Genomic DNA, 115,343 nt, shown 5'->3' on the forward strand with positions numbered 1-115,343 from the left:
CAAGGCAAAGCGCGAGACCGAGCTCAAGCAGATGCTGCAACAGGCCATGGGCGATGCCAGTCGGGCGGAGTTCTCCAGCGGCTACATCAGCTGGCGCAAGGCCAAGGACAGCGTCGGCCTGGATGTCGCGCAACTGCTCAAGGACAAACCCCACCTGCAGGCCAAATACCCGCTGCTGAAATCCGGTGCGCGACGCTTTCTGATCGGCTGAAACCAAACTCCCTCATCCCTTCCCTCCCCTTGGCCAGTCCGTGCCGTTCGCGCGGCGTGGCTGGCCCTTTTTTTCATTTCCAGGAGAACCACCATGCTCAAAGGTCTGGCTATCACCCCGCCGGTGCTCGGGCGGATTTCCATCGGCAAGGTCATCGAGAAGAACGGCAAGCGCCTGCCGGAGAAGGATGATCAATTCACCATCACCTCTCAAGTGCAGGGCAAGGATGGCTGGCTGCTGCACCCGCTCAATGACGAGCTACGTCAGGGCAAGGACGACAAGTTGCGCAGCATTCCGGTACGCCTGCTGTTCAACGAACCGGAGCTGAACTTTCGCGCCGACTACACCTTGTTCGACCGGCAGTCCGGACGGCCGCTGTGCGTGGGTAATGGCGAGACCTGCAAACGCGTTACCCAGGACGGCATGCAGTCGCTGCCCTGCCCTTCGCCGGACGCCTGTCCGCTGGCCAAAGGCAATGCCTGCAGGCCCTACGGCCGGCTGAACGTGGTCATTGGCGATGACGATCCGCTGGGCAGCTTCGTGTTCCGTACCACCGGCTTCAACAGCATCCGCACCCTCGCTGCCCGGCTGCACTACTTCCAGGCCATTTCCGGCAACCGCCTGGCCTGCCTGCCTCTGGAGCTGCGTCTGCGCGGCAAGTCCACCCGGCAAAGCCATGGCACGCCGATCTTCTACGTCGACCTGACAGTACGCGGCGGCCTGGACATGGCCGAAGCGCTGCAGGCCGCCAATGAACTCGATGCACAGCGGCAGGCGGCTGGCTTCGACCAGCCCGCACTGGATGAGGCGGCACGTCGTGGCTTCGGCAACGGCGCCTTCGAGGACAGTGAGGAAGACGTCGGCGTCATCGTCGATGAATTCTTTTGTGCAGGGAGCGAACGAGCCCAACCGCCAACAATCCGCTTGGCAACGACGAACAACTCCTCGTTAGCAAAGACGCTGGACAGCTTAACTATTGAAGAAAAGCCTAGCTTAGGCACTTCTTCAGGCGACACCTACTTTAAATAGGGGAAATGGCCATGGTGTTAGTAAGATTCCTAGTAGCGCTGCTATCATTCATCGGCATGCTTGCGAGCGCTGGAGCTCTAGTGCTAGCGGTGATTCTGATGCTAAGATTTCCACCGTTCCTAATCGCAGTTAGTATCGCCTGCCTGATTTTTATCAGCTTTTCCAATCACAAGCCTACTCTCAAGAGAAAAGTATAAATACGGTGTACATGGGGGCCACCGCCCCCACATTAGCTATCATTTTTTAGTGATTTAGCTGCCAATGAAATTAATACCGGCCGATTACTTTCGAGCAACAGGACAAAAAATGCCCCAGCTGTCTGATTCAGCTGGACAACTGTAGAAAGCTATAATCCGACACCCGAAGCCCAAGCGATCAACTGGCTTGATTACCCTTTACAGTCCCGCAAGACGCTCTCACCTTACAAAAGTCTTCCTCATTTCTTGCTCACTACGCTGCTAACCTGGTACCATTCGGCGCTTATTAAGCGCGCCCAGCTAGCGCATTATGGCGCTCCTCCCATCTCTGCAAATTAGACGCGTCGGCTAAATCAATGGAAATTAAAAATCCCATCCCTGTCATCGATCTCTTCGCTGGACCGGGTGGACTAGGGGAGGGATTCTCCTCCATCGGCGGCCATGAAAAAGGAGCACGCAAATTCCAGCTGCGTGTCTCAATCGAGAAAGACCCAGTGGCCCACGCCACTCTTTCCCTTCGCGCACTGTTCCGAACTTTTCCTAAAGGCGAGGCTCCTGATGCCTACTACCAATATATTCGTGGTGAAATATCTCGTGAAGAGCTGTTCGCACATCCGAGTATTCCGGCAGAGGCTCTTGAGGCGGCTCAAGAGGCAAAGCTAGCAGAACTTGGCAAGACCTCACACCATGAAGTTGATCAATGGATTAGCAATGCTCTGTGCGGTGCAGAAGAATGGGTCCTAATTGGAGGCCCTCCTTGCCAAGCATACTCAGTAGCAGGCCGAGCGCGCCGAACCCGTGAATGCCAAGAGAAATTCGAGAGCGATGAGAAGCACTTCCTGTACAAGGAATATTTACGAATAATTCGCGAATTTCGACCAACGATCTTTGTCATGGAGAATGTTAAAGGCATTCTGACCTCCAAACACAATGGTTCGCACATATTCCAAAAAATACTCGAAGACCTCTCCTCTCCTGCGGAGAATCTTTCTTACCGCATACGCTCCTTTGTCGTTCCTGACGATGTGGAAGCATTGGACCCACATGATTTCGTAATCCAAGCAGAACGTTATGGCCTTCCGCAATCAAGGCACAGAGTTATCCTGTTCGGAGTTCGGGCTGACGTTGCATTAATATGCCCTGCTCTATTAGAGCGCCCTCAAAATTTAGTGTTGGAGCGCAGCCAAGCCCCCTTCACCGTCGCACAGGCTTTATCTGGCCTCCCCCCCCTACGTAGCAAAATTTCTAGAGGTGCTGACTCGCTTGAAGCTTGGCACTATGCACTAGAGGAGGCCTGCACTATCCTTCTGCGCCCCTATGAAGCCGGAAGACGCGAGCTAATAGATACAATGAAAGAAGCAGCAACCGACGCCCGAAAATTAAGCTCTAGTGGCGGTCGCTTCATACCTTGCAGCGTAACGCCCAACAAGATGACCGGCAAACAACGCGAGTGGTTCCTTGACTCTAGACTTAAGGGCGCGTTACAGCATGAGGCAAGAAGCCACATGCGTTCTGACCTACACAGGTACCTCTTTGCAGCAAGCTTCGCAAAGCTGCGTAAAGAGTCTCCCAAAATTCATCAATTCCCTGAGCAGCTCCTGCCTGCTCATGAGAACGTTACTTCCGAATCAGTACCTTTTAGTGATCGCTTCAGAGTTCAAATGGCAGATAGCCCATCCACTACCATTGTTGCTCACATAGCTAAAGACGGCCATTACTACATTCACCCCGACCCGAGCCAGTGCCGGAGCTTGACTGTTCGCGAAGCCGCACGACTGCAGACATTCCCTGACAATTACTTCTTTGAGGGCAACAGAACACAGCAGTACACTCAGATCGGAAACGCTGTACCGCCACTTCTCGCACGCAAAATCGCCGGTATTGTCGCATCGGTCATCGACTCATATCGGGCGGCGAAAAATCGCCAAACCTTTCAGAGCCCCTTATCCAGACAGATAGGCGATCGGGAAATGCCTCCAGTGCCTGAGCGTCTCGAGTCAGGCACTCCCACACAACGACAAGGCGCCAACCCGCCTCAGCCAACTTAATTTGCACCCTACGATCCCTTTCAACATTAGCTTCGAGCTTGCTCTGCCAAAACTCGGATCGAGTGGAAGGAATTTTGGCATTGGAACAACCTTGATGCATGTGCCAAAAGCAGCCGTGCACAAAGATCGCGACTTTCCACTTAGGAAGAACGATATCAGGAACTCCGGGCAAGTCTTTCCTGTGCAGCCTGAAACGATAACCTGCCTTGAAAAGGACGCGACGCACAAGCATTTCTGGCTTGGTGTCCTTTCCCCGTATTCCCGACATCATTCGGCTGCGGACCAGTGTATTAACTACATCCGTCACAATCCTCCCCGACGCGCCTCTGGAATATCAATGGAAGGGGCAGAAAATGGCCGGGAGAACATGGCCTCTCGACACTCTGGACGCTTCGCCCATTCAGAGATCATTCTGCCGTTGGCGGTCTCATGAAGCCGATCATTGACCTCCCGAACCCAGATTTCAATCTGCTCAACAAGCTGAGGAGATATACCTTGTCTATTCCAGATCCGCTCGAGATCAAAAGACTCGCCATAGGTTTTTGAGACCAACGCAACAGTGTAAGCAGTAACGTTGGCGAGAAAGGCTGGTACCAATGGCCGCGCCGCCTTATGGACTGCCTTGAAAATTAATGCTTTCGAGACAACAGCCTTGAAATAGGCAACATCAGGAAGGAAAGCCTTCCCTTCAGCTTCCAGTTCAGCCATGCGGGACATGAATCGATCAAAGCACTTCTGTGCGCCAAGACTGACAACTTCAGCTTGGCCATCCCACGCCATGAGGTATTTTGCCAACTCGGTTTTAGTAATTTTCCTCGAGGTTGGCACGGATTCCTTCAGCGCGCGAAGTTTGGCAGGGGTCACTCCCTCTCGGGCAAGAAGAGTGTTGTAACTACCTGCCGCCCTCTCATAGAACCAGCGCCCAGTACCATCGGGGCAGTAGACCGAGAGCGATATCCGCTCAATATCGACATGAAACGGTTTATTGGCAGACAGGTCTGATTGACGCACAGAATTTTGACTATTTGCATATCGAGATATATCGGAAACAAGAGACTCCTCTTTTGAAGGATCCTCCTCTTTCATGACGATGATTTTGGCTGGCACGCGAACCCTACTCAGATCCGTATCTGCATATTTTTTCTTGGCAAAGAAAATTGATGCAGTAGTCTGCCCGCCATTAACGATTTGCATCCCCCGCAACCAAACTATGCCGGGCGAACCATCTGCGGCACGGTCAAGCCGCATTTCATCAGCGACCAATACAATTCCGTTGTTGTATGCCATGAATCTTTCCGGGGCATTCCGGAGGGTATTCTGAAGCCCTGCATTCACGCCCCGGGCCTTCACGCTCAAGAATGAGCGGACATTGGCCTCAAGTAGACGGGAGCCGAACTTCTCATAGACAAATCGAAGCGCCTCACCAGGAATTGCAGTCAGTGCGTAATCATAGTCCCCGGTGTCACCTGGAACAAAGACACAGGGTAGCGGGGACCCGGATACCTCATTGAAGTCAACGACAAGCTCATCACGTGGCTTACCTTCGGAGCGATGCCGAAATAACCGTTCGATGTCCATGACTTCAAGCTTCACGTACTTTCCACCAACGTCTCGGGCTTTGAAGCTCTTCGACTTGGCGATACCGTCCGTGAGCACGTAGACACGGACCTGCTCAAGCCCGTCGTAAATTTCCCGAATCGTCAGCGCAAGGGAATGGACGTCGCTTGACGGATCCAGCTTATCGGCGATGCGCCCTGCTGCACAGAGCTCCAAGAAGCGAACACACTGAGCCGCCGCGGTTTTCACGTCTTGGTCGGGTATCGGCTTCAGGCCTTCGAAACCCTCGTAGAGACTTACAAAAAGGTCAAGCTGGTCGGCCTCTTCAGACATGGCATAGCCACTCAAACGCAGATTGGCATTGCCGACCTTCCCTTGAAAGTGACATACGACCGGCTCGAAGGTCATTCCGACATCAACGAGGTGCTGCATCACTACTTCAGAGAAAACGAGCTCAGCGAAGGGGGACCCGTCGCTCATCTGAACCGCTATCTCGCCCCTGGTCTCAGAGAAAAACTCATCAAGCGTCATCCGTTACTCCTAGTAGTCTCAGAGCCGCGTCGAGATCCGAGAGGAAGTCCCCGGCGTGGTCCAGATTGATTTCATATAGGGCCCGCGTAATACCCATAGGAACGGATCCCGGGGTCAGCCGCGGAAACCCCTCGGACACGGAGAGAATTCGCCTCTCCTTCAGTTCGAACCTACGGGTGTAATGGCTCGAATGACCTTCGTAGTATCCGGAAACCATGAGCCGCTCTCTGAGGAAATTGGCCGCCCCTGGCTCTGCCCAAAGGCGTCGCTCGATATCAGCAACCATTTCTGGAATGGTGAGTCCATCTTCCCCATGCGAAAAACGAACGGCCGCAAGGAAAAGTGGCGACACCACAGAGTCGTCCAACTGTTCAAGGGAGCCTATTTTCACCGGGAAGCCAGCCGAGGACATCGTCGCCTTAACCTCAATCGCTCCGTCTCCCAACAGGAAGTCCTGCGGGGCATCGTCGGGCCCCACCCAGCCACTCAGCACCTCATCAGTAGGAACTCTTGAGTCCAGAAGAGCGGCTAGGAAGGCGAGCTCACCCGCCAGACCTAACTCCGCCTCGAGACTGAGAGAATTCGCACCACGCGACATGAACTGCTGCCAAGCAACTACTCGCCCGATTAAAACCCGCAACAACTTGGCTTCGACAACACCAGTAGCAACGGCATCGTCTATAGCTCCAACCACATCACAAGCCATTGCAGTGAAAAGCTCAGCGCTTCCGTCTGCTTGGCGAGTCAGCGCCAACCTAAGCCCCCCATCATTTGTCGAATCTGCTCTCTCGACCGAAAAGCCTTGCCCCTCAGGTAACTTCTCGGTGCGAGCCAGCCTGGCAGTCGGAAAGTAGAACAATATCGCCTCGGCGTTGGCCGGCGAACGCCTCCCCGCCTGCACTTCGACAGGACCGGCAGAAGGCAAGGAAATTGCCTGCCAACCTGGAGTGGAGTCATGTACAGACAGAGAGGCCCAAGACAGCAGAAACTCTTCACTCGGACGGGCCATATTCTTGCATCCAGTAAAGAAGGTTAACTTCATACTCCACACTGATCGGATTGTCGCTGGAAGGAAACGCGATAGCGAAAGCCATGATTGGCTTGCTCCACCCGGGAACGAGGAGCCGCTCAGGTGTTTTGTCCTTGTAAAAATAGGGAGTGAGTGGGTACAGCAACAGCAACCCGCATTCCACATCGCCTCCGAGCTTTCCACGAGCTTCGCGGATGCCTTTACCACTAGGGAAGTCCGGCAGCTTTACCCGCCCACGCGCCGGATCAGGCTTCCAAGAGGCACGGGTAAGATCTAACGCTTCGCGCCAGGCATCGTCGCCAAGGTCGATACCTTCATCCTTGGGGTCAGTGAGCACACCGATAGCGAAGTTCTTAGGATCAATCCTCTCGATATCGGCAGAGTCCTCGGTCTTGCGAATCGAATAACTCTTCGATGGATCCCCGCCGGGGAAGATATGCGGATCGCCGTCGCCATTGCCGCCGCCGAGCAACGCGATGCTCCACTTCTTCAATTGCCCGGTGTCGACCATCTTGGTGATGAACTCCGACAGCACAGCGGCCTTGGCGCTGGTGGCATTCGGATGAGTCGCATACGCACCAAGAAAGGTGAGCACCTTAGATACGTCTACATTTTTCCAGAGACGGGCACTTGGCCAGGAGTCCGGATCACCATCGCGGCTATATTTCGGTGACTCTTCCCATGGACCAGTTAGCGACCCGATCAAGGCGTCGGTCGCGTCGAGGTTCTGCTGCTGGATTTGGGCATCGCGGTGAAAGAGGATGGTCTGCGGCCGGGTACCGCTGTAAGTCAGCGAAAGCGTCTGCGCGTTACGCATCTTCAAGGGAGAGGTGACGGTGAGCACCTCATGCGACATCACTTTTAGTCCGTACTGCTCCGGCGTCAGCTTAGCCTCAGCCATGAAGTCAAACTCTTCCCGCAGTTCCTCCGATGCGTCGGCAATGTGGCCGAACCACTTCACCAGATCGGAAGACGTGTAAAGGCGACACAAATCAAGGTATCCGGGGCGGTAGCCGAACCAGCGCCCCATTTGCATGAGCGTGTCATACATCTTCGTCGTGCGCACAAAGTAGCTCACACACAACCCTTCCAGCGTCAGGCCTCGGGCAAGCTTGTCGCCGCCAACCGCGATCACCTTAAGTGCCGCACCGGGTGTCGCATAGTCGAGTGCGTCCTTGGCCGTGCCGTTGATAGAGCGAATCTCAATGTCATGTAGCACGTCAGGCAAGATGGCGAGGACCTCGCCCCAGCTCGGCATGGCTGGCGGACGCTCCTCGGCGGGAGAGAGCTCCGCGACTTGGTCTCGGATGGGAAAGAAGTCCTCTTCCCACAGTTTGCGCAACTGACCTAGCAACTCCTCGGCCCCGATGCCGCGGCTGACCCTCTGGCGCATGCGGCGCACGACCTCCTCGATCTGTTCTCGCACATGGTTCTGCACGTCTACGTAGCGAGTGACGTGAACCAGCATGGAGCTGTGCTGATCCCCTTGACCGCGCAATTCTCGAACCGAGCAGGCCAGAACAAAAGCGCATATTGCTTCAAACAGCGAAGGCGGAATAGTTTCTTGCCCTTTATAGGTCGGGACGTGCGTCTTCTTGTGCTTGGGCGGCATCCACCCCGAGTCCCTCTCAGGATCGTAGTGATCCGCAATATTCCGGGAGAGGGGAAGCGCGCCCTTGCGCCCCTCCTTGGTAATCTTGCCAAACATGCGAGCAGGGCCCACATAGTTGGAAGGGGCGGCCAGGTTGATGATGAAAGACCTGGGGAAGAGGTCTGGGCCCTCTTTTGCCGTCACACCCTTGTGATGGATGAAGATGTTGGCGAATGGCGTCGCTGTGTAGCCGACGTAGGCCTTGCGCGTGAAAGCGTGCAACACTTGGCGAATGAGGCTGTTGATGGTCTTGGGCTGATGCTCTTCGTCCGGAGTGCCGTCATCGTTGAACATCTGCTCACCCGTATCGACGGATGCGTTGTCCGCCTCATCGTCGATCATCAGCAACGGGAGCTTGGTCACTAGCTTACGACCATCACTCGCGCTGGTGCTATCAGCCACACGCGTTTGAATCCAATTAAGCAGGGCCGTAAGAACCGTCTTCTGTTTTTTGACGACAAAAAGCCATGGCCGCTCTTCGGGCGAAATGCCGTGAAAGTGTTTGGCGATAGCCTTGCTAAAATCGCCGTTTTCCGCGCGTGTAGTTGCAGAGTTGGTCTTCAAATCTTCGCCGAACTCGGCCACGCCGATGGGCATGCCCGGATCACGATCGATCGTCGTCTCGTAGCCTAGGAAGCTTTCCTCTAGCCGCATCTGGGTCTGGGAACGCAGATTGTTGTGCATGCCCGCTAGCACGATGATGATCTTGTAGCCTGCGTCGGCGGCCTTGCAGATAAGCCCTGAGTAATTGCTGGTCTTGCCGGACTGCACATGTCCCACGACAAGCCCCCGGCGATCCCAGCTGTCTCCCCGCTGAGGGTCTTCCAGCAGACCGAGGATGTCGTCGGTGGCCTCATCAAGTCCTTCGACCACCGTATCGGAGAGCTTGGACTCCAAGAAGTCCCCGTAGCGCCTCCAGTAGTGCCAATCGCGCTTGCGAGCCGCAGTGAGCCAGTCGAAGTGGCCCGCATTGTCTTTAAGCGTGGTCGATTTTCCGATCCAGTGACTGAAGCGCTGGATCAACGTGACGACGGCCTTGCTCTGATCCACGACGTGCGGTGAATCGCCCGCAAACATTGCCGTCGCGAGCTGAACCTTCTCGGCAATGAAGGTCGGAGTAATCTTGGATTTGTCCTTCTCAGCCTTTACCAACCGCTGCGCGGTGGCTATAACATTTTCCAGCAGTTCAGCTTGCGCTACTGCCTCTTCCGCTGAGGTCATTGGCTCTCCCCTAATTTGGCGATCAGCGTTGGGTAATTTTGAAATGGTTCCGTCCTGAGCATCGACCTGCGAGCCTCTTCGATGCTTAAGCCCTTGCGCTCGATCAAGTCATTGAACAGTACGCTTGCGACCTCGATCACGGCAGCGTTAGGCTCACCCTCAAAGCCGGTTCGTGGTGTGTCTTTATTCTCGGCCGTATCGAGCCATATCCGCTGGACAGGTACCGTTTCTTCGACGACTCGCAGCATTGCCCGGACAAGGTCAGCTTTGCCGCCAACCGCTTCAATTACCGCAGCCACTGCCGGATGCCCCTCATCGATGCGGTAGCGCACACCGCTTTTGAACCGCTCAACACGCCATGCTTGTAGCTCGATCTTGAGACCGCCCGGACCGGGTATTGGCGTGCCACGAAAGGCAAAGACCCTTCTAGCTCTTTCTCTAGTGTCCTCAGCCAACCTGGTGAGCCATGGGCGTACTGTTACGGGCGGCCGTGCGGTTGACTTTTTGACATCAATTTTCCAAGTGGCGTCAGCAGTATTGGGGATATCCAACCTGATTCTGGCGAGCCGCTGAGGTTCCTCTCTGTTCCATGAGCGCCCCTGCCCAAGCCCAAGCCACCCCCCTGCCAGAAGCAAACGGCGGTTCCGGTATACGTAAAAGCCCTGCTGGGATACCCACCCTTCCGGCCCCCCTGCCTTACGGTACTCCTCTTCAGAAATCCGATCTTTGTGTGGCAGGACATGGCACTGCACCTCAACGAGACCGGACGGCGTGAGAGTTTGAGCGACAGGTGATTGCCACGGCTTAGCGGGGTGGCCTGTCATGAAGGGATCCCAAGGGCTCACCAATCTGTCGTTGATGAACAGCCGAAAAATCGGGTTTGGCCCTTCCAGCAATCGATGGAAGACCATTGCCAAACGTAGTTCTACGTCGTCGACCAAGTCCGCAAAGTGGTCGAGATCATAGCCGGGTGTAACAATGCGATCCAATCGTTCCCAGAGGACGATCGTTCCATGGCAGAGGGTCTCGATTGGCTCAACGAACGCATCGGAACCAAAGGCCGGCCCCTCAAACATCTTCCAACCACCGTCCTGCGATGCCGCAATGGCATCGAGATCCCAACGCAAACAGGAAACGGGGCCATCCATACTTCTGGATGCGACAGTAAGACAGCGGCATTGAGAGAAGGAGGCAGTTTTCAAGCCCATCCCGAAACGACCGAGATCAGTGGGTGCGCGCTCGTCAAGAGGACTCTTGGCACCAAGAGTCATGGCAGTCTCCAGTTCGGAGTCGTCCATTCCACGGCCGTTGTCCAGGATGGATATCCGGCTTTCCTGCCCATCCCATTCAAATTTCACACGAACCACTGTTGCCCCAGCTGACACGCTGTTATCAATCAGATCTGCCAAAGCAGCTGCTGTCGAGTAACCGAGGCCACGCAGGGCTTCCAGCATCGCCCCTGCTCGTGGCGGAGCAAATCGGGTTCTCACGTTCATTTGACGTAGGTATTTCCTAAATGAGGGGTGAATCCGGCATTCATGAGTTTCCGGGCAATACTGCGAATAGCGGCATCTGACCCTGCCGAGAACGACACTCGGATCTGTCCGCCATGGGGACGAGCGTCCTCTACCGTAAGCCCCAACATTCGAGCCTCTTCGAGAAGCTCGGAAAGCAGCTCATATTGACGCTCGGACACTGTCTCAGCGCTTCTCGCCGGTACGGGCTGCTCGCACGATTGGAAAACATTCTTCAGCGGATCAGCGAGCTGTTGATCACACGTCACCTCTCGAGCATGCATATCTTCGGACGATTGTGGCATTTCCGCTGAGGAGAACGGGGGTGCGGGGGGACGCTTCCACTCAAATTGATCGCCCATGTACAGGGCAAGCTTTTCTTTCCTTGCAGGGGTGGATAATTTGCCCAAGGCTTTTGATTCTATTTGTCGAATTCGTTCGCGAGTAACATTGAATCGAAGCCCCACCTCCTCCAAAGTCATGGGTTCCTCGCCCCCAAGACCAAAGCGAAGCTTTATTACCTCAGCGGCACGCTCATCAAGGCTACCAATAACTTTGAGAATGAGCTCCCGAAGAGAGTCCTCCTCAACTGCAGGAGCAGGATCTGAAGTCTCAAACTCCAGCAAGTTGTCTATACGAGGAAGTCCAGCATCTCTGCTGACCTCATCCAAGGAGACGACATCATCAAAAGCTGCCAAGAAAAATCTGACTTTATCGATGGGTATCCCCATCCGACGCGATGTCTCGATTTCTGTTTCAGGGCGACCTGTCTTGTTTTCATATAGCGCCCTCTGGCGCAGGATAGGCAAGGCGTCTTTGTGAACGTGCACCGGAACACGAATGATCCTAGCCTTGTTGTCTATTGCGCGAGATATCTGCTGACGGATCCACCACATTGCATAAGTGGAAAATCTAAATCCCTTTCGCCAGTCAAAGCGCTCAACGGCCTTGATCAGACCGATATTCCCCTCCTGCACCAGATCATCGAAGGGAAGCTCAGACCACATATATTTCCTGGCAGTGGAGTACACCAAGCGCAGGTTAGCGAGGATCATCCGCTCCCTTGCACCGACCTGGCGCCGAACTGCAGATACGAAAGTCTCGCCCGTCGGATCGACTGCTTTACGTGCAAGCTCTAACAGGAAGCCTCTTGAAAGGCACGCAGCTGCAAGTGCTGAACGCACTCGGACTTGATCTCCGCCCGCAGATCTTGCTGCTGAGATTGCGGAGAGGAAAGCTGCCCCCCTTGGATCAGAGGCTACTTCTTCATCTTTTTCAGCATCGTCCTCAATTGCCGCTGACCCAATGCTCTCCTCATCTCCCTCACCGGGCGCAATCTCGGAACTAAATGTTCCATAATCAGCTTCTCCGCGAGCAACCCTATCAGCAGCCTCGAAAACCATAGAAAGGCCCGCTGGCCAGCCAGAAAGAGCATCCAGCGCCTGAGCACCGGCCTCCTCCATCTCACGTCCCAAAGAAATTTCTTCTTCGGCCCGAAGCAGGTCAGCTTTTAGCCCTTTGACGTAGTATCGCAAAGGGTCGTTGCGACCTGACGCCAAGTCCTCCGCAAACTCCAAGGCATCAACTAATAACAGCTCCTCTTCGGCCGTTGGCTCAGTCAGATCCAGCTGATAAGCCCACGACCCGGACTCGTCGATCACCACACCTAGATCGCCCAAAACAAAGGCCAGCAATCGCTCAGACTCTTCGTTACGACAGTCGTCAGCGCCTCGACAGACCTCGATAAGATCGGCTTCGGATACAGCCCCCTCACGCAACGCCCGGAGTAGCAAACCACGGACGCCGTCGCCCTCGTCATGCGCCAACGGAAGCGCCCTGACGGGGAGGAACAGGTCAATGTCGTCCCATTCCACATCAGTATCGATAGCTTTGTGCCGACCGATCACTTCCTGAAGTGCACTGGTTCCCTTGGCAACGGTATCGTCACCCTTCGGAGCAACCGCCTCCGGCTCCGCTAACCAGTCGCTTTCAAATCCAGACTCAAGAGGTTCGTCGTCAATATCGATGAGGTTTGACAGCCTTCCCATAACGACGGGTAAAGCTTGTATAACGGTGAGCGACTCCTCCACATTCAGAAAAGTCCCTTCACCAGAGGTAGAGGGTCTAGGAATGAAACGGCCATCAACCTCAGCTACTTTTCTGAGCTGAGCTTCCATACAGACCGGCTCATCCTCCGCTTTGCAGGAATCAAATTCTCTAGAGTGGGAGGCCTGAGCGGTATCTGCCTTTGTGGCATTGGCCCAGGTTGACTCACTCGGCGGGGACGAAGCTTCTCCGGGCACCTCGCTCTCTTTTATCGGGTCCAGAAGATCCAGAGCATTTCGCAGCAGAGCGATACATTCAGAACATCCACCCTTCTCCGCGTAGGCCAGGGTGCTCACCCCTTGAGAGTCGAGCAGTTCCGGATTTGCTCCAGCAGTCAGAAGAAGCCGCACAACACCCTTTTTTCTTCTTGCGGCGGCAAGCATCAGAGGAGTGGCGCCTGCGTTGTCCCGGGCGTTTAGATCATCGCCCCTAGCGATATGGAGCTTGACGGCAACCTCAACGCCAGCAATCGACGCCATACGGAGTAAAGGGTTCATAGTCACGACCGTGCCACCCTCATACGCGCGCGCCCGCAACAATAGCTTGGGAAATGGATTTGCTGCATTCGACTATTTTCAGGAGTGACTCCTTGTCCATGGTCCAGTCCCAAAACGGCATGAAAGGTCGTACTCACCCTCACGGGTAAACGTGCTCAGGCCAAACAAGGGCGACACTAAATCGACGCGCCCTGTCGGGAGGTGAAGCGGGTTAGCGACCCTCCATGATGATACTGAGGTCACAATATCCACCGGTCTTATTCGGGTAAAGCCTGAGAGGCGGCTGCCCAGTGTTTTTTCTACATCTGTTCATATTTCAACCAGCGACTCAGGCAGCTTGTACTTCGCGGTGCCGCCAGCCGCAGTGACGCAGACAATCGCCCGACTTGCTCGCAAAGAAAACCGCCTGACGATGGGAACTGATGTTGGGCTGCCCATTCTTGACCACCACATCCAACGGGCAACCTGAAAGATATGTCGCGTGACTGGACACACCAATAGTGGGCGTTCATACAGGTCAAGTTTTCAGGCGGATTGTCCGCCCGGCAGACAGTACAATCCGCCTCGAAATGACTTCGGCGAGCTTAAAGTTTTCGAGCAGATGGAAGGGCAATGAAACGCAAGCAATCAATCGAGTCCGTGCGCTGGGACCTGGCCCTGCGCTATCGCCTGATCGAGACCGTGGCCTGGTGGGAGGGCCGCCTGACCACCAATCACCTGATGCAGAGCTTCGGGATCAGCCGACAGCAGGCCTCGAAGGACATCAACACCTACATCAGCGAGCATGCGCCTGAAAACCTGACATACGACAAACACCTCAAGGGCTATGTGCCGGCAGAATCGTTCAAGCCGCTGTTCATCGACGACAGCGCCAGCGCCTATCTGCACCTGCTCAACCAGAACCAGGACCGCGCCCCGCATATCGAGGGTTTGGCCCTGGCCTATGCCCACACCGAGGTGCTGCAGGTGCCCGACCGCACGGTGCGCGCCGAAGTATTACGGCCGCTGCTGAAGGCCTGCCGCGAGGGGCTGCGCCTGGAGTGCGAGTATGTGTCTTTCACCACCCCGGACGGCGAGACCCGCCTCATCGCCCCACATACCCTGGTCTACACCGGCATGCGCTGGCACGTGCGCGCCTACTGCGAGCGCAACCGCGAGTATCGCGACTTCGTACTGAGCCGCTTTCGCGGCGTGCCAGATGTGCTGGACGATGCGTCCGAGCATGGCCGCGACGGCGATGGGGGCTGGAACACCGCCGTGCAGGTGATCATCGTGCCCGACTCACGGCTGACAGCCGAACAGCAGGCCATCATCGAGTGCGATTACGGCATGCAGGACGGCAGGCTGGTGATCGACACCCACGGCGCACTGGTGCAGTACGTGCTGCAGCGCTACCAGATCGACCCGAACAAGGTGCACACCAAAGCCACCGCGCAACAGATCGTGGTGGCGAACCTGGATGATCTGAAGCAATGGCTTTATCAGTAAGGATCCGAGATGGCGACAAACCCGGTGCTCATCACCCTGCACATTCAACTTGAACCCCTGCAACTCGACCCGCCCATCTGGCGGCGCATCAGAGTCAGCGGCGACTGCACGCTGCGCAAACTGCATCACTTCATCCAAGCCGCCATGGGCTGGAGCAGCAGCCACCTGCACGAGTTCAGCCTGGGCGAGCAGCGCTTCATGCCGCCGGACCTGGAGTTCCCCGAGCCCGACGTGCTGGACGACCGCAAACACAAGCTGCGCCGCCTGCTGCAGGCCGGTGATCGGCTGCGCTACCTCTATGACTTTGGCGATAACTGGCAACATGTGATCGCCGTAGAAACCGTCGAGTCGGCAGAAGTGGAAGGCACCTGGTGCGAGGTCCTGGACGGTGCCCGCGCCTGCCCACCCGAGGATGTCGGCGGCGTGCCCGGGTATCTAGATTTTCTGGAGTCGATCAGCCAGCGCCCACTGGACGAGGACGGCCACGAGGCCCTGGAATGGGCGGGCGGAAGCTTCGATGCCGCCCTATTCGATCGCCGCGCGGCCAACGCCGCGGTGCAGCGCATCTGCAATAACCTGTGGGGCTGAGCTTACTGCTCGCCCCCGTAGGCCACACGGGCCAGCCCGGCAAACAGGGGTAGCAGGGCCACGCTCTATACTCACAATGCCAAAGTGCGCGAGAAGGGGAAAAACATTTGCAATAGTTCTAGATCCAAAGCTGCCGCCACCCTTTTTACGAATTGCAAAGAATGCTCACCTCCGTTCGTTTAATTATTCTCGCACCTCATAGCCTTAAGGCATTCCCTTTCGGCGTTTGCGAAAAGGACCATCTCCAGTTCATATAGCTTATAGCCCGGCAAAACCGTTAAGCACCGCTCCAGTACATTGAGATACACGCCGTACGTATCATCACGACTGACACGCCTCCAGCCTGCTCCCACAAGTGATCTGACTTTAAATGGCTCTTGGTATACAAAGCCTGCCTTCTTGCCAGCATGACCAACTATATTGTTTCTCCCGCTTACATAATTGAAAGCAACACCTGACGAAGTACCAAAATTCCACTGCACCGCATTTAGACACGCCGCAACCCTAGCATCATATATCGCATACTTATCCATATTAGCGATAGAATATAACTTCGAGTAGCTTGCCACGCCCTTTAGCGGCATCGCAGGGCTTTCCTTTCCCAACTCATCAACATACGACCTTAATGTCTCTTCCTTGTTTGCACGCACTCCTCCCCAGTCGACCACTACTTCCTTAGACAACTCATATCTGGCCTGAGCGTCCGACTCCAACCATCGCCTATTAAAATAACACTTCAACTCAACATTCGGACCATAACCTCTTTTACCCGAATAAGGAAACCCTGCTATTTTTTTCGGAATCTTCCACGAATAGACACTTCCAAGCCTTGGAACCTCACTCTTAAAATATTCAACCAAGATGCTAATACAGTCATCCATAGACACCCTCTGCCAGCTTGTAAGTTTATAGCGAGCCTTATCTTCATCGCTTGTAGAACGAGCAAAAATTCTAATATAAAAATAACGCTGCTGGTCTCGGGTCACCGGGACGAGGCGTGTATCCTTATAGCTCTGTCACCCTGCCTCAACACACAAAATGATCATGGTTTTCTCTAGAGGCGTCCCCAGCACGACGCAGCTAGGCCGATTACTCAACCCAGTCTCATGCAAGGCCTTGACGCACTCTAGCGGTCTCATCTAGCCAGAAACCACCTAACCGCGTCGAGCTCTCGCCATAGCTCATATTTGTCTGGAAGTACTCCGCTAGCCGTTCTGCTGCTAGGCAATCCCCCCGCAGAGCCACATGCTGAAGCCAATACAGCGCAGTCGGCTCATCATGAGTTGGGAGGTCACCCCTGAGCAAGTAGCAGCCCAGTTCGTACCCAGCGTCAGGATCGCCGTCCTCAGCGCCTTTGCGAAACCATTCAGCTATCAACTGAGGGTTAACGGACTCATGCTCCGACAGTTCTAGATACAGTGACCCGAGCATTCTTGCCGCCGGAATGATTCCTTGGCTGTACGCTTGTTGGTAGTAATCAGCGGCAAGATTCAGGTCCACAGGGACGCCTTTCCCGTAGTAGTGCTGTTCTGCGAGATTGAACAAAGCTTCGGAGCATCCAGACGCTGCTGCCAGCCTAAAAAGACGGCGGGCCAGTGAATGGTCAGTGGGCAGCATCCGCCCGTTGAGCCAGAGCCATCCCAGGTCATTCATGCCTTCGTAATCACCCTCAAGGGCCTCTGCTCGAAGAAGGCGATAACGCTGAAGGAACTCGTCAATTTCTACCACACGCCGCAATGGGGAACGATGACTGATCTGGCGAAACATCTCGCCGAACGGCATAAAGCCTAGGGGCTCAATCTCGTTCGCCCGCAATGAGGGCATTCCGACACCTGCGTAGAGGCTCCTAAGCTCCGCCATCGGCTCTAATTCGAGGTCTTCAACGGGTGGTAACAGCGCTTCCAAAACATTGATCACACTTGGCGATTCGGACATCCTGCTCCCTCTCGACTATCCGCATGGTTACGCTTGGCAAGCCGCTAATGCGTCGCCTGATTCGAGATCTATCCTTCCACGGAGCGGCGACAACACCTGTCGTTAAGGACCAAATGAAATGCCGAGCAACGCTGACCAACCTAGGGCCATGACTACCCTGGAGCGACGGAACCTCGTCTTGGAACTGGTTCCGTATGCCGGTAAAGGGACAATCACACAAAGTGAGGTGCATCAGAGGGTATTGAAACTCCTGCCTGGAGGCACCTTCAGTGAGCGCACCATCGAGCGAGATCTCAAAGCATTCAGTGAGTCAGGCAAGATCGAAAATGTTGGACGGGCCGACGATGGTTCCTATCAGTGGCAACGGATAGATGAGGCTCCGTCGAGTGCCCCGAAGGACGGACGACTTAAATCGGCCAAAGTCGCGCTGGGCATGGTCATGCTGATTGAACATGCCAGCCACCTGATCCATGGTGCCGCCCTGAAGGACCTGCAGGAACACTACCGGCAGTCCAAACAACTGTTGAGCAAGCTCCACCCCCTGGAAGGCCGCTGGCTGAACAAGGTAGTCACTGGTACGCAACACCTACAACTGTTATCCGCGCCAATTAACGAACGCTTCCTGCACGAAATCCAGCGCGCCTTGATCGAAGGCTATCAACTGGAAATTCGCTATTACTCAAGGCGCAGTCGGGCGGAGAAAACCAAGGTCATCAGTCCACTGGGGTTGTCCTACCAGGACTCCAGCATCTATGTGGTGTGCTTGGAGGAAAATGCGCCTGAGGTGCGTACCCTCCCCCTGCATCGTTTCCGTGCGATCAAACCCCTTGAGGCCCGGCAGGTCAGAGAACCTAGCAATTTTGACCTGCGCCAACATGTCCAGCGAATCTTGGTCGAGGATCAACCCGTCCAGCTCAAACTACGGATTAGCCCCAACTTGCGTGATCGACTAGACGAGACTGAAACGCCCCTTTCCAGACAGCAGCGCCTGACTCTTCAGGCAGACGGCTGGTGGCTTCTCGAATGCCAAATGGAGTACACCCAGGGGCTGAAGTGGTGGGTACTGAGTCATGGCGCCACGGTTGAGGTGCTAGAGCCACCTTCACTGCGCCAATTCATCGCCGACACGGCTCGTGAGATGGCCGGTTTCTACGCGGAACTCAAGCCAGCAGCGACATAACCTGTCGCACCGAAGATTCACGCTGCACTCTCAACACATCGGGAGTGCAAAAGCTCATGAATACCTACTCGGCTTTCCTGCAGCGCGTTGTGCCTGGGGCCGGCCCACAGGCCAATTTCACCATTACCGTTCGGGCAGTGACGTCAGCGATGGCCAAGGCCACTGCCGAAGCGCAATACCCTGGCTACAAGTGCATCAATGCGCCCACCCAGGTTCGCTGATACGGGAGCGATGTATGGATACCAAATTCAGCAAGCTACGCCTGCGACAGACGGCCCGCCCCGACGACTACCTGTACGCAATGATTGAAAGCGGTGAGCTTTTTAGCCGCGGCCATCAGCACGAGGGGTTCCAGCACCCTGGCTTTCTTCAGGAGTACATGCCGCCTCTGGATATAGGGATAATCGCCGCGACTCGCGAAGTGGCTCGAGCTTGGGAGCAGCGAATACTGGCGAGTCATGAACCCCCGAGTCGGCCAGTAGGCAGCGATTTCGAGAGCATCACACTGCATACACTCGGCTGGGCTGACCCTACCCCTGCAGGTGTGAACTTTCATGAGGTCCACGTCTTAGACGCTGGCCATATTCCAGTGGATCGGCTTGAAGCATTGCGTCCGCAGACTGAGCTCTTCAGCCTTCACTATCTAGGAGGGCAGCCCGCACATAGCCACATGAACCTGCGTAGCTACATATGGCCTGACGAAGTGGAACTACCCGGCCGTTTCTTAGCGAGCCTGTTTGCCACTCTGGATAAGCCCGATGCGATGAGCCTGGATTGGGCAGCATACGCCAGCTTGCCTTTTGTCCATGGGCGGTGGCTGGTCTTTCACGGCGAGGAGCCCCTTGCCGAAGCAGTCATGATTAGTCTGCGAACGCCAATGCTCCCTGACCCAGCAATGCCTATACGAAGCGCCCTCTTGCTCATCGAGTACGATGAATCTCTTACCTTTGGCGAATATGCCGATGTCAATGATGCGCTGACGACCCAGCTACCCCAAGACACCCGAGTTGATATCTCGCTCCGGCATGTGCCAGGCCTACACGCCAGCAGGTACTGGCTTCTGCTAAGCGACGAGCAGACCAAACAGGAGCCCGGCTAACGCCGCCTGCTCCAGGCACCGATGCTTTAACCCTCAGCCAAGAATGCGAAACAGGGGGCATCACATGCGGATACGTGACGGAAAACCACTTCTAGAATGGCTATCTCACCGGCCGATGGGCTCGAGTCAAGGAAAAAGCCAACAGCCTGCGACTGTTGTTGAAACGCCCGCCTCGCCGCTGGATAAGGAAAGCGGGGTACTGACCGCAGCAGAGCAAAGGTGCCTCGGTGACTGGCTGAAGAGGCTCGACGATCGGAAGTGCGCCCCTACTGCGGTCGATAGCAACCCGGATTGGCTTGTGAACTAGCCGCGTATCGTGCGGCACAAGATCGAGCTAGTTACACAGCAGCCCCCATGACAGAGCCAGCCAAGCCGACTCAATAGGTCAGTGCAGTGCAGATCGCCTATTCCCTGAGGCTGGGCCTACTGTGCCCCACCGTAGGTCAGTCGCGCCAAGCACAGCAGAAAGGGCAGCAATGCGGCCAGCACAACGAAATCAATCAGCGTGTTCATCATCAACATGACCAACCTCATTCAATAGTGACGGTGCAGACACATTAGTTTCTCGGCGAGGCGCGGTCGATCTGTAAGCTTTTCGCATGTAAAGAAACCGAACAGACCTATTCCGCTCATGACCGAACCGGACGAATGCCGCTTGTAGGCAGCCTGGCTGGACCATTACTGTATATGCATACAGTTTTGAGTTCAGCCCCATGAGCAATGCCGTTTTACTCGGTTCCATCCTGCAAGCATCAGCACCACTCGCACTGTTCGATGTCCATGTGCCAGCGGGCTTCCCCAGCCCCGCCCTAGACCACATGGACCAGAAAATCTCCCTGGATACCCTGCTGGATGTGGCAGCACCGCACACCTACATCGTCCGCGTATCCGGGGATAGCATGCAGGGCGCAGGGATCTTCGACGCCGACCTGCTGATCGTCAGTCGCGCGCTGCCTGCCAGGCCTGGCGATGTGGTGGTGGCCAGCCTAAACGGCGAAGTCTTCGTGAAGCGTTTTTGCCGGGAGAGCGAGCAGCTGATCCTGCGCTCGGAGAACCCACGCTATGCCCCGCGTTACATCCTCGAAGGCGATGAGCTGCTGATCTGGGGCGTGGTGACGCACAGCATTCGCGGGCACCGCCAGCATGGCTGAGCCCGCCTTCGCCCTGATCGACTGCAACAGCTTCTACGCCAGCTGCGAGCGGGTGTTTCGTCCCGACTTGTTGCGTACGCCCATCGTGGTGTTGAGCAACAACGATGGCTGCGTGATCGCCCGCTCGGCCGATGCCAAGCCGTTCGTGAAGATGGGCGCCCTCTTCCATGAGATTCGTAATGACCTCAAGCGCCATGGAATCGTTGCCTTCAGCAGCAACTACGCGTTGTACGGCGACATGAGCGAACGGGTGATGGCCATCCTAGAGTCGCGCTTTCCAGCGGTGGAGGTCTACAGCATCGATGAAGCCTTTGCCGACGTCAGCGGCCTTACCGAACAAGCCGAGCCCCTGGCTCGGTCGGTCCGCGCGGAGGTTCAGCAGAAAACTGGTATCCCGGTAGGCATCGGCATTGCCGGCACCAAGACGTTAGCCAAGCTGGCCAATCACGCCGCCAAGCGCTGGCAGGCGCAAACCGGTGGGGTGGTCGATATCCGCGACCCCAGCAGACGCGACAAATTGCTCAAGGCACTGCCGGTAGCGGAGGTCTGGGGCATCGGTAGGCGTATGCAGGCTCATCTGGAGGCCATGCAGGTCAAGAGCGCTTGGGATCTGGCACAGACGGACGCGTGGACGCTGCGTAAGCGATTCAGCGTGGTGGTTGAGAAAACCTCCCGCGAACTACGCGGCATCCCTTGTCTTGACCTAGAAGATTGCGCCCCGCCGAAGCAAGAGATCTGCTCCAGCCGCTCATTCGGCAAGCGCCTGCGCGAACTCCCTCCCATTCAGGAGGCTGTTGCCGCCTACGCGACGAGGGCCGCAGAAAAGCTGCGCAACCAGCACTCGGTTTGTCAGCAGATCAGAGTCAGCCTGCGCACCGGACTGTTCAACCCGGACGAAGCCAAATACGCCAACGGCATACTCTGCCAACTGCCCTACCCGACCGATGACACGCGCCTGATCATCCAGGCAGCACAGGACGGTATCGCTCGGCTTTACCGTCCTGGATTCGCCTACGCCAAAGCACAGGTACTGCTACTGGGCCTATGCCAACGCAATGAATACACCACTGACCTGTTCACCCCCGAACAGCCGATACGCGTCGACCAGCTCATGTCCGTATTGGATCAAATCAATGGCAAGTGGGGACGCGGCACGCTGCGCCCAGCCCGGCTGAAGGCCGATCCAGACTGGGGTATGCGCCGGGAAATGCTCAGCCCTGCTTACACCACCAAGCTTGGGGAGCTGTGGACGGTGTCGGCTAGCTAGACCAGTACGGCATTAGTCAGCAGAGCTGTTTAAATGCATGCCCCGTCTATCAAGCCCTGCGGTTAACTCAACCCAGGCAGAGCAGCGCGCTGACGTTAGACCTGCCCCATACGAAAGGCCCTGGCACCTGCAGGCTTAAAACGGAGATGCTGGCCGTCTTTTGCAAGGTAGTGCATCGCCTTGATGACCTTGCTGCGGACCGAGTCATCAGCACGCTTGACGGTCCCGATGCCGAGCTCATCACCGTAGCTGTCCTTCTCATCGTTGCAGCTGAAGAAATAGCCGGCCCCACGCGTGACCTGCTCCACCCACAGCTCACCAATCTGTCTCGCCTTGTTGCAGTCGCAGCGCACCTCAGCGCCGTTGAAGAAGAACGCAGCATGAATGTGGAAGCCCTTGTCCTCGCCCTGCTCGACCGAACAGACATAACCTGTGGCGTCCCTGAAGACTGGATGCCGTTCACGTGCCTCGATCAGCTGATCCAAATCCTCAAACACATGCTCAACCCGCAGCCGCCCACGTGCAGCCGCCCGATAGTGGAAATCGACCCGAACCACAACCGTCCGGGAGTAGCGATTCAGCACCCAGTTCACGTACTTGGTAATCGTGGCCTGCTTCTGCTTAGCCTCGTAACGACGATCGCCAGCCTTACGCCGGTACTTCTTACTGCAAATCAGCTGACGAATACGATCCACCAATAAGTTCATGGTCTCGTGGCTGCTCAGATAGCGCGTACCGCTGTCATTGAGGCAGGTCAGCCCCACAGGACTGCGCTCCAGGCCGATGTCCTGACAGGCTTCCTTGAAAGCCTGCAGATCCTCGCTGTAGGCATAGCAGTAGCGGTCATCGAAGACATCCAGCAACTGCTGGATGGACTGGAAGTGCCTGCTAAGCCGGGTCTCCCGTATCCGCTGGTCACCGGATCGCGTGTGGGTGATATCGAAGGCTGGCTTGTCCGTCCGCGCGATTGCCCGTACGAGCTGCTCGATCCTGATGGAGGCTCCGGACTGGGAGAGATTGGTCTGGGTGAAGGTGTTGCGAGGGCTCATGGTCGGTACCTGGTGTGGTTGATTCATACCAGATACCGGTTGGATATTTTTTTACTGCTCGACTGCCATGCACTTGTCTATGGTCATGCATGACGTGACGGGTAGTGAGTATGTTTAATGTCTATTTTTCTATATAACTTAATCCAGCCCGGATACCGGCACCAATTCCCGCGCAGGCTGAGCAATCGGGCGTTCAGTACCAAGTAAGGAAGGCGATAGGTCAAAAGCAATTTCGTGGGAGTTAGCTGAGCCCTCAACCCGCCAAAGTATGTGCCGATGTAGCACGGCATAGCAGCATAATGGCCAGGAACTCCCGACCATTATGCTCGCGAACTTAGATGGCGGAGGCTTGCTTAACGGGGTTGTATTGAATCATACAGCGCCCTCCTGCAAATCACGCTCTTCAATCTTGGCCAGGATCCAATCGTGCACCTCACTTTCGACCCAACCCACGCATCGCTCTCCCAGCGGCACTGGCTTGGGGAAAGTCCCTTCAAGGATGTACTTATAGATGGTCGACCGAGCCAGACCGGTCGATTCGATGACTTCTTTCAGACGGATGATCCTCATGAACGGGCTCCTGTAGTTCGTTCAGAGGATTGGCGGAGCTTGTAGAAAAATACGTTCCATGACCACACAATGCCTGCGCTCAGGCTGGGCATCATTTAAACCTCCAACCGTGCAGCACAACTTTCCCACTGCTTAACACGAACTAGACGCCATTCGATAGCCCCCTCGGTACAACTTCAGCGATAGTCAATCCAAGGTGAAGCAGTGGTGGTAGGGATTGGAAACCCAAGAAGTCGACATACATCTACTGCTGGCAACAATGTAACTGGAGCGAGGTCAACTTCATGTTTTATCTCGAAAGAACAACTAATCTACTGCAGCAAGTGTCTGATAGCACGGCTCAATACCCCTTACGCCAATGACATCGCCACATCCTGAACCGGCACGGAAACGAAATGGGCCACACATGCTAGGCGACCGGGAAATGGCCCCACATGCACCCATCTACTGAACGCCTCTAGAAATTTATACTCTTGAGCAGATCATGATTCCTTGATAAATTGGAACAAACATACCCACACCTCCTTTAAAGCCTGGAACGTTTAACAAAATTGATTCCTAGAATACCTATATATCCACCATAGATCCCAGATAGGATTTCTCTAGAAATCCATTAGAAGCGTCTTATAATTCATCTAGAATTGATAGCTACCAACTATCGATTAACTTATCATTATAGAGTTTATCAATGGTATTAACTGAGATTGATTACCCAGACGAACTGGGACAACTACTCAAAGAGCATCAAAAGGTAAATCGCCATGACGTGTGGTTATGGCTCTACTTATATTACAGAGAGCAAGTAAACCTTGACCCCACTACATGTAACGGCCTCACCATGCGGGAAGAGATCGCTCACCACCTGAAAACCAGGACTCGTACAATTGAGCGCCTTGCCTTAGAGAAAGACCGCTATTTAGTTAGTTACCGTCACATAAGCTGGATTGAAAAGAGGAGTACTCGACAGTACGAGTGGCTACTTCCTAGGATTGAAGAGATCACCGACTTGAAACCAGGTCGAGGTCTACCGAGGGGACTGGCACATCTCACAGGCCAGACCCACCTAATTGCCATGCTTGACTTATGGGATTTAGATAGCACGGATAAAGCAAACAAAATCGCACAACTTCACAACGATTGGCTCAGACACAAGGAACAAGACAGTGCCTTTGACTGGTTCGCAGACAAAAAGGAAGGAACGAAACGCTGCGTTTGCGCCTGGGAATGGTTGAAGAAAAACAAACCGATCTTAGCCCGGGTGCCGCTGCATTTCAGCGATTACGAAGGGCTGCTCATATACTTCGACAGAGCAGATTTTGGCCCAAATGAGCAGAAAGCTATTATCCAGCAAATCAAGAAGCGCTGGAACCGCCAGCAGTTTGACGAGCGAGCATTAGACAAAAAGCAGTTCAACGTCATGCTATCGATAACGGCAATCGACTTGCTAAAAAATTTAGCTGACACTCACAACCTGAAACGGGCTCAAGTTTTGGAGCGCCTGATAACGATGGAATCTGAAAGCGGCATCTATCTAGATGATGGATGACAATCGACAGATGCCCCCATTTAGGGATGGCCTGAATTGGCGCGGTATTTCTGGCCGACTTCCGCCTCCGCCGACTGTAAAAGCAGGTAACTCGATCAAAATCTCCCAGCTTTTCCACACACTCAGGTGTTCTGGGGCGGACGAGAGCAGCTCGCAGCGGCCATTTGCCGAATTACAGGCACGCCTCTCCCGCATGCGCCAGCAAACGTCGCCGCGTCATCCTTAGGCTCGACAGAGCTAACAGCGTCACCAGTTGCGCGGTGTTATGAGCCAACACACGGAATCGCCCCTTGAATTAGGCAAACTGGCGCTTGATCACCTAAGACGAGTGATCGCCATGGCATAGGTCTGGACTCTAGGCGTCTCAAGCTTGCGAATCGGCTCGCACAATGCGCTGCGCTTTCCATTCGTCTTGTAGGTGCTGCTCCGGGCGGCAGCCCCCCCCCAGATGACCTCATACCTCAACGCCATCGATCCAGCCAAAGTGTGGACTAGGGTGTGGACTGAGGAAGCCCAGAAACAAAAAAGCCCCGATTCACGGGGCCTTGATGCTCTTATTTGGCGGAAGCGGTGAGATTCGAACTCACGGAAGAGTTTCCCCTTCGACGGTTTTCAAGACCGTTGCATTCAACCGCTCTGCCACGCTTCCGGCTTCTCGCGGGCGGCAATCTTACCCGAACGCAACACACTGTCAAACTCTCTGGGTTGGCACCGTCAAATGCTCTGTTATGATCCATCTCAACGCTGTTCACGGATCCCCTAGCCATTGAAGGAGTGTCGCCATGCGCGAACAAGATTACGCACTCAGCCACTCACAGGTTGAGCAACAAGAAGTCAGCCGCGTGCTGCGCAACACGTACGGCCTGCTGGCCATCACCCTGGCCTTCAGCGGCCTGGTCGCTTTTTTCGCCCAGCGCGCCAACGCCCCTTACCCGAACATTTTCGTGGTGCTGATCGGCTTCTACGGCCTGTTCTTCCTCACCGCGAAGCTGCGTAATTCGCCCTGGGGCCTGGTGTCCACCCTCGCCCTGACCGGTTTCATGGGCTACACCCTGGGGCCGATCCTCAACCGCTACCTGGGCATGGCCAACGGTGCGGAAGTGGTCAGCTCGGCGTTCTCCATGACCGCGCTGGTGTTCTGTGGCCTGTCCGCCTACGTACTGACCACGCGTAAGGACATGAGCTTCCTCAGCGGCTTCATCACCGCTGGATTCTTCGTCCTGCTCGGCGCCGTGGTGGCCAGCTTCTTCTTCCAGATCAGCGGCCTGCAACTGGCGATCAGCGCCGGCTTCGTGCTGTTCTCCTCGGCCTGCATCCTGTTCCAGACCAGCGCGATCATTCATGGCGGCGAGCGCAACTACATCATGGCCACCATCAGCCTGTATGTATCGATCTACAACCTGTTCGTCAGCCTGCTGCAACTGTTCGGCCTGATGGGCGACGACTGATCCAGCCACGCTCAGCGAAAGCCCGCTTCGGCGGGCTTTTTCATGCCTGCGGCGAGCATCTTGCGCGCGCAGGCTTTATCATTCCGGCAGATTTCCCGCTTGGCTCCTCTATGAAATTCGCCATCGCCCTGTTTTCCGCCCCCCACGCGCCCTCCTCCCGCCGCGCCCTGCGCTTCGCCCAGGCGGCCTTGGACGGTGGGCACGAGATCGTTCGGCTGTTCTTCTATCAGGACGGCGTGCACAGCGCCTCGAGTACGGTCGTCAGCGCCCAGGATGAGCTGGACCTACCTGGTGAGTGGCGCGAGTTCGTGCGCGAGCGGCAACTGGACGGCGTCGTCTGTATCGCCGCCGCCCTGCGCCGCGGGGTGCTGAATGAAGAAGAGGCCCAGCGCTATGAGCGCAGCGCCGCCAATCTGAGCGCCCCCTGGGAGCTGTCCGGCCTCGGCCAGCTGCATGAAGCCACGCAGATGGCCGACCGCCTGGTGTGTTTCGGAGGCCCATGACATGAGCAAGTCCCTGTTGATCATCAGCCGCCAGGCGCCGTGGGCTGGGCCGAGCGCCCGCGAGGCGCTGGACATCGCCCTGGCCGGCGGCGCCTACGACCTGCCGATCGCCCTGCTGTTCCTCGATGACGGCGTATTCCAGCTGGCCAGTGCCCAGCAGCCCAAGGTCCTGCAGCAGAAGGACCTGGGCGCCAACCTGCAGGCGCTGCCGATGTTCGGCATCGAGTCGCTGTACGCCTCGGCACCCAGCCTGCGGGAGCGCGGCCTGGCCGATCAGGCGCTGGCACTGCCCGTCGAGGCACTGGATGACGAGGCACTGAGGGCACTTATCGACCGCTACGATCAGGTGATTACCCTCTGATGGCTACCCTGCACGTCCTTTCCCATTCGCCCTTCGGCGACAACCGCCTGACCAGCTGCCTGCGCCTGCTCGGCCCCTCCGACGGCCTGCTGCTGTGCGGCGATGCGGTGTATGCCCTGCAGTCAGCCAGTGCACCGTACGAAGCGCTGCAACAGGTACCCGAATGCGTCGGCCTGTTCGCCCTGCTCGAAGACCTCGAGGCCCGCGCAATCAAGCCTGCCGAGCGCGTACAGGTGGTGGATTACCTGCAGTTCGTCGACCTGAGCTGCCGCTTCGACAAGGTCAATAGCTGGCTATGAAGCACTTGATGGTCGACGGCCGCGACATCGCGCTGGACAAGGATGGCTACCTGGTCGAACTGGCGGACTGGTCCGAAGCGGTAGCCGAGGCCCTGGCCCGGGAGGAAGCACTGCACCTGGGGGCCGAGCACTGGGAAATCCTCCATCTGCTGCGTGCCTTCTACGCCGAGTTCCAGCTGTCGCCGGCCAATCGCCCGCTGATCAAGTACGTGGCGCTCAAGCTCGGGGCGGAGAAAGGCAACAGCCTGCATCTGAACCTCTTATTCAAAGGCGCTCCCGCCAAACTCGCCGCCAAGCTGGCGGGCCTGCCCAGACCGACGAACTGCCTATGAATCTAGTCGCCCCACCGGAACACCCCTTCGCCCAATTCGTCCGCATCCTCGGCAAGGGCAAGCGCGGCGCGCGCAACCTGACCCGCGCCGAGGCCCGCGAGGCCATGGGCATGCTATTGGACGGCAAGGTCGAGGACACCCAGCTCGGCGCCTTCCTGATGCTACTGCGGCACAAGGAGGAAAGCGCCGAGGAGATGGCCGGCTTCGCCGAGGCGATCCGCGAGCGCCTGCAACCTCCTTCCATAGCCGTGGACCTGGACTGGCCCAGCTATGCCGGCAAGAAGCGCCACCTACCCTGGTTCCTGCTGGCCGCCAAGGCCCTGGCACAGAGTGGTGTACGCATCCTCATGCACGGCGGCGGCGCCCACACCGCAGGTCGGCTGTACAGCGAGCAGTTCCTCGATCTTCTGGACATTCCCCTGTGCCACGACTGGGCCGCGGTCGAGCAGGCCCTGGAGCACAGGCGACTGGCCTTTATGCCACTCGGCGCCTGGATGCCGCAGCTGCAAAGGATGATAGACCTGCGCAACACCCTCGGCCTGCGCTCGCCGATCCACTCCCTGGCACGGATTCTCAATCCGCTTGGCGCGCGCTGCGGCCTGCAGAGCATCTTCCATCCTGGCTACCAGGCGGTGCATCGCGAGGCCAGCCAGTTGCTCGGCGACAGTGCCCTGGTGATCAAAGGCGAAGGCGGCGAGATCGAGGTCAACCCCGACGCCACCAGCCACCTCTATGGCACCGCCGATGGAGTCAACTGGGACGAGGACTGGCCACCGCTGTCGGCGCAGCGCCACGTCAAACCGGAGCGCCTGGAGCCCGCACATCTGCAGGCGTTCTGGCGTGGCGAAGCGGACGATGCCTATGGCCGCCTGGCCGTTCTGAGCAGCATGGCCCTGGGCCTGCGCGCTTTGGGGATGGCGCGCGAGGAGGCCTTCGTAGAGGCCGAGCGCCTCTGGGACGCACGACAAGTATCTAACTGACCGATAGATAATGGCAGTTATTTGCGCTTTTATATCGAGACTAGCTCGATAGACTGAGCCTCTACTTTCCAGAGAAGAGGACGCGAGCGATGGGTCTGCTGATCGAGGGACGCTGGCGCGACCAGTGGTACGACACAGGCGAAGACGGCCAGTTCAAACGCGAGAAGGCCCAGCGGCGCCACTGGATCACCGCCGATGGCGCCCCTGGACCGAGTGGCGAAGGCGGCTTTGCCGCCGAAGCCGGGCGCTACCACCTGTATGTATCCCTGGCCTGCCCCTGGGCCCATCGCACCCTGATCCTGCGCAAGCTCAAGGGCCTGGAGGCGCTGGTCGACGTTTCCGTGGTCAGCTGGCTGATGCGCGACAACGGCTGGACCTTCGACCCTGAGCATGGCTCCACCGGCGATACACTTGATGGTCTCGAGTTCTTGCATCAGCGCTATACGACCGACAATCCGCGCTACAGCGGACGGGTCACCGTGCCGCTGCTGTGGGACAGACAGCAGCAACGCATCGTCAACAACGAATCGGCGGAAATCATCCGCATGTTCAATTCGGCATTCGACGACCTCACCGGCAACCCCCTGGATCTCTACCCGCCGGCGCTGCGTGGCGAGATCGATGCACTCAACCAGCGCATCTATCCAGCCGTCAACAATGGCGTGTACCGCGCCGGCTTCGCCACCAGCCAGCAGGCTTACGAAGAAGCCTTCGATGAGCTATTCGGTGAACTGGATCGGCTGGACGCGCTACTCGATGAGCGCCGCTACCTGGCCGGCGAATACCTCACCGAAGCCGACTGGCGCCTGTTCACCACGCTGATTCGCTTCGATGCCGTGTATCACGGCCACTTCAAGTGCAACCTGCGGCGCATCGAGGACTACCCCAACCTGTCCCACTGGTTGCGCGAGCTGTATCAGTGGCCGGGGGTCGCACAAACCGTGGATTTTCGCCACATCAAGCAGCATTACTACGCCAGCCACACCACCATCAACCCGACCGGCGTGGTACCCAAAGGACCGATGCTCGACCTCGAACGCCAGCATGACCGCGCTCGCCTGCCCGGCAGAGGGATCTGGCAGCGCCCCTGAGGCATGTGCTGCAAACAGTGCCCAGGCTCAAACCTGAGCCTGGGCACCTTCGAACCACGCCAGCTTGTCGCGCAACTGCACGACTTCGCCGACGATCACCAGGGTTGGCGCATGCACCTCGTGGTGGGCAACCAGCTCCGCCAGGTTGCCCAGGGTGCCGGTGAACACCCGCTGATTGCTGGTCGTGCCCTGCTGGATCAGCGCCGCCGGCGTACCCGCCGCCCGACCATGGGCGACCAGTTGCTCGCAGATCAATGCCAGCCCGACCAGGCCCATGTAGAACACCAGGGTCTGGCTCGGCGCCGCGAGCTCGGCCCAGGGCAGGTCGCAGCTGCCATCCTTGAGGTGACCGGTGACGAAGCGCACCGATTGCGCATGGTCCCGGTGGGTCAGCGGGATACCGGCGTAAGCCGCGCAACCGCTGGCCGCGGTGATGCCGGGTACGACCTGGAAGGGTATGCCCTCGGCCGCCAGCTGTTCGATTTCCTCGCCGCCGCGACCGAAGATGAAGGGGTCGCCGCCCTTCAGGCGCAGCACCCGCTTGCCCTCCTTGGCCAGGCTCACCAGGCGCTGGTTGATCTGCTCCTGGGGCAACGCATGCTCGGCGCGCCGCTTGCCGACATAGATGCGTTCGGCATCACGCCGGCACAGCTCGATGATCGCCGGTGCAACCAGCCTGTCGTAGAGCACCACGTCGGCCTGCTGCATCAGGCGCAGGGCGCGGAAGGTCAGCAGGTCCGGGTCGCCAGGACCGGCACCGACCAGGTAGACCTCGCCGAGGGCCTGGGGCGCGGCGCCGGCGATCTTGTCCTCGAGCAGGCGCTCGCCTTCGTGCAGCTTGCCGGCAAACACGCTCTCGGCGACCTGGCCCTGGAACACGTCCTCCCAGAACACCCGGCGCTGCTGCACATCGGGGAACAGCCCCTTGACCTGTGCACGAAAGCGCTTGGCCAGGCCGGCCAGCTGGCCGTAGGTGGCCGGAATCCAGGTTTCGATCTTGGCGCGGATCAGTCGTGCCAGCACCGGCGCATCGCCGCCACTGCTGACCGCGACAATCAACGGCGAGCGATCGACGATCGCCGGGAAGATCACGCTGCACAACTTAGGCGCGTCGACCACGTTGACCGGAACGCCGAGGGCCTGGGCCTGGGCGGATATCTGCGCATTCAGCGGCTCATCATCGGTGGCGGCGATGACCAGTGCCATGCCGTCCAGGTCATCGGCCTGGTAGCCACGCTGCAGCAGCCGATGGGCGCCCTGCCCGGCCAGCTCGCGCAACTCGTCACGCACCTGCGGCGCGACCACCCGCAACGTCGCGCCGGCATCAGCCAGCAGGCGCGCCTTGCGCACGGCCACCTCGCCGCCGCCAACCAGCAGCACGGTGCGGCCCTGAAGTTTATGGAACAGCGGAAGGAAATCCATCGCAGCCTCGGCGAGCAGGAAACGTAGGGTGGAAAACCGCGAAGGCTTTCCACCGAGGGAGGCATCCGGTGGAAAAGACCTGCGGTCGTTCTCCACCCTGGGGATCAGCCGATCACTTCGATACCGCCCATGTAGGGCTTCAACACGTCCGGCACACGAACGCTGCCATCGGCCTGCTGGTAGTTCTCCAGCACCGCCACCAGGGTACGCCCCACGGCCAGGCCGGAACCATTGAGGGTGTGCAGCAGTTCCGGCTTGCCGGTCTCCGGGTTGCGGAAGCGCGCCTGCATGCGCCGTGCCTGGAAATCGCCACAGTTGGAGCACGAGGAGATTTCCCGGTACTTGTCCTGGCTCGGCACCCAGACTTCCAGGTCGTAGGTCTTGGTCGCGCCAAAACCCATGTCGCCGGTGCACAGGGCCAGCACGCGATACGGCAGCTCGAGCAGCTGCAGGACCTTTTCGGCGTTGCCGGTCAGCTCCTCCAGCGCCTGATAGGAAGCGCTCGGCTCGACGATCTGCACCATCTCGACCTTGTCGAACTGGTGCTGGCGGATCATGCCGCGGGTGTCGCGCCCGGAGGCGCCGGCCTCACTGCGGAAGCACGGGGTGTGGGCGACGAACTTCAGCGGCAGCTGCTTGGCCTCGAGGATCTCCCCGGCGACTATGTTGGTCAGCGACACCTCGGCGGTGGGGATCAGGTACAGGTCGGCCTCGTTCTCGCGGCCAATCTTGAACAGGTCTTCCTCGAACTTCGGCAGCTGGCCGGTGCCCTGCAATGCCGGGGCCTGTACCAGGTACGGGGTGTAGGCCTCCTCGTAGCCGTGCTCGCGGGTGTGCAGGTCGATCATGAACTGCGCCAGGGCGCGGTGCAGGCGGGCGATCGGACCGCGCAGCAGGGCGAAGCGCGCGCCGGACAGCTTGGCGGCGGTCTCGAAGTCCAGCCAGCCATGCTGCTCGCCGAGACTGACGTGGTCCTTGATCTCGAAATCGAAGGCCTTCGGCGTACCCCAGCGGCGCACCTCGACGTTGTGCTCTTCATCCTCGCCCACCGGCACCGATTCGTGCGGCAGGTTGGGGATGCTCAGCAGCAGGCTGTCGAGCTCGCGCTGGATGGCATCGAGCTCCTGTTTGCCGGCCTCCAGCTCGTTGCCCATGCGGTCGACGTCGGCCAGCAGCGGGACGATGTCCTCGCCGCGCTGCTTGGCCTGGCCGATGGCCTTGGAGCGGCTGTTGCGCTCGGCCTGCAGCTGTTCGGTGCGGGTCTGCACGGTCTTGCGCTGGGCTTCCAGCGCCTCGAAGCGCGCCACATCCAGCTCATAGCCGCGGGTGGCGAGGCGCTGGGCAATTTCCTGCAGTTGGGTGCGCACCAGTTTGGAGTCGAGCATGTCAGGTTCTCGTCAATCAGAGTTTGGTGAAAGATAGGCCGGCCCAGGTCGCGAGCAGGCCACCCGACACGCTGAGCAGCACATAGCCAATGGCCAGTGGTGCCTGCCCGCTTTCCAGTAGGCGCAGGGTGTCGAGGGAAAAGGAAGAAAAAGTGGTCAGGCCGCCGAGGAAGCCGACGATCACGCCGGCGCGCACTTCCAGCGGCACCTCCGGACGCAGCAGGAACAGCCCGTAGAGGTAGCCGATCAGCAGGCAGCCGAGCAGATTCACCGCCAGGGTGGCGATATTGAAGTGCTGCGGCCAGTGGGCATTGATCCAGTTCGCCGTGGCGAACCGCAGCAGGCAGCCCGCCGCCCCGCCTGCCGCCACGGCCAGGGTTGCGCCGATCATGACTTTCTCCGCTGGCGAACACTGGCCCGGTCCTGCTCGGCCAGGTGCCTGAGCTTGTCGCCGATCTTCAGCTCGAGCCCACGGGGCACCGGCTGGTAATAGCGGCGCGGCGCCAGCTGCTCGGGGAAATAGTCCTCGCCGGCGGCGTAGGCGTCGGGCTCGTCGTGGGCGTAGCGATACTCGTCGCCATAGCCCAGTTCCTTCATCAACTTGGTCGGCGCATTGCGCAGGTGCAGCGGCACCTCCAGCGAGCCATGCTCCGCCGCTTCGCGCATCGCCGCCTTGAAGGCGTTGTACACCGCATTGCTCTTCGGCGCGCAGGCCAGGTAGACGATGGCCTGGGCCACCGCCAACTCGCCCTCGGGGCTGCCCAGGCGCTCCTGCACGTCCCAGGCATTCAGGCACAGGGTCAAGGCCCGCGGATCGGCGTTGCCGATGTCCTCGCTGGCCATGCGTACCACGCGGCGGGCGATATACAGCGGGTCGCAACCGCCATCGAGCATGCGCGCGAACCAGTACAGCGCGCCGTCCGGGCTGGAGCCGCGCACCGACTTGTGCAGCGCGGATATCTGGTCGTAGAAGGCCTCGCCGCCCTTGTCGAAGCGCCGCCGACTGTCGCCAAGCAGGTCCTGCAGCAACTCGACGCTGATCTCGCCGCCATCCTCGGCCAGGTCCGCGGCATTCTCCAGGAAGTTCAGCAGGCGCCGGCCGTCACCGTCCGCGGCGGCCAGGAGCACCTGAAAACTGGCGTCCGGCAGGCTCAGGCGGCGCTCGCCCAAGCCCTTGGCATCGCTCAGGGCGCGCGTCACCAGCTTGCGCAACGCCGCCTCGTCGAGGCTCTTGAGCACGTACACCCGAGCCCGGGAGAGCAAGGCGTTGTTCAGTTCGAAGGAAGGATTCTCGGTGGTGGCGCCGATGAAGATCAGCGTTCCGTCCTCCACATAGGGCAGGAAGGCATCCTGCTGCGACTTGTTGAAGCGGTGCACTTCGTCGACGAACAGGATGGTTCGCCGGCCGTACTGGGCGGCGTGCTGCTGGGCGACCTCGACCGCCTGGCGAATCTCCTTGACCCCGGAGAGCACCGCGGAAATCGTCTCGAAGTGGGCGTCGGTGACCTGGGCCAGCAGCCGCGCCAGGGTGGTCTTGCCGACACCCGGCGGGCCCCAGAAGATCATCGAGTGCAGCGCGCCCTGCTCCAGCGCCTCGCGCAGCGGCTTGCCGCGCGCGAGCAGGTGCTCCTGGCCGACGTACTCGTCCAGGCTGGCCGCGCGCAAACGGGCGGCCAGGGGTTGTGCGACGGGAGCCTTGCTGAACAGGTCCATGGAGCCGGGTCGTGGCCTCTTACTCTTGAATGACGTCCGCGCCCTCGGGAATGTCGAAGCTGAACTGCCCGTCATCCAGGCTTTCGTTCATCTGCACATTGAGGAACAGGATATTGGTGCGCTGGCCGATGCTGTCGATCAGCTGCATGTCGTTGAGCACACCGCTGCGGAACGACAGGCGCAGGCTGTCGAACAGGCTGTCCTTGGACTTGGGCTTGAGCATGAAGTCGACCACGCTGCCGCCTTCCTTGTGACTGATCTCGAAGTTGTCCTGGATCTTCGACACGTCGCCGGACAGCAGCAGCGCCGGGGTGTGGGTCAGGCGCTGGTCGAGGGTCTGAATGGTGACCTGCTCCAGGTCCGGGTCATACAGCCAGACCTTCTCGCCGTTGGACACCAGCAGTTGCTCCATCGGCTCGTCGGTGTGCCAGCGGAACAGCCCCGGGCGCTTGAGCGCCAGCTGGCCGGCGGTTTCCTGCAGCTGGGTGCCGCCGCCATCCAGGGTCAGCTGGGAGAAGCGCGCGGTAATGGTCTGGGCCTGGTTGAGCAACTGGGTCAGGCGCTGCACCGAGGCCTGCTCATCGGCCAGGGCGGCGCAGCTGGTGACGCTAAGTGCTGCCAGTAACAACATGCGAATCAGGCGCATGGAACTCCTCATCAGGTCGGTTTCCCGGTATCAGTCGCGGACGGGCCCGGGCGCTATCACTTCGCGCGAGCCATTGGTGTTCATTGAGGTCACCACGCCGGCCATCTCCATGGCCTCGATCATCCGTGCCGCGCGGTTGTAGCCGATCTTCAGCTTGCGCTGCACGGCGGAGATCGACGCGCGCCGGCTCTCGGTGACGAAGCGCACCGCCTCATCGTACAGCGGGTCCTCCTCGCTGCCCTCGCCGCCGCCTTCGCCGCCACCGTCGAAGCCGCTGCCGGCCTCTTCGGCGCCGGCCAGGATGTCTTCGATATAGTCCGGCGTACCGCGCTGCTTCCAGGCCTCGACCACACGATGCACCTCGTCGTCGGAGACGAAGGCGCCATGCACGCGAATCGGCAAGCCGGTGCCGGGCGGCAGGTAGAGCATGTCACCATGACCGAGCAACTGCTCGGCGCCGCCCTGGTCGAGGATGGTGCGCGAGTCGATCTTGCTGGACACCTGAAAGGCCATACGGGTCGGAATATTCGCCTTGATCAGACCGGTGATCACATCCACCGACGGGCGCTGGGTAGCGAGGATCAGGTGAATGCCGGCTGCCCGGGCCTTCTGTGCAATCCGGGCGATCAGCTCTTCAACCTTCTTGCCGACGATCATCATCATGTCGGCGAACTCGTCGACTATGACCACGATGGTCGGCAAGGGGTTCAACAGCGGCGCCTCGTCTTCCATGCTCTGGCGCTTGTACAGCGGGTCGGGCAGGGGCGTGCCCGCCTCGATGGCGTCCTTGACCTTGCGATTGAAGCCGGCCAGGTTACGCACGCCCATCGCCGCCATCAGGCGGTAGCGCCGTTCCATCTCGGCCACGCTCCAGCGCAGGGCGTTGGCCGCCTCCTTCATGTCGGTGACGACCGGGCACAGCAGATGGGGAATGCCCTCGTAGATCGACAGTTCGAGCATCTTCGGGTCGATCATGATCAGCCGCGCGTCTTCCGGCTTGGACTTGAACAGGATCGACAGGATCATGGCGTTGACCCCGACCGACTTGCCCGAGCCGGTGGTACCGGCCACCAGCAGGTGCGGCATCTTCGCCAGGTCGGTGATCACCGGTTTGCCGCCGATATCGTGGCCCAGGGCCAGGGTCACCGGCGACTTGGCGTCATCGTACTCGCTGGACGACAGCACCTCGGAAAAGCGCACGATCTGCCGGTCTTCGTTGGGGATCTCGATACCCACGGTGGTCTTGCCGGGAATGACTTCCACTACCCGCACGCTGATCACCGCCAGCGAGCGCGCCAGGTCCTTGGCCAGATTGGAGATGCGGCTGACCTTGACGCCGGCGGCCGGCTGGATCTCGAAACGGGTGATCACCGGCCCCGGGTGCACCGACTCGACGATGACCTCGACGCCGAACTCCTTGAGCTTGATCTCCAGCAGTCGCGACATGGCTTCCAGCGACTCGGGGGAAAACTGCTTCTGCTTCTTCTCCGCCACATCCAGGATGGAAATCGGTGGCAGCGAGCCCTCCACCGCGGCATCGACGAACAGTGGCGCCTGCTTTTCCTTCAGCACGCGCTTGCTCGGTTCGGCGGGTTTCGGATCGGCTGGCGGAGTGATGATCGGTGCCACGCGCTTTTCGCGCTCGCTCATGTGCTTGCTCAGCGCTTCCTCGCGCTCGATCAGGCGCTCCTTGACCTTGGCCTGCTCGCGGCGGTCATGGACCACCGGGGCGGCAACCTCGCTGACCCGCTCATCGGCCTCGCGCAGCTTGGCAACCAGTTGCTTGCGCTCCTGCCGCGCGCTCCACCAGCGATTGACCAGGCCGTGGATCAGCTCGACCAGGTCCAGGGTGATCTTGCCGGTCAGGTCCATGACCTTGAACCACGACAGGTCGGTGAACACGGTCAGGCCGAAGAGGAACAGCGCGATGAACATCAAGGTACTGCCCTGTACGTTCAGGGCATTGACCGCCAGTTGGCCTAGGCTCTCGCCCAGTGCGCCGCCTGCCGAAGCGGGCATGCTGGCACCGGCATTGAAGTGGATATAGGCCAGGGCCGCGCCGGACAGCACCAGGAACACCAGGCCGATCAGCCGCCAGGAGAACAGCCAGCCGCTCCACTGCCAGGGTTGGTGGCGGGCACGAAAGACCTGCAGGGTCTTGACGCCCAGCAGCAGCGGAAACAGGTAGGCGAAGTAACCAAGCGCCATAAACAGGATGTCGGCGAACCAGGCGCCGGCACGTCCGGCCGCATTTTGCACCTGCTCGACGTTGCTGGTGTGGGTCCAGCCCGGGTCGGCGGCGTCGTAGGTCAGCAGCGCCATCCACAGGTACAGGCACAGCGCACCCAGGGCGATCAGCGCGCCTTCCTTGAGCCGGTAAGGCAGTTGCTGGCGCCAGAGCGGCGCCTGAGCGGTAGAGCTAGAGTTCTTCAAACGCATTCATTCCTGCGTCGGCAACACGCCGATTCTTAGGTTAACGGCGAAAAGTGGCCTATTGTACGGGTTTGCCCGAGTGATGCCACGCCACCCAAGCAGTGACGCGAAGCGCTGGCCGCGCTCTGGACCGCTGGCTCCCGCTTCCCCCACGCTTCGGTGTAGCATAGCCAGCAACAACTTCCGTGCAGCTCAATTGGAGCATGCATTCTCTTTTGTGACAAAGGCTTATGAGGTGTTTTTATGAGCGAAGTCAAGCATTCGCGCTTGATCATTCTGGGTTCCGGACCGGCCGGATACAGCGCTGCGGTCTACGCCGCCCGCGCCAATCTCAAGCCCGTGGTCATCACCGGTATCCAGCCCGGCGGCCAGCTCACCACCACCACCGAAGTGGACAACTGGCCGGGTGATGTCGAAGGCCTGACCGGACCGGATCTGATGGTGCGCATGCAGAAACATGCCGAGCGCTTCGACACCGAGATCGTCTACGACCACATCCATACCGCCGAGTTGCAGCAGCGCCCCTTCACCCTCAAGGGCGACAGCGGCACCTATACCTGCGACGCCCTGATCATCGCCACCGGCGCCAGCGCCCAGTACCTCGGCCTGCCTTCGGAAGAAGCCTTCGCCGGCAAGGGCGTTTCGGCCTGCGCCACCTGTGACGGCTTCTTCTACCGCAACCAGGTCGTTGCCGTTGTGGGCGGCGGCAACACTGCCGTCGAAGAGGCGCTGTACCTGTCCAATATCGCCAAGGAAGTCCACCTGATCCACCGCCGCGACAAGCTGCGTGCCGAGAAGATCCTGCAGGACAAGCTGTTCGACAAGGCCGAGAACGGCAATGTGGTCCTGCACTGGAACCACACCCTTGACGAAGTGCTGGGCGATACCAGCGGAGTCACCGGCGTGCGCCTGAAGGACACCGCAAGCGGCGCGAGCAAGGAGCTGGCCTTGGCCGGCGTATTCATCGCCATCGGCCACAAGCCCAACACCGAGCTGTTCCAGGGCCAGCTGGAAATGCGCGACGGCTACCTGCTGATCAAGGGCGGCAGCGAAGGCAATGCGACGGCGACCGCCATCGAGGGCGTGTTCGCCGCCGGCGACGTGGCCGACCACGTCTACCGCCAGGCCGTGACTTCGGCGGGCGCCGGCTGCATGGCGGCACTGGATGCCGAGAAGTTCCTCGACGACATCTGATCGCCCAGGGGCGGGCGCCCGGCGCCCGCCCTACCCTCTTGCGGCCTTACTCGATGCTGACCTGGCTCCAACGCGACTCGCTAAGCTTCCCTCCACTCGAACGCGCCCTGCACGAGCCCAACGGACTGTTGGCCGCCGGCGGCGACCTCGGCGCTGAGCGCCTGATCCAAGCGTACCGCCACGGCTGCTTTCCCTGGTTCCAGGACGGCCAGCCCATTCTCTGGTGGTCCCCGGACCCACGCACCGTGCTCCCCCCCAAGGAGCTGCATGTCTCCCGCAGCCTGGCAAAGCTGCTGCGCCAAGGTCGCTACCGAGTGACCTTCGACAAAGCGTTCGCCGATGTCATCCAGGCCTGCGCCGCCCCCCGACCTTACGCTGAGGGCACCTGGATCACCTCCGACATGCAGCGCGCCTACCTGGAACTGCATCGGCGCGGCATCGCCCACTCGGTCGAGGTATGGCAGGAAGAGCGCCTGGTCGGCGGCCTCTACGGGCTCGCCATGGGCCAGCTGTTCTTCGGCGAATCCATGTTCAGCCGAGCCGACAACGCCTCCAAGATTGGCTTCGCGACTTTGGTCAGACACCTGCAACGCTGGGGCTTTGCCCTGATTGACTGCCAGATGCCGACCCAGCACCTGGAAAATTTCGGTGCCCGCTCGATCCCTCGCAGCGAGTTCGCCAGGCTGCTGTCTGAGCACCTGGATCAGCCCAGCGGCGCCGACTGGCTCGCCTAGGCGAGCACGGTCGCCTGGCATACACTTACTCAAGGTTTACCCCGAGAGTCGACCATGACCGAGCTGGCCCGCTTAAAGTTCTATGCCACTCAGCCCCATCCATGCAGCTACCTGCCCGCAGAACAGGCCACGACCCTGTTCCTCGACCCCAGCCAGCCCATGGATGCGGAGGTCTACGCCGAGCTTTCGGAAATGGGCTTTCGCCGCAGCGGCGATCACCTCTACCGCCCCCACTGCCAGCACTGCAACGCCTGCATTGCCGCGCGCATCCCGGCCAACCTGTTTCATCCCAATCGTCAGCAGCGGCGCATTTTCAAGCGCAACCAGGACATCCAGGTTCGCCCGGTACGGCCGGTATTCAGCGAGGAGTATTACGCCCTTTACGTGCGCTATATCGAGCAGCGCCACGCCGACGGCGACATGTACCCGCCCAGCCGCGAACAGTTCGCCACCTTTCTGGTTCGCGACCTGCCGTTTTCCCGTTTCTACGAATTTCGCCTCGACGGTCGATTACTGGCGATCGCTGTCACCGACGTACTGCCCAACGGCCTTTCCGCGGTCTATACCTTCTACGAGCCGAGCGAGGAGCGGCGCAGTCTGGGCCGCTTCGCCATTCTTTGGCAGATCGCCGAGGCAGCACGCCTGGGCCTACACGCCGTCTACCTCGGCTACTGGATAAAGAACTGCCGCAAGATGAACTACAAGACGCAGTACCGCCCGATCGAGCTGTTCGTCAATCAGCGCTGGATAACGCTTAGCTGAAGACCTTGGCGGAACCCCCTGTTTTCGGGCACAATGCACGCCGCTTTTGCCTGGGGCCAGTTGCGCCGGGCCATTCTTTGGATACCGAGGGCTTTACTGCATGTCGAAAGAAGACAGCTTCGAAATGGAAGGCACTGTCGTCGACACCCTGCCCAACACCATGTTCCGTGTGGAGTTGGAAAATGGGCACGTCGTTACCGCGCACATCTCCGGAAAGATGCGCAAGAACTACATCCGCATTCTGACTGGCGACAAGGTTCGCGTAGAGCTGACACCTTATGACTTGAGCAAGGGTCGCATCACCTACCGCGCCCGCTAAGCCAAGCACCAGTAAAAACGCCCGGCATTGCCGGGCGTTTTTGTTGCAACTCAACCTCAGGCCATCTCGGCCGTGGTCTCGAAGCTGAAGGTCAACTCACCTTCGGCAAGCTCTACGTGCACGACGCCGCCATGCTCGGCCAGTTCACCGAACAGTATCTCCTCCGCCAGCGGACGCTTGATCTTGTCCTGGATCAGTCGCGCCATCGGTCGAGCCCCCATCTGCACGTCGTAGCCCTGCTCTGCCAGCCAGTCGCGCGCCTCATCGCTGACCTCGAGCATGACGCGCTTGTCCTCAAGCTGCGCCTGCAGCTCGGTGAGGAACTTGTCGACGATGCTCTTGATCACCTCGTGACTCAGGCGACCGAACTGGATGATGGTGTCCAGGCGATTGCGGAACTCCGGCGTGAAGCTCTTCTTGATCACCTCCATCGCATCCGATGAGTGATCCTGATAGGTGAAACCTATCGAGGCCCGGGCAGCAGTCTCGGCTCCGGCATTGGTGGTCATGATCAGGATGACGTTGCGGAAATCGGCCTTGCGCCCGTTATTGTCGGTCAGGGTGCCGTGGTCCATCACCTGCAGCAGCAGGTTGAAGACCTCCGGATGCGCCTTTTCGATCTCGTCAAGCAGCAGCACGCAATGCGGCATCTTGGTGATCGCCTCGGTCAGTAGGCCACCCTGATCGAATCCGACATAACCCGGCGGCGCACCGATCAAGCGCGAAACCGTGTGTCGCTCCATGTACTCGGACATGTCGAAGCGCACCAGCTCGATCCCCAGCGCCTTGGCCAATTGGCGTGCCGCCTCGGTCTTGCCGACACCAGTAGGGCCGGCGAACAGGAACGAACCGACCGGCTTGTCCGGCGCCTTGAGGCCCGCGCGCGACAGCTTGATCGCAGTGGAAAGCGAGTCGATTGCCGCATCCTGACCGAACACGGTGAGCTTCAGATCACGCTCCAGATTGCGCAGCAGCTCCTTGTCCGAGCTACTGACATGCTTGGGCGGAATCCGCGCGATCTTGGCGACGATGTCCTCGACCTGGGGCACATCGATACGCTTCACGCGCTTATCTTCCGGCTGCAACCGCTGATAGGCGCCGGCCTCGTCAATTACGTCGATAGCCTTGTCGGGCATATGGCGATCATTGATGTAGCGAGCAGCCAGCTCGGCCGCGGCACGCAGGGCCTCATCGCTGTACTCGATGCTGTGATGCTGCTCGAACTTCGACTTCAGACCACGCAGGATGCCAACGGTGTCTTCGACGGACGGCTCGACCACGTCAACCTTCTGGAAGCGCCGCGCCAGAGCGCGATCCTTCTCGAAGATCCCGCGAAATTCCTGGAAGGTAGTCGAGCCAATGCAACGGATTTCGCCCGAAGACAGCACGGGCTTGAGCAGATTGGACGCATCCATCACGCCGCCGGACGCCGCGCCGGCACCGATGATGGTATGGATTTCATCGACGAACAGGATCGCATGAGGGCGCCGGCGCAGCTCATTGAGCAGCGCCTTGAAGCGCTTCTCGAAGTCGCCCCGGTACTTGGTACCAGCGAGCAGCGCCCCCAGATCCAGCGAATAGACCACGCTGTCGGCCAACAGATCAGGGACCTGCTCGTCGACGATGCGCTTGGCCAGACCCTCGGCGATAGCGGTCTTGCCTACACCGGCCTCGCCGACCAGCAGAGGATTGTTCTTGCGCCGACGCGCGAGGATCTGCGCCACGCGCTCAACCTCGAGTTCGCGACCGACCAAGGGATCGATGCGCCCCAGTCGCGCCAGCTCATTCAGGTTGCTGGCGTAGGCATCCAACGGGTTACTGGAGGTGGAAGACTCACCGCCTTCCTCATCCTGCAACTCCTGCTCAGACTCCGAATGCCCTCCATGCCCCGGCACCTTGGAAATACCATGGGCGATGAAGTTGACCACATCGATCCGGGCAACGCTCTGCTGCTTGAGCAGAAACACCGCCTGGCTTTCCTGCTCGCTGAAGATAGCCACCAGCACATTGGCGCCTGTAACCTCGCGCTTTCCGGAGCTCTGCACATGGAACACCGCGCGCTGCAATACGCGCTGAAAGCCCAGGGTAGGCTGCGTCTCGCGCTCCTCATCGTGTTGCGGGATCAGGGGTGTGGTGGAGTCTATGAACTCCAGCAGGTCGTGCCGCAACTTGTCCAGGTTGGCGCCACAGGCGCGCAACACGCTGGCCGCTGCCTCATTGTCCAATAGTGCCAGCAGGAGGTGCTCAACCGTCATAAATTCATGACGCTTGGTGCGAGCCTCTTTGAAGGCCAGATTGAGGGTGACTTCGAGCTCTCGATTTAACATAGCTTCACCTCATGCCCAAGCGGCCGGCGTTAACCGTCCTTCTCGATCTCACAGAGTAATGGATGCTGGCTTTCTCTTGCGTATTGGTTGACCTGCATAGCCTTGGTTTCAGCTATATCCCGGGTGAACACCCCGCATACGGCCCGTCCCTCTGTGTGGACGGTAAGCATGATCTTGGTCGCCAGCTCCCGGTTCAGATTGAAGAACACTTCGAGCACCTCGACCACGAAGTCCATGGGCGTGTAGTCATCATTGAATAAGACCACCTTATACAGCGGTGGTGCCTGCAACGCCGGCTTGGATTCCTGTACGGCAAGGCCGGTGGAGTCGTCCTCGTGCGTTTCAGGGCGGTCCTGATTGAATGTTAGTCGAATCTGGCTACTTGCATGCATGCTGAAAATTAGCTTCGTGGTTGGGCGAATACGGATGCTAGAAGGAGTTTGAACGGCTTCGCAGCTGGTTGCAGCATTGCCTTGACTATCGGCAAAACGGTGTTACAAACAATGAATACCCACTACGGGTAGAGGGATTCCGCGCCTTCGCCCAACCCGGTCGTTTCATGCGCGGAATCGAAGTGGATGATACTCCAGTGATGGAGTCCTTTGCAGAGGGATATGAGCATGCTTAGCGGTAAGGTCAAGTGGTTCAACAACGCCAAAGGCTATGGGTTCATCCTCGCCGACGGCCGAGATGAGGACCTGTTCGCCCACTACTCGGCTATTCAGATGGATGGTTACAAAACGCTCAAGGCCGGCCAGCCGGTCAACTTCGACATTATCCAAGGCCCCAAAGGGCTCCACGCCGTGAACATCCGCGCAGCTTCGGCCAGCGCCGAGACGCCCGCTGTCATCAGCCAGCCGCAGGGCACGACGATCGAGGCCTGACAACAGGGCTGCCACCCAGCCATGAAAAAGTCCGGTCAATCGACCGGCCTTTTTCATGCGCTCAACCCGCTTACATGTGCGCGATCATTGCATCGCCGAACTGCGAGCAGGACATGAGGGTTGCACCCTCCATCAGGCGCTCGAAGTCATAGGTCACCGTCTTCGCCGCGATGGCGCCGTTGGTGCCCTTGATGATCAGGTCCGCCGCCTCGGTCCAGCCCATGTGGCGCAGCATCATCTCGGCAGAAAGAATCACCGACCCCGGGTTGACCTTATCCTGGCCAGCGTACTTCGGCGCGGTGCCGTGGGTCGCCTCGAACATGGCGATGGTATCCGACAGGTTGGCGCCGGGGGCAATGCCGATACCGCCCACTTCCGCGGCCAGCGCGTCGGACAGGTAGTCACCATTGAGATTCAGGGTGGCGATCACATCATACTCGGCCGGACGCAGCAGGATCTGCTGCAGCATGGCATCGGCGATGGCGTCCTTGACCACGATCTTCTTGCCGGTCTTCGGGTTGCTGAACTGCATCCATGGACCGCCATCGAGCAACTCGGCGCCAAATTCATCGCGCGCCACTTCGTAGCCCCACTCCTTGAAGGCACCTTCGGTGAACTTCATGATGTTGCCTTTGTGGACGAAGGTCACGGAGCTGCGATCATTGTCGACTGCGTACTGCAGCGCCTTGCGCACCAGGCGCTTGGTGCCTTCCAGGGACACCGGCTTGATGCCGATGCCGCAGTTTTCGGTGAAGCGGATTTTCGTGACGCCCATTTCCTCGGTCAGGAACTTGATGACCTTCTCGGCTTCAGGCGAACCGGCCTTCCACTCCACGCCGGCGTAGATGTCCTCGGAGTTCTCGCGGAAGATCACCATATCCACGTCGCCGGGCTTCTTCACCGGGCTCGGGACCCCCTCGAACCAGCGTACGGGGCGCTGACAGACATACAGATCGAGCTCCTGACGCAGGGCCACGTTCAGCGAGCGGATACCGCCACCGACAGGGGTGGTCAGCGGGCCCTTGATGGACACGACATAGTCGCGAACGGCTTCGAGGGTCTCTTTCGGCAACCAGGTGTCCTGGTCGTAGACCTGGGTGGCCTTCTCACCGGCATAGACCTCCATCCAGGAAATCTTGCGCTGGCCGCCGTAGGCCTTCTCCACGGCCGCATCGACGACCTTGATCATCACCGGGCTGATATCGACGCCAATGCCATCACCCTCGATGAACGGGATGATCGGGTTGTTCGGCACATTGAGCGACATATCGGCATTGACGGTGATTTTGTCACCGGTTACTGGCACCTGGATCTTTTGGTATCCCATGCTGGACTCCGTCTTGTGGTTAAACAGCGGTCAACGACCGAGAGTAGCGCACTTGAATCGACCGAAACCATATGTTCGTTGGTCTCATGCACAAGAGCGTTCTGCGTCACTAGGACGCAGTGATATACTGCGCGGATGACTACTAAGTCATCAGAGCCGGCTTGTCTTGAACGAGACGAGCGCCTCTTGGAACCGACGCATTGCCACCGCGATTCGCCGGCTCGAATTGCTCGACACTCTACTGGTGCATCCATCATCACTGCGGCGAGTTCTCGACTCCTGGCCCAAACGGAGGGCCCTGGCGCCTACCCGCGCACGTCGAGATTCTGTGTACGCTCAGCAAAGAAGAGAGTTAACTCTAATATGTCCACCCGTTCGAAGATTATCTACACCTTCACCGACGAAGCTCCAGCGCTCGCCACCTATTCGCTCCTACCCATTGTAGAAGCCTTCGCCGCATCCGCTGACATAGCCGTCGAAACACGCGACATCTCTCTTGCAGGGCGTATTCTTGCGAGCTTTGCCGACCAGCTGGGTGCCGACAAGCAGGTCAGCGACGACCTCGCCGAGCTGGCCGTTCTGGCCACCACGCCGGACGCCAACATCATCAAGCTGCCCAACATCAGCGCCTCGGTACCCCAGCTCAAGGCCGCGATCGCCGAGCTGCAGGCCCAGGGCTACAACATCCCCAATTACCCGGAAGACCCGCAGACCGACGCCGAGAAAGACGCCCGCGCCCGCTACGCCAAGGTGCTCGGCAGCGCGGTGAACCCGGTCCTGCGCGAGGGCAACTCCGACCGTCGCGCACCGGCGGCGGTCAAGGCCTACGCGCGCAAGCATCCGCACTCCATGGGCAAGTGGAGCATGGCCTCGCAGTCCCACGCCGACTACATGCGCGACGGCGACTTCTTCTCCAGCGAGCAGTCCATCACCATGGACAAGGCCGGCGACGTGCGCATCGAGTTCGTCGGCAAGGACGGCAAGGTCGAGGTGAAGAAGCAGCTCGCCCTGCAGGAAGGCGAAGTGTTCGACAGCATGTTCATGAGCTGCCGCAAGCTGCGCGACTTCTTCGAGAAGACCCTGCAGGACTGCAAGGAAACCGGCGTCATGTGGTCGCTGCACGTCAAGGCGACCATGATGAAGGTCTCCCACCCGATCGTCTTCGGCCACGCCGTCAGCGTCTACTACAAGGAAGCCTTCGATAAGCACGGCGAGCTGTTCAAAGAGCTGGGCGTGAACCCGAACAACGGCATCAGCAGCGTCTACGACAAGATCAAGGTACTGCCGGCTTCGCAGCAGGAAGAAATCCTCCACGACGTTCACGCCTGCTACAGCGGTCGCCCGGAAATGGCCATGGTCGACTCGGTCAAGGGCATCACCAACCTGCACATCCCCAGCGACGTGATCGTCGACGCCTCGATGCCGGCGATGATCCGCAGCTCCGGGCAGATGTGGGGCAAGGACGGCAAGCTGAAGGACACCAAGGCCGTCATGCCGGAAAGCACCTATGCGCGCATCTACCAGGAGATGATCAACTTCTGCAAGACCAATGGCGCCTTCGATCCGACCACCATGGGCTCGGTACCGAACGTCGGCCTGATGGCGCAGAAGGCCGAAGAGTACGGCTCCCACGACAAGACCTTCGAGATGACCGCCGACGGCACCATGCGCGTGGTCCTGGCGGACGGCACCGTACTGATGCAGCACGAAGTCGAAGCCGGCGACATCTGGCGCGCCTGCCAGACCAAGGACGCGCCGATCCGCGACTGGGTCAAGCTGGCCGTGACCCGCGCCCGTCAGTCCGACACCCCGGCGATCTTCTGGCTGGACCCGGAGCGCGCCCACGACCGCGAACTGCAGAAGAAGGTCGAAACCTATCTGCAGGACCATGACCTGAGCGGCCTGGATATCCGCATGATGGGCTACAACGAAGCCATCCGTGTGAGCATGGAGCGCATGATCCGCGGCCAGGACACCATCTCGGTGACTGGCAACGTGCTGCGCGACTACCTCACCGACCTGTTCCCGATCATGGAGCTCGGCACCTCCGCCAAGATGCTCTCCATCGTCCCGCTGATGGCTGGCGGCGGCATGTACGAGACCGGCGCCGGCGGTTCTGCGCCGAAGCATGTGCAGCAGCTGATCGAAGAGAACCACCTGCGCTGGGACTCCCTGGGCGAGTTCCTGGCCCTGGCGGTATCCCTGGAAGAGACCGGCATCAAGACCGACAACCCGAAGGCCAAGCTGCTGGGCAAGACCCTCGATGCGGCCACCGGCAAGTTGCTCGACAACAACAAGTCGCCATCGCGCAAGACCGGTGAACTGGACAACCGCGGCAGCCACTTCTACCTGGCGCTGTACTGGGCTCAGGAACTGGCCGCGCAGAGCGAAGACCCCGAGCTGCAGGCGCAGTTCGCGCCGCTGGCCAAGGCCCTGGCCGACAACGAGGAAACCATCGTTGCCGAGCTGGCCGCCGTCCAGGGCCAGCCGGTCGACATCGCCGGCTACTACCGCGCCAACCCGGAACTGACCAGCAAGGTCATGCGTCCGAGCGCCACCTTCAACGCTGCCCTGGCAGCGCTGGCGTAAGGCGTAGCACCCGCCCCACGGAAACCCCGGCCAAGTGCCGGGGTTTCTGCTTTTCGCACAGGCAAAACCGCGAGTCGCGCCTGCTATGATCGCCCCTTCCTCACGAGACGCCCGCTATGGACTGGAACCCACACATCACAGTTGCCACCATCGTCGAAGATCGCGGTCGGTTCCTTATGGTAGAAGAAGCCAAAGGCGGGGGCCTGGTGCTCAATCAGCCCGCCGGCCATCTCGAAGCCAACGAAACCCTGCGCCAGGCCGCCGTGCGCGAGACGCTCGAGGAGACCGGCTGGGAAGTCCAGCTCACCGGCGTCGTGGGCATCTACCTGTATACCGCCCCGAGCAACGGGGTGACCTATCAGCGCGTCTGCTTCGCCGCCAAGGCCCTGCGCCACGACCCACAACGCCCGCTCGACAGCGGGATAGTCGGCGCCCCCTGGCTGAGCCGCGCCGAGCTGGCCGCCCAGCCCGAACGCTGGCGCAGCGAACTGGTGCTGCGCTGCATCGACGACTACCTCGCCGGTCCGCTGCACGCACTGGACGTAGTCCGCGACTGAACGTCGGCTTCGCCTTGCCATGGCCGGCCTGTTAGAATTTCGTCCTTTTGCAGACCCACTCCGAATTCCTATGCACGATCCAGCCCGTCCATCCCCAGAAAAGCCACGCGTCATAGTCGGCATGTCCGGCGGCGTCGACTCGTCCGTTTCCGCTCTGCTGCTGCTGGAACAGGGCTATCAGGTCGAAGGCCTGTTCATGAAGAACTGGGACGAGGACGACGGCACCGAGTACTGCACGGCCATGGACGACCTGGCCGACGCCCAGGCCGTCTGCGACAAGATCGGCATCAAGCTGCACACCGCCAACTTCGCCGCGGAGTACTGGGACAACGTGTTCGAGCACTTCCTCGCCGAGTACAAGGCGGGCCGCACGCCGAACCCGGACATCCTGTGCAACCGCGAGATCAAGTTCAAAGCCTTCCTCGACTACGCCCTGGCCCTGGGCGCCGACCTGATCGCCACCGGTCACTACGTGCGCCGCCGGGATATCGACGGCCGTACCGAGCTGCTCAAGGGGCTGGACCCGAACAAGGATCAGAGCTACTTCCTGCATGCCGTCGGCGGTGAGCAGATCGCCAGGACCCTGTTCCCGGTCGGCGAGCTGGAAAAGCCCCAGGTACGCGCCATCGCCGAGAAGTATCAGCTGGCCACCGCGAAGAAGAAGGACTCCACCGGCATCTGCTTCATCGGCGAACGGCGTTTCAGCGACTTCCTCAAGCAGTACCTGCCGGCCCAGCCGGGGAATATCGAGACCACCGCCGGCGAGATCATCGGCCGCCACCACGGTCTGATGTACCACACCATCGGTCAACGCCAGGGCCTGGGCATCGGCGGCTTGAAGGACGCCGGCGACGAGCCCTGGTACGTGTTGCGCAAGGATCTGACGCGCAACGTGCTGGTGGTCGGCCAGGGCAATGCGCACCCCTGGCTGTTCTCCCGCGCGCTGCTGGCCTCGGAGATCTATTGGGTCAACCCGATCGACCTGCACAGCCCGCGCCAGCTCACCGCCAAGGTGCGCTACCGGCAAGCCGACCAGCGCTGCACCCTGGAGAAGACCGCCGACGGCTATCGTGCACTGTTCGACGAGCCGCAACGCGCGGTGACGCCCGGGCAGTCGGTGGTGTTCTACGATGGCGAGGTCTGCCTCGGCGGCGGCGTGATCGAAACGGCCGAGCCCTGGAGCCCTGAGGAAGTGCAAGCATGACCCCGACGCAGGAGCAGCTGGTCGCCCTGGGCGCCGTCTTCGAATCCGCCGTGCTGGTCGACAAACTGGCCAGGACCGGCCAGATTGGCGAGCCGGCCCTGGCCTGCATGCTTGGCAGCCTGCTGGCACGCAACCCGCAGAGCACCCTGGATGTCTATGGCGGCGATGACCTCGGTCTGCGCGATGGTTATCGCGCCTTGGTCGGCGCCCTCGAGCGCGACCCGAGCAGCCTGCAACGCGACCCGCTGCGTTACGCCCTGGCCCTGCTCGGCCTGGAGCGCAAACTGGACAAGCGCGACGACCTGCTGCAGATCATGGGCAGCCGCCTGGACCAGGTCCAGCAGCAGACCGAGCATTTCGGCGTGGTACACGACAACGTGATCGCCTCCTGCGGAAGCCTGTACCAGGACACCATCAGCACCTTCCGCCAACGTATCCAGGTGCAGGGCGACATGCGCCACCTGCAGCAACCAAGCAATGCCGCGAAGATCCGCGCCCTGCTGCTGGCCGGCATCCGCGCGGCGCGGCTGTGGCGTCAACTCGGCGGCCATCGCTGGCAGCTGGTATTCAGCCGCGGCAAACTGCTCAAGGAACTCTACCCGCTGCTGCGTGGCTGACCGATGCAGACGCGCCTGGTCCGCCCCGTTCAAGGCGCCGCGCTGCTGGCCTGCTCGGCGCTGCTGTTCTCCCTGATGGGCGTGGGCATTCGCGAGGTTTCCACCAGCGTCAACAACGAGTCGGTGGTGTTCTTCCGCAACCTGGTCGGCGTGCTGTTCTTCCTGCCGCTGATCCTGTTCAAGGGCTGGCGCCCGCTGCAAACCGCGCGCATCCGCTCGCACCTGTGGCGCTCCGGCTACGGCCTGGCGGCGATGTATTGCTTCTTCTACGCCATCGCCCACCTGCCCCTGGCCGACGCCATGCTGTTCACCTACTCGGCGCCGCTGTTCACCCCGCTGATCGCCTGGTGGTGGCTGAAGGAGCCGGTGACCCGACGCATGCTGCTCACCAGTGGCGTCGGCCTGTGCGGCGTGCTGCTGGTCGCCAAGCCCTCCGCCGCCCTGCTCGACGCCCAGGCGCTGATCGGCCTGGCGGCAAGCATCCTGGCGGCGTTCGCCTTCGTCTCGATTCGCGAGATGAGCGACACCGAGCCGGCCTTTCGCATCGTCTTCTATTTCGCCCTGTTCGCCACCCTGGCCTCGGCCATTCCCCTGACCTGGGCCTGGCAGCCCCTGAGCGAGCGACAGCTCGGCTCGCTGCTGACCATCGGCCTGCTCGCCACCGTCAGCCAGATCATCATGTCCAAGGCCTACGGCCTGGCGCCACCGGGGCTGATCGGCCCATTCGCCTACCTGGCCATCGTCTTCGCCGGGCTGCTGGCCTGGCTGCGCTGGGGCGAAACGCCGGACCCCAGCTCGCTGCTGGGCGCCGCGTTGATCTTCGCCGCCAGCCTGCTATCGATCCGCCGACCAGGCCGCTGAACGGCGTCACGCCGATCGCGGCCCGGCCCGCGATTTCATGTATGATATGCGCCCTTTTCAACGCCCGACTGTCCGAGAACGCCTCCCATGCAGCTTTCTTCGCTCACCGCGGTTTCCCCCGTCGATGGCCGCTACGCCGGCAAAACCAGCGCCCTGCGCCCCATTTTCAGCGAATACGGTCTGATCCGCTTCCGCGTCCTGGTCGAAGTCCGCTGGCTGCAGCGCCTGGCCGCCCATGAGGGCATCGGCGAAGTGGCGCCCTTCTCCGCCGAAGCCCAGGCAATCCTCAACGAACTCGCGGAGAACTTCGCCCTCGAGCACGCCGAGCGGGTGAAAGAGATCGAGCGCACCACCAATCACGACGTCAAGGCCGTGGAATACCTGCTCAAGGAACAGGCCGCCAAGCTGCCGGAACTGGAGAAGGTCAGCGAGTTCATCCACTTCGCCTGCACCAGCGAGGACATCAACAACCTGTCCCACGCCCTGATGCTGCGCGAGGGCCGCGACAGCGTGCTGCTGCCGCTGATGCGCCAGACCGCCGAGGCGATTCGCGAGCTGGCGGTGAAGTTCGCCGACGTGCCGATGCTGTCGCGCACCCATGGCCAGCCGGCCTCGCCGACCACCCTCGGCAAAGAACTGGCCAACGTGGTCTACCGCCTGGAGCGGCAGATCGCCCAGGTTGCCGCCGTGCCGCTGCTGGGCAAGATCAATGGCGCCGTGGGCAACTACAACGCCCACCTCTCGGCCTACCCGCAGGTCGACTGGGAAGCCAACGCCCGCGAGTTCATCGAAGGCGATCTGGGCCTGCAGTGGAACCCCTACACCACCCAGATCGAGCCGCACGACTACATCGCCGAGCTGTTCGACGCCATCGCCCGCTTCAACACCATCCTCATCGACTTCGATCGCGACGTCTGGGGCTATATCTCCCTCGGCTACTTCAAGCAGAAGACCATCGCCGGCGAGATCGGCTCCTCGACCATGCCGCACAAGGTCAATCCGATCGACTTCGAGAACTCCGAAGGCAACCTGGGCATCGCCAACGCACTGTTCCAGCACCTGGCCAGCAAGCTGCCGATCTCGCGCTGGCAGCGCGACCTGACCGACTCCACGGTGCTGCGCAACCTCGGTGTCGGCTTCGCCCACAGCGTCATCGCCTACGAGGCAAGCCTCAAGGGAATCAGTAAGTTGGAGCTCAATGCTCAACGTATTGCTGAAGACCTGGATGCCTGCTGGGAAGTGCTCGCCGAGCCGATTCAGACCGTGATGCGCCGCTACGCCATCGAGAACCCCTACGAGAAGCTCAAGGAGCTGACCCGCGGCAAGGGCATCAGCCCCGAGGCCCTGCTGAGCTTCATCGATGGCCTGGACATGCCGGCTGCGGCCAAGGCCGAGCTCAAGCAGCTGACCCCGGCCAACTACATCGGTAATGCGGTGGCCCAGGCCAAGCGCATCTAAACGGCGACAGCCCATCGGACGCCCGGCTGTGCCGGGCGTTTTTATTTATGGGTATTTATTACTTTCAAGGGCTTACCGATGAATCCTGATACTCCGCTGCAACTGCTGGGTGGCCTCACGGCCCGCGAATTTCTGCGCGACTACTGGCAGAAGAAACCCCTGCTGGTGCGCCAGGCCATCCCCGACTTCGAAAGCCCGATCTCGCCCGACGAGCTGGCCGGGCTGGCCCTTGAAGAAGAAGTCGAGTCGCGCCTAGTCATCGAACACGGCGAGCGCCCCTGGGAGCTGCGTCGCGGCCCCTTCGCCGAGGATGCCTTCTCCACCCTGCCCGAGCGCGACTGGACCCTGCTGGTGCAGGCCGTCGATCAGTTCGTCCCGGAAGTCGCCGAACTGCTCGAGCAGTTCAAGTTCCTGCCCAAGTGGCGCATCGACGACGTGATGATCAGCTTCGCCGCGCCCGGCGGCGGCGTCGGTCCGCACTTCGACAACTACGACGTGTTCCTGCTGCAGGGCCACGGCAAGCGGCGCTGGCAGATCGGCCAGCAGTGCAACTCCGACAGCCCGCTGCTGGCCCACGCCGACCTGAAGATCCTGGCCGAATTCGAACAAACTGAAGAATGGGTGCTGGAGCCCGGCGACATGCTCTACCTGCCGCCGCTCCTGGCCCACTGTGGTACCGCTGAGGATGACTGTATGACGTATTCCGTAGGCTTCCGCGCGCCGAGCGCCGCCGAAGTGCTGACCCATTTCACCGACTTCCTGGGCCAGTTCCTGCCCGAGGAGGAGCGCTACAGCGACGCCGGCGCCGAGCCGACCAGCGACCCGCACCAGATCCAGCGCGACGCCCTCGATCGCCTGAAAGCGTTGCTCAACGAGCACATGGGCGACGAGCGCCTGCTGATGACCTGGTTCGGCCAGTTCATGACCGAACCGCGCTATCCGGAACTGGTCAACGGCCTGGAGATCGACGAGCAGGCCTTCCTCGGCAACCTGCAGGACGGCGCCGTGCTGATCCGCAACCCCAGCGCCCGCCTGGCCTGGTCCGAGGTCGGCGAGGACCTGGTACTGTTCGCCAGCGGCCAGAGCCGGCTGCTCTCGGCGAACCTGCGCGAGCTGCTCAAGCTGGTCTGTTCAGCCGACGCGTTACATATCGACAATCTTGGCCAATGGTTGGCCGACGACGAGGGGCGTAATCTGCTCTGGGAACTGGTCAAGCAAGGAAGTCTGGAGTTTGCCGATGAGTGAGATCCACGTTCGCCTGGCCGATTGGCAGAAGGACAACGCCGAGCTACGGCGCATTCGTGAAACCGTGTTCATCGCCGAGCAGGCGGTGCCGCCGGAGCTGGAATGGGATGCCGAGGACGCCGAGGCCATGCATTTCCTCGCCTATGAAGGCGACTATCCGATCGGCACCGCGCGCCTGCTGCCCGACGGCCATATCGGCCGGGTGTCGGTGCTCAAGGACTGGCGCGGGCTGAAGGTCGGCGACGCGCTGATTCGCGCGGTGATTGCCGAGGCGGAAAAACGTGGCCTGCGCCAACAAATGCTCAGCGCCCAGGTGCACGCCACCGCCTTCTATGAAAGGCTAGGCTTTGCCATAGTCAGCGGCGAGTACCTGGACGCCGGCATTCCCCACGTGGACATGGTGCGCCATAGCCCAACCCCCTGAGGTTCCGATGAACGACGAAAACGCCCCGCCAGACAGGATCGACAGCGACGAGCCCCACGCGCTTCCCGCTATCGAATTCGAGTCGCCGGGGCGTTTCGCCGTGCATAACCCCGAGCAGCCGGCAGCAGATGTCCAGCGCTGCGAACCGGCGCCGTTCAAGCTCGGCGAACACCTGCCGCTGGAGCGCTTCACCCTGCCGGAACAGGCCCGCGCCCACGCCCTGGCCCTACTGCAACAGGCCCGGCGCAACCTGTGCATCTTCAGCGACGACCTCGAGCCCTGGCTGTATCACCACAGCAGTGTGCAGGACGCCTGCACGGCCTTTCTCCTGGCCAACCCGAAGAACCGCCTGCGCATTCTGCTCAAGGACGCCACGCGAGCGGTCAAGCAGGGGCATCGCCTGCTCACGCTGTCGCGGCGCCTGTCGAGCAACCTGCACATCCGCAAGCTGCACCCGGATTACCCGGCCGAAGAGCTCGCCTTCCTCCTGGCCGACGACTGCGGTCTGCTGCTGCGCCCGGAACTGGAGCAGTTCTCCGGCTATGCCCTGTATCAGGACCCGGCGCGCGTGCGCCTGCGTCAGGCACAATTCGATCAGGCCTGGGAGACCAGCGTCACCGACCCGGATCTACGGAGTTTCCTGCTATGAACCTGCGCACACTGATCGCCGGCCTGCTGCTCGCCGCCAGTGCCGCGGCGAACGCCGCCACCGAAGTCATTGCCCTGAACTACCGCAGCGCCGACGAGGTCCTGCCGGTGGTGCAGTCGGTGCTGGGCCAGGATGGCCGCGTCAGCCCCTATGGCAATCAACTGGTGGTCAACGCCTCGGCGGAGAAGATCAAGGAGATCCGGCAGCTGCTCGAGCAACTGGACACCCGTCCACGCCGCCTGCTGATCAGCGTCGACAGCAACGAATCGAGCCAGCAGACCGATCGCGGCTACCGCGCCGATGGCACCATCAGCGCCGGAGGCGCAGAGCTGGTGATCGGCGAAGGCGAGATCAACGGCCGCGATCAGGTGCGCATCATCCGCCGCAGCACCGACAGTCACGGCGGCGGCACCCAGCAGGTGCAGGCCACCGAAGGCTATCCGGCGCTGATCCAGGTCGGTCAGAGCGTGCCGCTCACCACCACCAGCCGTGGTTACTACGGGCAGGAGTACAGCAACACCCAGTACCGCGATGTGACCCGCGGCTTCTATGTCACCGCCAGCCTGAGCGGTGAAATGGTGCATATCAGCATCAGCAGCAACCGTGATCGACTGAGTCCCGGCCAGCCTGGGGTCATTGACCTGCAGAGCACCGATACCCGGGTCAGCGGTCGACTCGGCGAGTGGATCAGCATCGGCGCGGTCAACGAGCAGACCCAGGCCGAGCATGGCGATTTTCTCCAGCAGCGCTCGACCCAGGGTCGCGAAAACCTGACCCTGCGGGTCAAGGTCGAAGTGGTCGAATGAAGCCCCTGAAACATGACCGATCGGTCGTTCCGAGAATATGTAGTAGCGAAAAAAAAGCACTACAAAACGTTTGACGAACCCTTTCCTCGGAGGCATCATGGCCTCGCTCCCGCTAATCAGGGGCCCTAGAAAGGGCCTCCGGATCGCTCTCCAGACTTACCGTCCGAGACGATGCGTGTTGTAAAGCCCACAAGGCAGTTCGACGAGATTGCGACTGGAACGAAGTTGTCCTGAGGGACGGGGAAGCGTTTAAAGCATCAACCTGCCAGACAGTCACAGTCAGTCTGCCCAACGGCATCCACGAGCCGGCAAGCAGTCGAGTCGAATGTCAGCGCTCGGTGCACTCGTCACCCCCTCCTCCCGGTTTCAACGCCGTCCTGGTCAATATTTCGCCGCATTGCAGTGAGCCCCACAACCATAGCCTTAGCTTTGCAGGTTCTGCGTGGGAAAGCCGGTGCTCAACCAAACACATACATTGAAGGATTGACCATGTCCGCATATCAAAACGACATCAAGGCAGTCGCTGCGCTGAAAGAAACGTTCGGCAGCACCTGGAGCGCGATCAACCCGGAATCCGTGGCTCGTATGCGCGCTCAGAACCGCTTCAAGACTGGTTTGGATATCGCCAAGTACACTGCCGCCATCATGCGCAAGGACATGGCCGAGTACGACGCCGACTCTTCCGTCTACACCCAGTCCCTGGGTTGCTGGCACGGCTTCATCGGTCAGCAGAAGCTGATCTCGATCAAGAAGCACCTGAAGACCACCAACAAGCGCTACCTCTACCTGTCGGGCTGGATGGTCGCCGCCCTGCGTTCCGACTTCGGCCCGCTGCCGGACCAGTCGATGCATGAGAAGACCGCCGTTTCCGGTCTGATCGAAGAGCTGTACACCTTCCTGCGCCAGGCCGACGCCCGCGAGCTGGACCTGCTGTTCAGCGCCCTGGATGACGCCCGCGAAGCCGGCGACAGCGCCAAGGCCGCCGAAATCCAGAACCAGATCGACAACTACGAGACCCACGTGGTCCCGATCATCGCCGACATCGACGCCGGTTTCGGTAACCCGGAGGCCACCTACCTGCTGGCCAAGAAGATGATCGAAGCCGGTGCCTGCTGCATCCAGATCGAGAACCAGGTGTCCGACGAGAAGCAGTGCGGCCACCAGGACGGCAAGGTGACCGTGCCTCACGAGGACTTCCTCGCCAAGATCAACGCAGTTCGCTACGCCTTCCTCGAGCTGGGCGTGGATGACGGCGTGATCGTTGCCCGTACCGACTCCCTGGGCGCCGGCCTGACCAAGCAGATCGCCGTGACCAAGCAGCCGGGCGACCTGGGCGACCAGTACAACTCCTTCCTCGACTGCGAGGAAATCTCCGAAGCCGAACTGGGCAACGGCGACGTGGTAATCAAGCGCGAAGGCAAGCTGCTGCGTCCCAAGCGTCTGCCGAGCAACCTGTTCCAGTTCCGCGCTGGCACCGGCGAAGACCGCTGCGTACTGGACTGCATCACTTCGCTGCAGAACGGTGCCGACCTGCTGTGGATCGAGACCGAGAAGCCGCACGTTGGCCAGATCGCCGGCATGGTTGACCGCATCCGTCAGGTGATCCCGAACGCCAAGCTGGTGTACAACAACAGCCCGTCGTTCAACTGGACCCTGAACTTCCGCCAGCAGGTGTTCGACGCATTCGTCGCCGAAGGCAAGGACGTCTCCGCCTACGACCGCGCCAAGCTGATGAGCGTCGAGTACGACGAGACCGAACTGGCCAAGGTGGCCGACGAGAAGATTCGCACCTTCCAGCGCGACGGTTCGGCTCAGGCCGGCATCTTCCACCACCTGATCACCCTGCCGACCTACCACACGGCCGCACTGTCCACCGACAACCTGGCCAAGGGCTACTTCGCCGACCAGGGCATGCTGGCCTACGTGAAAGGCGTTCAGCGTCAGGAACTGCGTCAGGGCATCGCCTGCGTCAAGCACCAGAACATGGCTGGCTCCGACATCGGCGACAACCACAAGGAGTACTTCGCTGGCGAAGCCGCTCTGAAGGCCGGTGGCAAAGACAACACCATGAACCAGTTCCACTAAGCGGAACCGGTGCAGACAGCGGGAACCCCGCATTCCCACTGAGCACGGTGTAAGGAAACCCCAGCAGAAATGCTGGGGTTTTTCTTTTTCCGCCGCTTGGCGCTCGCCCGGGTGACTGCAGAAGCCTGGTTTTGTCGACCGGGCCACAAGGGCTGTCATCGTTCCGTCGTTTTCCTTGGTTAGCTTCTGGGCTCCGTCGATTAGCCCCAAGGAGCCTCCATGCGCCAGGAAGATGACAACAGCGTGCTGTTCGGTAATGGCGATGAGCTGCCCAGCAACCACTCCAGCAACCCGCACTTCAACCAACTGATCGAGACGCGTCTCGCGCGCCGGCAGGTCCTCGCCGGTGGCGCAGCGCTCGGTGCCCTGGCCTTCTTCGGCGCCGCCGTGCCGGGCATCAGTAGCGCCGCACCAGCGGCCGGCCAGCCACAGTCGACGCCACCATTCAGGCAGCGCAGCAAGCTGCCGTTCAGCGCCGTGGCCGTCAGCCGCGGCGATGACATCAGCGTGCCGGATGGCTACAAGGCCAGCCCGTTCATTCCCTGGGGCACCCCCATCACCGGCAGTTACCCGGCATTTCTCGAGGATGCCAGCAACAGCGCCGAAGATCAGGCGCAGCAGACCGGCATGCACCACGATGGCATGCACTTCTTTCCTATCGATGCCCAGCGCGGCCCCGGTCGCGACAGCGAGCACGGCCTGCTGGTGCTCAACCACGAATACATCGACGTCGGGCTGATCCACCCCAAGGGCCCGACCGTCGTCGATGGCAAGCGGATCAGCGCCGAAGAGGTGCGCAAGGAAATCAACGCCCATGGCGTCTCGGTCGTGGAAATCCGCCGCAACCCGCAAGGCGACTGGGAGGTCCTGCCGAGCGCGCGCAACCGGCGCATCACCGCCGCCACGCCGATGCAGATCCGCGGTCCCGCCCGTGGCCATGCCCTGCTGCGGACCCGCTACAGCCCGGACGGCACGGCCACCCGTGGCACCCAGAACAACTGCGCCAACGGCTTCACCCCCTGGGGCACCTACCTCACATGCGAGGAGAACTGGGCCGGCTACTTCGCCTCCCGCGACACCCAACTGCCGCGTGAGCTGAGCCGCTACGGCCTGCGTGACAGCAGCCGCTACGGCTGGGAGACCCTGGCCGGCGATGAGTTCGAGCGCTTCGATGCAACCCGCAAGGCAGCTAGCGCCGAAGGTGACTACCGCAACGAACCGAATCACTTCGGCTGGATTGTCGAGATCGACCCCTTCGCGCCCGAGTCGGCGCCGGTCAAGCGCACCGCCCTGGGTCGCTTCGCCCACGAGGGCCTGGTGTTCGCCCCGGTCAAGCCGGGCCGGCCGGTGGTGTGCTACTCCGGCGACGACTCGCAGAACGAGTACATCTACAAGTACGTCAGCCGCCACAAGTACCGCCCCGGTCGCAGCGATGGCAGCCTGCTCGATGATGGCACACTCTACGTCGCCCGCTTCGATGGCAACGGCAAGGGCAAGTGGCTGGCCCTGGATATCCACGACAAGCACTTCCAGAGGGCCTGCCTGGCCGCCGGCGTAAGCTTCGCCGACCAGGGCGAGGTGCTGATCAACACGCGCCTGGCGGCCGACATCGTCGGCGCCACCAAGATGGACCGTCCCGAGTGGGGGGCGGTCAACCCGGACAACGGCGAGGTGTATTTCACCCTGACCAACAACAAGTCGCGCAGTGAAACGGACGCCGCCAACCCCCGCCCGGCCAATGCCTATGGCCATATCATCCGCTGGCGAGAGCGCAGCTGGAACTCGGCCGGACGGCGCTTCTCCTGGGACCTGTTCCTGCTCGCCGGTCCGGAAAACGACAGTGTCGGGCCCAACGGCCAGCCACTGGGCGCCGACAACCTGCTGGCCAGCCCGGACGGCCTGTGGTTCGACCCGGAAGGTCGCCTGTGGATCCAGACCGACATGAGCGGCAGCCAGTTGCACAGCGGTCCCTTCGGCAACAACCAGATGCTCGTCGCCGATCCGGCAAGCGGCGAAATGAAGCGCTTCCTGGTCGGCCCGCAGGGCGCCGAGGTCACCGGCATCAGCGCCACCCCGGACTTCCGCACGCTGTTCGTCAATATCCAGCATCCCGGCGAAGGCTCGACTGCCGACAAGCTGCTCAGCACCTGGCCGGACGGTCCCGGCAAGCGGCCGCGCTCGTCCACCCTGGTGATTACCCGCGAGGACGGCCGGCGCCTGCTTTGAGCCACCCTTCGCCACCCGCGATGACCGTCCGGTCATCGCGCCCCGGCGTCCTCCTGCATCAGGGCCGATCGCCGCCCTGCCCACTCGCTGGATCGCCGTCAGCTATCAGCCAAGAAAATCCCCCTGGCAGGCGAAGCAGGCAGAAAGCAACTACCCTTGGCCCATTGGCTGGGATTTTTGCCTGACAACAAGACCGCTGCTCAACCTGCGTATGAACGCCGTTCCTTTCTCTGGGGGTACCGGCATGTCGGAAGCAAGCATCATTTTGTCCCACAACTGGGCGCTGGCCGTCTTTCTCCTCGGCATCGCCGGCCTCTGCGCGTTCATGCTCGGCCTTTCCAGCCTGCTGGGCGGCAAGGCCTGGGGGCGCAGCAAGAACGAACCCTTCGAAGCCGGCATGTTGCCCACCGGCAGCGCCCGCCTGCGTCTCTCGGCGAAGTTCTATCTGGTCGCGATGCTCTTCGTGATCTTCGACGTCGAAGCCCTCTTCCTCTTCGCCTGGGCCGTTTCCGTTCGCGAAAGCGGCTGGGCCGGCTTCATCGAAGCGACTGTTTTCATAGCGATTCTGTTGGCCGGCCTTGTCTATCTTTGGCGAATAGGGGCACTCGACTGGGCGCCCGCGGGACGTCGCGAACGGCAGGCAAAGCTAAGACGATGAGGTTTTGGCGATGCAATACAAACTTACTCGGGTCGACCCGGATGCGCCCAACGAGCAGTATCCGATCGGTCAGCGGGGGAGCGTCTCCGATCCGCTGCTGGACGACCAGGTTCACAAGAACATCTTCATGGGCAAGCTCGAAGAGGTGCTCAATGGGGCGGTGAACTGGGGGCGCAAGAACTCCCTGTGGCCCTACAACTTCGGCCTGTCCTGCTGCTACGTGGAAATGACCACGGCCTTCACCGCCCCCCATGACATCGCCCGCTTCGGCGCCGAGGTCATTCGCGCCTCGCCCCGCCAGGCTGACTTCATGGTCATCGCCGGCACCTGCTTCATCAAGATGGCGCCCGTCATCCAGCGCCTGTACGAGCAGATGCTGGAGCCCAAGTGGGTCATTTCGATGGGTTCCTGTGCCAATTCCGGGGGCATGTACGACATCTATTCCGTGGTCCAGGGCGTGGACAAGTTCCTCCCGGTCGACGTCTACGTGCCCGGCTGCCCGCCCCGTCCCGAGGCCTTTCTGCAGGGCCTGATGCTGCTGCAGGAGTCCATCGGCCAGGAGCGCCGGCCGCTGTCCTGGGTGGTCGGCGACCAGGGGGTCTACCGCGCCGACATGCCCTCGCAGAGAGAGCAGCGGCGTGCCCAGCGCATTGCCGTGACCAATCTGCGCAGCCCCGACGACGTTTGAATCCGGCGGGCCTGCGCCCGCTTAACCGGCTCTTTCCTTGGCTTGACCGATAGCGACCGAGACCATGACTGCAGACAGCGCCCTGTCACCTCCGCCCTACCAGGCCGACACTCAAGACGTCGTCGCCGAGCTGCAAGCGCGCTTCGGCGTCGATGACCTGACGCTGCAGGCGACTCGCACCGGCATGCCGGTGGTGTGGGTGCCGCGTGACAAGCTGATCGAGATGCTCGGCTTTCTGCGCACGCTGCCGCGCCCCTACGTCATGCTCTACGACCTGCACGCCGTCGACGAACGCCTGCGTACCCAGCGCCGCGGCTTGCCACAGGCGGACTTCACGGTGTTCTACCAGCTGTTGTCGATCGAGCGGAACAGCGACCTGATGGTCAAGGTGGCGCTGGCCGAGAACGATCTCGAGCTGCCGACCGCCACCTCGATCTGGCCGAACGCCAACTGGTACGAGCGGGAAGTCTGGGACCTGTTCGGCATCAGCTTCCGCGGCCACCCCCATCTCAGCCGCATCATGATGCCGCCGACCTGGGAAGGTCATCCGTTGCGCAAGGACTACCCGGCGCGCGCCACCGAGTTCGACCCCTTCAGCCTCACCCAGGCCAAACAGCAACTGGAGGAGGAAGCCGCGCGCTTCAAGCCCGAGGACTGGGGCATGCAGCGCCATGGCGAGCACGAGGACTACATGTTCCTCAACCTCGGGCCCAATCACCCTTCGGCCCATGGCGCCTTCCGCATCATCCTGCAACTCGACGGCGAGGAAATCGTCGATTGCGTGCCGGACATCGGTTATCACCACCGCGGCGCCGAAAAGATGGCCGAACGCCAGTCCTGGCACAGCTTCATTCCCTACACCGACCGCATCGACTACCTCGGTGGGGTGATGAACAACCTGCCCTACGTCCTCGCCGTGGAAAAGCTGGCCGGGATCAAGGTGCCGGACCGGGTCGACTTCATCCGCGTGATGCTGGCCGAGTTCTTCCGCATCACCAGCCACCTGTTGTTCCTCGGCACCTATATCCAGGACGTCGGCGCCATGACGCCGGTGTTCTTCACCTTCACCGACCGCCAACGCGCCTACAAGGTGATCGAGGCCATCACCGGCTTCCGCATGCATCCGGCCTGGTACCGCATCGGCGGCGTCGCCCACGACCTGCCCAGGGGCTGGGACGGCCTGGTCAGGGAATTCGTCGACTGGCTGCCCAAGCGCCTGGACGAGTACGAGAAGGCCGCCCTGCACAACAGCATCCTGCGCGGTCGGACCATTGGCGTGGCCCAGTACAACACCCAGGAGGCCCTCGAATGGGGCGTCACCGGCGCCGGGCTGCGCTCCACCGGGCTCGACTTCGACCTGCGCAAGGCCCGCCCCTACTCGGGCTACGAGCACTTCGAGTTCGAGATCCCGCTGGCCCAGAACGGCGACGCCTATGACCGCTGCATCGTGCGGGTCGAAGAGATGCGCCAGAGCGTGCGGATCATCGAGCAGTGCCTGAAGAACATGCCGGCTGGGCCCTACAAGGCCGATCACCCGCTGACCACGCCGCCGCCGAAGGAGCGCACCCTGCAGCACATCGAGACGCTGATCACCCACTTCCTGCAGGTCTCCTGGGGGCCGGTGATGCCGGCCGGCGAGTCCCTGCAGATGATCGAGGCGACCAAGGGCATCAACAGTTACTACCTGACCAGCGACGGCAGCACCATGAGCTACCGCACGCGGATTCGCACCCCGAGCTTCCCCCACCTGCAGCAGATTCCCGCGGTGATCCGCGGCAGCATGGTGGCGGACCTGATCGCCTACCTGGGCAGTATCGACTTCGTCATGGCCGATGTGGACCGCTGATATGAGCCAGAGCGACCTGATCCAAACCGACCGTTTCGCCCTCAGCGCCGGCGAGCGCGCGGCCATCGAGCAGGAGATGCACCACTACGAGGACCCGCGGGCGGCCTCCATCGAGGCACTGAAGATCGTGCAGAAAGCACGCGGCTGGGTGCCCGACGGCGCGGCCGAGGCCATAGGCGCGGTCCTCGGCATTCCGGCCAGCGACGTGGAGGGCGTGGCCACCTTCTACAGCCAGATTTTCCGCCAGCCGGTGGGGCGGCACATCATTCGAGTGTGCGACAGCATGACCTGCTTTATCGGCGGCCATGAGTCGCTGCTGTCTAGTATTCAACAACAACTGGGCATCGGCCTTGGCCAGACCAGCGCCGACGGTCGCTTCACCCTGCTGCCGGTGTGCTGCCTGGGCAACTGCGACAAGGCGCCGACGCTGATGATCGACGACGACACCTTCGGCGATGTGCAGCCCGAGTCCGTCGCCAAACTGCTGGAGGGCTATGCATGAACGCCAAGCTGCTGGCCTCGACCGGCCCGGCCAATCGCATCGCCCGCCCGGAAGCGACCCACCCGCTGACCTGGCGCCTGCGCGACGACGCCCAGCCGGTGTGGCTCGACGAGTATCAGCGCAAGAACGGCTACGCCGCCGCGCGCAAGGCGCTGGGCAAGATGGCCCCGGCCGACATCGTACAGACGGTCAAGGAGTCCGGGCTCAAGGGCCGCGGCGGCGCCGGCTTCCCCACCGGCGTGAAGTGGGGGCTGATGCCCACCGACGAGTCGCTGAACATCCGCTACCTGCTGTGCAACGCGGACGAGATGGAGCCCAACACCTGGAAGGACCGCCTGCTCATGGAGCAGCTGCCGCACCTGCTGATCGAGGGCATGCTGATCAGCGCGCGCGCGCTCAAGGCCTACCGCGGCTACATCTTCCTGCGCGGCGAGTATGTCGACGCGGCGCACATCCTCGAGCGCGCCGTGGCCGAAGCCAAGGCCGCCGGCCTGCTGGGCCGGAACATCCTGGGCAGCGATTTCTCCTTCGAGCTGTTCGTGCACACCGGCGCCGGGCGCTACATCTGCGGCGAGGAAACCGCGCTGATCAACTCCCTGGAGGGGCGTCGCGCCAACCCGCGCGCCAAGCCGCCCTTCCCGGCCGCGGTCGGCGTCTGGGGCAAGCCCACCTGCGTCAATAATGTCGAGACCCTGTGCAACGTGCCGGCGATCATCGGCAACGGCGTCGACTGGTACAAGGGCCTGGCCCGCCCGGGCAGCGAGGACCACGGCAGCAAGCTGATGGGCTTCTCCGGCAAGGTGAAAAATCCGGGGGTGTGGGAACTGCCCTTCGGCATCAGCGCCCGCGAGCTGTTCGAGGACTACGCCGGCGGCATGCGTGACGGCTACCGCCTGAAATGCTGGCAGCCCGGCGGCGCCGGCACCGGCTTCCTGCTGCCGGAACACCTCGAGGCCAGCCTGTATGCCGGCGGCATCGCCAAGGTCGGTACCCGCATGGGCACCGGGCTGGCCCTGGCGGTGGACGACAGCGTGAGCATGCTGTCGCTGCTGCGCAACCTGGAGGAGTTCTTCTCCCGCGAGTCCTGCGGCTGGTGCACCCCCTGTCGCGATGGCCTGCCCTGGAGCGTCAAGCTGCTGCGCGCCCTGGAGCGCGGCGAGGGCCAGGCGGGCGACCTCGAGACCCTGGAGCAGCTGTGCAACTTCCTCGGCCCCGGCAAGACCTTCTGCGCCCACGCGCCGGGGGCCGTCGAGCCGCTGGCCAGTGCCCTGAAGTATTTCCGCGGGGAATTCGAGGCCGGCATTGCCGGCCAGAACACGCCGGCGGGCAGCGCGCAGCTGACCCCGGCATGAAGTTTTTGCGTCGCCCCGGCCACTCACCTGGCCCCGCGACAAACCGTGACGTCCTTAGCCAAGCCCGCTGCGGTGGGTGAGAAGACACGAGACCATGGCCACTATCCACGTAGACGGCAAAGATCTGCAAGTCGACGGCGCTGACAACCTGCTGCAGGCCTGCCTGTCCCTGGGGCTCGACATCCCCTACTTCTGCTGGCATCCCGCCCTCGGCAGCGTCGGCGCCTGCCGCCAGTGCGCGGTCAAGCAGTACAACGACGAGAACGATACCCGCGGCCGCCTGGTGATGTCGTGCATGACCCCGGCCAGCGACAACACCTGGATTTCCATCGAGGATGAAGAGGCCCGGCAGTTCCGCGCCAGCGTGGTGGAGTGGCTGATGACCAACCACCCCCACGACTGCCCGGTATGCGAGGAAGGCGGCCACTGCCACCTGCAGGATATGACGGTGATGACCGGGCACAGCGCTCGGCGCTATCGCTTCACCAAGCGCACCCACCACAATCAGGAACTGGGCCCCTTCATCGCCCACGAGATGAACCGCTGCATCGCCTGCTACCGCTGCGTGCGCTACTACAACGACTACGCCGGGGGCACCGACCTGGGCGTCTACGGCGCCCACGACAACGTCTATTTCGGGCGGGTCGAGGACGCCCCCCTGGAAAGCGAGTTCGCCGGCAACCTGGTCGAGGTCTGCCCGACAGGCGTGTTCACCGACAAGACACACTCCGAGCGCTACAACCGCAAGTGGGACATGCAGTTCGCCCCGAGCATCTGCCACGGCTGCGCCGCCGGCTGCAACATCAGCCCCGGCGAGCGCTACGGCGAGATCCGCCGCATCGAGAACCGCTTCAACGGCTCGGTGAACCAGTACTTCCTCTGCGACCGCGGCCGTTTCGGCTACGGCTACGTCAACCGCCAGGACCGCCCGCGCCAGCCGCTGATGGTGCTGAGCCAGATGAAGATGAGCCTGGACTCGGCCCTCGACCAGGCCGCCGCGCTGCTGAAGAAGCGCAGGGTGATCGGCATCGGCTCGCCCCGCGCCAGCCTGGAGAGCAACTTCGCCCTGCGCCAGCTGGTCGGCGCCGAGCAGTTCTACGCCGGCGTGGACGCTGACGAACTGCAACTGCTGCAGCTGATCCGCGAGGTGCTGCAGAACGGCCCGTTGCCGGTGCCGACCCTGCGCGAGGTGGAAGGCCACGACGCGGTATTCGTCCTCGGCGAGGACCTGACCCAGACCTCCGCACGCCTGGCCCTGACGCTGCGCCAGACGGTCAAGGGCCGGGCCAGGCAGATGGCCGCCGCGATGAAGATCCAGGACTGGCACATGGCCGCAGTGCAGAACGTCGCCCAGGATGCGCTGAGCCCGCTGTTCATCGCCAGCGTCTGCAGCACGCGACTGGATGATGTCGCCCGCGAATGCGCACAGGCCGCACCAGCCGACCTGGCCCGCCTCGGCTTCGCCGTGGCGCACGCCATCGACCCGAACGCACCGGCCGTGGCCGGCCTAGACGCCGAAGCCGCCGCACTGGCCCGGCGCATCGCCGAGGCCCTGCTGGCGGCCGAGCGCCCGCTGATCGTTGCCGGCGCCTCGCTGGGCAGCCGGGCGCTGATCGAGGCCGCCGCCAATATCGCCAGCGCCCTGAAGAACCGCGAGAAAAACGGCTCCATCAGCCTGGTGCTGCCGGAAGCCAACAGCATGGGCCTGGCCCTGCTGCAGGGCGAGGCCCTGTGCAGCCAGTCGCTGGACGCCGCGCTGCAGGCCCTGACCAGCGGCGAGGCCGACGCCCTGGTGGTGCTGGAGAACGACCTCTACCGCCGCGCCGACGCCGCCCGGGTCGACGCCGCCCTGGCCGCCGCCAGGGTGGTAATAGTCGCCGATCACCAGTGGACACCGACCGCCGCCAAGGCGCACCTGTTGCTGCCCGCCGCCAGCTTCGCCGAGGGCGACGGCACCCTGGTCAGCCAGGAGGGCCGCGCCCAGCGCTTCTTCCAGGTCTTCGATCCCACCTATCACGACGGCGACAACCTGGTGCGCGAAGGCTGGCGCTGGCTGCATGCCCTGCACAGCACCCTGCAGAGCCAGGCGGTCGACTGGACCTTGCTCGATCAGGTCACCGCGGCCTGTGCCGCCAGCGTCCCGGCACTGGCCGGCATTCGCGACGCCGCGCCGGACGCCAGCTTCCGCATCAAGGGGCTCAAGCTGTCGCGCGAACCCCATCGCTACAGCGGCCGCACGGCGATGCGCGCCAATATCAGCGTGCACGAGCCGCGCCAGCCCCAGGACCAGGACTCCGCTTTCGCCTTCTCCATGGAGGGCTACTCCGGCTCCGCCGAGACCCGCCAGCAGATTCCCTTCGCCTGGTCGCCCGGCTGGAACTCGCCCCAGGCCTGGAACAAGTTCCAGGACGAGGTCGGAGGCCACCTGCGCGCCGGCGATCCGGGCGTGCGCCTGGTCGAGGCCGCCGGCGTTGCCCTGCCCTGGTTCGCCCCCTGCGCCGCCTTCGCCCCGGCCCAGGGCACGCTGCAGGCGGTGCCCCTGCACCACCTGTTCGGCAGCGAGGAGACGTCCGCCCTCGCCGCGCCGATTCAGGCCCGCGCCCCGGCCCCCTACGTCGCCCTGGCCCGCGAGGAGGCCACGCGCCTGGGCCTGGCGGACGGCGCCCTGCTCAGCCTGAGCCTCGACGGTCGGCCCCTGCGCCTGCCGCTGCAGCTGCGCGATGGCCTCGCGCTCGGCCTGGTCGGCCTGCCCGCGGGGCTGCCCGGGATTCCGCCATCGATCGCTGGCGCGGTGGTGACGGCAATCCGGGAGGCCGGGCAATGAACTGGCTGACGCCCGAGTCGACCGAGATCCTGGTGGCGGTGCTCAAGGCCGTGGTCATCCTGCTCGTGGTGGTGGTCAGCGGCGCCCTGCTGAGCTTCGTCGAACGCCGCCTGCTCGGCTGGTGGCAGGACCGCTACGGGCCCAACCGCGTCGGGCCGTTCGGCCTGTTCCAGATCGCCGCGGACATGCTCAAGATGTTCTTCAAGGAAGACTGGACGCCGCCCTTCGCCGACAAGGTGATCTTCACCCTGGCGCCGCTGATCGCCATGAGCGCCATGCTGATGGCCTTCGCCATCATCCCCATCACCCCGACCTGGGGCGTGGCGGACCTGAACATCGGCATCCTGTTTTTCTTCGCCATGGCCGGGCTGTCGGTCTACGCCGTGCTGTTCGCCGGCTGGTCGAGCAGCAACAAGTACGCCCTGCTCGGCGCCCTGCGCGCCTCGGCGCAGACGGTGTCCTACGAGGTGTTCCTGGCCCTGGCGCTGATGGGCGTGGTGGCCCAGGCGGGCTCGTTCAATATGCGCGAGATCGTCGACTATCAGGCCCAGCACCTGTGGTTCATCGTTCCGCAGTTCTTCGGCTTCTGTACCTTCTTCATCGCCGGCGTCGCGGTCACCCACCGCCATCCCTTCGACCAGCCGGAAGCCGAGCAGGAACTGGCCGACGGTTACCACATCGAGTACGCCGGGATGAAATGGGGCATGTTCTTCGTCGGCGAATACATCGGCATCATCACCATCTCGGCGCTGCTGGTGACCCTGTTCTTCGGCGGCTGGCACGGCCCGTTCGGCCTCCTGCCGCAGATCCCGTTCTTCTGGTTCGCCGCCAAGACCTGCTTCTTCATCATGCTCTTCATCCTGCTGCGCGCCTCGATTCCACGGCCGCGCTACGACCAGGTCATGGCGTTCAGCTGGAAGTTCTGCCTGCCGCTGACCCTGCTCAACCTGCTGGTGACCGGCGCCCTGGTGCTGGCCGCGGCCCAGTAAGGAGGCCCCCCATGTTCCACTACATCAGGCATGTGATCCACGGCACCTTCACCCAGCTGCGCAGCCTGGCGATGATCTTCGCCCACGGCTTTCGCCACCGCGACACCCTGCAGTACCCGGAGGAGGCGGTGTACCTGCCGCCGCGCTACCGCGGGCGCATCGTCCTGACCCGTGACCCGGACGGCGAGGAACGCTGCGTGGCCTGCAACCTGTGCGCGGTGGCCTGCCCGGTCGGCTGCATCTCCCTGCAGAAGGCCGAGGCCCAGGACGGCCGCTGGTATCCGGAATTCTTTCGCATCAACTTCTCGCGCTGCATCTTCTGCGGCCTGTGCGAGGAGGCCTGCCCGACCACCGCCATCCAGCTGACCCCGGACTTCGAGATGGGCGAGTTCAAGCGCCAGGACCTGGTGTACGAGAAGGAGGACCTGCTGATCTCCGGCCCGGGCAAGTACCCCGACTACAACTTCTACCGCGTCGCCGGCATGGCCATCGCCGGCAAGCCGAAGGGCGCCGCGCAGAACGAGGCCGAGCCGATCAACGTGAAAAACCTGCTGCCTTAAGGACGGAATGATGGAACTGGCTTTCTACTTCGCCGCCGGGGTCGCCGTGATGGCCACCTTGCGGGTGATCACCAGCAGCAACCCGGTACATGCCCTGCTGTACCTGATCATCTCGCTGCTGGCGGTCGCCATGGTGTTCTTCAGCCTCGGTGCGCCCTTCGCCGGCGCCCTGGAGATCATCGTCTACGCCGGCGCCATCATGGTGCTGTTCGTCTTCGTGGTGATGATGCTCAACCTCGGCGCCGCCGCCGTCGAGCAGGAAAGACGCTGGCTCACCCCCGGCATCTGGCTGGGCCCGGCCCTGCTTTGTGCCCTGCTGCTCGGCCAGCTGCTCTACGTGCTGCTCGCCGCGCCGAGCAGCGCCGCCATCGGCCAGGTCACGGTGGATGCCAAGACCGTTGGCATCAGCCTGTTCGGGCCCTACCTGCTGGCCGTCGAGCTGGCCTCGATGCTGCTGCTGGCGGCGCTGGTGGCCGCCTATCACCTCGGCCGCCACGAAGCCAAGGATGCGACCCCATGAGCGCGATTCCGATGGAACATGGCCTGGCCCTGGCCGGCGTGCTGTTCAGCCTCGGCCTGGTCGGCCTGCTGGTGCGCCGCAACATCCTCTTCGTGCTGATGAGCCTGGAAGTGATGATGAACGCCGCTGCCCTGGCCTTCGTGGTCGCCGGCGCGCGCTGGGGACAACCCGACGGCCAGGTGATGTTCATTCTGGTGATCAGCCTGGCGGCGGCCGAGGCCAGCATCGGGCTGGCGATCCTGCTGCAGCTGTACCGCCGCTTCAATACCCTGGATATCGACGCTGCCAGCGAGATGCGCGGATGAACCTACTCTTCCTGACCTGCCTGTTCCCGTTGCTCGGCTGGCTGACGCTGGCCTTCAGCCGCGGCCGTTGCTCGGAGAATACCGCGGCGCTGATCGGTGTCGGCTCAGTCGGCCTGTCGGCCCTGACCGCCGCCTGGATCATCTGGCAGTTCGCCAGCGCGCCGCCGCCGGGCGGTGTCTACAGCCAGTTGCTCTGGCAATGGATGGCGGTGGACGGCTTCACGCCCAGCTTCACCCTGTACCTGGACGGCCTGTCGCTGACCATGCTCGGCGTGGTCACCGGGGTCGGCTTTCTCATCCACCTGTTCGCCAGCTGGTACATGCGCGGCGAGGAAGGCTATTCGCGCTTCTTCGCCTACACCAACCTGTTCATCGCCAGCATGCTGTTCCTGGTGCTCGGCGATAACCTGCTGTTCCTCTACCTGGGCTGGGAAGGTGTGGGCCTGTGCTCGTACCTGCTGATCGGCTTCTACTTCAAGCACAGGGCCAACGGCAATGCGGCGCTCAAGGCCTTTATCGTCACCCGCGTGGGCGATGTGTTCATGGCCATCGGCCTGTTCATCCTGTTCTTCCAGCTCGGCACCCTGAACATCCAGGAACTGATGGTGCTGGCGCCACAGAAATACGTCGCCGGCGACACCTGGCTGTGGCTTGCCACCCTGATGCTGCTCGGCGGCGCGGTGGGCAAGTCGGCGCAGCTGCCGCTGCAGACCTGGCTGGCCGACGCCATGGCCGGCCCGACCCCGGTCTCCGCGCTGATCCACGCCGCCACCATGGTCACCGCCGGGGTCTACCTGATCGCCCGCACCCATGGCCTGTTCCTGCTGACCCCGGAAGTTCTCCAACTGGTCGGCATCGTCGGCGGCGCGACCCTGGTGCTGGCCGGGTTTGCCGCCCTGGTGCAGACCGACATCAAGCGCATCCTCGCCTACTCGACCATGAGCCAGATCGGCTACATGTTCCTCGCCCTGGGCGTCGGCGCCTGGAGCGCCGCGATCTTCCACCTGATGACCCACGCCTTCTTCAAGGCCCTGTTGTTCCTCGCCTCCGGAGCCGTGATCAACGCCTGCCATCATGAGCAGAACATCTTCAGGATGGGCGGCCTGTGGCGGAAATTGCCGCTGGCCTACGCCAGCTTCCTCGTCGGCGGCGCCGCCCTGGCCGCCCTGCCGCTGATCACCGCCGGCTTCTATTCCAAGGACGAGATCCTCTGGGAAGCCTTCGCCAGCGGCCACCAGGCCTTGCTCTACGCAGGGCTCACTGGCGCCTTCCTCACCTCGCTGTACACCTTCCGCCTGATCTTCATCGCCTTCCACGGCGAGGCCAAGGTCGAGGCCCATGCCGGCCATGGCGTCGCCCACTGGCTGCCCTTGTCAGTGCTGATCCTGCTGTCGACCTTCGTCGGCGCGCTGATCAGCCCGCCCCTGGCCGGGGTGCTACCGCAGAGCGTCGGCCACGCCGGTGGCGAGGCCAAGCACAGCCTGGAGCTGGCCTCGGCGCTTATCGCCCTGTCCGGCATCGTGCTCGCCGCCCTGCTGTTCCTCGGCCAACGGCGCCTGGTCGGTGCCCTTGCCGCCAGTGCCCCCGGGCGCCTGCTCGGCGCCTGGTGGTTCGCCGCCTGGGGCTTCGACTGGCTCTACGACAAGCTGTTCGTGCGCCCCTATCTGCTGGTCTGCCGGCTGCTCGGGCGCGACCCGATCGACGCCAGCATCGGCGTGCTGCCGCGCCTGGCCCGTGGTGGACATGGCGTCCTGAGCCGCAGCGAAACCGGACAGCTGCGCTGGTACGCGGCGTCCATCGTCGGCGGCGCCGTGCTGGTACTCACCGTCGTGCTGCTGGCCTGACCCGAGCATGAAACTACTGCGAAAGGAACCCCGCCCATCATGATTCTGCCCTGGCTAGTCCTGATCCCCTTCATCGGCGGCCTGCTGTGCTGGCTGGGTGAGCGTTTCGGCAACACGCTGCCGCGCTGGGTCGCCCTGCTGACCATGGCCCTGCTGTTCGGCCTGAGCCTGTGGCTGTGGTCCAGCGCCGATTTCAGCCTGGCCCCGGCGCCCGGCGTCGAGCCGCGCTGGGCCTACGAGTTCCAGCTGCCGTGGATCGAGCGCCTGGGCATCAGCCTGCACCTGGCGCTCGATGGCCTCTCGGTGCTGATGATCAGCCTCACCGGACTGCTGGGCGTACTCTCGGTGCTCTGTTCCTGGCATGAGATCCAGAACCGCGTCGGCTTCTTCCACCTCAACCTGATGTGGATTCTCGGCGGCGTGGTCGGGGTCTTCCTGGCCATGGACCTGTTCCTGTTCTTCTTCTTCTGGGAAATGATGCTGGTGCCGATGTACTTCCTCATCGCGCTCTGGGGCCACAGCGGCAGCGCCGGCAAGACCCGCATCACCGCCGCCACCAAGTTCTTCATCTACACCCAGGCCAGCGGCCTGATCATGCTGGTGGCGATCCTCGCCCTGGTGTTCGTCCACTTCAACGGCAGCGGCGTGCTGACCTTCAACTACGCCGACCTGCTGAAGACCGAGCTGGAACCGGGCACCGAGTTCCTGCTGATGCTCGGCTTCTTCATCGCCTTCGCCGTGAAATTCCCGGTGGTGCCCTTCCACTCCTGGCTGCCGGATGCCCACGCCCAGGCGCCGACCGCCGGCTCGGTGGACCTGGCCGGCATCCTGCTCAAGACCGCCGCCTACGGCATGATCCGCTTCGCCCTGCCGCTGTTCCCCAACGCCTCGGCGGAGTTCGCCCCGGTGGCCATGGGCCTGGGCGTGTTCGCCATCGTCTACGGCGCCCTGCTGTCGTTCGCCCAGACCGACATCAAACGCCTGGTGGCCTACTCGAGCGTGTCGCACATGGGCTTCGTGCTGATCGCCATCTACTCGGGCAGCCAGATCGCCCTGCAGGGCGCGGTGGTGCAGATGCTCGCCCACGGCCTGTCCGCCGCCGCACTGTTCATCCTCTGCGGCCAGCTCTACGAGCGCCTGCATACCCGTGACATGCGCGAGATGGGCGGGATCTGGGCGCGCATGCCCTGGCTGCCCGCCCTCAGCCTGTTCTTCGCCGCGGCGGCCCTCGGCCTGCCCGGTACCGGCAACTTCATCGGTGAATTCCTCATCCTCATCGGCACCTTCCCCGCCGCACCCTGGGTCACCGTCCTCGCCGCCAGCGGCCTGGTGCTCGGTTCGGTCTACTCGCTGATCATGATCCACCGCGCCTACTTCGGCCCGGCCAAGGAAGAAGGCGCGCTGCTCGGGCTAAAGCCCCGCGAGCTGGGCATGGTGCTGGGCCTGGCCGTGCTGCTGACGCTGCTCGGCATCTACCCACAACCAGTGCTGGACACCTCGGCGGCCAGCATGCAGGGCGTGCAGCAGTGGTTCAGCACCAGTCTCAGCCAATTCGCCTCGGTTCGGTAAGCGATCTATGGAAAGCAGCGACATGCCCTTTACCCTGCAACACCTCATCGCCCTGCTGCCACTGCTGGTGACCAGCGCCACGCTCATCGTGGTGATGCTGGCGATCGCCTGGAAGCGCAACCACAGCCTGACCTTCGTCCTCTCGGTAGTCGGCCTGAACCTGGCCCTGCTGGCGATCATCCCGGCGCTGGAGGTCGCCCCGCTGCAGGTGACGCCGCTGCTACTGGTGGACCGCTTCGCCTGCTACTACATGGCCCTGATACTGGCGGCCACCCTGGCTTGCGTGACCCTGACCCACGCCTACCTGGGCGAGGCCACCCTGGGCGCCGGACAAACCAGCCGCCAGGGCTATCCCGGCAATCGCGAGGAGATGTACCTGCTGATGCTGCTGTCGGCCGCCGGCGGCCTGGTGCTGGCCGGTGCACAGCACCTGGCGGGGCTGTTCATCGGCCTGGAGCTGCTCTCGGTGCCGATCTACGGCCTGGTCGCCTATGCCTTCTTCGACAAGCGTTCGCTGGAGGCCGGCATCAAGTACATGGTGCTGTCGGCGGCCGGCAGCGCCTTCCTGCTGTTCGGCATGGCCCTGCTCTATGCCGACTCCGGCAGCCTCGGTTTCGCCCAGATCGGCGCCAGCCTCGCCGCCGGCGGCAGCCAGCTGGTGCAGATCGGCATCGGCATGATGCTGGTCGGCCTGGCCTTCAAGCTGTCGCTGGTGCCCTTCCACCTGTGGACGCCGGACGTCTACGAGGGCGCGCCGGCGCCGGTGGCGGCGTTTCTCGCGACCGCCAGCAAGGTCGCGGTATTCGCCGTGCTGCTGCGCCTGTACCAGATATCCCCGGCCACCGCCGGCGGCTGGCTGAATGACCTGCTGACGCTGATCGCCATCGCCTCGATCCTGGTCGGCAACCTGCTGGCGCTGCTGCAGAGCAACCTCAAACGCCTGCTGGGCTATTCCTCGATTGCCCATTTCGGCTACCTTCTGGTGGCCCTGGTGGCCAGCAAGGGCCTGGCGGTGGAGGCCATCGGCGTCTACCTGGCCACCTACGTGCTGACCTCCCTGGGCGCCTTCGGCGTGATCACCCTGATGTCGACCCCCTACAACGGCCGTGATGCCGACGCCCTGTACGAGTACCGCGGGTTGTTCTGGCGCCGACCCTACCTCACCGCGGTGCTCACGGTGATGATGCTGTCGCTGGCCGGCATTCCGCTCACGGCCGGCTTCATCGGCAAGTTCTACATCATCGCCGCCGGCGTGCAGGCGCAGCTGTGGTGGCTGCTCGGCGCCCTGGTGCTGGGCAGCGCCATCGCTGTGTTCTACTACCTGCGGGTGATGGTCACCCTGTTCCTCAACGAACCCAACCTGCACCGCCACGACGCGCCCTTCAACTGGGGCCAGCGCGCCGGCGGAATCATGCTGCTGTTCGTGGCGCTGCTGGCGTTCGCCATTGGCATCTACCCGCAGCCGCTGCTGGCCATGCTCAGCGGCATCAGCCTGGGCTGAAACGCAGGCGGGGTTGCCGAATGACCGGCAACCCCGCTGATGAGCCCTCTCCCCGCGCCGTTGGGGCTACAGCACCATCGCCGCCAGCCAGCCGAACGCCAGCAGCGGCAGGTTGTAGTGCAGGAAGGTCGGCACCACGCTGTCCCAGATGTGATTGTGCTGGCCATCGACGTTCAGGCCCGCGGTCGGCCCGAGGGTCGAATCGGAAGCCGGCGAGCCGGCATCGCCCAGGGCCCCGGCGGTGCCGACGATGCTGACGATGGCCAGCGGGCTGAAACCCAGTTGCAGCCCCAGCGGCACGAAGATCGCGGCGATGATCGGCACGGTCGAGAAGGACGAGCCGATGCCCATGGTCACCAGCAGGCCGACCAGCAGCATCAGCAGCGCGCCGATGGCCTTGTCGTGGCCGATCAGCTGCGCAGCGCCGTCGACCAGGGTGCTCACCTCGCCGGTGGCCTTCATCACCTCGGCGAAGCCGCCGGCGGCGATCATGATGAAGCCGATCATCGCCATCATCTTCATGCCTTCGGTGAACAGGCCGTCGGCCTCCTTCCAGCGCACCACCCCGGACAGCGAGAAGATCACGAAGCCCACCAGGGCGCCGATGATCATCGAGTCCAACCACAACTGCACGACAAAGGCGGCGGCGATGGCCACACCGGCCACCAGCAGGCTCAAGGGGTTGTAGCTCACGTCCACGCGCTCGACCCGCTCGATCTTCGCCAGGTCGTAGACGCGCTTGCCGCGGTAGCTCAGCAGCACCGCCACCAGCAGCCCCAGCAGCATGCCCAGCGCCGGAATCGCCATCGCCTGGCTCACGCTGATGCCACTGGTATCCACCCCGGCCTTGGCCACGTTGGCCAGCAGGATCTCATGCAGGAAGATCCCGCCGAAGCCCACCGGCAGGAACATGTAAGGGGTGATCAGGCCGAAGGTCAGCACACAGGCGATCAAGCGGCGATCCAGTTGCAGCCTGCTCAGGACATAGAGCAGCGGCGGCACCAGCAGGGGAATGAAGGCGATATGGATCGGCAGGATGTTCTGCGAGGCGATGGCCACGGCCAGCAGCAGGCCCAGCAGCAGCCACTTGAGCCAGGCCCCGCCCGCGTCCTGCTGCCGACCGACCATGGCCAGGGCCTTGTCGGACAGGGCATGGGCCAGTCCGGACTTGGCGATGGCCACGGCGAAGGCGCCGAGCAGGGCATAGGACAGGGCCACGGTAGCGCCGCCGCCCAGGCCCTGGTTGAAGGCATCCAGCGTGCCCTCCACCCCCAGGCCACCGAGCAGGCCGCCGAGCAATGCACCGATGATCAGGGCGATCACCACATGCACCCGGCACAGGCTGAGGATCAGCATGACGCCGACCGCTGCGATTACTGCATTCATGAAGCACTCCTCGATGTTTGCGCACGTCTGGCGATGGCCACAGGGGGCGTGGCTGGCGCAAAAAGCCGCGCACTCTGCCGCAACCCAGCACTGCTGTCAAAAATAGCCGTGCGAAATAATGATCGAGGCGTGCATAATTTCACCGCACCCTATGGCCGAGCGTCCGAAGTTGCCGGCGAATCCAGCGCGCCAGCCGATTAGCGTTCAAGAAAAGTCGACGCCCGCCGATGGTCAACGAATAAGCCGTTTTACGAATAATAAGGAGCGCCGCATGTCGCCCAGCCGCCTGTCCATTCAGCTGAAGATCACCCTATTGGCGGGACTCTGCCTGGTTCTCATCGTCACCCTGCTGGTGGGCGCCTCGCTCTACCAGTCGACCAGCACCGCCGAGCTGGTGCGCAGCTCCAGCAGTGACATGCTCAAGAACAGCGCCAAGTTGCGCCTGCAGGCCCGCGGCGAACTGCAGGCGATCCGCATCCAGCGCTACTTCATGGACGCCTATCAATACGGCACGGGCTTTTCCCGGCAGATCCTGTTCCTGCGCGACCAGGCGAAGAAACGCTTCCTCGACGCCTTCGACCTGCGCGAGGACCTGACCCGGCAGGTACGCAGCAGCCTGGAGGCCAACCCCGACCTGCTCGGCCTGTATCTGGTGTTCGAACCCAATGCCCTGGACGGCAAGGACGAGCTGTTCGTCGACCAGCCCGCGCTGGGCAGCAACGAGCAGGGGCGTTTCTCGCTCTACTGGTCGCAACCCTCGCCGGGCACGCTGGAATCCGAGTCGATGAGCGAGGAGATGCTCGGCGATACCAAGGTCGGCCCCAGCGGCGATCCCTACAACGCCTGGTACACCTGCCCGCGCGACAGCCGCAAGGCCTGCGTGCTGGAGCCCTACTACGACGAGGTCGGTGGCCGCCAGGTGCTGATGACCAGCATCGCCTTCCCCCTCGAGTTGGAGGGCAAGGTGATCGGTGTCATGGGTGTGGACATCAGCCTGGACAGCCTTCAGCAGTTGAGCCTGCAGGCTAATCAGGAGCTCTACGCCGGCGAAGGCCATATCAGCATCTTCAGCCCGGCGGCCCTGCTCGCCGGCCACAGCCGCGACGCCAAGCTGCTCAGCGCCGCAGTCGACAAGGCCTACGGCGAGCATTCCGGCGAGTTGCGTCCGCTGATCAGCAACGGCCAGGCCGCGGAGTTGCAACACGGCGAGATGATGCGCGTGCTGCAACCCTTCAAGCCGATTCCCGAGGCGAAGAACTGGAGTGTGCTGCTGGAAGTGCCCGAGCAGGTCCTGCTCGGCCCGGCCCGGCAGCTGGAGAACCAGCTCGACAGCCGCCGCACCGCGGACAGCAGCCTGAGCCTGCTGATCGGCCTGGTCGCGGTTCTCGCCGGCCTGCTGCTGATGTGGCTGACGGCACGCGGGGTCACCCGGCCCATCCTCGGAGTGGCCGCCATGCTCAAGGACATTGCCAGCGGCGAAGGCGACCTGACCCGCCGCCTGGCATACGCCAAGCAGGACGAACTGGGCGAGCTGGCCGGCTGGTTCAACCGCTTCCTCGACAAGTTGCAGCCGGTCATCGCCGACGTCAAACGCAGCGTGCAGGACGCCCGCAGCACCGCCGACCAGTCCGCGGCCATCGCCAGCCAGACCAGCGCCGGCATGCAGCAGCAGTTCCGCGAAGTCGACCATGTGGCCACCGCCTTCCAGGAAATGAGCGCCACCGCCCAGGATGTCGCGCATAACGCCGCCCAGGCCGCCGAGGCGGCGCGCACGGCCGACCAGGCCAGCCACGAAGGGCTCGGGGTGATCGGCCAGACCACCTCCTCCATCGAGCTGCTGGCCAACGAGATGAACGTGGCCATGCAGGAGGTCGAGGGCCTGGCCAGCAGCAGCGAACAGATCGGCTCGGTGCTGGAGGTGATCCGCTCGATCGCCGAACAGACCAACCTGCTGGCACTCAACGCCGCCATCGAGGCGGCCCGCGCCGGCGAGGCCGGGCGTGGCTTCGCCGTGGTCGCCGATGAGGTGCGCAACCTGGCCAAGCGCACCCAGGACTCGGTGGAAGAGATCCGCCAGGTGATCGAAGGCCTGCAGAGCGGCACCCGCGAGGTGGTCAGCACCATGCACAGCAGCCACCGCCAGGCCCAGGGCAGCGTTGCCCAGGTCGAACAGGCGGTCGCCGCGCTGCAGCGCATCAGCCAGGCGGTCAGCGTGATCACCGAGATGAACCTGCAGATCGCCAGCGCCGCCGAGGAGCAGAGCTCGGTCGCCGAGGAGATCAACCGCAATGTCGCCTCGATACGCGACGTCACCGAAGCCATCTCCGGCCAGGCCGACGAGTCCGCCCAGGTCAGCCAGAACCTCAACCGCCTGGCCAACCATCAACAGAGCCTGATGGATCAGTTCCGCGTCTGAGACCCGCCGGAAGGCGTCGCGCCGCCGGCCCCGGTGTCCGAGGGGCGCGACAGCTTCCAGGTTCCGCCGCGCCGGATTGACGCGCTTGCGGCGCCCATGACCGGGACGACCGGACCTTCGCCGATACCCTGTGACGCCGGGTCCCATCATTCAGCCGGTGAAGTGCCCGGGGATCGACCGCTACTAGCCGTATAATCACGCCCCCGACGACGGAGGCGAGCATGAGCGCGATTCACATCAAGTCCCCTGCCCTGACGATCAAGGCCGGTTCCCGGGCCATGGCGCGCATTCGCCAGCATGGCCTGCAACCGGCGGACGTCGGCATCCTGCCCGGCGCCGCCGGTGGCCCCAAGGCCCTGGGCATTCAGGGCCTGGACCTGGCGCTGTTCGGTGACTGGCTGCCCCGCGCCCCGCGCGAGCGCGCGCTGATCGGCGCCTCGATCGGCTCCTGGCGCTTCGCCAGCGCCTGCCTGGACGATGCCGCCGCCGGCATTCGCCGTCTTGGCGAGTTGTATACCCAGCAGCAGTTCGCCAAAGGCGTGAGCATGGCCGAGGTCTCGAACAGCTGCCGGCTGATGCTCGAGCAGCTGCTCGAGGGTCGCGACGCCCAGGTGCTGAACAATCCCCACTATCGCCTGAACATCGTGCTGGTGCGCAGCCAGGGGCTGCTGCAGCACGATCACCGTGCCGCACTGGGCCTCGGCCTGTCGGCGGTCATCGGCAACAACCTGCTCGGCAGGCCACGCCTGGCCCGGCATTTCGAACGGATCATCCTGCATGACGACCGCCAGGCCCCGCCCTTGGCGCCGCTACGGGACTTTCCTTCGCGCTGCCTGCCACTGGGCCCGCACAACCTGCGCCACGCCCTGCTCGCCTCCGGCTCGATCCCCATGATCATGCAAGGCGTGCGCGACATACCCGGGGTCGGCCCCGGCACCTACCGCGACGGCGGCCTGCTCGACTACCACCTCGACCTGCCGTACAGCGGCAACGATATCGTGCTCTACCCGCACTTCACCGATCGGATCATCCCCGGCTGGTTCGACAAGGGCATGTCCTGGCGGCGTGGCGACGGCGGGCGCCTGCAGGACGTGCTGCTGCTCGCTCCATCGGCGGACTACCTCGCCCGCCTGCCCCATGGCAAGCTGCCAGACCGCAAGGATTTCAGCCGTTACCTGGGCGACGACGGTGGTCGCCGACGCTGCTGGCGCCAGGCCATGGACGAAAGCCGCCGGCTTGGTGACGAGTTCCTCGAACTGGTGGAGGGCGGCACACTGGCCGAGCGCATGGTGGCGCTCTAAGGCGCGCCGCGATTGCCAGGGAGGGCCGCAGACGGCTAGTTTTACGCGCCACGCAACCAAGGACGGATCTGTATGAAACTGGCGGTCGCCATCATCCACGGCATCGGCACCCAACCCGACATTCGCGACGGCGACGGCCAGCACGCCTTCGCCCAGGAGCTGATCGCCGGCCTGCGCCAGCGCCTGGGCGTCGACGCCGACCAGGTGGCCTTCCAGAGCCTGTACTGGGCGAGCGTGCTGGACAAACGCCAGCTGGCCTACCTCGACCAACTGCGCGGGCAGCCAGTGCGCTGGCGCTGGTTGCGGCGCATCGTCACCCTGTTCCTCGGTGATGCCAGCGGCTACCGCCAGGTCAGCCAGGCCTATGACACCACCTACGAGGAGGTCCACCAATGCCTGCGCAACGGTCTCAACCGTCTGCGCGCCCGGGTCGATGCCCATACCCCGCTGGTGGTGCTTGCCCACTCCCTGGGCGGGCACATCTTCTCCAATTTCGTCTGGGACCAGCAGCGCATCAACCGCACCGCGTCCTGCCCCCACGACCCCTTCCTGGGCCTGGAAACCCTGGCCGGCCTGGTCACCTTCGGCTGCAACATCCCGCTGTTCACCTTCGCCTACGACCCGGTGGTACCGATCCGCTTCCCCGGCCACTGCCTGAGCGAACCCGTGCGCGATCAGGCGCGCTGGCTCAATCTCTACGCGCCAGCGGACATTCTCGGCTATCCGTTACGGCCGATACCGGGCTATGCGAGCGTGGTCCACGAAGATCGCGCCATGCCCGTCGGGCCCTGGTACAAACGCCACACGCCGCTGAGCCACCTCGCCTATTGGCAGGATCGGCGCTTTCAGCGCTATGTCGCGCAGTACCTGCAGCGGGTCCTGAACGCCTGCACTGCGCCGAAAGCCTCCGGCGGCTGAGCGGCCAAACAAAACGCCCCGGAACCCATGGCAACCCTCGAGGGTTGCCTGTGTTCCGGGGCGTCCTTCCGGCACGCTTCAATCAGCGCGGGGAGCGGCCAAACCTGCGTGGTTCAGCGATCAGCGATTACCACGCCGCCAGCGCCGGGTTGCGCACCACCTCGCTGCCAGCTGCCTGAGCCGCGCCAGCTTCCTCGCGCTTCTTCGCCCACTGGGTGAGCAGCACCATCGCGATGAAGCCACCGACGATCATCACCGGATAGGCGGCGAGAATCTCGGTCAGCGAGTACTTCCAGGACAGCGGACGACCGATGCCCAGCATCGCCGCGTAGAACCAGGACACACCCGACAGCGCGCCGGCAAACAGTGCGAACATGCGCATGCTGAACTTCAGTTTGAGCAGCGAGCCGGCCTTCTGCAGCGCCGGCAATACCAGGCCGTGCAGCAGCATGCCGTTGAAGGTCAGCAGCATGACGATGGCGATCTTGGCCTGCAGCTTGGGGTTGAGCAGGTAGGACAAGCCACTGGCACTGATATCCAGCCAGATGATCGCCACGCCACTGACCCAGAGCACCGCCAGGGCAATGGAAACGGACTTCTGCAGGCTTTCCATATGCTGGCTGTCCTGCAGATGGGAGTTTCCGCCCTTGAACAACTCTTTGATCATGGCGAAGTCGCTGGTCAGTACCATGCCGATGGCGACACAGCAGGCGATCAGGTGCGCGTACACAATCCCTAGGCGCATAAACTCCATGGTTGCTTGCTGCTCAAAGAACGCGGCGATAGTGCTCAGGTCCATGGGATACCTCTACTTCTTGCTGGGTGAACCAAACAGATCGATCGACTTGGTTCAGCGAGTTTCTACATTTGCAGTGAAGAAATGACTCCAATGCTGCTTTGCGGTTTCTGTGGCGAAACATCAAATGCACTACTACTTGGCGAATGAACTGCTCATCATTCGATTTCCTCTTTCAAAGGTAAAAAGCTCCCCCGCACCTGATGTCGTGCATCCGAGAAAGAGCTCCTGATTGGGTGAGGTCGACGCTAAGTCGGCCGTCCTCAAATGGCTACTCTCTGAGCGAGCGAAGTTGAAATCGTTCACTTTTCATACAGCAACGCCGACGAACGGCAGCCTTCCGAAACACGCACAAACGCTAGCGATTGGCCATCTTCCGGGCTCGAAGCCGGGAGAATATTGGTGATTTCCGACATTGCCGAACAGTTGAGCGACAGCTTCCGTGAACCAGTTGAACTTTTCGCTTCGGCCATGTGACTTATTAGTCAGGGTCGGTCATCAACAGCTATGACCGGCCAGCGCGCACTCATGCCGCTGTCCCTACACACTTTGGGATCACCTCGGAGAACCCCATGGACGCCCCGCTGCGTTTCAACGAAGCACTGCTCATCGCCGATCGCGCCTTCAAGCCCTTCCAATGCGTTGCCTGGTCGCCGCAAGACGGCACCGGCGAGCTGAGTCTGACGGTCATCGACCGCACCAGCACTCGCCTGCTCGGTAGAACCCAGCTGCCCAGCAGCATCTACAGCGACCCGGACAAGCTGGCCAAGGTGCTGGAACAGTCCCGCCAGGAGCTCAGTAAGCAGGGTTTCAACCTCGCGCCCTGGAGCATGCCGGAGTAAATCGCCCGGCGACTGGCTCCCCGGTCCGCGCGGCGCCCAACGCCGCGCGTACGGATCACTGCTGGCACCTCGTGCTCGGGCCAGCCCACGAACTGGCATTATCCGTGGGCTTAGTGTCCTTGTTGCCATCCCCTCGCTGAGCGCAGACTGCATCCATTGCTCACCGAGACCTCCCCATGGATGCGCCGAAAACCATCGCCTGCCTGATCTACCCGGACGTCATGAGCCTCGACGTGACCGGCCCGCTACAGGTATTCGCCTCCGCCAACGACGAACGCCAACGCCAGGGGTTGCCGCCCAGCTACAGATTGCTGGTACTCGGTCCCCAGGCGGGCGCGATCGCCACCTCGGCCGGCGTCCAGCTACTCGCCGAACAGGCCTGGGAGCAGACCGACGCGACCCACATCGATACCCTGCTGATTCCCGGCGGCGCCGGCGAACAGCAGCAGTGTCAGAACCCGCAACTGCTGAGCTGGCTGCGCGCGGCGGAACCTCGGGTACGCCGTCTCGGCTCGGTCTGCTCCGGCGCCCTGATCCTGGCGGCCGCCGGACTGCTCGATGGCCGCCGCGCCACCACCCACTGGGCCGATGTGGGCAGGCTGCGCGAGGCTCATCCGCAGGTCGAGGTGCAGGGGGATTGCCTGCACACCTACTCAGCCGATGACCCGGGCGGCGATGCGCACATATTCACCTCAGCCGGCGTAACCGCCGGTATCGACCTGGCCCTGGCGCTGGTGGAGGCCGATCTCGGCCGCGCCATGGCCCTGACCGTGGCCCGCCGGCTGGTGATGTTCCTGCGCCGACCCGGCGGCCAGGCCCAGTTCAGTGCGCTGCTTGCCCCCGACCCCAGTCGCATACCGCGCCTGGCCGCCCTGCTCGACTGGATTCCCGCTCACCTGGCCGATGACCTTTCGGTGGAGGCGCTGGCCGCCCAGGCCTGTATGGCACCGCGCACCCTGTCGCGGGTATTCGTCGAGGAGCTGGGCATGGGACCCGGTCGCTATGTCGAACGCATCCGCCTGGAGACCGCCCGTCACCTGTTGCAGAACGCCAACGCCTCGATCTCCACGGTGGCGCGCCTCACCGGCTTCGGCCACCCGGAGAACCTGCGTCGGGCCTTCCACAAGCATCTATCCGTCAGCCCCCAGGCCTACGCCGAGCGATTCGCCTGATGCCAACGAGCACAATCTGCAACCCCACCACCGAGAGCCCCCGATGACGCCTTACCTTCACACACTCCGCAGCCAAGCCAGCGCCCTGCCACCCCGCGCACCAGCCCGGCAGATAGCGCTGGCTTGGCTCGGCGGCGCTCTGGCCATAGCCTGCGTGGCCAACGTCGCCGAGTTGCTATCACTCGGTCTACTGCTGGGATCCTTCGGCGCATCCTGCGTGCTGGTATTCGGCTACCCCGAATTGCCCTTCTCGCAGCCACGCAATGTGCTGGTCGGGCACCTGTTGAGTAGCCTGACCGGTCTGCTGTTTCTGCATCTGCTTGGCCCGCAGTGGTGGTCGCTTTCGCTCGCAGTAGGCAGCGCCATCGCCCTGATGATGCTGACTCGCAGCGTCCACCCGCCGGCGGGTTCGAATCCGGTGATCATCTTTCTCGCCCTGCCGGGCTGGGACTTCCTGCTGTTCCCCACGCTGTTCGGAGGGCTACTGCTGATCGCAGTGGCGCTGCTGTACAACAACGCCACGCGCGGCGGTCGCTATCCGCAGTACTGGTAACGACGGTGTGCTGACGGCCGTTTAGGCGGGTCGGGCTCAGCGCCTGAGACCGACCCGCAGGTGTAACCGAGCCTAGACGGGAACCTGGTGAAGGCTGGTGCGGTTGCGCCCGCCTTTCTTGGAAGCATAGAGGGCGTGATCGGCCCACTCGATAAGTTGCTCGTGGCCAGTGCTGGGCGGAGCAAGGTCGGCAACCCCAAGACTGATGGTCACCGGGATGACCACGCCATCGTGCTCCACCCGCATGGCCTCGACGGCCAGACGCAAGCGCTCGGCGAACAGCTGTGCACCCTTGGCATCGGTGTCCGGCAGCAGCACGGCGAACTCTTCGCCACCGTATCGGCCGGCGATGTCGTTGGTGCGCACATGCGCCAACACCAGGTTGGCAACGCCCTGAATCACCTTGTCGCCGGCCTGATGGCCATAGGTGTCGTTGACCTTCTTGAAGTGATCGATATCGAACATCACCAGGGAAGCCATGGTCCGGTAACGCTGGTGGCGGGCATATTCGAGGCGCAGGGCTTCTTCCCAGTGCCCGCGGTTGTTCAGGCCGGTGAGCCGATCGGTGCTGGACAGGCGTTTGAGTTCCAGGTTGGCGGCCTGCAGCTGACGCTTGTTGGTCGCCACCTCGGTGACGTCGTAGATGATCACGCAGATGTGCGCGACCTCGCTGTTGGTGGCCCGCAGCGGTATCAGGGTGACGTTCTGATACATGTGGTCTTCCTGCCCGGTGATCGGCTGGTAGTTCTTGAAGCGCACCAGGTAGGGTCGCTGCTCCCAGATGGTGAAGGCAGGCGTTCCCAGCAGCGCGACGGTCTCCAGCTTGTTGCGGAACCAGTCCTCGTCCACTTCGGGGAAGACCTCGAAGAAGGACTGCTGATGAACCTCGCTGGGCGGGCGCCCGGAGTGGTTCTCCATGAAGCTGTTCCAGATCTCGACCCGGTATTCGCGATCGAGCATGATCACGCCGACGTCGATGCTCTGCACGGTCGCCATCAGCCAGTGAAACTCGTTGAGATCCAGCAGTGCGCTCATGATCAGCTCATCAGATAGGCGGTTTTAAGGGAAAGTCGGGCCACCGAGTCCTCGGTGAAGAGCAGCAGCAGGTCGAAATGAATGTCGTGCCCTTCCAGGCTGTAGCTGAGCTCGACCGCCAGGGTCTTCCTCCAGCGGCGCTGGTTGACGCGAATCAGTTCCTCGATGGGCGAATGCTGGCCGAGTACCACCGGATGGCCCTGGGAGAAGCTCACATCGAGCTGCGCGGCGATGCCGCTCAAGCAGGCGCCGATCAGGATGCTGGCCAGGTCCAGCAGCATCTCCAGCTCGCCAGCCTGATTGACCGGCTTCCAGCGCATCAGCTTGGCCATGTCACGCACTTCGGAGTCGTGGAAGATCAGCAGCGCCTCGCCGGCGATGCCGCTGCCGATATAGCCCTGACACACCGCCGACAGCTTGTCGCTCTGCTGCGCGTTGGCCAGGGCCATGTGCAGTTCGCCGACTTCGAGGATATTGACGTTGGGGATAGGCAAGCGGACGAACACATCCAGCTGCCTGGCCAACAAGGCGGCCGCCTGGCCCATCGCCACGTTCACCACTTCGCGGAAAGCATCGCGAAACTGCACATTGGGCTCATCGGCGTCGATCTCGGCAGCCGACTCGGGCGAAGGCTCGCCGAGCAGGCCGAAATCGAGCAGGGTGCGCCGCAACAGCTCGGGGTCGACGGGTTTCTTCAGGAAGGCCAGGGCGCCGAGTTCGGCCACCCGCTTGATCGCCTCGTCCTGAACGTCACCGGACACCACGATGACCTGGGTATCGAGCGCCTCGTCGCGGATGGCGGCCAGGACCTCATAACCGTCCAGCTCCGGCATCGTCAGATCGAGCAGCACCAGGCCTATGCCGCCGCGGCGCAGGGCTTCGAGCCCTTCTCGGCCGTTGACGGCCTGGACCACGGCGACCGGCCAATCCGCGGGCAAGGCTCGGATCAGCTGCTTACGCGCCATATTGGAGTCATCACACACCAGCAGCGAGGAAATCGACAAGGTCGCAGACTCTTTTTGGGAAAACATATTGTTATTTTCGGCCAGCATAGCAGCACCTTGCCCCAAGATGCACAGCCCAGGTGTGTGCGGGCCATAAACGAAAAAGGCGACCCGTAGGTCGCCTTTCTTGCTCTGCTGCCTCAGTAGTAGGCATTTTCCTTGTTGCTGTGGTCGGTCACGTCGCGCACCCCTTTGAGTTCGGGGATGCGCTCGAGCAAGGTCCTCTCGATGCCTTCCTTGAGGGTCACGTCCGCCTGGCCGCAGCCCTGGCAGCCGCCGCCGAACTGCAGTACGGCGATGCCGTCATCGACCACGTCGATCAGGCTGACCTGGCCGCCATGGCTGGCCAGGCCCGGATTGATCTCGGTCTGCAGGTAGTAGTTGATACGCTCGTTGATCGGACTGTCTTCATTGACCATAGGCACCTTGGCGTTCGGCGCCTTGATGGTCAGCTGGCCGCCCATGCGGTCGGTGGCGTAGTCCACCACGGCATCTTCCAGGAACGGCTCGCTGACCGCATCGATCCAGGCGGTGAAGCTGGCCAGGGCCAGGGCAGTATCCTCGGCCTTCTGCTCGCCCGGCTTGCAATAGGCGATGCAGGTTTCCGCATATTGGGTGCCCGGCTGGGTGATGAAGATGCGGATGCCGATGCCGGTGGTGTTCTGCTTGCTCAGCAGATCGGCGAGATAATCGTGTGCGGCGTCAGTAATGGTGATGGTGCTCATGGCAACTCCTCGCAAACATGGGCGCAGTGTACGCCAACCAGCGCGCTTGGTTAAAGCCTGAGCGTTTCTGTCGGATAAGCAGCCGTGTAACGATCGCCGGCGCCGCGGGTCCACTGACTAGGTCACCGCGTGAGCGCTCCACCATGAACCTGCTGCTGCCTGTCCTTTCGCTCGCCTTGCTGCTGTCGGGTCCCATCGCCCTGGGGGCCGAGCTACTGCGTTTCAGCAGCGGCGCGGCGCCCACACCGGTGCTGGAACTGTTCACCTCGCAGGGCTGCAGTTCCTGTCCGCCCGCCGACCGCTGGTTGTCCCGGCTGCGCGAGCATCCGCAGCTGTGGCAGGGCCTGATTCCCCTGGCCTTCCATGTCGATTACTGGGATCGACTGGGATGGCCCGACCCCTTCGCCAATCCGGCTCACAGTGCGCGGCAGCGTGGCTATGCACGCAGCAGCGCCAGTCGAAGTGTCTACACCCCGGGTTTCATCCTGGCGGGACGCGAGTGGCGCGGCTGGTTCCGGGGCGAGCCACTCGACCTGCCCAGCGGCGCCGAGGTTGGCACACTGACGTTACGGCTGGACGGCGACAGCCTGCGGCTGGCCTTCGACGCCAGCGCAACTGCGCCGGCGGGGCTCATCGCCCACGTCGCGCGCCTGGGGTTCGGCCTGCACACCCGAGTCAGCCGGGGCGAAAACGCCGGCAGCCTGCTGACCCATGATTTCGTAGTGCTGAGCCTGCAACAGATCGCCGCCAGAACACCGAACCGCTGGATCACTCGCCTGCCACACGAGCCGCGCGGTGAGCGCCAGGCCATAGTCGCCTGGCTCAGTGCCCCCGGGGATTTGGCCCCCTATCAGGCTGTCGGCGGCTGGCTACCCAGGCAACGCCCCGGTGCCCGCTGAAGCATCGGGCCAACCGGCAAGATCCGCACTCGACCGCGCCCAGGCCATTCATCTGCAATACTTGCTGGAGAGTCGCGGCTTTAGCAGGTGAAGCCACCCGCCATCAGCAAGGAGTGTCCCTGATGTATCGCCAAATCATGATTCCGGTCGACCTAGACCATGTCGAGCGCCTGGAAAAGGCCCTGAATACCGGTGCCGACCTGGCCAAACTCTACGATGTGCCCGTGTGCTACGTCGGCGTATCGGGCAACACCCCCAGTGCCATCGCACACAACCCTACCGAGTTCGCGGCCAAGATGCAGGCCTTCGGCGAGGCTCAGGCGCAGAAGTACGGACTGAGCAAAGTCGGCACCGCCACCTATATCAGCCATGACCCGGCCGTAGACCTGGACAAGACCCTGTTGAAGGCGGCCAAGGAACAGGGCGCCGACCTGGTGGTCATGGCCTCCCACGTGCCGGGGTTGGCAGAACACCTGTTCGCCTCCAACGCCGGGTATTTCGCCTCCTACTCCGACGCCTCGGTGCTGGTCGTGCGATAGACCCGAGCGGCGCCCGCTACAGGTTTTCGTAGCGATTCATATCCAGCACCGCCGCCTCGATGGGCTCGGTCTCGCGGATATAGGCCGCGAGATCGTGGAAGTAGCGCCAGAACTCGGGATGGCTGCGGCGGATGCCCCAGCGTTCTACCACAGGCTCGAACGCCGTGGGATCACTCGCCCGCTCCAGCGCCGCAACGAACGCGGGGACCTCTGCGGCCCTAAGGCTGAACATGAAGTTGGGATAACTGCTCAGCACGCCGGGATAGAGGGTCAGGGTGTCGCGCTCAGGCTGGTAGCGCAGCGCCTCGCCGAGCATGAAGGCCACGTTGCTGTGCGTACGATTGCGCAGCAGGCTGTAGACCTCGCGCCGCCCGTTTGCCTGCTCGACCCGCAGCAAGGTGGTCTCAGGGAGCTGGTTGATCACCTTGAGCTCGGCGGCCGGCCTGCTCGCCAGGCGGCTCAGCGCCTGCTCGACGCCCTGCAGCTCACTGCCGATTCCCTCGCGGAAGCAGCGCGAGCCGTTGCAGCGATTGATCGGGTCCGGTCGCGCATTCAAGTCGGCGTAGCGCAGCAGGAGCGACTCGGCGAAGCCGCCCTTGGGGTCCGCAAGCGGCAGCAACAGCCCACTGGCCGAGCGACTGTCGATTCCCGGGTAGTCCAGCCACAGCTTCAACTTGCCACTCTTCTGGTACCAGTCGTCCAACAACCCCAGGCGTGATTCGGCCGGCATCAGGCGCAGGAAGTTCTGCTCGGCGCCATTGCGGATCAGGTCGAAATACAGGCGGGTCTGCGCCTGGTGGGAGACGTTGCCATACACGTCGAAATTCACCACCAACTGGTAATAGGTGCGCTCCAGCAGCGGGAAGTCCATCCACCACAGGGTCTGCGGAACCGCGCCGATCAGGCCCTTGCGCACCGAGGCGCTGTCGTGTTGGCGGAAGATCGACAGCAGCGCGTTGTCGTTGCCGCTCCAGATGTGCGACCAGTCCGGTGCCGGCGCCGTGGCATAGGCCTGCATGCGTAGCCTTTCATATTCATTGCGCTTGTCGCGGTAATCGAGCCAGAGCCCCAGCAGGTCGCCGATGGCGTCGAACTGGCCGGGCATGGCCAAGAGCGGCGTGGCCCTGGCACGGTAGGCAGCATCGGTCAGATAGAGGTCGTGGCGCGGGTCCTGGAACAGGGTCCAGAAGTTGTCGCGGATCACGTCGGTGGCGATCTGCCCGCGGCAGACCGGGCCGCGGATAAAGGTGCGCACGAAGTACTCGGCGTCATCGAGCATGAACTGGTAACGCGCCTGCGGCGGAATCGCCGCGAAGGTCGCGAAGGGGTTGGCGCGGCGCTGGGCGCCATAACCCGGCAGGCTGTCCACCTGCCAGTCATCGGCGAAGAACAGCGCCTTGACCCGGGCCAGCTTGGCAGCGCTCAGGCCATAGGTGATGTGGGTCTTGTGCACAATCACGCCCTGCACCGGCGCCAGACGGTAATAGAAGGCGGTGCCCGGGTCCTCGTTGGGGCGGCGCGTGGCGATCGGATCGACCGACTGGCCGCTCGGTGTCCGGGAGCGCAGCAGCTGAAAGAAGTGCCCCGGCTCGCCGCCGGCAACATGCAGGTGGGCGAGGAACAGATGCTCGTACAGCCAGCGCGCGACCAGCGCCTCACGGTCGCCGTCGGCATTGAGCAAGCCTTCCCACGCGGCGATCTGCCGGGCTTCGGCGGCGCTCGGCCGCAACACCTGCTGGTCGATCGCCGCGCCTTCGGCCAGCCAGCGTTGCAGGGTCCGGTAGTCGTCCGAGGCCAGGCCGGTCACGGCAAAGGGCATGCCGGCTTGCGGGTTCTCCCGGGCGTAGGTCGAAAACTCATCCGGCAGCGGACACCGGTTGCTGCGCTTGATGCCGATCTCCAGACTTTCCGGCAGCCTGGCATTGGCCGGCAGCGGCGTCTGGTGCCCCAGTTCGAGCAGGCGCGCCATCAATGCGGCCTGGCTGTCCTGGCCCTCCACCACCGAGAAGAAGCCCTTGCGCCGCCAGGCCTGCGCTCCCTGGGCGTCGAGAAACAGCCGGGTGGCGGCCTGCGCCTCGGTACGCACGCCGTCGTACACCGGCAGCTTGTGGGCGCCGCGGGCGGTGCCTTCGCCGCTGCCCAGGTTGAGCTGGCAGGGCGAGTCGTAGCACGCGTGGCAAGCGACGCAGTAGCGACTGAAGATCGGCTGCACATCGCGGCCATAGGACACCGGCTCCGTCGCCCAGGCCGGGCAGATGAACAGCAGGCAGGCGCTCAGCAGTGCACGGTACGGCATATCCCTGTTCCCTCTGTGGCCATCCCCGGATTCTACGCGTCGCGACTGCACCCAGGGGGCCAGGCCAACATGAGCATCATTCATGCAAATGACCGACCTGCTCCAAAAGCGCACAGCTTTGCTATGATCGCCGCCCACAGTTTCCGCTTTGCTCAGGTAGTACCGTCCATGCCCTCGTCCGATCGCAGCGCCCGCCTCCAAGCCCTCCAGAACGCCCTGAAGGAGCGCATCCTGATCCTCGATGGCGGCATGGGCACCATGATCCAGAGCTACAAGCTGGAGGAAGAAGACTACCGCGGCGAGCGTTTCGCCGACTGGCCCCAGGACGTCAAAGGCAACAACGACCTGCTGATCCTCAGCCGTCCGGACGTCATCAGTGCCATCGAGAAGGCCTACCTGGACGCCGGCGCCGACATCCTCGAGACCAACACCTTCAACGCCACCCAGATCTCCCAGGCCGATTACGGCATGGAAGCGCTGGTCTACGAGCTGAACGTACAAGGCGCACGCCTGGCCAGAGCGGTGGCCGACGCCAAGACCACCGAGACCCCGCACCGCCCGCGCTTCGTCGCCGGCGTGCTCGGCCCGACCAGTCGTACCTGCTCGATCTCCCCGGACGTCAATGACCCCGGCTACCGCAACGTCACCTTCGACGAGCTGGTGGACAACTACACCGAGGCCACCCGCGGCCTGATCGAGGGCGGCGCCGACCTGATCCTGATCGAGACCATCTTCGATACCCTCAATGCCAAGGCGGCGATCTTCGCCGTACAGCAGGTGTTCGAGGAAGACGGCGTCGAACTGCCGATCATGATTTCCGGCACCATCACCGATGCCTCCGGCCGCACCCTGTCCGGGCAGACCACCGAGGCCTTCTGGAACTCGGTGCGCCATGCCCAGCCGATCTCCGTGGGCCTGAACTGCGCCCTGGGGGCCAAGGAACTGCGCCCCTACCTGGAGGAGCTGTCGACCAAGGCCGAGACCCATGTCTCCGCCCACCCCAACGCCGGCCTGCCCAACGCCTTCGGCGAGTACGACGAGAGCCCGGCGGAAATGGCCGCGGTGGTCGAGGAGTTCGCCGCCTCGGGCTTCCTCAACATCATCGGTGGCTGCTGCGGCACCACACCGGCGCATATCCAGGCGATCGCCGAGGCCGTGGCCAAGTACCCGCCGCGCGCCCTTCCGGACATCCCCAAGGCCTGCCGCCTGTCGGGCCTGGAGCCCTTCACCATCGATCGCAACTCGCTGTTCGTCAACGTCGGCGAGCGCACCAATATCACCGGCAGCGCCAAGTTCGCCCGGCTGATCCGCGAGGAAAACTACAGCGAAGCCCTGGAGGTGGCCCTGCAGCAGGTGGAAGCCGGCGCCCAGGTGATCGACATCAACATGGACGAGGGCATGCTCGACTCCAAGGCGGCGATGGTGAAGTTCCTCAACCTGATCGCCGGCGAGCCGGACATTTCCCGCGTGCCGATCATGATCGACTCCTCCAAGTGGGAGGTGATCGAGGCCGGCCTCAAATGCATCCAGGGCAAGGGCATCGTCAACTCGATCTCCATGAAGGAAGGCGTCGAGCAGTTCAAGCACCACGCCAAGCTGTGCAAGCGCTACGGCGCCGCCGTGGTGGTGATGGCCTTCGACGAAGCCGGCCAGGCCGACACCCAGGCGCGCAAGGAAGAGATCTGCCAGCGCAGCTACGACATCCTGGTCAATGAAGTGGGCTTCCCCCCGGAAGACATCATCTTCGACCCGAACATCTTCGCCGTGGCCACCGGCATCGAGGAACACAACAACTACGCGGTCGACTTCATCAACGCCTGCGCCTATATCCGCGACAAGCTGCCCTACGCGCTGAGCTCGGGCGGGGTGTCCAACGTGTCGTTCTCGTTCCGCGGCAACAACCCGGTGCGCGAGGCGATCCACTCGGTCTTCCTCTACTACGCGATCCAGAACGGCCTGACCATGGGCATCGTCAACGCCGGCCAGCTGGAGATCTACGACGAGATTCCCAAGCAGCTGCGCGACGCCGTGGAGGATGTCGTGCTCAACCGCAACGCCGGCGCCACCGAGGCGCTGCTGGCCATCGCCGACCAGTACAAGGGCGACGGCAGCGTCAAGGAAGTGGAAAACGAGGAATGGCGTTCGCTGCCGGTCAACCAGCGCCTGGAGCACGCCCTGGTCAAGGGCATCACCGCCTTCATCGTCGAGGACACCGAGGAATGCCGCCAGCAGTGCGCGCGGCCCATCGAGGTGATCGAGGGGCCGCTGATGAGCGGCATGAACATCGTTGGCGACCTGTTCGGCTCGGGCAAAATGTTCCTGCCCCAGGTGGTCAAGTCGGCGCGGGTGATGAAGCAGGCGGTGGCCCATCTGATCCCCTTCATCGAGGCGGAGAAAGGCGACAAGCCGGAGGCCAAGGGCAAGATCCTCATGGCCACGGTCAAGGGCGACGTGCACGACATCGGCAAGAACATCGTCGGCGTGGTGCTGGGCTGCAACGGCTACGACATCGTCGACCTCGGCGTGATGGTGCCGGCGGAGAAGATCCTCCAGGTGGCCAAGGAGGAGAAGTGCGACATCATCGGCCTGTCCGGGCTGATCACACCCTCGCTCGACGAGATGGTGCACGTCGCCCGCGAAATGCAGCGCCAGGGCTTCAACCTGCCCCTGATGATCGGTGGCGCCACCACCTCCAAAGCCCACACCGCGGTGAAGATCGAGCCCAAGTACCAGAACGATGCGGTGGTCTACGTCACCGACGCCTCCCGCGCGGTGGGCGTGGCCACCCAGTTGCTGTCCAAGGAACTGAAGGCCGGCTTCGTCGAGAAGACCCGCGCCGACTACGTCGAGGTGCGCGAGCGCACCGCCAATCGCAGCGCCCGCACCGAGCGCCTGCCCTACGCCAAGGCCATCGAGAACAAGCCGAAGTTCGACTGGGCCGGCTACCAGCCGCCGGTGCCGAGCTTCACCGGGGTCAAGCTGCTGGACGACATCGACCTGGCGACCCTGGCCGAGTACATCGACTGGACGCCCTTCTTCATCGCCTGGGACCTGGCCGGCAAGTACCCGCGCATCCTCACCGACGAGGTGGTCGGCGAGGCTGCCACCGCCTTGTTCGACGACGCCCAGGCGATGCTGAAAAAACTGATCGACGAGAAGCTGATCAAGGCCCGCGCGATATTTGGCTTCTGGCCGGCCAACCAGGTCAACGACGACGACCTGGAGGTCTACGGCGACGATGGCCAGCCCCTGGCCACCCTGCACCACCTGCGCCAGCAGACCATCAAGCCGGACGGCAAGCCGAACCTGTCGCTGGCCGATTTCGTCGCCCCGAAGGACAGCGGCGTTCGTGACTATGTGGGCGGCTTCATCACCACCGCCGGCATCGGCGCCGAGGAAGTGGCCAAGGCCTACCAAGACAAGGGCGACGACTACAACTCGATCATGGTCAAGGCCCTGGCCGACCGCCTCGCCGAGGCCTGCGCCGAGTGGCTGCACGCCGAGGTGCGCAAGCACTGGTGGGGCTACCAGCCGGACGAGCAGCTGGACAACGAGGCGTTGATCAAGGAGCAGTACGTCGGCATCCGCCCGGCCCCCGGCTACCCGGCCTGCCCGGATCACACCGAGAAGGGCACCCTGTTCGACCTGCTCGACCCGACTGCCGAGGAAGGCAAGCCGGGCCGCAGCGGCGTGTTCCTCACCGACCACTACGCCATGTTCCCCGCCGCTGCGGTCAGCGGCTGGTACTTCGCCCACCCCCAGGCGCAATACTTCGCCGTCGGCAAGGTGGACAGGGATCAGGTGCAGAGCTACACCGCGCGCAAGGGCCAGGAACTGGCGGTCAGCGAGCGCTGGCTGGCACCGAACCTGGGCTATGACAGCTGAGTAGAAGCAGGTAGAAAACAAGGCCCGCCCCTGCGCGGGCCTTGTCGTTTAATCGCGGCTTGAAACCAGCGCGTGGCAAAGGCACCCTGCCCGGCCAGTGCCATCAGGCCCTTTGCCGCGCTTCAAGGCGGGCCGGCATTTCCGTATCAGAGGAGAACATTCATGAAGATCCACCGCATCAACCCAACCAAGCGCTGGTCGGACATCACCGTGTTCAATGGCATCGCCCACTTCGTCGAGATAGCGGACACCGACACCAAGGCCGATATCCGCGGACAGGTCGAGCAGATCTTCGCGCAAGCCGAACAGTCGCTGGCAAAGATCAACAGCGACAAATCCCGCATCCTGTCGACAACCATCTATCTCACCGACTTCGCCAATCTCGCGGCGCTGAACGAGCTGTGGGACGCCTGGTTCGAGGACGGCACGGCGCCGAGCAGGGCCTGCGTAAAGGCGGAACTGGCAAACCCCGACTATCTGGTCGAGATGACCTTTGTCGCGGCGGCGGGGGATGGTTTTACCGAGTAGCCCCGGGCCTGTTGCAGGCTATCGGCACACTGCCCGGCGAACCAGGCAGCGTGCCGCGCGAATAACGCCGGTCAGCGCTCGATCAGGTCGCCCAGCACATCGAGCAGCGGCCCCAGGTGCTGCTCGTAATGGCGCCACTTCTCCACCGAAGTCTTGTAGATCGGCTGGCGCACCTGGGTCACGCTGGCGGTGCGGATGCTGCGTTCGGTCTTGTGGAAGTCCAGGCAGGCCTCTTCCCACTCCAGGCCACAGTAGTCCAGCATCGCCCGCGCCTGGCCTTCCTGATCGGCCACCAGCTCTTCGTACTGGATCTCGTAGAAGGCATCGGCCGGCAGCACCGCGCGCCAATGCTCCATCAGCGCCGCGTAGTGGCGGTAGTAGCGGCCGAGCTCGACAAGGTCATAGCTCTGGTACTGGCTCTTGTTGAACAGCCGGGTGAAGTTGGACAGGCAGGTGTCCACCGGATTGCGCTTGACGTGGATGATCTTGGCCTTGGGCAACATCAGGTGGATCAGCCCCAGGCACTGGAAGTTCGCCGGCATCTTGTCGGTGATCCGTGCGCTGCCGGGCGCGCGCTTCTGCAAGCCGGCCACGTAACGCTCGCCCATGATCTGCAGCTCGGCCTGGGTGATACCTTCCAGGCTGGCCGGATAGGGCTGCGCCGACTGCCCGCGGGGATGGTTGGCGATCTCCAGGATGTCGTGCAGCTCGCCGGCGCCGTATACCGCCGAGTGGCTGGCCAGGATGGTCTCGGTCAGGGTGGTGCCCGAACGCGGCATGCCCAGCACGAAGATCGGCAGCTCGGAGCTGCAGCCGGCACCGCGCAAGCGATCAATGTTCTCCTGGCTGAAGAAGCCGCGGATATTCTGGTTCAGCCGGTCGGTCGCGTCGGCGCTGTAGTCGATGCGCTTGCGCTTCAACTGGCAGCCCTGCTGGTAATGCTGGAACGCCAGGTCGTACTCGCGGGTATCCTCATAGCACTTGCCGAGGGCGAAATGCAGTGGCAGGGCCTTGATCTCCGGCAGCGATTCGAGCTGCTGCGCGCTGGCCACCAACGCCGCCATGTTAGCGTCGCCCTCCTTGACCTTGTCCACCTGTACCAGCGCCAGGCGCGCGCCGAGGTTTTCCTCATCCAGGCTCAAGGCGTGCTCGAAATCGGCCCGCGCGCCCGCCATGTCGCCGTTCTCCATGCGCAGATGACCGCGGCCGAGATAGCCGGTGATCAGCTTGGGATCGAGGCTCAGGGCCTGCCGATAAGCGGCCTCGGCCTTCTCCGGGTAGCCGGATTCGGTGAGGATGCCGCCCAGTACGCTGTGCAGTTCGGCCTTGTCCGGGGCGATCTGCAAGCCCCGCAGGGCGCTGGCCTCGGCCTCGGCCAGGCAGCGCTTCTCCTGCAGCACCTTGGCCAGGCCGATACAGGCCTCCGGATACTCGGGTTTGAGCGCCAAGGCGCGGCGGAAGCCGAACTCGGCCTTGTCCAGCTGTTCCTGCAGCAAGAAGGCGGTGGCTAGGTTGCTGTGCGCCTCGGCGTAGTTCGGCCGCGCCTTGACCAGCGGCAGCAGCACCTTCAGCGCCTCCTCGGGCTGCTCGCTCTCGCAGAGCACACTGCCCAGGTTGCTCGCTGCCTCGGCATGGTCCGGGGCAATCGCCAGCACCTGGCGGTAGCAGTCGATCGCTCCGGGCTTGTCCTTCTCATCACGCAGAATGCTGCCCAGGTTGTTCAGCGCCGCCGGCATCCGCGGATTCAGCGCCAGGGCCCGCTGCTGGCAAGCCTTGGCCCGCGCCAGGTCGCCCTGATCGTAATAAGCGATGCCCAGGTTGCTCTGCGCCAGCGCCGACTGCGGCGCCAGGGCGATCGCCTGCTCACCGTGGCGTACGGCTTCCTCGAGCCGACCCAGGCGACGGCACATCTCCGCCAGGTTGCTGAGAAACTGCGCTTCCCCGGGGGCCAGCTGCACCGCCTGCTGCAGCAACTGCACGCCCAGCTCCAGGTTACCCGCCTGCTGGGCGATCACCCCCAACAGATGCAGGGCGGTCGCATGCTGCGGTGCCACTTGCAGGATCTTGCGCAGCAGCCCTTCGGCTTCGGCCAGGCGACCTGCGCCGTGGTGCTCGAAAGCCAGCTGCATGGCCTGGGGAATGCTGAGCGACTGCTGCGCCCCAGGCGCTGGGGTGTTCTGCGTAGGGGTATTCAAAGGGCAACTCCAGAAACGTGCCGGAAGGGGGCGCAACACACGCCACTTTGCATGCATGACGCCAGCTGCCGGCTGAGCGCGGCAGCGCAATGGCTGGAAAAAGCCAGCTAACGGCAGAAAAGTCAAGCCGCGCCGCCAGAAGGCCAGGCGCAGGTCGCTTCCGAGCACCCGGATGCGTCAGTCCCGACGCCATTGTCCAACAATCCGACCACTGACGCATTTGGCGCCAAATATCTGCTTTGTCACACTTGTCACGGGATTGGCGCCAATGCAATATCGCGCCTAGGATCGTCCAGAGTGGCCATCTGCCAGGAGTGCTGGATCACCTAAGAACCTACGCTGCCGCGACGCCCTACAAAAACTAAAAAAACCAATCGTCAACACACTGGACATCCTCTATGCACACACCCAAGCCCGTTCACTGGAAACGCCACGCCCTGGCCAGCGCCATCGCCCTGGCGGCCATGACAGCCCATGCCACGCCTTCGGCCAACCATCACACCGTCTCCACCTATGAGGCCCCGCTCCCCCATGTTCCGCACTACGAGACATGGGGCACCTGGACTGGCCCGACGCCCAATTACAGGCTGAACGGCACCGACAGCCTCACCGTCACCAGCAGCGGCACCATCGATGGCGGTGATGCAACAGCGGTACAGGTCGAGTCTGGCAGCACCGGCGTGGTGATCGACAACAGCGGCACCATTACCTCCAACACCGCGGGCATAAGCTCTACCAGTGGTGAAGTTGACATCGTCAACCAGGCCGGCGCGGTGATTCGTGGCACACAATATGGCGTGCGGTTTAACGAAGGTAGCGGCCTGAGCCGCAGCCTGGTCAACCATGGCTTGATCGAGACCGGTAACCGCGATGACGACCCCGTTTACGCCATCTACACCGACGGCGACTTGTCCGGCTCATTGATCAACAGTGCCAGTGGCCAGATCATCGGCCGGAACGTCGAAGAGAGTTCGCTATCGGCCTGGGGCGTACGCATTGGTGGCGGCCTGACCGGCACCCTGAGCAACCAGGGCCTTATCGAGGCCCACGCCCACGCCACAGACGACCACGAGGCCAATGCCTATGCCATTGAAATCCGCAATGCGCTGACCGGCAGCCTGAGCAACTCCGGCACCATTCGCGCCAAGGCCATCAGCGCCACCAGTTCGGCCAGCGCCTTCGGCGTGTATATTCGCGGCGCTCTGGACGGCAGCCTGAACAACTCCGGCACCATCAGTGCCGACGCCGACGCTAACGACAGGGCCGCCGCCTATGGCATCCGAATCAATGACGGCATCAGCGGCGAGCTGATCAACTCCAGCATCATCAGCGCCACCGCCGGCGCCGGCGCCCAGAAACCCAGGAGTGCCTACGCCTATGGCATCAATAACCATGGGCAACTCACCGGCAACCTGACCAACTCCGGCACCGTCAGCGCCACCGCCGAGGCAGAGCGCTGGGCCGAGGCTTACGCCATCAAAACCGGAAGCATCGCTTCCAGCCTGACCAACCAAGGCAGCATTCGCGCCAGCGCCATCAGCACCGACTCCGAGGCCAGCGCCCTCAGTGTTTATGTTACCGGCAACATAGCCGGTAGCCTGAACAACTCCGGCACCATAAGCGCCGACGCAGCGGCCTACGATAACGCCTATGCCTACGGCATCCTTATCGGCGGCAACCTCACCGGCGAGCTGAACAACTCCGGCACCATTAGCGCCAACGCCACGGGCAACTATGCCAGCGCCTATGGGATACGACTGAACGCACTGCACGGCAGCCTCACGAACTCGGGTAGCATCAGCGCCCGCGCCATCAGCCCCAACGACAGCGTCTCGGCTTACGGGATCTACATCCGCAACGGTCTGCACGACAGCGCCACGCTGACCAATAGCGGCACCATCTCCGTGCTCGGCTCTGCCGCCCAGGACAGTGTCTATGGCGGCGTGGGCATCCATGTGAACGGCGACATTGCCAGCGGCGCGCGCCTGAGCAACAGCGGCATCATCGACGTAGAGCTCGATGCACTCGTGGCGCAGACGGGCGCCGGCATCTACGTCAGTGGCACAATGGCCGGCGAACTGGTCAACAGTGGCACGATCGGGGTCCGCGCCACGCTCAAGGGAACCTCATCGAGCAACCTGCACGGCGTTTACGTGAACGCCCTCAGCGGCAGCCTGACCAACACCTCCACCGGCACCATCAGCGCATCCCTGACCATGCAGGGGGGCGATCACGAAGAATCTGTCTATGGCCTGTTCGTACGCAACCTCAGCGGCAGTTTGCTGAACCAGGGGTATATCGGTGCGACAGCCAACAGCATCGACTCGACCTCCTCCGCTTATGCCATCGCCCTGTTGCTCGACAATGTCAGCGGCACCGTCAGCAACAGCGGCACCCTGGAGGCCAGCCTGGTTGGTGCCGGCTCGTCCCAGGCCCTGTGGGCCAGGGGCACCGGCACCATCAACAACAGCGGCAAGATTCTCGGCGCGGTCAACCTGCACGGCATGAGCCTGCATAACAGCGGTCTGCTCGCCCCCGGCCTGCACAGCGAGGGTGCCGCCTCCAGCTGGATCGGCGGCGACTACACCCAGACCGCCGACGGCACGCTGCGCATCGCTGCCATGAGCGCCAGCGACTTCAGCCAGCTCAATGTCTCCGGCACCGCCTATCTGAGCAGCAACGCCAAGATCGACGTGGATGTGCGCAAAAGCAACACCCTGGCCATCGGCGAAACCCTGACCAGCGTGCTGTCGGCCGGCACCCTGGACAGCGACGGCACCTTCAAGGTCACCGACAACTCCGCCCTGTTCAACTTCCAGGGCGTGAAGAACGGCGACAGCGTCGACCTGCTGGTCAAGAAGGGCATGACTGCGCTCGACGCCGTCACCTCGACCAAGACCACTCCGGCCACCGGCGCCGCGCGCACCTTCGACCGCATCATCGACCAGGGTGCCAGCGGCGACATGCAGAGCGTCGTGGATACCCTCGGTCGCCTGGAAACCGAGCAGGAAGTCTCCGACGCCGTCAGCCAGACCCTGCCGCTGTTCACCGCCGGCATGAACCTGGCCACCAACAACGCCCTGCGCGGCGTCAGCGGCGTGGTCCAATCGCGCCAGGCCAGCCTGCAGGGCCGCGCCTCCGGCGATGCCTTCTACGGTGACGAGAAGCTCTGGCTGAAACCCTTCGGCAGCTGGGTCGAGCAGGATGACCGTGGCGGCGTGGCCGGCTACGACGCCAACATCCATGGCCTGGTCATCGGCGCCGATGCGGCCGTTTCCGAAACCGACCGCCTGGGCCTGGCCTTCGCCTACTCACGCAGCGACATCGACGGCAACTCGGCCGTCAGCCGCCAGAGCGGCGTGGTCGACAGCTACCAGCTGGTGCTGTTCGGCAGCCACAACCTGGATGCCGCCACCAGCTTCGACTACCAGCTGGATGTCGGCCACCACAACAACGAGGGCCAGCGTCACATCAACTTCGGCGGCCTGAACCGCACCGCCGAGGCCGACTACGACAGCTGGAGCGCCCACCTCGGCGGCGCCCTCTCCCACAGCCTGCAGCTGAGCGAGCAGACCCGCCTGACCCCGTCGGTGCGCGCCGACTACACCTGGATCAACGACGAGTCCTATCGCGAGAAAGGTGCCGGCGCGCTCAACCTCAACGCCGACAGCCGTACCACCGAGGCGCTGGTGCTGGGCGTCGGCAGCGAACTGGCCCACGACCTCAGCGACCGCCTGACCCTCACCGCCAAGCTGGGCGTGGGCTATGACGTGCTCAACGAGCAGGCCAGCATCACCACCGCCTTCGCCGGCGCGCCTTCGGCCAGCTTCACCACCGAGGGTCTGGACCCCAGCCCCTGGATCGCCACCGGCGGCCTGGAGCTGAGCTTCCAGGCCAACGAGCAGACCCAGCTGAGCGTCGCCTACGATGTCGAAGGCCGCGAGGACTTCACCCACCAGACCGTTTCCGCCAAGGTCCGCTGGGGGTTCTAAACCGGGTTCGGCACGCAGCAGTAACGAAAAAGCCACGGTCCTGACCGTGGCTTTTTCGTTACTGCATACCGGCAGCCGAATCCAGGCAACCCAGGCGGCCATGATGTGAACACATGGAGGCCGACCACTGGCCGCGGATTGCGCCCCTCAGGTCGCCAGGCTCAGGGCGTTCTCCACCTGCGGACAGCTAACAGCGGGCTCGATACGGATCGGCTCGGCTCCACCTGACAGCGTCTGCAGAAACCCCAGCACCTCATCGACTCGCGCCGCCCCGTCGCTTGATGCCCCCTTATAGAGAGGGAGCAACGGCTCGCCACTGACCATCAGCCGATCCAGGCGGTCCACCGGCAAACCGTTGTAGAGCACCTCATCGGTCTGCACCACCAGCACCAACGCGGCCACCGCCTTGTTCGCCAGGAGCGCCATGCCGCGGGCGAACAGCCCCTCCTGCGCCATCGGCACCACACCCCCCAAAGCGTCTAGCGTGAGGCCGTGACTGGTCACATAACAGGCAACGCCCTGCTCCATCCATTCTTGCTGGCGCTGGCGCGCCATCTGCAGCGCCTGACTGGCACCGACGCAGACTTCGACCGGGATACGCCCCTGGCCCGAGAGCAGAAGCTTCAACACCCGTGGCAGAGTCCGCCTGGAACTGTCACTTTGGCCCAGCATGGGCGCCGAGTTGACCTCGTTGATGATCGCGCCATTCTCGTGCCAAGGCCGGGTAATGTCCGGCGAAATGATGTCGATGCCCGCCACGTCGAGCCCGAACAGCGCAGCCGCCTGACAGGCAATCGCGGCGTTGTCGGGGTGCAAGCGGACCGAGTAGTCCTCGGCCAGCCCGCCCCATTGGGTGGACTCGACGCGCCGCAGGCGCGCCCAGGCACCCGCAGGCGGCACACTCGCAAGAGACCAGCCGCCCTGCTGCAGGCAGGCCAGGGCCAACGCATCGCTCGGATAAAGCGGCTCCCGCGCCCAGTTCGGCAGCGCCTGCTGGACGGCATTGGCGGCAGTGATCAGTTCGCTGATCGTGCGCTGGCCGTCGCCCTGCACCGCTACCGGCATGCGCTTTAGCGTGTACAGCACCTCGCCGCGCACCACCAGCAGGCGGTGGCACGTCCCCGCGACCTGTCGCTCCACCAGCACCTGCGAGGACAGGCCAGCCGCCTCGCGATAAGCGCTGCGCAACGACGCTTCGCTGGTGATATCCACCGTGACGCCCTCGCCCCGATCACAGTCCGTCGGTTTCACCACCAGTGGCCAACCGAACGCGGCCTGCGCCGCGACGGCCTCTGTTTCGTTGCCAACCATGCGGTGCTGCGGTGCCGGCAGGCCGGCGCGGCGCATCCATTCGCAGGCGATCCATTTGTTCTGCGCTACCGCGACTCCGAGCGCCGAATCGGAACCGACCTTGCTGTGCTGGACATGCATACGATTCGCGCCCCAGCCCAGCTGGAACAAGCCGGCACCGAGATGTCGCCAGGGAATGCCGCGCTCATGGGCACAGGCCAGCAACGGCAAGGCCGAGAGACCCACCTGCATCACCGCGCGCAGCGGCTGCAGCACCTTGACCTCCAGTTGCTGGTAGAGCGACTCTAGCGTGGTGAAGCTCTCGGGGTCTGCAGCCACCCCGAGCACCAGCAGCGTGGCGGCGTCGTAGACCAGGCAGGTGGATTGCGCAGGCACATAGTCGATATGGGCGACAGCGACCTCAGCCAACCAGCCACCCGGCCGTAGCTCGTCCGCCTGCACGGCGAGAATCCGCCCCGGTTCGAAGACCGGCATGCGCGCCGCCCGCTGCAACTCCGCTGCCACCTGCAAGATCCGCCAGCACAATGCGCCAGCCACACCGGCCGGACTCTGTTCAGCGGCGAACGGCAAAGCCGGTAGCGGGGATTGCAGTGCCAGCCCCAGTTTGTCGCGCAACCAGGCATCCAGCGCCGGCCAATCTATAACCTGTGGGCAATGGCTCAACTGCAGGCGCAGGGTTTGTTCGGGCTGGCGCAAGCGGCCACGGAAAGCGGCAGCGGAGAAGGTGGTCTGAGTCATGCGCAGTATTGATTCCGGCTAGCAATGATTAGAAAGGGTCAACTCAAGCAGCCAGGCGACTCAGTCGCCCCACATGCGCACCAGTTCCTGGACGCACTGACCGGCCTGGGTGGCCAGCTCCGCGTATTTTTCATCCTGAGACAAGGTTCGCGGGATCAGACTCAGCTTGGCGATGATTTCACGCTGGTGGGCATCGCGTACCCGGCTCTGTATCCAGCCGACCACGGCGTGGCGCGTGCCAGCGCTGACCGGCGTGACCCGGTGCAGTTCGCCGGCCGGGTAGAGCACCATGCTGCCCGCCGGCAGCTTGAAGGTGAAGGTTTGCGCGGTCGTCTGGACCACCAACTCGCCGCCTTGATAAGTGCCGGGGTCATCGAGAAACAGGGTGAAGGACACATCGGTGCGCACATCATGGATGTAGGCACCATCGGAATGCATCCCGTACTCCATGCCGACTTCATAGCGATTGATCAGCGGCCGGCCGACCATTCGCGGCATCGCGAAGGCCTGAACCACCGGATGGGAGTAGATCGCCAGCGCCAGCCTGTCGAGCAATTGCCCATGGACCGCGGCGGATAGCTGCAGATTGTGCTTGGCGGCCCTGGCCATGCCCTGGGCCGTGCGCTTGCCACTCTCGAAGGGGCCGGCCTGGATGGCCGCGGCGACGCCGGCGAGGACTTCGGCTGGCAGGGCGTTCTCGATGATCAGGTAGTTCAAGGCGGTGACCTGTAGGTAGACTGGCGCTGCGTCGGGATTCTACCCGCCCGGGCAACAGTCTCGACTGTTTTAATCACATCCTCGACGAGGAGCACCCTTGCTTACCATCAGGCCCGCGACCCCGGACGACCTTCCCGCAATCCTCAGGGTGGAAGACAGCTGGCATGAGCAGGGCCGTGCAGGGGCCGACAAGTTTCTCGCGCGCCTGGAGCGATTCCCCCAGGGGTTTTTCCTGGCCTGCGTCGGCGACTCCGCCGAGCAGGTGGTCGCGACCATCACGGCCATGCCGATCCGCTACCAGGCCGATGACGTGAGTCACTTCAGCAACTGGGATGCGGTTACCGGCAATGGCTACCTCGCGCCTTTCGACCTGGCGGCCTGCAATGCGCTCTATATCGTCTCCGGGGTGATCGACCAGCGCTACCGCGGCCAGGATATCTTCGCCCCCATGGTCCTGCGTGAGGTGGCCCTGGCGCAGAGCCTCGGCCTGCGCTACGTGCTGGCCGGCGCGGTACTGCCCGGCTATGCCAAGCACTGCCAACGCCACGGCGAGTGCCCGGCCCACGACTACTGCGCCAGCCGGCGAGGCCAGCACCTGCTCGACCCGCTGCTGGCCATGTACGAAGCCATTGGCTTTGCCGTGCCCGACGCGCGCCATGTCATCGCCGAGTACTTCCCGGACGATGCCAGCCGCAACCATGCCGCGCTGGTGGTCCGTGACCTGCACGCCCGGCCGCTGCTCAACCGCTAATCAGACTGACGAAGTCCTCGTATTTGCCACTGGGGCCGCGCGGAATTTCCGCCGGGAAACTGAAGCGCACGCGGAAGGGATGGCCCAGATTGCGCTGCATCAAGGCGCTGACGGCGGCCTGCTCGGCGGCATCCAGCGGCCGCTCCAGCACCAGCTTGAGCTCGACCTCCTCCAGGCTGTGCTGCACACACTGAAACTGATGCACCTTGACCCCGGTGGCGCGGGCGATATCGCCGTGCTCGCCCAGGTAAGGGAACAGGCTCTCCCCGCTCGGCAGCTGCAGGCGATTGCGTTTGCGCCCATGAATCCGGCGGATCACCGGCAGGCCGCGGCCACAGCCACAGGCTTCGCCAAACTCGGCCATGTCACCGACCTCGTAGCGAATCAGCGGGGTGGCGAAGTTGTGCAGGCTGGTGATCAGCACCTGGCCGATCTTCCCCGGCGGGCACGGCACGCCCTGCTCGTCGACGATCTCGAGGATGACGTTCTCGGCCTGCACGTGATACTCGCCGCTGACCGGGCATTGCAGCGCCAGGTAGCCGGCCTCCTCGCAGGTATAGATGTCCACCACCTTGGTCTGCCAGGCGGCCTCGATCTGCCGGCGCTGGGTCTGCCCCAAGGTTTCGCCGATCGTGCGGATCTCGCGCACCCCGGGTAGCTCAACGCCCTGCGCCTGGGCATAGCCTGCCAGCGCCACCAGGTTGGAGGGGAAGGACACCAGATAGTCCGGCTGCTCGCGGCGCAGCCAGTCGAGCTGCTGGGCCAGCGTCGCCGCCACGTTCAACGAGCAGGAGGGTCCCGTGGCAAACAGCGGCGCGACGATGACGCCCCAGTTGGGCTCGCTGGCGCCGCCAGGCGCCTCGGCCACGCCACGGGAATACCAGCGAATGGCGCCGAGCTTGCCGGCGAAGTCACGGCCATGCCAGAGGTGATCGCGCAGGGCGAAGGCCAGCCAGAACGTGCGGGTTACGGCGGTACGGGCAAAGCGCACGGCGCGGCCGGTCGAGCCGGACGTCTTGCCGAACTCCATGGCGCCATGCTCGGGCGGCAGCGCCCCGCTTTCGATGGCCTGTTCGGCCTGCTGAATCGCCTGGCGAGTGGAGATGGGAATCTGCCGGAAAAATTCGGCATCGATGCGCTCGGGAATCTGCAAACCGTGCTCGCCGAACAGGCGCCGATAATAGGGCACGGTGGCGGCCGCATGCCCAAGCAAGGCCCGCAGCTGCTCGAACTGGTGGCCCTGCAGGCGCTCCGGCGACCACCATTGCGATGCCTCCAGCTGATACTGCAGAGCCAGTTGCATGGCACCGTGGCCGTCGGCGATCGCCGGGAAGCGAATCCCGCTCAGGCGGGACAGTGGCAGCTGATTCAACATTTAAGTTCCACCTTCATCTCCAGCGACTCCAGGCTGCGAAAGGCCGACAGGTCGCGCCAGCGATAGTCGAGCACTTCCAGGTGCCGAATCCGGGGCAGCAGCTCACCGAAGGCAATCCGCGCTTCCAGGCGCGCCAGCCATACGCCCAGGCAATGGTGAATACCGGCACCGAAGGCCATGTGACGATTGTTGCGGCGGGCGATATCGAAACAGTCCGGGTCGGTGAAGACCGCCGGGTCGCGATGAGCCGCGCCGATCAGCGCGGTAACCAGGGTGCCCGCCGGCACCGGGTAGCCGGCGAACTCGGTATCCACGGTGCTCCAGCGGCTGAGTTTCTGCAGCGGGCTTTCGACCCGCAGCATTTCTTCCAGCGCACCGTCCAACAGCTCCGGCTGCGACTGCAAACGGGCCAGCTGCCGCGGGTGCTGCGCCAGCAGCAGCAGGCCGCTGGCCAGCCAGTTCTTGGTGGTTTCGTGCCCGGCCCACAGCAGGAACATGCAGCCGCAGAGGAACTCTTCTGCACTCAGGTTCGCGCCCGCCGTGGCGGCCACCCTGTTGATCAGGCAGTCGTCCGGCAATTGCTCGCGCCGGGCGATCAGCCCCCTGAAGTACTCGGCCAATTCGCGGGCCACCCCCTCCCCCTCACCCAGCGCCTCCGGCGTGCCACTGTCCAGCGCCGTGGTCAGCCCCAAGGCCCAGGCGTGGATGCGCGGTATGTCCGCCAGCGGCACACCCAGCACGAGCGCGATGACCCGCACCGGCAGCGCGAAGGCAAAGTCGTCGACCACCTCCAGGCGCCCATCGGCTGGCCAGCACGCCAGCAAGTCGCGCACCTGCCGACGAACCAGAGACTCCAGTGACTTGACCGCCGCCGATCGGAAGGGAGCGGCGAAGGCTTTGCGTACCCGCCCATGGTCGGGAGGGTCCATAAAGACCATCCAGCGACCGATCATGCTCTCCAACACCCCAGGAGCTTGCTCGCCTGCTGAAAAGGGCAAGTCACTGCCCGGCGCCGTGCGGCTGAAGGCCGGATCGCTCAACAGCCGCAGACAGTCCTCATGGCGGGCGAGATAAACCACCCCGTCCTCATTGCGGAACACCGGAGTGCCGCGCTGCAGGTCGCGGTAATACTCATAAAGCCCAAGGGAACAAGTATTCAAGGTGACAACCGAATCTAGTGGTGGTGGGAGGAATGGCATATCGATAGTATTGGGTAATTTTTGCGAACCTTATCGCAATAAATAATCAAGGATGCCCTTTTTATGCCAAACGGTCACTCGCCCCGCCCGCAGTGGAAAACCACCGCCCTGCACAGCGCCATTGCGGCCCTGTGCGCCAACGGTCTGTTCGTCAACCAGGCTCAGGCTCTTCCCAGTTGCGGCCCGACCGTCAATGAAAGCCAGAGCAGCCAGTGCATACCCTATGGCTGGGATGACGTGACCGTCGCGACGGGTGTAGAAATCACCACCAGCAACGAGGCCGCCGTGCTGTACTTCGACGATCTGGGTGGGTACTCCGAGGAGAACCTAATCGGGAGCCTGACCAATAACGGCAGCATTTTTGGCGAGGATGCTGCTGGCGTTTACATTGGTCACGACCTAATAGGCGGCCTAACGAACAATCGCGGGATTATTTCGAACAGCTTTGGTGAGGACGCTGTTGGGGTTTATGTTGGCCGCAACTTGATGGGCAGCCTAACCAACCATGGCGATATTACTGCCAACGCCGACGGCGGCGAAGGCATAGGGATCCGCATTGACGGCGCGCTTAACGGCAGATTGATCAACAACGGCACCATCTCAGCCGCCGCTGACGGCGGCGAAGGGATCGGGGTGAGTGCGGAGTTTGTCGGCGCCAGCGGCACACTGGACAACGGGGCCGACGCGATCATCGCGGCCACCGGCCAGTGGGCGGCAGGTATATTTTCCTCTGGCCTCAGCGGCACCCTGAACAATAGCGGGCTGATCAGCGCGGGGCAGGACGGTAATGCTGAGTTGGCAGAGGCGGTGGTGGTCGAGTACTTTTCCGGCACGCTGAACAACCTTGGTCAAATCAGCGCACGTGCCAATGGCGGCCTGGCTGTCGGCTTTTTGTTCGGCAACATGAATAACAGCACGTTGAACAACTACGGCACCATCGAAGGCCTTGCGACAAATGGTGGTGGGGGCTTTTCGCTGGCCGGATTCGGTTCAGAAGGTCTCAACAGCAACATCACCAACCATCAAGATGGCGTGTTGCGCGGCGGCATCTACCTCGGTGGCTCGAGTATCCATCTCAGCAACGCCGGGCTGATCGACCTCTCGAATATGGGCTACCGTAGCGAAGTGGCCGGCAACTTCACCCAGACCGAAACCGGCACCCTGCGCATCATGGCCGCGGGCGACGGCGAGAATGAATACAGTCAGCTTTATGTTGGCGGCACGGCCACTATCGCCGGCAAGGCCTTTGTCGATGTCCAGGACGTCAAGAAGAAACTGTCCTTCGGACAGACCCTCTACAATGTGGTCTACACGGATTCCGAGACGGGCTACTTAACCGGCAACTTCTCGACGGTCGAGGACAACAGCGCGCTGTTCAACTTCCAGAGCCTGGCAACCGAAGGCGAAGACGGCCATATCGACTTCAAGATCGTCAAGGCCATGACCGCCGTCGATGCGGTGAATGCCAACAACAATCCCAAGGGCCTCGGTGCCGCAGGCGCGCTGGACCGGATCATCGACCGCGGCGCATCCACCCCGAACATGCAACGCGTTGTCGATGCACTGGGCAGACTCGGCACCGAGCGGCAGGTTTCCGACGCGGTCTCCCAGACCATGCCGCTACTGGCTGGCAATAGCGCCATCGCCTCGAACTCGGCACTGACCGGCATCAACCGGGTCATCCAGTCGCGTATCGAGTCCAACCGCGGCATGTCCTCGGGCGACGCGTTCTACGGCGACCACAAGGTCTGGCTCAAGCCGTTCGGCTCGCTGGCCGACCAGAACGATCGCAACGGCGCGACCGGCTTCGAGGCCAACACCGCCGGCCTGGCGCTGGGGGTCGACGGCACCGTGTCCGACGCCACCCGTATCGGCGTCGCCTTCGCCTACGCCAAGGCCGATATCGACGGCAACTCCAAGGTCGCGCCGAACAGCGCCGAGGTGGATGTCTATCAACTGCTCGGTTACGGCAGCCACAGCCTGGACCGGGACATGGAACTGAACTTCCAGGCCGGTATCGGCCAGAACAACACCGCGGGCAAGCGCGACATCCTGTTCCTGGGCGAGACCGCCAAGGCCGAATACAGCAGCCTGGTGGCCACCGCCGGCGTCGGCCTGGGGCGTACCTACGCACTGAGCGAGAGCACCGACTTCACCCCGTCGGTACGCGCCGACTACACCTGGATCAAGGACGAGGGATACACCGAGAAAGGCTCGAGCGCCAACCTCAAGGTGGATTCGCGCAGCACCGACGAGCTGATCCTCGGCCTGGACGGTAAGCTCAGCCACGAGTTCATGCCAGGCATGCGCGTCAGCGCCAACCTGGGCGTGGGTTATGACGCCCTGAACAGCCAGTCCAGCATCACCGCCAGCTTTGCCGGCGAGCCAGGGGCAGCCTTCACCACCCGTGGACTGGAGCCGAGCCCGTGGCTGCAGCGCGCCGGCCTGGGCTTGACCAGCAACACCGATAACGGCATGGAAATCTCGCTGCGCTACGATGCCGAGCACCGTGAGAGTTTCCTGAACCAGACCGCTTCTCTGAAGCTGCGCTGGGATATCTAAGCCCTCATCGGCAACAGCAAGAATCCCCGTACTGGCTCGCCAGTGCGGGGATTTCTTGTTTCAGGCAGCAAGAAAAGTCGGGCCAGGGGGCGCAACGCGGCGGCCCCGGCCGGCATCTGAAGATAACTAGCCAGCGGTGCTCAATCCGCCGACAGGGGGGCTCAGTCTCGAATGCCTCGCCCCTGCTCTGCGCGCCTGCACGAAGGGCATCGATGCCCATCAACGCGCATCACGCTCAGGGCGCGACATCCCGCAGCAAGTCAGGCCACTGCTCGACCCAGCAGCAATGATGGTCGAACGTCGGCATGACCTTGATGGACAACGGCGCGTCCGGGGCAAAGCGCCCGGCATAGGCACGCGCGACCGCCGCCCCGATGATCCGATCCTGGCCGCCGACAAAGTGGGTTTGCGGCAGCGCCTGCAGCTGCGCCGAGGCGTCCGCCGGATTGAGCGAGCCCTCCAGCGGAGACAGACGCTGATCGGTGGTCCAGGTACGGTGGTCGAGGTTTCCGGCAACGGTGACCAGGCGCTCGACATCGCGGCGCTGCGCAGCCACCAGACTCGCCACCGCCGCCCCACCGGAATAACCGACCAGCACCAGTCGCTGCGCGCCGAAACGCTGCTTGAGCTGCTCGATGGCGCGGGCACTGGCGTCCACCACCTCGGGGGCGAAACGTTGGCCGGTCCAGTATTTGCGCTGGCAGCCATGCCTGGCGGCCCCCGCGACGAACTGACAGGGTCGAGCCAGATAGACCGCGGCTCCGGAAGGGTCGCGCAGCGCCAACTTCAAGGCCAGCGGATTCAGCGGCGTGGGGTCGAGGGACGGCGTGGAGGCATTGATCCAGGCCAGGCCATCGCCTTCGATATAGACGGTCAAGCTGTCCGTCTGGCGCAGTCCAGGCGGAACGAAGGCGGCCAGCACGAATGCTCCTGCGTCGAGATCGAGCCGTTGCCAGCCGGCTTCCGTGGCGGTCATCGCCGAGGCCGCGCGGCGCGCCTGCAGGTCACCACCGATGCAGGCGCTCAGCAGGGCACAGAGGAGGATTGCGGCCAGCCCCTTGCCGCCTCGGCCAACGACTGTCGGCAGCATCACTCGAGCCCGGCCGCCTTGATGCCCGCCGCCAGTCCCTTCAGCGACCCGGTCAAGGTGATCGGCCGCTTGCCGCCCGCGACACTGAAGCTGACCGCGATCTTCTGCCCCGCCTTCAGACGCTTGATCGTGTCCTTGTCGGTCTTGAACCTGGCGATGCAGCCTTGCTGGGTGCAGGTCTGCAGGGTCAACGGGAATGCCTTGCCCTGGTCGATGCTGCCCTGCACGCCTTGTGGCAGATGGATGCCCAGCGGCAGCAAGGCGGTCAGCAGCACCTCGTTGTTCTTCTCATTGCGCGCCAGGCTGAACTTGACCAGGCGGCGGTTGTCCTGCTGGGAAACCAGGCTTTGGCTCAGGGCACAGAGCGTCTTGCCTTCGGCGAGCGCCATGCACTCGAACACCCAGTCGCCAAAGACATCACCCACCTTGGGTGCGGCGCTCGCCGCCACGGGAACGAGAAACAGCGCCAAGCTCGCATTGCGCAGCCATACCCAGGTCTTCTTCATATTCTTCCCCTCCAATAATGTAGAGACTGCCCCACCGCAGCCCGATGACAACAGAGCCGCGCCATGATGCCTTGCCTCATGCCCCGCTGTCGCTGGCGGCGCCCCGTTCGAGCGGCAAGCTACTGCCTGCCGATCAGCCCAGGGCGGTATCGAGGAACATCATCACCGCAAAGCCGCCCATCAATCCCAGGGTGGCCGGGGTCTGGTGGCCATTGCGATGGGTTTCGGGAATGATTTCGTGGGAGACCACGAAGAGCATGGCGCCGGCCGCCAGCCCCAGGCTCAGTGGATAGGCGATCGCGTAGCCACTGGACATGCCGAGCCCGACCAGGGCACCGAGCGGCTCCATCAGGCCACTTGCCGCCGCCACGAGCGCCGCCCTCAGCGATGACAAACCCGTGCTGCGCAGCGCCATCGCCACGGCCAGGCCCTCGGGAATGTCCTGAATGGCGATGGCGCTGGCCAGGGGGATGCCCACGCCAAGATCACCGCCGGCGAAGCCGACACCGATGGCCATCCCCTCCGGCAGGTTGTGCAGGGTGATGGCGAAGACGAACAGCCAGACCCGATTGAAGCGTTCGCAGTCCGGACCGCACGGGCCGACGCTCTCGTGCTCATGGGGAGTCAGGTAATCCAGTCCGAGCATCAACAGCACCCCAAGCCCCAGGCCGAGCGCCACGGTGCCGGCCGCCAGGTAGCTATTGCCGGCGATCGTCTCGGCCGCGGCCAGCCCAGGCAGGATCAGCGAGAAGCAACTGGCAGAGAGCATCATGCCTGCCGCGAAGCCGAGCATGACATCCTGGGTACGGGTAGAGATGTTGCGCAAGCCGATGGCCAGCAGCGCCCCCAGGGCGGTGCAGGCGAAACCGGCGCCGCCGCCGTAGAGCGCATAGCGCAGCCGCTCGCCCCGGCCGCCATCGAAAGCACCGACACCGCTGGTGGCCAGCAGCCAGAGGATCATCAGTAGCGAAACCCCGAGGCCCAGGGTTATCCGCGGATGGGCCTTGGCCTCGGCCAGCCAGGCGCGCCAGAAGGAAGAATGATCGCTATGCGCCGTCTCCATGCGGTGACTCCTCGACAACTCTGGCCTCGGAGCCCCAAGGCCGACTATTTGATAGATCGCGCCGCGCTGAGGCCCCATGCGCAAGCCTTGGCGGTCCGGCTCATCGCGCGGATGCGCCGCGCCGACGCCGCACTCCCCACCTGCGGGCCGGGTGCCCGGCCGACCTCAGCTCAGGCGCGAGTCCGAGCGGCGAATGATCTTGATGGAATGCTTCAGCGTCGGCTTGCGGGTCACGCTGATGGCCTTGCGCGTCACCGTGTCGATGGTGATGTTCCAGAATCCGCTGCTGGGCACGGTGATCTTGGCCGGAAACTTCTCGAACGCACCGCCGTGATAGGTGTGCCGGCCGCCGTTCTTGAAGCTGCGAAAATTCGCGTCGTTCATCAGGCGGATGTTGCAGGTCTGCGAGCACTCGATGACGACGATGTCGTCCTCGTTGAGGTGTTCGCGCTGGTGTATGAATTTCATCTACCGCTCCACGCAGTGTGTAAGCCAAAACAAAACGACAGCTGACATCGGCAGGGTCGCAGTGACTGAAGGTTGTTCGCTTGGATCTGGCCTGAGCCATGCAGCTGTGTGCGGCTCGCCGCTCATTGCCACTGGCAAATGCACTAAGCGGCGCATTATAAACTGATCCCTCGCGCCCCCAGGAACGCCCGGCACCATGTTCGCAGAAGATTTCCAGACGCTTTCCCTGCAAACCAGCGGCACCACCATTCACCTTACCCATGGTGGCGCGGGCGACCCCCTGCTGCTGCTGCATGGATATCCGCAGACCCATGTCATCTGGCACGCCATGGCCGAACGCCTGGCGCGCCACTACCACATCATCTGTCCGGACCTGCGGGGTTACGGCGACAGTGGCAAACCGCCAAGCGCGGCGGACCATTCGCCCTACGCGAAGCGAGCGATGGCCCTGGACATGGTCGAGATCATGGAGCAGCTGGGCTACCGGGACTTCTTCGTGGCCGGACACGACCGCGGCGCCCGCGTGGCGCATCGCCTGGCCCTGGACCACCCACAGCGGGTCAGGAAACTCTGCGTGATGGACATCGTGCCGACCCGGCACATGTTCGCCACGACCGACCAGCACTTCGCCAGCGGCTATTACCACTGGTTCTTCCTCATCCAGCCCGACGGCCTGCCGGAGCGCATGATCGGCGCCGATCCAGGCTACTACCTCAGGGAAAAGCTCAAGCGCTGGAGCGCCCCCGGCGCGCGATTCGCCGAGGACGCGGTAGCGCAGTACCTGCGCTGCTTCAGCCGTCCGGAAACCATTCACGCCACCTGCGAAGACTACCGCGCAGCGGCAAGCATCGACCTGCAGCACGATGAAGCCGATCGCGACCGTAAGGTCAGCTGCCCACTGCTGGCCTTATGGGGCAGCAAGGGCTTCGTTCACCGCACCTACGACGTGCTTGGGGTATGGCGTGACTATGCCAAGCAGGTTGAAGGCGGGCCCATCGATTGCGGCCACTTCCTTCCCGAAGAGGCTCCGGAGCAAGTCGCCGAGCAGTTGCTGCGGTTCTTTGGCACTCGGTAGAAGCTGGCCTGAACAAGACCAGGGCCTCGCACGCTCCGACAGGTTTCGCGCTGCCGATCATCGGCAGCGCCATGGATGCACTGGCCACGGTCGCAACCCTGGACGCCGTCCTGCACCTCCATGGCCATTGCGCCTCATACCGCCAAGGCACAGCCGCGGCCGGCCAGGTTGCCCGTACCTTGCGGCCAATCCGTGGCAAGCCTGGCGATAAACAACCTACGCGCCGGCGCTGCCCGGTGGTAGCATTCGCGCGCCATGCATATCCACGACCTCAGCCAACAGCTCGCCGACCTCGGCGCCAAGCCCCAGCATTCCGGGCGGATCATTCGTGCCTGGCTCCAAGGCAAGCCGCTGGACAGCGGTACGCGTAATCAGCCCAGCGAGAACTTTCTGCCGCTCAGCGTGCGCCAAGGCTTGCCGGAGCTGACTCAGCGGCTCGCAGCGCTGGCCCGGCTGAGTTCCGAGCATCCGGGCGGCGACGGCTCGGCGCGGCTGCTGGTGG

The 115,343-nt window shown here is 62.7% G+C and carries 94 protein-coding genes, 1 tRNA gene and 4 pseudogenes (2 of these 99 cut by a window edge); 64 read left to right on the forward strand and 35 right to left on the reverse strand.

What is annotated here, in order from left to right; genetic code table 11:
* From LPB260_RS01455 to LPB260_RS01465, 3 genes are all read left to right on the forward strand, one after another.
* On the forward strand, positions 1–211 hold the 3' end of the coding sequence (locus LPB260_RS01455) for a YqaJ viral recombinase family protein (protein ID WP_208706875.1). It extends 794 nt beyond the left edge of the window; 211 of the gene's 1,005 nt are visible here — the last part of the coding sequence; its start codon lies off the left edge, out of view; it ends in the stop codon at positions 209–211.
* Between the two features lie 93 nt (positions 212–304).
* A complete protein-coding gene (locus LPB260_RS01460) occupies positions 305–1,240 on the forward strand; it encodes a hydrolase or metal-binding protein (RefSeq protein WP_208706876.1) in 936 nt (311 codons plus the stop codon).
* Between the two features lie 553 nt (positions 1,241–1,793).
* On the forward strand, positions 1,794–3,485 hold the full coding sequence (locus LPB260_RS01465; protein WP_208706877.1) for a DNA cytosine methyltransferase: 1,692 nt from the start codon (positions 1,794–1,796) through the stop codon (positions 3,483–3,485).
* 13 nt (positions 3,486–3,498) lie between these two features.
* Here the strand turns inward: LPB260_RS01465 and LPB260_RS29245 are convergent.
* From LPB260_RS29245 to LPB260_RS01490, 6 genes and pseudogenes are all read right to left on the reverse strand, one after another.
* Positions 3,499–3,792 (reverse strand): annotated as a pseudogene (locus LPB260_RS29245) (very short patch repair endonuclease); the annotation flags it as partial.
* Positions 3,789–5,573: an AIPR family protein gene (locus tag LPB260_RS01470; protein WP_208706878.1), complete on the reverse strand. Its 1,785-nt coding sequence runs from the start codon at positions 5,571–5,573 to the stop codon at positions 3,789–3,791. The gene LPB260_RS01470 and the pseudogene LPB260_RS29245, both read right to left, overlap by 4 nt.
* Positions 5,563–6,615 (reverse strand): PD-(D/E)XK motif protein, encoded by a 1,053-nt coding sequence (locus tag LPB260_RS01475; RefSeq protein WP_256625436.1) that lies wholly within the window; start codon positions 6,613–6,615, stop codon positions 5,563–5,565. The genes LPB260_RS01470 and LPB260_RS01475 overlap by 11 nt, the downstream gene beginning before the upstream one ends.
* Entirely contained in the window at positions 6,566–9,475 is a 2,910-nt protein-coding gene (locus LPB260_RS01480; protein WP_208706879.1) for a Z1 domain-containing protein, read from the reverse strand. The genes LPB260_RS01475 and LPB260_RS01480 overlap by 50 nt, the downstream gene beginning before the upstream one ends.
* Positions 9,472–10,929 (reverse strand): ATP-binding protein, encoded by a 1,458-nt coding sequence (locus LPB260_RS01485; RefSeq protein ID WP_208706880.1) that lies wholly within the window; start codon positions 10,927–10,929, stop codon positions 9,472–9,474. Before LPB260_RS01485 ends, LPB260_RS01480 begins: the two co-directional genes overlap by 4 nt.
* Positions 10,930–10,967: 38 nt before the next feature.
* Positions 10,968–13,592, reverse strand: coding sequence for a sigma-70 family RNA polymerase sigma factor (locus LPB260_RS01490; protein ID WP_208706881.1), 2,625 nt, complete (start codon positions 13,590–13,592; stop codon positions 10,968–10,970).
* Positions 13,593–14,204: 612 nt separating this feature from the next.
* On the opposite strand from LPB260_RS01490, the gene LPB260_RS01495 reads away from it, so the two are divergent.
* Both LPB260_RS01495 and LPB260_RS01500 read left to right on the forward strand, forming a co-directional pair.
* Positions 14,205–15,080 (forward strand): WYL domain-containing protein, encoded by an 876-nt coding sequence (locus tag LPB260_RS01495; RefSeq protein WP_208706882.1) that lies wholly within the window; start codon positions 14,205–14,207, stop codon positions 15,078–15,080.
* 9 nt (positions 15,081–15,089) lie between these two features.
* Positions 15,090–15,668, forward strand: a complete 579-nt coding sequence (locus LPB260_RS01500) for a plasmid pRiA4b ORF-3 family protein (protein ID WP_208706883.1) — start codon at positions 15,090–15,092, stop codon at positions 15,666–15,668.
* 179 nt (positions 15,669–15,847) lie between these two features.
* Here LPB260_RS01500 and LPB260_RS01505 read toward each other — a convergent pair whose 3' ends face one another.
* Positions 15,848–16,549: a hypothetical protein gene (locus LPB260_RS01505; protein ID WP_208706884.1), complete on the reverse strand. Its 702-nt coding sequence runs from the start codon at positions 16,547–16,549 to the stop codon at positions 15,848–15,850.
* 223 nt (positions 16,550–16,772) lie between these two features.
* Positions 16,773–17,603 (reverse strand): tetratricopeptide repeat protein, encoded by an 831-nt coding sequence (locus LPB260_RS01510; RefSeq protein WP_208706885.1) that lies wholly within the window; start codon positions 17,601–17,603, stop codon positions 16,773–16,775.
* Between the two features lie 178 nt (positions 17,604–17,781).
* On the opposite strand from LPB260_RS01510, the gene LPB260_RS01515 reads away from it, so the two are divergent.
* The 5 genes from LPB260_RS01515 to umuC all read left to right on the forward strand — a co-directional run bounded on the left by LPB260_RS01515 (position 17,782) and on the right by umuC (position 22,300).
* Entirely contained in the window at positions 17,782–18,783 is a 1,002-nt protein-coding gene (locus LPB260_RS01515) for a YafY family protein (RefSeq protein ID WP_208706886.1), read from the forward strand.
* A gap of 56 nt (positions 18,784–18,839) precedes the next feature.
* Positions 18,840–19,004, forward strand: coding sequence for a hypothetical protein (locus LPB260_RS01520; protein ID WP_208706887.1), 165 nt, complete (start codon positions 18,840–18,842; stop codon positions 19,002–19,004).
* A gap of 14 nt (positions 19,005–19,018) precedes the next feature.
* Positions 19,019–19,882, forward strand: coding sequence for a hypothetical protein (locus LPB260_RS01525; protein ID WP_208706888.1), 864 nt, complete (start codon positions 19,019–19,021; stop codon positions 19,880–19,882).
* Positions 19,883–20,595: 713 nt separating this feature from the next.
* Positions 20,596–21,033 carry a LexA family transcriptional regulator gene (locus tag LPB260_RS01530; RefSeq protein ID WP_208706889.1) on the forward strand — a complete coding sequence of 146 codons (438 nt, stop codon included), beginning with the start codon at positions 20,596–20,598 and terminating at the stop codon, positions 21,031–21,033.
* Entirely contained in the window at positions 21,026–22,300 is a 1,275-nt protein-coding gene (umuC, locus tag LPB260_RS01535) for a translesion error-prone DNA polymerase V subunit UmuC (protein WP_208706890.1), read from the forward strand. The genes LPB260_RS01530 and umuC overlap by 8 nt, the downstream gene beginning before the upstream one ends.
* A gap of 95 nt (positions 22,301–22,395) precedes the next feature.
* Here the strand turns inward: umuC and LPB260_RS01540 are convergent, their stop codons facing one another.
* Entirely contained in the window at positions 22,396–23,349 is a 954-nt protein-coding gene (locus LPB260_RS01540) for an inovirus-type Gp2 protein (RefSeq protein WP_208706891.1), read from the reverse strand.
* Positions 23,350–23,721: 372 nt separating this feature from the next.
* Entirely contained in the window at positions 23,722–23,919 is a 198-nt protein-coding gene (locus tag LPB260_RS01545; RefSeq protein WP_208706892.1) for an AlpA family transcriptional regulator, read from the reverse strand.
* A 688-nt stretch (positions 23,920–24,607) separates the two neighbouring features.
* On the opposite strand from LPB260_RS01545, the gene LPB260_RS01550 reads away from it, so the two are divergent.
* On the forward strand, positions 24,608–25,465 hold the full coding sequence (locus tag LPB260_RS01550; protein ID WP_208706893.1) for a hypothetical protein: 858 nt from the start codon (positions 24,608–24,610) through the stop codon (positions 25,463–25,465).
* Positions 25,466–26,024: 559 nt separating this feature from the next.
* On the opposite strand, the gene LPB260_RS01560 is transcribed toward LPB260_RS01550, so the two are convergent.
* Positions 26,025–26,114: transfer RNA gene (locus LPB260_RS01560), tRNA-Ser, on the reverse strand.
* A gap of 133 nt (positions 26,115–26,247) precedes the next feature.
* On the opposite strand from LPB260_RS01560, the gene LPB260_RS01565 reads away from it, so the two are divergent.
* The 7 genes from LPB260_RS01565 (at position 26,248) to LPB260_RS01595 (ending at position 30,479) form a co-directional block, all read left to right on the forward strand.
* Positions 26,248–26,913: a Bax inhibitor-1/YccA family protein gene (locus tag LPB260_RS01565; protein ID WP_208706894.1), complete on the forward strand. Its 666-nt coding sequence runs from the start codon at positions 26,248–26,250 to the stop codon at positions 26,911–26,913.
* Between the two features lie 110 nt (positions 26,914–27,023).
* Positions 27,024–27,416, forward strand: coding sequence for a sulfurtransferase complex subunit TusD (gene tusD / locus LPB260_RS01570; protein WP_208706895.1), 393 nt, complete (start codon positions 27,024–27,026; stop codon positions 27,414–27,416).
* Between the two features lies 1 nt (position 27,417).
* Positions 27,418–27,777: a sulfurtransferase complex subunit TusC gene (gene tusC, locus LPB260_RS01575; protein WP_208706896.1), complete on the forward strand. Its 360-nt coding sequence runs from the start codon at positions 27,418–27,420 to the stop codon at positions 27,775–27,777.
* Positions 27,777–28,076: a sulfurtransferase complex subunit TusB gene (tusB, locus tag LPB260_RS01580; RefSeq protein ID WP_208706897.1), complete on the forward strand. Its 300-nt coding sequence runs from the start codon at positions 27,777–27,779 to the stop codon at positions 28,074–28,076. The genes tusC and tusB overlap by 1 nt, the downstream gene beginning before the upstream one ends.
* Positions 28,073–28,408 carry a TusE/DsrC/DsvC family sulfur relay protein gene (locus tag LPB260_RS01585; RefSeq protein ID WP_208706898.1) on the forward strand — a complete coding sequence of 112 codons (336 nt, stop codon included), beginning with the start codon at positions 28,073–28,075 and terminating at the stop codon, positions 28,406–28,408. Before tusB ends, LPB260_RS01585 begins: the two co-directional genes overlap by 4 nt.
* Positions 28,405–29,388, forward strand: coding sequence for a glycosyl transferase family protein (locus LPB260_RS01590; RefSeq protein ID WP_208706899.1), 984 nt, complete (start codon positions 28,405–28,407; stop codon positions 29,386–29,388). The genes LPB260_RS01585 and LPB260_RS01590 overlap by 4 nt, the downstream gene beginning before the upstream one ends.
* A gap of 89 nt (positions 29,389–29,477) precedes the next feature.
* Positions 29,478–30,479, forward strand: coding sequence for a glutathione S-transferase family protein (locus LPB260_RS01595; RefSeq protein WP_208706900.1), 1,002 nt, complete (start codon positions 29,478–29,480; stop codon positions 30,477–30,479).
* 27 nt (positions 30,480–30,506) lie between these two features.
* Here the strand turns inward: LPB260_RS01595 and cysG are convergent, their stop codons facing one another.
* The 6 genes from cysG to ftsK form a co-directional block, all read right to left on the reverse strand.
* Entirely contained in the window at positions 30,507–31,901 is a 1,395-nt protein-coding gene (gene cysG, locus LPB260_RS01600) for a siroheme synthase CysG (RefSeq protein ID WP_208706901.1), read from the reverse strand.
* 104 nt (positions 31,902–32,005) lie between these two features.
* Positions 32,006–33,286 carry a serine--tRNA ligase gene (serS, locus tag LPB260_RS01605; protein WP_208706902.1) on the reverse strand — a complete coding sequence of 427 codons (1,281 nt, stop codon included), beginning with the start codon at positions 33,284–33,286 and terminating at the stop codon, positions 32,006–32,008.
* Between the two features lie 16 nt (positions 33,287–33,302).
* A complete protein-coding gene (gene crcB, locus LPB260_RS01610; protein WP_208706903.1) occupies positions 33,303–33,677 on the reverse strand; it encodes a fluoride efflux transporter CrcB in 375 nt (124 codons plus the stop codon).
* Complete coding sequence (locus LPB260_RS01615; RefSeq protein WP_208706904.1) at positions 33,674–34,999, reverse strand: replication-associated recombination protein A; 1,326 nt, start codon at positions 34,997–34,999, stop codon at positions 33,674–33,676. The genes crcB and LPB260_RS01615 overlap by 4 nt, the downstream gene beginning before the upstream one ends.
* A 19-nt stretch (positions 35,000–35,018) precedes the next feature.
* Positions 35,019–35,645, reverse strand: a complete 627-nt coding sequence (gene lolA / locus LPB260_RS01620; RefSeq protein ID WP_208706905.1) for an outer membrane lipoprotein chaperone LolA — start codon at positions 35,643–35,645, stop codon at positions 35,019–35,021.
* A gap of 30 nt (positions 35,646–35,675) precedes the next feature.
* A complete protein-coding gene (gene ftsK, locus LPB260_RS01625; protein ID WP_256625440.1) occupies positions 35,676–38,078 on the reverse strand; it encodes a DNA translocase FtsK in 2,403 nt (800 codons plus the stop codon).
* A 243-nt stretch (positions 38,079–38,321) separates the two neighbouring features.
* On the opposite strand from ftsK, the gene trxB reads away from it, so the two are divergent.
* From trxB to infA, 4 genes are all read left to right on the forward strand, one after another.
* A complete protein-coding gene (gene trxB, locus LPB260_RS01630) occupies positions 38,322–39,272 on the forward strand; it encodes a thioredoxin-disulfide reductase (protein ID WP_208706907.1) in 951 nt (316 codons plus the stop codon).
* A 53-nt stretch (positions 39,273–39,325) separates the two neighbouring features.
* Positions 39,326–40,006, forward strand: a complete 681-nt coding sequence (gene aat / locus LPB260_RS01635) for a leucyl/phenylalanyl-tRNA--protein transferase (RefSeq protein ID WP_208706908.1) — start codon at positions 39,326–39,328, stop codon at positions 40,004–40,006.
* A 54-nt stretch (positions 40,007–40,060) separates the two neighbouring features.
* Positions 40,061–40,768 carry an arginyltransferase gene (locus LPB260_RS01640; RefSeq protein WP_208706909.1) on the forward strand — a complete coding sequence of 236 codons (708 nt, stop codon included), beginning with the start codon at positions 40,061–40,063 and terminating at the stop codon, positions 40,766–40,768.
* A gap of 100 nt (positions 40,769–40,868) precedes the next feature.
* The gene (gene infA / locus LPB260_RS01645) at positions 40,869–41,087 is read left to right on the forward strand and encodes a translation initiation factor IF-1 (protein ID WP_002553999.1); all 219 of its coding nucleotides are present in this window, start codon (positions 40,869–40,871) and stop codon (positions 41,085–41,087) included.
* A 56-nt stretch (positions 41,088–41,143) separates the two neighbouring features.
* On the opposite strand, the gene clpA is transcribed toward infA, so the two are convergent.
* Together clpA and clpS are read right to left on the reverse strand one after the other, a co-directional pair.
* Positions 41,144–43,414, reverse strand: a complete 2,271-nt coding sequence (clpA, locus tag LPB260_RS01650) for an ATP-dependent Clp protease ATP-binding subunit ClpA (protein WP_208706910.1) — start codon at positions 43,412–43,414, stop codon at positions 41,144–41,146.
* A 29-nt stretch (positions 43,415–43,443) separates the two neighbouring features.
* Positions 43,444–43,806, reverse strand: coding sequence for an ATP-dependent Clp protease adapter ClpS (gene clpS / locus LPB260_RS01655; protein WP_208706911.1), 363 nt, complete (start codon positions 43,804–43,806; stop codon positions 43,444–43,446).
* A gap of 228 nt (positions 43,807–44,034) precedes the next feature.
* On the opposite strand from clpS, the gene cspD reads away from it, so the two are divergent.
* Positions 44,035–44,298, forward strand: a complete 264-nt coding sequence (gene cspD, locus LPB260_RS01660; RefSeq protein ID WP_208706912.1) for a cold shock domain-containing protein CspD — start codon at positions 44,035–44,037, stop codon at positions 44,296–44,298.
* A 70-nt stretch (positions 44,299–44,368) separates the two neighbouring features.
* Here the strand turns inward: cspD and icd are convergent, their stop codons facing one another.
* A complete protein-coding gene (gene icd / locus LPB260_RS01665; RefSeq protein WP_208706913.1) occupies positions 44,369–45,625 on the reverse strand; it encodes an NADP-dependent isocitrate dehydrogenase in 1,257 nt (418 codons plus the stop codon).
* Between the two features lie 363 nt (positions 45,626–45,988).
* Between icd and LPB260_RS01670 the strand changes: the two genes are divergently transcribed.
* The 25 genes from LPB260_RS01670 to nuoN all read left to right on the forward strand — a co-directional run bounded on the left by LPB260_RS01670 (position 45,989) and on the right by nuoN (position 75,504).
* Positions 45,989–48,214 carry an NADP-dependent isocitrate dehydrogenase gene (locus LPB260_RS01670; protein ID WP_208706914.1) on the forward strand — a complete coding sequence of 742 codons (2,226 nt, stop codon included), beginning with the start codon at positions 45,989–45,991 and terminating at the stop codon, positions 48,212–48,214.
* 116 nt (positions 48,215–48,330) lie between these two features.
* On the forward strand, positions 48,331–48,771 hold the full coding sequence (locus LPB260_RS01675; protein WP_208706915.1) for an NUDIX hydrolase: 441 nt from the start codon (positions 48,331–48,333) through the stop codon (positions 48,769–48,771).
* Positions 48,772–48,841: 70 nt separating this feature from the next.
* Positions 48,842–49,975 carry a tRNA 2-thiouridine(34) synthase MnmA gene (mnmA, locus tag LPB260_RS01680; protein WP_208706916.1) on the forward strand — a complete coding sequence of 378 codons (1,134 nt, stop codon included), beginning with the start codon at positions 48,842–48,844 and terminating at the stop codon, positions 49,973–49,975.
* Entirely contained in the window at positions 49,972–50,592 is a 621-nt protein-coding gene (gene hflD / locus LPB260_RS01685) for a high frequency lysogenization protein HflD (RefSeq protein ID WP_208706917.1), read from the forward strand. The genes mnmA and hflD overlap by 4 nt, the downstream gene beginning before the upstream one ends.
* Positions 50,593–50,595: 3 nt before the next feature.
* Entirely contained in the window at positions 50,596–51,453 is an 858-nt protein-coding gene (locus LPB260_RS01690; RefSeq protein ID WP_208706918.1) for a DMT family transporter, read from the forward strand.
* Positions 51,454–51,540: 87 nt separating this feature from the next.
* Positions 51,541–52,911, forward strand: coding sequence for an adenylosuccinate lyase (purB, locus tag LPB260_RS01695; RefSeq protein WP_208706919.1), 1,371 nt, complete (start codon positions 51,541–51,543; stop codon positions 52,909–52,911).
* A 78-nt stretch (positions 52,912–52,989) separates the two neighbouring features.
* The gene (locus tag LPB260_RS01700; RefSeq protein WP_208706920.1) at positions 52,990–54,156 is read left to right on the forward strand and encodes a cupin domain-containing protein; all 1,167 of its coding nucleotides are present in this window, start codon (positions 52,990–52,992) and stop codon (positions 54,154–54,156) included.
* A complete protein-coding gene (locus tag LPB260_RS01705; protein ID WP_208706921.1) occupies positions 54,149–54,580 on the forward strand; it encodes a GNAT family N-acetyltransferase in 432 nt (143 codons plus the stop codon). Before LPB260_RS01700 ends, LPB260_RS01705 begins: the two co-directional genes overlap by 8 nt.
* A gap of 7 nt (positions 54,581–54,587) precedes the next feature.
* A complete protein-coding gene (locus LPB260_RS01710) occupies positions 54,588–55,229 on the forward strand; it encodes a histone acetyltransferase HPA2 (protein WP_208706922.1) in 642 nt (213 codons plus the stop codon).
* Positions 55,226–56,035 (forward strand): secretin N-terminal domain-containing protein, encoded by an 810-nt coding sequence (locus LPB260_RS01715; protein ID WP_208706923.1) that lies wholly within the window; start codon positions 55,226–55,228, stop codon positions 56,033–56,035. The genes LPB260_RS01710 and LPB260_RS01715 overlap by 4 nt, the downstream gene beginning before the upstream one ends.
* Positions 56,036–56,524: 489 nt before the next feature.
* Entirely contained in the window at positions 56,525–58,120 is a 1,596-nt protein-coding gene (locus tag LPB260_RS01720; protein WP_208706924.1) for an isocitrate lyase, read from the forward strand.
* A 219-nt stretch (positions 58,121–58,339) separates the two neighbouring features.
* Positions 58,340–60,346, forward strand: coding sequence for a PhoX family phosphatase (locus tag LPB260_RS01725; RefSeq protein ID WP_208706925.1), 2,007 nt, complete (start codon positions 58,340–58,342; stop codon positions 60,344–60,346).
* Positions 60,347–60,590: 244 nt separating this feature from the next.
* Positions 60,591–61,004, forward strand: a complete 414-nt coding sequence (locus tag LPB260_RS01730; protein WP_208706926.1) for an NADH-quinone oxidoreductase subunit A — start codon at positions 60,591–60,593, stop codon at positions 61,002–61,004.
* Positions 61,005–61,014: 10 nt separating this feature from the next.
* The gene (locus LPB260_RS01735; RefSeq protein WP_208706927.1) at positions 61,015–61,692 is read left to right on the forward strand and encodes an NADH-quinone oxidoreductase subunit B family protein; all 678 of its coding nucleotides are present in this window, start codon (positions 61,015–61,017) and stop codon (positions 61,690–61,692) included.
* 64 nt (positions 61,693–61,756) lie between these two features.
* Complete coding sequence (gene nuoC, locus LPB260_RS01740; protein WP_208706928.1) at positions 61,757–63,538, forward strand: NADH-quinone oxidoreductase subunit C/D; 1,782 nt, start codon at positions 61,757–61,759, stop codon at positions 63,536–63,538.
* Between the two features lies 1 nt (position 63,539).
* Positions 63,540–64,040: an NADH-quinone oxidoreductase subunit NuoE gene (gene nuoE, locus LPB260_RS01745; RefSeq protein ID WP_208706929.1), complete on the forward strand. Its 501-nt coding sequence runs from the start codon at positions 63,540–63,542 to the stop codon at positions 64,038–64,040.
* Positions 64,037–65,392, forward strand: a complete 1,356-nt coding sequence (nuoF, locus tag LPB260_RS01750) for an NADH-quinone oxidoreductase subunit NuoF (protein WP_208706930.1) — start codon at positions 64,037–64,039, stop codon at positions 65,390–65,392. The genes nuoE and nuoF overlap by 4 nt, the downstream gene beginning before the upstream one ends.
* A 94-nt stretch (positions 65,393–65,486) precedes the next feature.
* On the forward strand, positions 65,487–68,216 hold the full coding sequence (gene nuoG, locus LPB260_RS01755; RefSeq protein WP_208706931.1) for an NADH-quinone oxidoreductase subunit NuoG: 2,730 nt from the start codon (positions 65,487–65,489) through the stop codon (positions 68,214–68,216).
* Positions 68,213–69,205 carry an NADH-quinone oxidoreductase subunit NuoH gene (gene nuoH / locus LPB260_RS01760; RefSeq protein ID WP_208706932.1) on the forward strand — a complete coding sequence of 331 codons (993 nt, stop codon included), beginning with the start codon at positions 68,213–68,215 and terminating at the stop codon, positions 69,203–69,205. The genes nuoG and nuoH overlap by 4 nt, the downstream gene beginning before the upstream one ends.
* A gap of 11 nt (positions 69,206–69,216) precedes the next feature.
* Positions 69,217–69,765, forward strand: coding sequence for an NADH-quinone oxidoreductase subunit NuoI (gene nuoI / locus LPB260_RS01765; RefSeq protein WP_208706933.1), 549 nt, complete (start codon positions 69,217–69,219; stop codon positions 69,763–69,765).
* A gap of 10 nt (positions 69,766–69,775) precedes the next feature.
* Positions 69,776–70,285, forward strand: coding sequence for an NADH-quinone oxidoreductase subunit J (nuoJ, locus tag LPB260_RS01770; protein ID WP_208710009.1), 510 nt, complete (start codon positions 69,776–69,778; stop codon positions 70,283–70,285).
* Positions 70,282–70,590: an NADH-quinone oxidoreductase subunit NuoK gene (gene nuoK / locus LPB260_RS01775; RefSeq protein WP_208706934.1), complete on the forward strand. Its 309-nt coding sequence runs from the start codon at positions 70,282–70,284 to the stop codon at positions 70,588–70,590. The genes nuoJ and nuoK overlap by 4 nt, the downstream gene beginning before the upstream one ends.
* A complete protein-coding gene (nuoL, locus tag LPB260_RS01780) occupies positions 70,587–72,434 on the forward strand; it encodes an NADH-quinone oxidoreductase subunit L (RefSeq protein ID WP_208706935.1) in 1,848 nt (615 codons plus the stop codon). Before nuoK ends, nuoL begins: the two co-directional genes overlap by 4 nt.
* Before the next feature lie 39 nt (positions 72,435–72,473).
* The gene (gene nuoM / locus LPB260_RS01785; RefSeq protein ID WP_208706936.1) at positions 72,474–74,003 is read left to right on the forward strand and encodes an NADH-quinone oxidoreductase subunit M; all 1,530 of its coding nucleotides are present in this window, start codon (positions 72,474–72,476) and stop codon (positions 74,001–74,003) included.
* Between the two features lie 22 nt (positions 74,004–74,025).
* Positions 74,026–75,504, forward strand: a complete 1,479-nt coding sequence (nuoN, locus tag LPB260_RS01790) for an NADH-quinone oxidoreductase subunit NuoN (protein ID WP_208706937.1) — start codon at positions 74,026–74,028, stop codon at positions 75,502–75,504.
* Positions 75,505–75,570: 66 nt separating this feature from the next.
* Here nuoN and LPB260_RS01795 read toward each other — a convergent pair whose 3' ends face one another.
* Entirely contained in the window at positions 75,571–76,890 is a 1,320-nt protein-coding gene (locus tag LPB260_RS01795; protein ID WP_208706938.1) for a Na+/H+ antiporter family protein, read from the reverse strand.
* Between the two features lie 490 nt (positions 76,891–77,380).
* Between LPB260_RS01795 and LPB260_RS29250 the strand changes: the two are divergent.
* From LPB260_RS29250 to LPB260_RS01810, 4 genes and pseudogenes are all read left to right on the forward strand, one after another.
* A pseudogene (locus LPB260_RS29250) lies at positions 77,381–78,448 on the forward strand (HAMP domain-containing protein); the annotation flags it as partial.
* Positions 78,449–78,793: 345 nt separating this feature from the next.
* Positions 78,794–79,306 (forward strand): annotated as a pseudogene (locus tag LPB260_RS29255) (methyl-accepting chemotaxis protein); the annotation flags it as partial.
* A 221-nt stretch (positions 79,307–79,527) separates the two neighbouring features.
* Positions 79,528–80,607, forward strand: coding sequence for a patatin-like phospholipase family protein (locus LPB260_RS01805; RefSeq protein WP_208706940.1), 1,080 nt, complete (start codon positions 79,528–79,530; stop codon positions 80,605–80,607).
* A 72-nt stretch (positions 80,608–80,679) separates the two neighbouring features.
* On the forward strand, positions 80,680–81,525 hold the full coding sequence (locus tag LPB260_RS01810; protein WP_208706941.1) for a hypothetical protein: 846 nt from the start codon (positions 80,680–80,682) through the stop codon (positions 81,523–81,525).
* Between the two features lie 127 nt (positions 81,526–81,652).
* Here the strand turns inward: LPB260_RS01810 and LPB260_RS01815 are convergent, their stop codons facing one another.
* Positions 81,653–82,324: a hypothetical protein gene (locus tag LPB260_RS01815; protein ID WP_208706942.1), complete on the reverse strand. Its 672-nt coding sequence runs from the start codon at positions 82,322–82,324 to the stop codon at positions 81,653–81,655.
* A gap of 569 nt (positions 82,325–82,893) precedes the next feature.
* Between LPB260_RS01815 and LPB260_RS01820 the strand changes: the two genes are divergently transcribed.
* From LPB260_RS01820 to LPB260_RS01830, 3 genes are all read left to right on the forward strand, one after another.
* Positions 82,894–83,163, forward strand: coding sequence for a hypothetical protein (locus LPB260_RS01820; protein ID WP_208706943.1), 270 nt, complete (start codon positions 82,894–82,896; stop codon positions 83,161–83,163).
* Between the two features lie 176 nt (positions 83,164–83,339).
* The gene (locus tag LPB260_RS01825) at positions 83,340–84,335 is read left to right on the forward strand and encodes a GlxA family transcriptional regulator (RefSeq protein ID WP_208706944.1); all 996 of its coding nucleotides are present in this window, start codon (positions 83,340–83,342) and stop codon (positions 84,333–84,335) included.
* A gap of 43 nt (positions 84,336–84,378) precedes the next feature.
* Positions 84,379–84,888, forward strand: coding sequence for an HPP family protein (locus LPB260_RS01830; protein ID WP_208706945.1), 510 nt, complete (start codon positions 84,379–84,381; stop codon positions 84,886–84,888).
* A gap of 72 nt (positions 84,889–84,960) precedes the next feature.
* Here the strand turns inward: LPB260_RS01830 and LPB260_RS01835 are convergent, their stop codons facing one another.
* From LPB260_RS01835 to nfuA, 3 genes are all read right to left on the reverse strand, one after another.
* Entirely contained in the window at positions 84,961–85,923 is a 963-nt protein-coding gene (locus tag LPB260_RS01835) for a sensor domain-containing diguanylate cyclase (protein WP_208706946.1), read from the reverse strand.
* 2 nt (positions 85,924–85,925) lie between these two features.
* Complete coding sequence (locus LPB260_RS01840; RefSeq protein WP_208706947.1) at positions 85,926–86,927, reverse strand: response regulator; 1,002 nt, start codon at positions 86,925–86,927, stop codon at positions 85,926–85,928.
* Between the two features lie 140 nt (positions 86,928–87,067).
* Entirely contained in the window at positions 87,068–87,652 is a 585-nt protein-coding gene (gene nfuA / locus LPB260_RS01845) for a Fe-S biogenesis protein NfuA (protein WP_208706948.1), read from the reverse strand.
* 143 nt (positions 87,653–87,795) lie between these two features.
* Between nfuA and LPB260_RS01850 the strand changes: the two genes are divergently transcribed.
* A complete protein-coding gene (locus LPB260_RS01850; protein ID WP_208706949.1) occupies positions 87,796–88,551 on the forward strand; it encodes a thioredoxin family protein in 756 nt (251 codons plus the stop codon).
* A 122-nt stretch (positions 88,552–88,673) separates the two neighbouring features.
* A complete protein-coding gene (locus LPB260_RS01855) occupies positions 88,674–89,090 on the forward strand; it encodes a universal stress protein (protein WP_208706950.1) in 417 nt (138 codons plus the stop codon).
* Between the two features lie 16 nt (positions 89,091–89,106).
* Here LPB260_RS01855 and LPB260_RS01860 read toward each other — a convergent pair whose 3' ends face one another.
* A complete protein-coding gene (locus LPB260_RS01860) occupies positions 89,107–91,386 on the reverse strand; it encodes a fatty acid cis/trans isomerase (RefSeq protein WP_208706951.1) in 2,280 nt (759 codons plus the stop codon).
* Between the two features lie 123 nt (positions 91,387–91,509).
* Here LPB260_RS01860 and metH point away from each other — a divergent pair, with 123 nt between their 5' ends.
* Positions 91,510–95,271, forward strand: coding sequence for a methionine synthase (gene metH, locus LPB260_RS01865; protein WP_371926103.1), 3,762 nt, complete (start codon positions 91,510–91,512; stop codon positions 95,269–95,271).
* 162 nt (positions 95,272–95,433) lie between these two features.
* Positions 95,434–95,799 carry a RidA family protein gene (locus tag LPB260_RS01870; RefSeq protein WP_208706953.1) on the forward strand — a complete coding sequence of 122 codons (366 nt, stop codon included), beginning with the start codon at positions 95,434–95,436 and terminating at the stop codon, positions 95,797–95,799.
* Between the two features lie 71 nt (positions 95,800–95,870).
* On the opposite strand, the gene LPB260_RS01875 is transcribed toward LPB260_RS01870, so the two are convergent.
* On the reverse strand, positions 95,871–97,994 hold the full coding sequence (locus LPB260_RS01875) for a tetratricopeptide repeat-containing sulfotransferase family protein (RefSeq protein ID WP_218281498.1): 2,124 nt from the start codon (positions 97,992–97,994) through the stop codon (positions 95,871–95,873).
* A 398-nt stretch (positions 97,995–98,392) separates the two neighbouring features.
* On the opposite strand from LPB260_RS01875, the gene LPB260_RS01880 reads away from it, so the two are divergent.
* Positions 98,393–101,986 (forward strand): autotransporter outer membrane beta-barrel domain-containing protein, encoded by a 3,594-nt coding sequence (locus LPB260_RS01880; RefSeq protein WP_208706955.1) that lies wholly within the window; start codon positions 98,393–98,395, stop codon positions 101,984–101,986.
* 147 nt (positions 101,987–102,133) lie between these two features.
* Here the strand turns inward: LPB260_RS01880 and LPB260_RS01885 are convergent, their stop codons facing one another.
* On the reverse strand, positions 102,134–104,035 hold the full coding sequence (locus LPB260_RS01885) for a hypothetical protein (RefSeq protein ID WP_208706956.1): 1,902 nt from the start codon (positions 104,033–104,035) through the stop codon (positions 102,134–102,136).
* Between the two features lie 60 nt (positions 104,036–104,095).
* Positions 104,096–104,752, reverse strand: a complete 657-nt coding sequence (locus LPB260_RS01890) for a Fe2+-dependent dioxygenase (RefSeq protein ID WP_208706957.1) — start codon at positions 104,750–104,752, stop codon at positions 104,096–104,098.
* A 97-nt stretch (positions 104,753–104,849) separates the two neighbouring features.
* On the opposite strand from LPB260_RS01890, the gene LPB260_RS01895 reads away from it, so the two are divergent.
* Positions 104,850–105,503, forward strand: a complete 654-nt coding sequence (locus tag LPB260_RS01895) for a hypothetical protein (protein WP_208706958.1) — start codon at positions 104,850–104,852, stop codon at positions 105,501–105,503.
* On the opposite strand, the gene LPB260_RS01900 is transcribed toward LPB260_RS01895, so the two are convergent.
* Positions 105,493–106,878 carry a phenylacetate--CoA ligase family protein gene (locus tag LPB260_RS01900; protein ID WP_208706959.1) on the reverse strand — a complete coding sequence of 462 codons (1,386 nt, stop codon included), beginning with the start codon at positions 106,876–106,878 and terminating at the stop codon, positions 105,493–105,495. The two genes, LPB260_RS01895 and LPB260_RS01900, sit on opposite strands and share 11 nt — an antisense overlap.
* The gene (locus LPB260_RS01905) at positions 106,872–108,077 is read right to left on the reverse strand and encodes a cytochrome P450 (RefSeq protein ID WP_208706960.1); all 1,206 of its coding nucleotides are present in this window, start codon (positions 108,075–108,077) and stop codon (positions 106,872–106,874) included. Before LPB260_RS01905 ends, LPB260_RS01900 begins: the two co-directional genes overlap by 7 nt.
* Positions 108,078–108,140: 63 nt before the next feature.
* Between LPB260_RS01905 and LPB260_RS01910 the strand changes: the two genes are divergently transcribed.
* Positions 108,141–110,639, forward strand: a complete 2,499-nt coding sequence (locus LPB260_RS01910) for an autotransporter domain-containing protein (protein ID WP_208706961.1) — start codon at positions 108,141–108,143, stop codon at positions 110,637–110,639.
* 235 nt (positions 110,640–110,874) lie between these two features.
* Here the strand turns inward: LPB260_RS01910 and LPB260_RS01915 are convergent, their stop codons facing one another.
* The 4 genes from LPB260_RS01915 to LPB260_RS01930 form a co-directional block, all read right to left on the reverse strand.
* Complete coding sequence (locus tag LPB260_RS01915) at positions 110,875–111,729, reverse strand: alpha/beta fold hydrolase (protein ID WP_256625441.1); 855 nt, start codon at positions 111,727–111,729, stop codon at positions 110,875–110,877.
* The gene (locus LPB260_RS01920; protein WP_208706962.1) at positions 111,729–112,235 is read right to left on the reverse strand and encodes an invasion associated locus B family protein; all 507 of its coding nucleotides are present in this window, start codon (positions 112,233–112,235) and stop codon (positions 111,729–111,731) included. Before LPB260_RS01920 ends, LPB260_RS01915 begins: the two co-directional genes overlap by 1 nt.
* Positions 112,236–112,368: 133 nt before the next feature.
* Entirely contained in the window at positions 112,369–113,298 is a 930-nt protein-coding gene (locus tag LPB260_RS01925) for a ZIP family metal transporter (RefSeq protein WP_208706963.1), read from the reverse strand.
* Between the two features lie 165 nt (positions 113,299–113,463).
* Positions 113,464–113,766: a DUF1883 domain-containing protein gene (locus tag LPB260_RS01930; RefSeq protein ID WP_208706964.1), complete on the reverse strand. Its 303-nt coding sequence runs from the start codon at positions 113,764–113,766 to the stop codon at positions 113,464–113,466.
* Between the two features lie 196 nt (positions 113,767–113,962).
* On the opposite strand from LPB260_RS01930, the gene LPB260_RS01935 reads away from it, so the two are divergent.
* Entirely contained in the window at positions 113,963–114,841 is an 879-nt protein-coding gene (locus tag LPB260_RS01935) for an alpha/beta fold hydrolase (RefSeq protein ID WP_208706965.1), read from the forward strand.
* A 255-nt stretch (positions 114,842–115,096) separates the two neighbouring features.
* Positions 115,097–115,343: pseudogene (locus LPB260_RS01940) on the forward strand (RNA methyltransferase) (its annotated part continues 749 nt past the right edge of the window); the annotation flags it as partial.

This window comes from Pseudomonas sp. LPB0260 (assembly GCF_013388395.1).

Bases quoted from the DNA above. Each gene is read 5' to 3' on its own strand.
- LPB260_RS01460 (WP_208706876.1), top strand. From the start codon at position 305: ATGCTCAAAGGTCTGGCTATCACCCCGCCGGTGCTCGGGCGGATTTCC.
- LPB260_RS01465 (WP_208706877.1), top strand. From the start codon at position 1,794: ATGGAAATTAAAAATCCCATCCCTGTCATCGATCTCTTCGCTGGACCG.
- LPB260_RS01470 (WP_208706878.1), bottom strand. From the start codon at position 5,573: ATGACGCTTGATGAGTTTTTCTCTGAGACCAGGGGCGAGATAGCGGTT.
- LPB260_RS01475 (WP_256625436.1), bottom strand. From the start codon at position 6,615: ATGAAGTTAACCTTCTTTACTGGATGCAAGAATATGGCCCGTCCGAGT.
- LPB260_RS01480 (WP_208706879.1), bottom strand. From the start codon at position 9,475: ATGACCTCAGCGGAAGAGGCAGTAGCGCAAGCTGAACTGCTGGAAAAT.
- LPB260_RS01485 (WP_208706880.1), bottom strand. From the start codon at position 10,929: ATGCTGGAAGCCCTGCGTGGCCTCGGTTACTCGACAGCAGCTGCTTTG.
- LPB260_RS01490 (WP_208706881.1), bottom strand. From the start codon at position 13,592: ATGAACCCTTTACTCCGTATGGCGTCGATTGCTGGCGTTGAGGTTGCC.
- LPB260_RS01495 (WP_208706882.1), top strand. From the start codon at position 14,205: ATGAAACGCAAGCAATCAATCGAGTCCGTGCGCTGGGACCTGGCCCTG.
- LPB260_RS01500 (WP_208706883.1), top strand. From the start codon at position 15,090: ATGGCGACAAACCCGGTGCTCATCACCCTGCACATTCAACTTGAACCC.
- LPB260_RS01505 (WP_208706884.1), bottom strand. From the start codon at position 16,549: ATGGATGACTGTATTAGCATCTTGGTTGAATATTTTAAGAGTGAGGTT.
- LPB260_RS01510 (WP_208706885.1), bottom strand. From the start codon at position 17,603: ATGTCCGAATCGCCAAGTGTGATCAATGTTTTGGAAGCGCTGTTACCA.
- LPB260_RS01520 (WP_208706887.1), top strand. From the start codon at position 18,840: ATGAATACCTACTCGGCTTTCCTGCAGCGCGTTGTGCCTGGGGCCGGC.
- LPB260_RS01525 (WP_208706888.1), top strand. From the start codon at position 19,019: ATGGATACCAAATTCAGCAAGCTACGCCTGCGACAGACGGCCCGCCCC.
- LPB260_RS01530 (WP_208706889.1), top strand. From the start codon at position 20,596: ATGAGCAATGCCGTTTTACTCGGTTCCATCCTGCAAGCATCAGCACCA.
- umuC (WP_208706890.1), top strand. From the start codon at position 21,026: ATGGCTGAGCCCGCCTTCGCCCTGATCGACTGCAACAGCTTCTACGCC.
- LPB260_RS01540 (WP_208706891.1), bottom strand. From the start codon at position 23,349: ATGAGCCCTCGCAACACCTTCACCCAGACCAATCTCTCCCAGTCCGGA.
- LPB260_RS01545 (WP_208706892.1), bottom strand. From the start codon at position 23,919: ATGAGGATCATCCGTCTGAAAGAAGTCATCGAATCGACCGGTCTGGCT.
- LPB260_RS01550 (WP_208706893.1), top strand. From the start codon at position 24,608: ATGGTATTAACTGAGATTGATTACCCAGACGAACTGGGACAACTACTC.
- LPB260_RS01565 (WP_208706894.1), top strand. From the start codon at position 26,248: ATGCGCGAACAAGATTACGCACTCAGCCACTCACAGGTTGAGCAACAA.
- tusD (WP_208706895.1), top strand. From the start codon at position 27,024: ATGAAATTCGCCATCGCCCTGTTTTCCGCCCCCCACGCGCCCTCCTCC.
- tusC (WP_208706896.1), top strand. From the start codon at position 27,418: ATGAGCAAGTCCCTGTTGATCATCAGCCGCCAGGCGCCGTGGGCTGGG.
- tusB (WP_208706897.1), top strand. From the start codon at position 27,777: ATGGCTACCCTGCACGTCCTTTCCCATTCGCCCTTCGGCGACAACCGC.
- LPB260_RS01585 (WP_208706898.1), top strand. From the start codon at position 28,073: ATGAAGCACTTGATGGTCGACGGCCGCGACATCGCGCTGGACAAGGAT.
- LPB260_RS01590 (WP_208706899.1), top strand. From the start codon at position 28,405: ATGAATCTAGTCGCCCCACCGGAACACCCCTTCGCCCAATTCGTCCGC.
- LPB260_RS01595 (WP_208706900.1), top strand. From the start codon at position 29,478: ATGGGTCTGCTGATCGAGGGACGCTGGCGCGACCAGTGGTACGACACA.
- cysG (WP_208706901.1), bottom strand. From the start codon at position 31,901: ATGGATTTCCTTCCGCTGTTCCATAAACTTCAGGGCCGCACCGTGCTG.
- serS (WP_208706902.1), bottom strand. From the start codon at position 33,286: ATGCTCGACTCCAAACTGGTGCGCACCCAACTGCAGGAAATTGCCCAG.
- crcB (WP_208706903.1), bottom strand. From the start codon at position 33,677: ATGATCGGCGCAACCCTGGCCGTGGCGGCAGGCGGGGCGGCGGGCTGC.
- LPB260_RS01615 (WP_208706904.1), bottom strand. From the start codon at position 34,999: ATGGACCTGTTCAGCAAGGCTCCCGTCGCACAACCCCTGGCCGCCCGT.
- lolA (WP_208706905.1), bottom strand. From the start codon at position 35,645: ATGCGCCTGATTCGCATGTTGTTACTGGCAGCACTTAGCGTCACCAGC.
- trxB (WP_208706907.1), top strand. From the start codon at position 38,322: ATGAGCGAAGTCAAGCATTCGCGCTTGATCATTCTGGGTTCCGGACCG.
- aat (WP_208706908.1), top strand. From the start codon at position 39,326: ATGCTGACCTGGCTCCAACGCGACTCGCTAAGCTTCCCTCCACTCGAA.
- LPB260_RS01640 (WP_208706909.1), top strand. From the start codon at position 40,061: ATGACCGAGCTGGCCCGCTTAAAGTTCTATGCCACTCAGCCCCATCCA.
- infA (WP_002553999.1), top strand. From the start codon at position 40,869: ATGTCGAAAGAAGACAGCTTCGAAATGGAAGGCACTGTCGTCGACACC.
- clpA (WP_208706910.1), bottom strand. From the start codon at position 43,414: ATGTTAAATCGAGAGCTCGAAGTCACCCTCAATCTGGCCTTCAAAGAG.
- clpS (WP_208706911.1), bottom strand. From the start codon at position 43,806: ATGCATGCAAGTAGCCAGATTCGACTAACATTCAATCAGGACCGCCCT.
- cspD (WP_208706912.1), top strand. From the start codon at position 44,035: ATGCTTAGCGGTAAGGTCAAGTGGTTCAACAACGCCAAAGGCTATGGG.
- icd (WP_208706913.1), bottom strand. From the start codon at position 45,625: ATGGGATACCAAAAGATCCAGGTGCCAGTAACCGGTGACAAAATCACC.
- LPB260_RS01670 (WP_208706914.1), top strand. From the start codon at position 45,989: ATGTCCACCCGTTCGAAGATTATCTACACCTTCACCGACGAAGCTCCA.
- LPB260_RS01675 (WP_208706915.1), top strand. From the start codon at position 48,331: ATGGACTGGAACCCACACATCACAGTTGCCACCATCGTCGAAGATCGC.
- mnmA (WP_208706916.1), top strand. From the start codon at position 48,842: ATGCACGATCCAGCCCGTCCATCCCCAGAAAAGCCACGCGTCATAGTC.
- hflD (WP_208706917.1), top strand. From the start codon at position 49,972: ATGACCCCGACGCAGGAGCAGCTGGTCGCCCTGGGCGCCGTCTTCGAA.
- LPB260_RS01690 (WP_208706918.1), top strand. From the start codon at position 50,596: ATGCAGACGCGCCTGGTCCGCCCCGTTCAAGGCGCCGCGCTGCTGGCC.
- purB (WP_208706919.1), top strand. From the start codon at position 51,541: ATGCAGCTTTCTTCGCTCACCGCGGTTTCCCCCGTCGATGGCCGCTAC.
- LPB260_RS01700 (WP_208706920.1), top strand. From the start codon at position 52,990: ATGAATCCTGATACTCCGCTGCAACTGCTGGGTGGCCTCACGGCCCGC.
- LPB260_RS01705 (WP_208706921.1), top strand. From the start codon at position 54,149: ATGAGTGAGATCCACGTTCGCCTGGCCGATTGGCAGAAGGACAACGCC.
- LPB260_RS01710 (WP_208706922.1), top strand. From the start codon at position 54,588: ATGAACGACGAAAACGCCCCGCCAGACAGGATCGACAGCGACGAGCCC.
- LPB260_RS01715 (WP_208706923.1), top strand. From the start codon at position 55,226: ATGAACCTGCGCACACTGATCGCCGGCCTGCTGCTCGCCGCCAGTGCC.
- LPB260_RS01720 (WP_208706924.1), top strand. From the start codon at position 56,525: ATGTCCGCATATCAAAACGACATCAAGGCAGTCGCTGCGCTGAAAGAA.
- LPB260_RS01725 (WP_208706925.1), top strand. From the start codon at position 58,340: ATGCGCCAGGAAGATGACAACAGCGTGCTGTTCGGTAATGGCGATGAG.
- LPB260_RS01730 (WP_208706926.1), top strand. From the start codon at position 60,591: ATGTCGGAAGCAAGCATCATTTTGTCCCACAACTGGGCGCTGGCCGTC.
- LPB260_RS01735 (WP_208706927.1), top strand. From the start codon at position 61,015: ATGCAATACAAACTTACTCGGGTCGACCCGGATGCGCCCAACGAGCAG.
- nuoC (WP_208706928.1), top strand. From the start codon at position 61,757: ATGACTGCAGACAGCGCCCTGTCACCTCCGCCCTACCAGGCCGACACT.
- nuoE (WP_208706929.1), top strand. From the start codon at position 63,540: ATGAGCCAGAGCGACCTGATCCAAACCGACCGTTTCGCCCTCAGCGCC.
- nuoF (WP_208706930.1), top strand. From the start codon at position 64,037: ATGAACGCCAAGCTGCTGGCCTCGACCGGCCCGGCCAATCGCATCGCC.
- nuoG (WP_208706931.1), top strand. From the start codon at position 65,487: ATGGCCACTATCCACGTAGACGGCAAAGATCTGCAAGTCGACGGCGCT.
- nuoH (WP_208706932.1), top strand. From the start codon at position 68,213: ATGAACTGGCTGACGCCCGAGTCGACCGAGATCCTGGTGGCGGTGCTC.
- nuoI (WP_208706933.1), top strand. From the start codon at position 69,217: ATGTTCCACTACATCAGGCATGTGATCCACGGCACCTTCACCCAGCTG.
- nuoJ (WP_208710009.1), top strand. From the start codon at position 69,776: ATGGAACTGGCTTTCTACTTCGCCGCCGGGGTCGCCGTGATGGCCACC.
- nuoK (WP_208706934.1), top strand. From the start codon at position 70,282: ATGAGCGCGATTCCGATGGAACATGGCCTGGCCCTGGCCGGCGTGCTG.
- nuoL (WP_208706935.1), top strand. From the start codon at position 70,587: ATGAACCTACTCTTCCTGACCTGCCTGTTCCCGTTGCTCGGCTGGCTG.
- nuoM (WP_208706936.1), top strand. From the start codon at position 72,474: ATGATTCTGCCCTGGCTAGTCCTGATCCCCTTCATCGGCGGCCTGCTG.
- nuoN (WP_208706937.1), top strand. From the start codon at position 74,026: ATGCCCTTTACCCTGCAACACCTCATCGCCCTGCTGCCACTGCTGGTG.
- LPB260_RS01795 (WP_208706938.1), bottom strand. From the start codon at position 76,890: ATGAATGCAGTAATCGCAGCGGTCGGCGTCATGCTGATCCTCAGCCTG.
- LPB260_RS01805 (WP_208706940.1), top strand. From the start codon at position 79,528: ATGAGCGCGATTCACATCAAGTCCCCTGCCCTGACGATCAAGGCCGGT.
- LPB260_RS01810 (WP_208706941.1), top strand. From the start codon at position 80,680: ATGAAACTGGCGGTCGCCATCATCCACGGCATCGGCACCCAACCCGAC.
- LPB260_RS01815 (WP_208706942.1), bottom strand. From the start codon at position 82,324: ATGGACCTGAGCACTATCGCCGCGTTCTTTGAGCAGCAAGCAACCATG.
- LPB260_RS01820 (WP_208706943.1), top strand. From the start codon at position 82,894: ATGGACGCCCCGCTGCGTTTCAACGAAGCACTGCTCATCGCCGATCGC.
- LPB260_RS01825 (WP_208706944.1), top strand. From the start codon at position 83,340: ATGGATGCGCCGAAAACCATCGCCTGCCTGATCTACCCGGACGTCATG.
- LPB260_RS01830 (WP_208706945.1), top strand. From the start codon at position 84,379: ATGACGCCTTACCTTCACACACTCCGCAGCCAAGCCAGCGCCCTGCCA.
- LPB260_RS01835 (WP_208706946.1), bottom strand. From the start codon at position 85,923: ATGAGCGCACTGCTGGATCTCAACGAGTTTCACTGGCTGATGGCGACC.
- nfuA (WP_208706948.1), bottom strand. From the start codon at position 87,652: ATGAGCACCATCACCATTACTGACGCCGCACACGATTATCTCGCCGAT.
- LPB260_RS01850 (WP_208706949.1), top strand. From the start codon at position 87,796: ATGAACCTGCTGCTGCCTGTCCTTTCGCTCGCCTTGCTGCTGTCGGGT.
- LPB260_RS01855 (WP_208706950.1), top strand. From the start codon at position 88,674: ATGTATCGCCAAATCATGATTCCGGTCGACCTAGACCATGTCGAGCGC.
- LPB260_RS01860 (WP_208706951.1), bottom strand. From the start codon at position 91,386: ATGCCGTACCGTGCACTGCTGAGCGCCTGCCTGCTGTTCATCTGCCCG.
- metH (WP_371926103.1), top strand. From the start codon at position 91,510: ATGATCGCCGCCCACAGTTTCCGCTTTGCTCAGGTAGTACCGTCCATG.
- LPB260_RS01870 (WP_208706953.1), top strand. From the start codon at position 95,434: ATGAAGATCCACCGCATCAACCCAACCAAGCGCTGGTCGGACATCACC.
- LPB260_RS01880 (WP_208706955.1), top strand. From the start codon at position 98,393: ATGCACACACCCAAGCCCGTTCACTGGAAACGCCACGCCCTGGCCAGC.
- LPB260_RS01885 (WP_208706956.1), bottom strand. From the start codon at position 104,035: ATGACTCAGACCACCTTCTCCGCTGCCGCTTTCCGTGGCCGCTTGCGC.
- LPB260_RS01900 (WP_208706959.1), bottom strand. From the start codon at position 106,878: ATGTTGAATCAGCTGCCACTGTCCCGCCTGAGCGGGATTCGCTTCCCG.
- LPB260_RS01905 (WP_208706960.1), bottom strand. From the start codon at position 108,077: ATGCCATTCCTCCCACCACCACTAGATTCGGTTGTCACCTTGAATACT.
- LPB260_RS01910 (WP_208706961.1), top strand. From the start codon at position 108,141: ATGCCAAACGGTCACTCGCCCCGCCCGCAGTGGAAAACCACCGCCCTG.
- LPB260_RS01915 (WP_256625441.1), bottom strand. From the start codon at position 111,729: ATGCTGCCGACAGTCGTTGGCCGAGGCGGCAAGGGGCTGGCCGCAATC.
- LPB260_RS01920 (WP_208706962.1), bottom strand. From the start codon at position 112,235: ATGAAGAAGACCTGGGTATGGCTGCGCAATGCGAGCTTGGCGCTGTTT.
- LPB260_RS01925 (WP_208706963.1), bottom strand. From the start codon at position 113,298: ATGGAGACGGCGCATAGCGATCATTCTTCCTTCTGGCGCGCCTGGCTG.
- LPB260_RS01930 (WP_208706964.1), bottom strand. From the start codon at position 113,766: ATGAAATTCATACACCAGCGCGAACACCTCAACGAGGACGACATCGTC.
- LPB260_RS01935 (WP_208706965.1), top strand. From the start codon at position 113,963: ATGTTCGCAGAAGATTTCCAGACGCTTTCCCTGCAAACCAGCGGCACC.